The sequence below is a fragment of the Rhodoblastus acidophilus genome (assembly GCF_009720655.1).
In the GTDB taxonomy this organism is placed as follows: Bacteria; Pseudomonadota; Alphaproteobacteria; order Rhizobiales; family Beijerinckiaceae; genus Rhodoblastus; species Rhodoblastus acidophilus_A.
On sequence record NZ_WNKS01000007.1, the window covers coordinates 56076 to 168794 of the forward strand.

117 protein-coding genes (2 of these 117 running past the window's edge) are annotated in these 112719 nt (G+C 63.7%); 64 read left to right on the forward strand and 53 right to left on the reverse strand.

The window, feature by feature from the left end:
- From GJ654_RS09945 to GJ654_RS20785, 14 genes are all read right to left on the reverse strand, one after another.
- A protein-coding gene (locus GJ654_RS09945; protein ID WP_155446004.1) for an NlpC/P60 family protein crosses the window boundary here: on the reverse strand, positions 1–331 show its 5' portion. The gene continues 125 nt to the left of window position 1, outside the view; the window shows 331 of its 456 coding nt (coding positions 1–331); it begins with the start codon at positions 329–331; its stop codon lies off the left edge, out of view.
- 9 nt (positions 332–340) lie between these two features.
- A complete protein-coding gene (locus tag GJ654_RS09950; RefSeq protein ID WP_155446005.1) occupies positions 341–1249 on the reverse strand; it encodes a DUF2163 domain-containing protein in 909 nt (302 codons plus the stop codon).
- Positions 1250–1852: a DUF2460 domain-containing protein gene (locus tag GJ654_RS09955; RefSeq protein WP_264586220.1), complete on the reverse strand. Its 603-nt coding sequence runs from the start codon at positions 1850–1852 to the stop codon at positions 1250–1252.
- Positions 1849–4329: a baseplate megatron protein TIM-barrel domain-containing protein gene (locus tag GJ654_RS09960; RefSeq protein WP_155446006.1), complete on the reverse strand. Its 2481-nt coding sequence runs from the start codon at positions 4327–4329 to the stop codon at positions 1849–1851. Before GJ654_RS09960 ends, GJ654_RS09955 begins: the two co-directional genes overlap by 4 nt.
- Before the next feature lie 3 nt (positions 4330–4332).
- A complete protein-coding gene (locus GJ654_RS09965; RefSeq protein ID WP_155446007.1) occupies positions 4333–5493 on the reverse strand; it encodes a hypothetical protein in 1161 nt (386 codons plus the stop codon).
- Between the two features lie 15 nt (positions 5494–5508).
- Entirely contained in the window at positions 5509–5715 is a 207-nt protein-coding gene (locus GJ654_RS09970) for a hypothetical protein (RefSeq protein WP_155446008.1), read from the reverse strand.
- Positions 5716–5762: 47 nt separating this feature from the next.
- Positions 5763–6143, reverse strand: coding sequence for a hypothetical protein (locus GJ654_RS09975; RefSeq protein ID WP_155446009.1), 381 nt, complete (start codon positions 6141–6143; stop codon positions 5763–5765).
- A gap of 1 nt (position 6144) precedes the next feature.
- Positions 6145–6903 carry a hypothetical protein gene (locus GJ654_RS09980; protein WP_155446010.1) on the reverse strand — a complete coding sequence of 253 codons (759 nt, stop codon included), beginning with the start codon at positions 6901–6903 and terminating at the stop codon, positions 6145–6147.
- A 25-nt stretch (positions 6904–6928) separates the two neighbouring features.
- Positions 6929–7387 (reverse strand): hypothetical protein, encoded by a 459-nt coding sequence (locus tag GJ654_RS09985; RefSeq protein WP_155446011.1) that lies wholly within the window; start codon positions 7385–7387, stop codon positions 6929–6931.
- Complete coding sequence (locus tag GJ654_RS09990) at positions 7384–7884, reverse strand: hypothetical protein (RefSeq protein WP_155446012.1); 501 nt, start codon at positions 7882–7884, stop codon at positions 7384–7386. Before GJ654_RS09990 ends, GJ654_RS09985 begins: the two co-directional genes overlap by 4 nt.
- Position 7885: 1 nt before the next feature.
- Complete coding sequence (locus GJ654_RS09995; RefSeq protein ID WP_155446013.1) at positions 7886–8695, reverse strand: head-tail connector protein; 810 nt, start codon at positions 8693–8695, stop codon at positions 7886–7888.
- A gap of 2 nt (positions 8696–8697) precedes the next feature.
- Entirely contained in the window at positions 8698–8886 is a 189-nt protein-coding gene (locus tag GJ654_RS10000) for a hypothetical protein (RefSeq protein ID WP_155446014.1), read from the reverse strand.
- Positions 8887–8986: 100 nt separating this feature from the next.
- Entirely contained in the window at positions 8987–10495 is a 1509-nt protein-coding gene (locus GJ654_RS10005) for a hypothetical protein (protein WP_155446015.1), read from the reverse strand.
- A 34-nt stretch (positions 10496–10529) separates the two neighbouring features.
- Entirely contained in the window at positions 10530–11519 is a 990-nt protein-coding gene (locus GJ654_RS20785; protein WP_196305499.1) for a hypothetical protein, read from the reverse strand.
- Positions 11520–11619: 100 nt separating this feature from the next.
- Here GJ654_RS20785 and hisC point away from each other — a divergent pair, with 100 nt between their 5' ends.
- Entirely contained in the window at positions 11620–12678 is a 1059-nt protein-coding gene (gene hisC / locus GJ654_RS10015; RefSeq protein ID WP_155446016.1) for a histidinol-phosphate transaminase, read from the forward strand.
- 43 nt (positions 12679–12721) lie between these two features.
- Here hisC and GJ654_RS10020 read toward each other — a convergent pair whose 3' ends face one another.
- The 6 genes from GJ654_RS10020 to GJ654_RS10045 all read right to left on the reverse strand — a co-directional run bounded on the left by GJ654_RS10020 (position 12722) and on the right by GJ654_RS10045 (position 18121).
- Complete coding sequence (locus tag GJ654_RS10020; protein ID WP_196305500.1) at positions 12722–13030, reverse strand: YrhB domain-containing protein; 309 nt, start codon at positions 13028–13030, stop codon at positions 12722–12724.
- Between the two features lie 81 nt (positions 13031–13111).
- Entirely contained in the window at positions 13112–13483 is a 372-nt protein-coding gene (locus GJ654_RS10025; protein WP_155446018.1) for a toxin glutamine deamidase domain-containing protein, read from the reverse strand.
- A gap of 8 nt (positions 13484–13491) precedes the next feature.
- Entirely contained in the window at positions 13492–15105 is a 1614-nt protein-coding gene (locus tag GJ654_RS10030) for a phage portal protein (protein WP_155446019.1), read from the reverse strand.
- Between the two features lie 125 nt (positions 15106–15230).
- Positions 15231–16616 (reverse strand): DNA-packaging protein, encoded by a 1386-nt coding sequence (locus GJ654_RS10035; protein ID WP_155446020.1) that lies wholly within the window; start codon positions 16614–16616, stop codon positions 15231–15233.
- Between the two features lie 9 nt (positions 16617–16625).
- A complete protein-coding gene (locus tag GJ654_RS10040) occupies positions 16626–17111 on the reverse strand; it encodes a hypothetical protein (RefSeq protein WP_155446021.1) in 486 nt (161 codons plus the stop codon).
- Positions 17112–17383: 272 nt separating this feature from the next.
- A complete protein-coding gene (locus GJ654_RS10045; protein ID WP_155446022.1) occupies positions 17384–18121 on the reverse strand; it encodes a LexA family transcriptional regulator in 738 nt (245 codons plus the stop codon).
- Positions 18122–18245: 124 nt separating this feature from the next.
- Here GJ654_RS10045 and GJ654_RS10050 point away from each other — a divergent pair, with 124 nt between their 5' ends.
- A complete protein-coding gene (locus GJ654_RS10050; RefSeq protein WP_155446023.1) occupies positions 18246–18755 on the forward strand; it encodes a hypothetical protein in 510 nt (169 codons plus the stop codon).
- Between the two features lie 11 nt (positions 18756–18766).
- Positions 18767–19450 (forward strand): hypothetical protein, encoded by a 684-nt coding sequence (locus tag GJ654_RS10055; RefSeq protein ID WP_155446024.1) that lies wholly within the window; start codon positions 18767–18769, stop codon positions 19448–19450.
- Between the two features lie 35 nt (positions 19451–19485).
- Here GJ654_RS10055 and GJ654_RS10060 read toward each other — a convergent pair whose 3' ends face one another.
- A complete protein-coding gene (locus tag GJ654_RS10060; protein WP_155446025.1) occupies positions 19486–20586 on the reverse strand; it encodes a helix-turn-helix transcriptional regulator in 1101 nt (366 codons plus the stop codon).
- 158 nt (positions 20587–20744) lie between these two features.
- On the reverse strand, positions 20745–20975 hold the full coding sequence (locus GJ654_RS10065) for a hypothetical protein (protein WP_155446026.1): 231 nt from the start codon (positions 20973–20975) through the stop codon (positions 20745–20747).
- 179 nt (positions 20976–21154) lie between these two features.
- Here GJ654_RS10065 and GJ654_RS21685 point away from each other — a divergent pair, with 179 nt between their 5' ends.
- A complete protein-coding gene (locus GJ654_RS21685) occupies positions 21155–21316 on the forward strand; it encodes a helix-turn-helix domain-containing protein (RefSeq protein ID WP_196305501.1) in 162 nt (53 codons plus the stop codon).
- Positions 21317–21324: 8 nt separating this feature from the next.
- Here the strand turns inward: GJ654_RS21685 and GJ654_RS10075 are convergent, their stop codons facing one another.
- From GJ654_RS10075 to GJ654_RS10095, 5 genes are read right to left on the reverse strand one after another with little or no spacing between them, the layout of a single operon-like run.
- The gene (locus tag GJ654_RS10075) at positions 21325–21789 is read right to left on the reverse strand and encodes a copper chaperone PCu(A)C (protein WP_155446028.1); all 465 of its coding nucleotides are present in this window, start codon (positions 21787–21789) and stop codon (positions 21325–21327) included.
- A gap of 9 nt (positions 21790–21798) precedes the next feature.
- Complete coding sequence (locus GJ654_RS10080) at positions 21799–22482, reverse strand: TerC family protein (RefSeq protein ID WP_155446029.1); 684 nt, start codon at positions 22480–22482, stop codon at positions 21799–21801.
- A 16-nt stretch (positions 22483–22498) separates the two neighbouring features.
- Complete coding sequence (locus GJ654_RS10085; protein WP_155446030.1) at positions 22499–23086, reverse strand: pyroglutamyl-peptidase I; 588 nt, start codon at positions 23084–23086, stop codon at positions 22499–22501.
- Positions 23083–24075 (reverse strand): methylmalonyl Co-A mutase-associated GTPase MeaB, encoded by a 993-nt coding sequence (gene meaB / locus GJ654_RS10090; RefSeq protein WP_155446031.1) that lies wholly within the window; start codon positions 24073–24075, stop codon positions 23083–23085. The genes GJ654_RS10085 and meaB overlap by 4 nt, the downstream gene beginning before the upstream one ends.
- A gap of 42 nt (positions 24076–24117) precedes the next feature.
- Complete coding sequence (locus GJ654_RS10095) at positions 24118–24729, reverse strand: outer membrane protein (protein ID WP_155446032.1); 612 nt, start codon at positions 24727–24729, stop codon at positions 24118–24120.
- Between the two features lie 795 nt (positions 24730–25524).
- On the opposite strand from GJ654_RS10095, the gene GJ654_RS10100 reads away from it, so the two are divergent.
- A complete protein-coding gene (locus GJ654_RS10100) occupies positions 25525–25896 on the forward strand; it encodes an H-NS family nucleoid-associated regulatory protein (protein ID WP_155446033.1) in 372 nt (123 codons plus the stop codon).
- 263 nt (positions 25897–26159) lie between these two features.
- Here the strand turns inward: GJ654_RS10100 and GJ654_RS10105 are convergent, their stop codons facing one another.
- The 7 genes from GJ654_RS10105 to GJ654_RS10135 form a co-directional block, all read right to left on the reverse strand.
- Positions 26160–29666, reverse strand: a complete 3507-nt coding sequence (locus GJ654_RS10105; protein ID WP_264586221.1) for an indolepyruvate ferredoxin oxidoreductase family protein — start codon at positions 29664–29666, stop codon at positions 26160–26162.
- Positions 29667–29741: 75 nt separating this feature from the next.
- A complete protein-coding gene (locus tag GJ654_RS10110; protein ID WP_155446034.1) occupies positions 29742–30635 on the reverse strand; it encodes a hydroxymethylglutaryl-CoA lyase in 894 nt (297 codons plus the stop codon).
- An 8-nt stretch (positions 30636–30643) separates the two neighbouring features.
- Positions 30644–32332 carry an AMP-binding protein gene (locus GJ654_RS10115; RefSeq protein ID WP_264586222.1) on the reverse strand — a complete coding sequence of 563 codons (1689 nt, stop codon included), beginning with the start codon at positions 32330–32332 and terminating at the stop codon, positions 30644–30646.
- A gap of 42 nt (positions 32333–32374) precedes the next feature.
- The gene (locus tag GJ654_RS10120; protein ID WP_155446035.1) at positions 32375–34339 is read right to left on the reverse strand and encodes an acetyl/propionyl/methylcrotonyl-CoA carboxylase subunit alpha; all 1965 of its coding nucleotides are present in this window, start codon (positions 34337–34339) and stop codon (positions 32375–32377) included.
- A gap of 1 nt (position 34340) precedes the next feature.
- A complete protein-coding gene (locus GJ654_RS10125) occupies positions 34341–35123 on the reverse strand; it encodes an enoyl-CoA hydratase/isomerase family protein (RefSeq protein ID WP_155446036.1) in 783 nt (260 codons plus the stop codon).
- A gap of 3 nt (positions 35124–35126) precedes the next feature.
- Positions 35127–36725, reverse strand: coding sequence for a carboxyl transferase domain-containing protein (locus GJ654_RS10130; RefSeq protein WP_155446037.1), 1599 nt, complete (start codon positions 36723–36725; stop codon positions 35127–35129).
- Positions 36725–37897, reverse strand: a complete 1173-nt coding sequence (locus tag GJ654_RS10135) for an isovaleryl-CoA dehydrogenase (RefSeq protein ID WP_155446038.1) — start codon at positions 37895–37897, stop codon at positions 36725–36727. Before GJ654_RS10135 ends, GJ654_RS10130 begins: the two co-directional genes overlap by 1 nt.
- Before the next feature lie 228 nt (positions 37898–38125).
- Between GJ654_RS10135 and GJ654_RS10140 the strand changes: the two genes are divergently transcribed.
- Both GJ654_RS10140 and GJ654_RS10145 read left to right on the forward strand, forming a co-directional pair.
- Positions 38126–39145, forward strand: a complete 1020-nt coding sequence (locus tag GJ654_RS10140) for an AraC family transcriptional regulator (protein WP_155446039.1) — start codon at positions 38126–38128, stop codon at positions 39143–39145.
- Between the two features lie 49 nt (positions 39146–39194).
- A complete protein-coding gene (locus tag GJ654_RS10145; RefSeq protein WP_155446040.1) occupies positions 39195–40367 on the forward strand; it encodes an acyl-CoA dehydrogenase in 1173 nt (390 codons plus the stop codon).
- A gap of 8 nt (positions 40368–40375) precedes the next feature.
- Here the strand turns inward: GJ654_RS10145 and GJ654_RS10150 are convergent, their stop codons facing one another.
- Positions 40376–42301: a PAS domain-containing hybrid sensor histidine kinase/response regulator gene (locus GJ654_RS10150; RefSeq protein WP_155446041.1), complete on the reverse strand. Its 1926-nt coding sequence runs from the start codon at positions 42299–42301 to the stop codon at positions 40376–40378.
- Between the two features lie 413 nt (positions 42302–42714).
- Here GJ654_RS10150 and GJ654_RS10155 point away from each other — a divergent pair, with 413 nt between their 5' ends.
- From GJ654_RS10155 to GJ654_RS10175, 5 genes are all read left to right on the forward strand, one after another.
- Positions 42715–43068, forward strand: coding sequence for a 4a-hydroxytetrahydrobiopterin dehydratase (locus tag GJ654_RS10155; RefSeq protein ID WP_155446042.1), 354 nt, complete (start codon positions 42715–42717; stop codon positions 43066–43068).
- 178 nt (positions 43069–43246) lie between these two features.
- A complete protein-coding gene (locus GJ654_RS10160) occupies positions 43247–44359 on the forward strand; it encodes an MlaE family ABC transporter permease (RefSeq protein WP_155446043.1) in 1113 nt (370 codons plus the stop codon).
- A 2-nt stretch (positions 44360–44361) separates the two neighbouring features.
- Positions 44362–45144 carry an ABC transporter ATP-binding protein gene (locus GJ654_RS10165; RefSeq protein ID WP_155446044.1) on the forward strand — a complete coding sequence of 261 codons (783 nt, stop codon included), beginning with the start codon at positions 44362–44364 and terminating at the stop codon, positions 45142–45144.
- A 3-nt stretch (positions 45145–45147) separates the two neighbouring features.
- The gene (locus GJ654_RS10170) at positions 45148–46251 is read left to right on the forward strand and encodes an ABC-type transport auxiliary lipoprotein family protein (protein ID WP_155446045.1); all 1104 of its coding nucleotides are present in this window, start codon (positions 45148–45150) and stop codon (positions 46249–46251) included.
- Positions 46252–46518: 267 nt separating this feature from the next.
- Entirely contained in the window at positions 46519–47361 is an 843-nt protein-coding gene (locus GJ654_RS10175; protein ID WP_155446046.1) for an LssY C-terminal domain-containing protein, read from the forward strand.
- 256 nt (positions 47362–47617) lie between these two features.
- Here GJ654_RS10175 and GJ654_RS10180 read toward each other — a convergent pair whose 3' ends face one another.
- Together GJ654_RS10180 and GJ654_RS10185 are read right to left on the reverse strand one after the other, a co-directional pair.
- Entirely contained in the window at positions 47618–47875 is a 258-nt protein-coding gene (locus tag GJ654_RS10180) for a pyocin activator PrtN family protein (protein ID WP_155446047.1), read from the reverse strand.
- 434 nt (positions 47876–48309) lie between these two features.
- A complete protein-coding gene (locus tag GJ654_RS10185; protein WP_196305502.1) occupies positions 48310–48849 on the reverse strand; it encodes a helix-turn-helix domain-containing protein in 540 nt (179 codons plus the stop codon).
- A gap of 138 nt (positions 48850–48987) precedes the next feature.
- Between GJ654_RS10185 and GJ654_RS10190 the strand changes: the two genes are divergently transcribed.
- The 12 genes from GJ654_RS10190 to GJ654_RS10245 all read left to right on the forward strand — a co-directional run bounded on the left by GJ654_RS10190 (position 48988) and on the right by GJ654_RS10245 (position 59311).
- Positions 48988–49233: a hypothetical protein gene (locus tag GJ654_RS10190; protein WP_155446049.1), complete on the forward strand. Its 246-nt coding sequence runs from the start codon at positions 48988–48990 to the stop codon at positions 49231–49233.
- Positions 49224–49595: a hypothetical protein gene (locus GJ654_RS10195; protein ID WP_155446050.1), complete on the forward strand. Its 372-nt coding sequence runs from the start codon at positions 49224–49226 to the stop codon at positions 49593–49595. Before GJ654_RS10190 ends, GJ654_RS10195 begins: the two co-directional genes overlap by 10 nt.
- 98 nt (positions 49596–49693) lie before the next feature.
- Entirely contained in the window at positions 49694–50227 is a 534-nt protein-coding gene (locus GJ654_RS10200; RefSeq protein WP_155446051.1) for a hypothetical protein, read from the forward strand.
- Between the two features lie 11 nt (positions 50228–50238).
- On the forward strand, positions 50239–51042 hold the full coding sequence (locus tag GJ654_RS10205; protein ID WP_155446052.1) for an ATP-binding protein: 804 nt from the start codon (positions 50239–50241) through the stop codon (positions 51040–51042).
- Positions 51043–51069: 27 nt separating this feature from the next.
- Positions 51070–51720, forward strand: coding sequence for a DUF669 domain-containing protein (locus GJ654_RS10210; RefSeq protein WP_155446053.1), 651 nt, complete (start codon positions 51070–51072; stop codon positions 51718–51720).
- A 75-nt stretch (positions 51721–51795) separates the two neighbouring features.
- A complete protein-coding gene (locus GJ654_RS10215; protein ID WP_155446054.1) occupies positions 51796–52560 on the forward strand; it encodes a hypothetical protein in 765 nt (254 codons plus the stop codon).
- Between the two features lie 167 nt (positions 52561–52727).
- Positions 52728–53294, forward strand: coding sequence for a hypothetical protein (locus GJ654_RS10220; RefSeq protein WP_264586224.1), 567 nt, complete (start codon positions 52728–52730; stop codon positions 53292–53294).
- Position 53295: 1 nt separating this feature from the next.
- The gene (locus tag GJ654_RS10225) at positions 53296–54240 is read left to right on the forward strand and encodes an oxidoreductase (protein ID WP_210350820.1); all 945 of its coding nucleotides are present in this window, start codon (positions 53296–53298) and stop codon (positions 54238–54240) included.
- Positions 54237–56195, forward strand: coding sequence for a DEAD/DEAH box helicase (locus GJ654_RS10230; RefSeq protein WP_196305503.1), 1959 nt, complete (start codon positions 54237–54239; stop codon positions 56193–56195). Before GJ654_RS10225 ends, GJ654_RS10230 begins: the two co-directional genes overlap by 4 nt.
- 9 nt (positions 56196–56204) lie before the next feature.
- Positions 56205–56576 carry a hypothetical protein gene (locus GJ654_RS10235; protein WP_155446057.1) on the forward strand — a complete coding sequence of 124 codons (372 nt, stop codon included), beginning with the start codon at positions 56205–56207 and terminating at the stop codon, positions 56574–56576.
- 3 nt (positions 56577–56579) lie between these two features.
- The gene (locus tag GJ654_RS10240) at positions 56580–59084 is read left to right on the forward strand and encodes a DUF3987 domain-containing protein (RefSeq protein ID WP_155446058.1); all 2505 of its coding nucleotides are present in this window, start codon (positions 56580–56582) and stop codon (positions 59082–59084) included.
- A 20-nt stretch (positions 59085–59104) separates the two neighbouring features.
- Positions 59105–59311, forward strand: a complete 207-nt coding sequence (locus GJ654_RS10245; RefSeq protein WP_155446059.1) for a hypothetical protein — start codon at positions 59105–59107, stop codon at positions 59309–59311.
- A 12-nt stretch (positions 59312–59323) separates the two neighbouring features.
- Here GJ654_RS10245 and GJ654_RS10250 read toward each other — a convergent pair whose 3' ends face one another.
- The 14 genes from GJ654_RS10250 to GJ654_RS10315 all read right to left on the reverse strand — a co-directional run bounded on the left by GJ654_RS10250 (position 59324) and on the right by GJ654_RS10315 (position 65450).
- Complete coding sequence (locus GJ654_RS10250) at positions 59324–59533, reverse strand: hypothetical protein (protein WP_155446060.1); 210 nt, start codon at positions 59531–59533, stop codon at positions 59324–59326.
- Entirely contained in the window at positions 59533–59997 is a 465-nt protein-coding gene (locus tag GJ654_RS10255; protein WP_155446061.1) for a hypothetical protein, read from the reverse strand. The genes GJ654_RS10250 and GJ654_RS10255 overlap by 1 nt, the downstream gene beginning before the upstream one ends.
- A gap of 2 nt (positions 59998–59999) precedes the next feature.
- Complete coding sequence (locus GJ654_RS10260) at positions 60000–60320, reverse strand: MazG nucleotide pyrophosphohydrolase domain-containing protein (RefSeq protein WP_155446062.1); 321 nt, start codon at positions 60318–60320, stop codon at positions 60000–60002.
- The gene (locus tag GJ654_RS10265) at positions 60313–60639 is read right to left on the reverse strand and encodes a hypothetical protein (RefSeq protein ID WP_155446063.1); all 327 of its coding nucleotides are present in this window, start codon (positions 60637–60639) and stop codon (positions 60313–60315) included. Before GJ654_RS10265 ends, GJ654_RS10260 begins: the two co-directional genes overlap by 8 nt.
- A gap of 81 nt (positions 60640–60720) precedes the next feature.
- Positions 60721–61161: a hypothetical protein gene (locus tag GJ654_RS10270; protein ID WP_155446064.1), complete on the reverse strand. Its 441-nt coding sequence runs from the start codon at positions 61159–61161 to the stop codon at positions 60721–60723.
- Positions 61158–61877 carry a DUF7168 domain-containing protein gene (locus tag GJ654_RS10275; protein WP_155446065.1) on the reverse strand — a complete coding sequence of 240 codons (720 nt, stop codon included), beginning with the start codon at positions 61875–61877 and terminating at the stop codon, positions 61158–61160. Before GJ654_RS10275 ends, GJ654_RS10270 begins: the two co-directional genes overlap by 4 nt.
- Positions 61878–61981: 104 nt before the next feature.
- On the reverse strand, positions 61982–62326 hold the full coding sequence (locus GJ654_RS10280; RefSeq protein WP_155446066.1) for a hypothetical protein: 345 nt from the start codon (positions 62324–62326) through the stop codon (positions 61982–61984).
- A 7-nt stretch (positions 62327–62333) separates the two neighbouring features.
- The gene (locus tag GJ654_RS10285; protein ID WP_155446067.1) at positions 62334–62735 is read right to left on the reverse strand and encodes a hypothetical protein; all 402 of its coding nucleotides are present in this window, start codon (positions 62733–62735) and stop codon (positions 62334–62336) included.
- A 2-nt stretch (positions 62736–62737) separates the two neighbouring features.
- The gene (locus GJ654_RS10290) at positions 62738–63109 is read right to left on the reverse strand and encodes a hypothetical protein (protein ID WP_155446068.1); all 372 of its coding nucleotides are present in this window, start codon (positions 63107–63109) and stop codon (positions 62738–62740) included.
- 3 nt (positions 63110–63112) lie between these two features.
- Complete coding sequence (locus tag GJ654_RS10295; RefSeq protein ID WP_155446069.1) at positions 63113–63889, reverse strand: ParB/RepB/Spo0J family partition protein; 777 nt, start codon at positions 63887–63889, stop codon at positions 63113–63115.
- 12 nt (positions 63890–63901) lie between these two features.
- On the reverse strand, positions 63902–64438 hold the full coding sequence (locus GJ654_RS10300; RefSeq protein WP_155446070.1) for a hypothetical protein: 537 nt from the start codon (positions 64436–64438) through the stop codon (positions 63902–63904).
- A gap of 53 nt (positions 64439–64491) precedes the next feature.
- Entirely contained in the window at positions 64492–64743 is a 252-nt protein-coding gene (locus GJ654_RS10305; RefSeq protein WP_155446071.1) for a hypothetical protein, read from the reverse strand.
- A 53-nt stretch (positions 64744–64796) separates the two neighbouring features.
- Entirely contained in the window at positions 64797–64964 is a 168-nt protein-coding gene (locus GJ654_RS10310; protein ID WP_155446072.1) for a hypothetical protein, read from the reverse strand.
- Positions 64965–65054: 90 nt separating this feature from the next.
- The gene (locus tag GJ654_RS10315) at positions 65055–65450 is read right to left on the reverse strand and encodes a hypothetical protein (protein WP_155446073.1); all 396 of its coding nucleotides are present in this window, start codon (positions 65448–65450) and stop codon (positions 65055–65057) included.
- A gap of 463 nt (positions 65451–65913) precedes the next feature.
- Between GJ654_RS10315 and GJ654_RS10320 the strand changes: the two genes are divergently transcribed.
- From GJ654_RS10320 to GJ654_RS10500, 38 genes are all read left to right on the forward strand, one after another.
- Positions 65914–66552 carry a terminase small subunit gene (locus GJ654_RS10320; RefSeq protein ID WP_155446074.1) on the forward strand — a complete coding sequence of 213 codons (639 nt, stop codon included), beginning with the start codon at positions 65914–65916 and terminating at the stop codon, positions 66550–66552.
- An 85-nt stretch (positions 66553–66637) separates the two neighbouring features.
- Entirely contained in the window at positions 66638–67090 is a 453-nt protein-coding gene (locus GJ654_RS10325) for a hypothetical protein (RefSeq protein ID WP_155446075.1), read from the forward strand.
- 1 nt (position 67091) lies between these two features.
- Positions 67092–67430 carry a hypothetical protein gene (locus GJ654_RS10330; RefSeq protein WP_155446076.1) on the forward strand — a complete coding sequence of 113 codons (339 nt, stop codon included), beginning with the start codon at positions 67092–67094 and terminating at the stop codon, positions 67428–67430.
- The gene (locus GJ654_RS10335) at positions 67427–67858 is read left to right on the forward strand and encodes a hypothetical protein (RefSeq protein ID WP_155446077.1); all 432 of its coding nucleotides are present in this window, start codon (positions 67427–67429) and stop codon (positions 67856–67858) included. Before GJ654_RS10330 ends, GJ654_RS10335 begins: the two co-directional genes overlap by 4 nt.
- Before the next feature lie 59 nt (positions 67859–67917).
- On the forward strand, positions 67918–68652 hold the full coding sequence (locus GJ654_RS10340; protein WP_246664685.1) for a Gp49 family protein: 735 nt from the start codon (positions 67918–67920) through the stop codon (positions 68650–68652).
- Positions 68649–69062 carry a transglycosylase SLT domain-containing protein gene (locus GJ654_RS10345; RefSeq protein WP_155446078.1) on the forward strand — a complete coding sequence of 138 codons (414 nt, stop codon included), beginning with the start codon at positions 68649–68651 and terminating at the stop codon, positions 69060–69062. The genes GJ654_RS10340 and GJ654_RS10345 overlap by 4 nt, the downstream gene beginning before the upstream one ends.
- A complete protein-coding gene (locus GJ654_RS10350) occupies positions 69059–69502 on the forward strand; it encodes a deoxycytidylate deaminase (protein WP_155446079.1) in 444 nt (147 codons plus the stop codon). Before GJ654_RS10345 ends, GJ654_RS10350 begins: the two co-directional genes overlap by 4 nt.
- Positions 69499–69783: a hypothetical protein gene (locus tag GJ654_RS10355; protein WP_155446080.1), complete on the forward strand. Its 285-nt coding sequence runs from the start codon at positions 69499–69501 to the stop codon at positions 69781–69783. Before GJ654_RS10350 ends, GJ654_RS10355 begins: the two co-directional genes overlap by 4 nt.
- Complete coding sequence (locus GJ654_RS10360; protein ID WP_155446081.1) at positions 69783–71342, forward strand: terminase; 1560 nt, start codon at positions 69783–69785, stop codon at positions 71340–71342. The genes GJ654_RS10355 and GJ654_RS10360 overlap by 1 nt, the downstream gene beginning before the upstream one ends.
- Positions 71339–71785 (forward strand): hypothetical protein, encoded by a 447-nt coding sequence (locus GJ654_RS10365; RefSeq protein ID WP_155446082.1) that lies wholly within the window; start codon positions 71339–71341, stop codon positions 71783–71785. Before GJ654_RS10360 ends, GJ654_RS10365 begins: the two co-directional genes overlap by 4 nt.
- Positions 71772–74099, forward strand: coding sequence for a hypothetical protein (locus GJ654_RS10370; RefSeq protein ID WP_155446083.1), 2328 nt, complete (start codon positions 71772–71774; stop codon positions 74097–74099). Before GJ654_RS10365 ends, GJ654_RS10370 begins: the two co-directional genes overlap by 14 nt.
- Positions 74100–74111: 12 nt before the next feature.
- Positions 74112–74333: a KTSC domain-containing protein gene (locus GJ654_RS10375; RefSeq protein ID WP_155446084.1), complete on the forward strand. Its 222-nt coding sequence runs from the start codon at positions 74112–74114 to the stop codon at positions 74331–74333.
- Complete coding sequence (locus GJ654_RS10380; RefSeq protein WP_155446085.1) at positions 74330–74494, forward strand: hypothetical protein; 165 nt, start codon at positions 74330–74332, stop codon at positions 74492–74494. The genes GJ654_RS10375 and GJ654_RS10380 overlap by 4 nt, the downstream gene beginning before the upstream one ends.
- Positions 74491–74802: a hypothetical protein gene (locus GJ654_RS10385; RefSeq protein ID WP_155446086.1), complete on the forward strand. Its 312-nt coding sequence runs from the start codon at positions 74491–74493 to the stop codon at positions 74800–74802. The genes GJ654_RS10380 and GJ654_RS10385 overlap by 4 nt, the downstream gene beginning before the upstream one ends.
- Positions 74799–75281, forward strand: coding sequence for a hypothetical protein (locus GJ654_RS10390; protein ID WP_155446087.1), 483 nt, complete (start codon positions 74799–74801; stop codon positions 75279–75281). Before GJ654_RS10385 ends, GJ654_RS10390 begins: the two co-directional genes overlap by 4 nt.
- A 48-nt stretch (positions 75282–75329) precedes the next feature.
- Positions 75330–76193, forward strand: a complete 864-nt coding sequence (locus tag GJ654_RS10395; RefSeq protein ID WP_155446088.1) for a hypothetical protein — start codon at positions 75330–75332, stop codon at positions 76191–76193.
- Between the two features lie 11 nt (positions 76194–76204).
- The gene (locus tag GJ654_RS10400; RefSeq protein WP_155446089.1) at positions 76205–76408 is read left to right on the forward strand and encodes a hypothetical protein; all 204 of its coding nucleotides are present in this window, start codon (positions 76205–76207) and stop codon (positions 76406–76408) included.
- Positions 76409–76478: 70 nt separating this feature from the next.
- Positions 76479–77576, forward strand: coding sequence for a N4-gp56 family major capsid protein (locus tag GJ654_RS10405; protein ID WP_155446090.1), 1098 nt, complete (start codon positions 76479–76481; stop codon positions 77574–77576).
- 69 nt (positions 77577–77645) lie between these two features.
- Entirely contained in the window at positions 77646–78092 is a 447-nt protein-coding gene (locus tag GJ654_RS10410) for a hypothetical protein (RefSeq protein ID WP_155446091.1), read from the forward strand.
- A gap of 61 nt (positions 78093–78153) precedes the next feature.
- The gene (locus GJ654_RS10415; RefSeq protein WP_155446092.1) at positions 78154–78678 is read left to right on the forward strand and encodes a hypothetical protein; all 525 of its coding nucleotides are present in this window, start codon (positions 78154–78156) and stop codon (positions 78676–78678) included.
- Positions 78678–79346 (forward strand): DUF6682 family protein, encoded by a 669-nt coding sequence (locus GJ654_RS10420; protein WP_155446093.1) that lies wholly within the window; start codon positions 78678–78680, stop codon positions 79344–79346. The genes GJ654_RS10415 and GJ654_RS10420 overlap by 1 nt, the downstream gene beginning before the upstream one ends.
- The gene (locus GJ654_RS20795; protein WP_196305504.1) at positions 79343–79969 is read left to right on the forward strand and encodes a hypothetical protein; all 627 of its coding nucleotides are present in this window, start codon (positions 79343–79345) and stop codon (positions 79967–79969) included. Before GJ654_RS10420 ends, GJ654_RS20795 begins: the two co-directional genes overlap by 4 nt.
- On the forward strand, positions 79935–80873 hold the full coding sequence (locus GJ654_RS21585) for a choice-of-anchor D domain-containing protein (RefSeq protein ID WP_196305505.1): 939 nt from the start codon (positions 79935–79937) through the stop codon (positions 80871–80873). The genes GJ654_RS20795 and GJ654_RS21585 overlap by 35 nt, the downstream gene beginning before the upstream one ends.
- A gap of 1 nt (position 80874) precedes the next feature.
- On the forward strand, positions 80875–82278 hold the full coding sequence (locus GJ654_RS10430; protein WP_155446095.1) for a cellulase family glycosylhydrolase: 1404 nt from the start codon (positions 80875–80877) through the stop codon (positions 82276–82278).
- 53 nt (positions 82279–82331) lie between these two features.
- Positions 82332–84179 (forward strand): hypothetical protein, encoded by a 1848-nt coding sequence (locus tag GJ654_RS10435; protein ID WP_155446096.1) that lies wholly within the window; start codon positions 82332–82334, stop codon positions 84177–84179.
- A 12-nt stretch (positions 84180–84191) separates the two neighbouring features.
- Positions 84192–84530 carry a Calx-beta domain-containing protein gene (locus GJ654_RS10440; RefSeq protein ID WP_155446097.1) on the forward strand — a complete coding sequence of 113 codons (339 nt, stop codon included), beginning with the start codon at positions 84192–84194 and terminating at the stop codon, positions 84528–84530.
- Positions 84527–86974: a glycoside hydrolase family 48 protein gene (locus GJ654_RS10445; protein WP_155446098.1), complete on the forward strand. Its 2448-nt coding sequence runs from the start codon at positions 84527–84529 to the stop codon at positions 86972–86974. Before GJ654_RS10440 ends, GJ654_RS10445 begins: the two co-directional genes overlap by 4 nt.
- A 9-nt stretch (positions 86975–86983) precedes the next feature.
- On the forward strand, positions 86984–88687 hold the full coding sequence (locus GJ654_RS10450) for a hypothetical protein (RefSeq protein WP_155446099.1): 1704 nt from the start codon (positions 86984–86986) through the stop codon (positions 88685–88687).
- On the forward strand, positions 88684–89145 hold the full coding sequence (locus tag GJ654_RS10455; protein WP_155446100.1) for a hypothetical protein: 462 nt from the start codon (positions 88684–88686) through the stop codon (positions 89143–89145). Before GJ654_RS10450 ends, GJ654_RS10455 begins: the two co-directional genes overlap by 4 nt.
- Before the next feature lie 29 nt (positions 89146–89174).
- Positions 89175–89615, forward strand: a complete 441-nt coding sequence (locus GJ654_RS10460; RefSeq protein ID WP_155446101.1) for a GNAT family N-acetyltransferase — start codon at positions 89175–89177, stop codon at positions 89613–89615.
- On the forward strand, positions 89608–90741 hold the full coding sequence (locus tag GJ654_RS10465) for a tail fiber domain-containing protein (protein WP_196305507.1): 1134 nt from the start codon (positions 89608–89610) through the stop codon (positions 90739–90741). Before GJ654_RS10460 ends, GJ654_RS10465 begins: the two co-directional genes overlap by 8 nt.
- Complete coding sequence (locus GJ654_RS10470; RefSeq protein WP_155446103.1) at positions 90738–91505, forward strand: hypothetical protein; 768 nt, start codon at positions 90738–90740, stop codon at positions 91503–91505. The genes GJ654_RS10465 and GJ654_RS10470 overlap by 4 nt, the downstream gene beginning before the upstream one ends.
- An 11-nt stretch (positions 91506–91516) precedes the next feature.
- Positions 91517–92887, forward strand: a complete 1371-nt coding sequence (locus GJ654_RS10475; protein WP_155446104.1) for a hypothetical protein — start codon at positions 91517–91519, stop codon at positions 92885–92887.
- Between the two features lie 65 nt (positions 92888–92952).
- Positions 92953–105564: a PLxRFG domain-containing protein gene (locus GJ654_RS10480; RefSeq protein ID WP_155446105.1), complete on the forward strand. Its 12612-nt coding sequence runs from the start codon at positions 92953–92955 to the stop codon at positions 105562–105564.
- A gap of 86 nt (positions 105565–105650) precedes the next feature.
- Entirely contained in the window at positions 105651–106439 is a 789-nt protein-coding gene (locus tag GJ654_RS10485; protein ID WP_155446106.1) for an N-acetylmuramidase family protein, read from the forward strand.
- The gene (locus tag GJ654_RS10490; RefSeq protein WP_155446107.1) at positions 106439–107011 is read left to right on the forward strand and encodes a hypothetical protein; all 573 of its coding nucleotides are present in this window, start codon (positions 106439–106441) and stop codon (positions 107009–107011) included. Before GJ654_RS10485 ends, GJ654_RS10490 begins: the two co-directional genes overlap by 1 nt.
- Before the next feature lie 4 nt (positions 107012–107015).
- The gene (locus GJ654_RS10495) at positions 107016–107318 is read left to right on the forward strand and encodes a hypothetical protein (RefSeq protein ID WP_155446108.1); all 303 of its coding nucleotides are present in this window, start codon (positions 107016–107018) and stop codon (positions 107316–107318) included.
- Positions 107319–107328: 10 nt separating this feature from the next.
- Positions 107329–109854, forward strand: a complete 2526-nt coding sequence (locus GJ654_RS10500) for a hypothetical protein (protein ID WP_155446109.1) — start codon at positions 107329–107331, stop codon at positions 109852–109854.
- Here GJ654_RS10500 and GJ654_RS10505 read toward each other — a convergent pair.
- The gene (locus GJ654_RS10505; protein ID WP_155446110.1) at positions 109851–110939 is read right to left on the reverse strand and encodes a site-specific integrase; all 1089 of its coding nucleotides are present in this window, start codon (positions 110937–110939) and stop codon (positions 109851–109853) included. The two genes, GJ654_RS10500 and GJ654_RS10505, sit on opposite strands and share 4 nt — an antisense overlap.
- 139 nt (positions 110940–111078) lie before the next feature.
- Between GJ654_RS10505 and dusA the strand changes: the two genes are divergently transcribed.
- On the forward strand, positions 111079–112113 hold the full coding sequence (gene dusA, locus GJ654_RS10510; protein ID WP_155446111.1) for a tRNA dihydrouridine(20/20a) synthase DusA: 1035 nt from the start codon (positions 111079–111081) through the stop codon (positions 112111–112113).
- 135 nt (positions 112114–112248) lie between these two features.
- Positions 112249–112416: a Flp family type IVb pilin gene (locus tag GJ654_RS10515; RefSeq protein ID WP_246664687.1), complete on the forward strand. Its 168-nt coding sequence runs from the start codon at positions 112249–112251 to the stop codon at positions 112414–112416.
- A 9-nt stretch (positions 112417–112425) separates the two neighbouring features.
- Here GJ654_RS10515 and cobS read toward each other — a convergent pair whose 3' ends face one another.
- A protein-coding gene (cobS, locus tag GJ654_RS10520; RefSeq protein ID WP_155446112.1) for an adenosylcobinamide-GDP ribazoletransferase crosses the window boundary here: on the reverse strand, positions 112426–112719 show its end. Its footprint extends 474 nt past the window's final position; only the last 294 of its 768 coding nucleotides appear in the window; its start codon lies beyond the right edge, outside the window — the gene reads right to left on this strand; it ends in the stop codon at positions 112426–112428.

Consider the following 112719-nt stretch of genomic DNA (forward strand, 5'->3'; position numbering starts at 1 on the left):
AGAGTGGATCGGCCTCGGTCACGATTCCGCCATGCGAATAGCTGCGGCCGTAGCGGAACAGGACGATGTCGCCTGGCTGCGGGTCTTGAACGCGCCTACAGCGGCGGTTGAAGAAATCGAGATATTTTTCTTCGTTGCGGTGGATCATCCAGTCAGGCGCGTAGGGACGCGGATCAAAGGGCGGCGTGAGGCCGAGATCGACGAAAACGCGCACGATGAACATGCCGCAATCTACCCCGACGCCGCGAATGTCGGCGGCGTGGCGATAGGGGGTGAGCAGCCATTTGCGCGCCTCGGCGACGACACTCTGGCGTTCCTGCACATCGGACATGTCCGCCTCCTATTTGCCGCCCTTGGCGCTGCCGGTGGTGACCGACGAGAGCGGTCCCGTGACGATCTGCGGCGGCGGCACATAGGGAAAGCCCCTGAACTTGCAGAGATTGTTGAAACGGTCCTTGCAGGTCCCCATGGTGCGGTCGCAGCCGTAAGTGGCGACGAAGGCGTCGCCGGCCGCAGGCGGATAAGGCAGCGGATAAGACAGGACCAGGCGGCCTTCGCCAGCGGACTTGATCGTCAGATTGGCGCCCGTGTTGACGCCGGAAGTGAAGGCGACGGTTCCCTGCTGGTATTCCGGCGCGGAGGCGCTCCACATGATGGCGGTCTGCGTCGATCCAGCGCCCACCGCGCCCGCCGTCGAATAGGTTCCCGCCGCCAGGCCGCATTGCGCATCGTAGAGGACATGCTGGCAGTCGGCCTGGTAGACGTTGCGGGGCATATCGATGTCCAGCAACACCATGTCGGAGGCGACGGTGACCTGCGCGCTGACGCGGCCAATCGAGTCGATCTGGGCGACGCGGCCCTTGAACAGGATGACGGAGCCGATCGGCGTGCTCCAGTCGCTGAAAAAGACCTTTTCGCGCTGGATCGCCGCGCCGTCGAGCAAGCCCTGCTGGACCGCCTGAAGGAACGGAATTCCGCCGATGGTGTCGGTGGGTCGGGCAAAAATCATCACCTGCTGGCTGTCGACGTTGACGCCGCAACTCGCCATGTATTTCAGGCCGGAGATCAGGACCGAGTTGGCGAGATAGGTAAAACCGTTCAGCGAAACAGGCGTGTCGAGATCGGTGTAAGTCAGGATCGTTCCTGTCGACAGCCAGATCGTAAAACATTCGGCGGTGAGCAGCGGGGCGTCCGATGTCGGACGCAAGCCGTTGAGGTAGGCGATGAGGGCGGCGGGAGCGGATTTCATTCAGCGCACCTGACGAAATTTCAAACCGCCGATCGTCCACAGACCGGAGGCGAAGTTTTCGAATTCGGCCTGGTCGTCCAGGAACCGGCACTGGAAGGCATAAGCGAAGCTTGCAGCGATGATTGCGCCGCTCGCGGGAGCCGTCGTGAAGTCGATGAGGTTCGGCGCCGTGGACGTGTAGGAGGAGGTGGCCGCGCCCGCGACCTTGATGGTGGCGATGGACGTGACATAGCTCGCCGGCTCGTAATAGCCGCCGATCGACCGACCGAGCACGAAACGTGTGGTGGCGCCGTCGCCGGTGGCGATGGCCTGGGCAGTGACCGCGTTGTCAGTCGGATCGACATAGAGAAACGTACCCTGCTGACCGCCGCAGGACATCCAAAAGCCCATAAGAGTTTGCAGGGATTTGGCTTGCAGGCTGACGTTAGCGCCGCTGGAGTCCAGCGCATCGAAGCAGAGCTCGAACTGGTAGAGCGCGTGGGCGTAAAAGGACGCGCGCACTTCGCGTCCCGAAGTATGCGAGGCGACGCGAGTCGAAAATGTCGGCGTCTTCTTAACGCTCCACCCCTGACCGGGGAGGGTTGGGAAGATGGGAGGGCTCACGCGCGCACCGTTTCAAGTTTGAGGTTTTTTGTTTCCCAGAGATCCGCCATGAACTGTTCGAGCTCCACGGCGTCATCGACGAAGCGCGCGAGATGTGCGGCGGTGAAATCCGCTGTCACCACGGCGCCGGCCGAGGGGGCGACAACGAAGGTGAGCGTCGCCGGCAGAATCGACACGGCATAGGCGCTTACGGGCTGCGCCACGCCGTCGATGTATACGGTCGGCGAACCGATCAGCGCTTGGACGGTTTCGGTGAAGCCGCCGAAGACCCGCATCAGGACGAAGGATTTGGTCTCTCCGTCGCCGGCGCCGACCGGGGCGCTCGTGACCTGCCCGAGGTCTTGGGGCGGGGCGAACAGGAATGCCTGCGCTTGGCCGACGTGGGCGGCGACAAAGGCGATGACCGCTTGCAACTCGGCGTTTAAAGCATCGCCGCGCAGGAGATCGAAATTCAGCTCGATGTCATACAGCGGGGCGATACGCCGGGCGGCGCGAAGTTCCCGGCCCGTCACATGGGTGTGAATGCGGGTGACGAAATACGGTTTGTATTTCGCGCTCCAGCCCTTCTCGTTGAGAATTGGAAAGGCGACATGGTTTTTCGCCACGGGCGGAGCGTCAGGCGTTGGCGGCGCGGCGGACGGTCCCTTGCCTGCAATCCAGTTGCCTGTCGCCCAATTGCCGCCGTCGCCCCAGACGTCCGTATCGAGCGGAAAGATCGGGAAGGGACGCGCGTCCCAGTTCCAGGCGCAGCAGAACGACGTGAGGAGCATCGGGACGCCGGTGGAAGAGGTTGCGTTGTGGGCGGTCCAGTAATCGTGCACGGTTTGCAAGGCGAGATCCGCGAGCGCGTCGTCGCGCAGGGGCTTCCAGCCCATGCCGATCGATCCCGTCCACAGCGACCAAGACGGCGTCGCGCTTTCGCTCGATTTTGCGTCATAGAAAACGTTCGGCTGGTTGGTGCAGCGATCCACGCTGGCAAAACCATATTCGGCGAAGACGATTGGCTTTGACTGGGGGACCCAGGCCGTATCAGGGCCGTGCGGGCTCCAGCCGGTTCCATCGCCATTGTCGTAGATGGCGCGATGCGTGTTGTTCCACCACCAGCGCAGGCCTTTTCGCATGAGCAATTGCTGATTGGCCGCGAAGGGACGACGTGTTTGCGTGAGGCGATCGCCGAGCGGACGCGTGCAGCGCTGGTCGGTGCCGAGCGGGTCTAGGCCGAGGCCGTCCGTGTCGCTGCTGTAGTAAAACCAGTTGTAGCCCTCACCGCCCTCGATATTGGCGGCGAGATAATTGGCGTTGCGCAGGGTTGGCTGGCCGGGCAGGCCGAGGCCGTTCATTTCCGTGGGCGCTGGCGGCCAGGTCTTGGGCGCGGGGGCGCTCCAGTTGTGGCAGTCGAGGCCGCCGTCGCCCAGCGTCCAGTCGGAGAGCGGCATGTAATTGTCGAGAGCGACGAGGTCGATGTTTTGGGACGCGAACAATTGGTCGAGATGCGGCCATTGACCGTCGGCGCCGGGGTGCTGCCAGCCGTTCCAGGTTGACCAGTCCGGGGAATAGGCGATCAGGTTCTTGTAGTTGCTGACGTCGCGCGCGAAGCCCGCGCTGTCGAATATGCCGCGCACGTCGGCCGCGAGCTGGCTCAGGCCGGCGACGAACGGATAATCCCATTGCGCGCGACCGTTGGCGTCGGTGCTTCCGGCGCGCGTCCAGTTTGGCCCGCGCAAGATTTCGAGGCCGCGCAATTCCGAGCCGAGCAAGAAGAGATCGACGCCGCCCGCGACTGCGCAAAGGTTGGCGTAGTGCAGGATGAAGCGGCGATAGGTGAAGTCGGTCGGCGAGCCGGTGTAGGCGACGGTGAGGTTTGTGGCGTCGCGCGCGAATTGCGCGGGCGTTGCCGCGCCGAGGAATTTTTGCACGGCCTGCGTTGTCGCCGCGGTGAGATCGGTGGCGAATCCAATGCGGCCGCGCCAGGGTTTTCCCGGCGCATCCATCAGGATGAAGGGGTAGAACACGACGCGATAGCCCCTCGCGCGCAAATCGCGGATGCAGCGAACCACGCTTTGATCGGAGGGCGTGCCGCCATAGACGGCGGCGCCATTTTCGGCCGAGATCGGAATGAGACCAGACGAGGTTTGCGTCAGGCTGGAAACCTGCCAGTTCGAGGCGGTCCAGGCATTGTTGACAAACGACTGGAAGGCGCCGCCGACGTAGTTGGTCGCAGGATAAATTTTGCAGGCCGCGGCGTCCGTGGAATCGCCGAACCAGGCGCAGACCAGGGCCACCGTCTGGCATTCCGGATGCGCCGCCGCGAGTTGGTCCAGCGCGTAGGAATAGTCCGATTTCGTCCCGCCGGGGACGCAGTAAGTGTTGACAGGCGAATAGGCGCTCGCCTCGGATTTCTTGCCCTGCGCCGGCAGCGTGTCGTAGGTGAACTCGCCCGAGGCCGGGAGCAGGCAGACACCGAAAATCTGCGCCATGGCTCAGCGGGCCAAACGACGGAGGCCGAGGTGGTCGCCCTTGCGCACGGCCTGATCCATGGCTTTCATGATCTGCCGAGAATTGGCGCCGAGCCAGTTCTTGACCGAGCTGGCGTCGAGGGCGCTGACATTGAGATGGACGCTACTCGCCCCGCCTTGCGGCGCGCCGCCGCCGCCGGCCTGGCTGGACAGCATCGAGCGGAAAGCGCTCGCCTCGGCGGCGGGCATGACAAGTTCGTTCTGGTGGACCATGGCCAGTTGGTCATGCGGGATCGACCAGGCGCCGATATCGAAGGCGGCGACCGACATGACCGCGCCCTGGGCGGCGGCCGCCGGCCCGGCGGCGGCGGGACCCATGATCGGCGACAGGAAGCCGAACACGCCCGCAAAAGTCTCCGAGGCGGACGCGATGATGCTGCGCAGCACCGACGAAAAAATCGTCGCCTGTCCCGCCGCCGCCTCGCCGGCGGAAATGCCGGAGCGCGCGGCGGCGCCCGCGCTGGCCGCGGCCGTCTTCTGGCCTTCGGCGGCGATAGATAGCACCGCCATGGCGAGCTGCTTCTTCGCCCAGTCCGCGACGATGTCCACGCCCATCTTGACGAACTGGTTGACCAATGCCGTCGTGACCGCGCGCATCGCCTGCTGCAAATTCTTCGCGCCCGTGATCATGCCGGCGAGCGAGGACGACATCGACGAGGACATCGCGTCGATCATATGATTCCACGGGCCGACGATTTGCTGGACCGATTGCAGCATCAGGCGCTGGCTGTTCGCCGCATATTGCTGGTCGAGCAGCATCATGCGGCTGAGCACCGCCTGGCGCTGCGGCAGACGCAGATTGTCGATCTGCAACTCCTTCTGCAGCAGGGCGCGCTCGGCGGCATATTCGGAGTCGAGCGCCGCCTGGGTCGCGGCGACGCGCTCGCCGCCGCTCATGATCTTCAGTTTGGTCAGCTCTCTGTAGAGCGCCTCCTTTTGGCTGAGCCCGGCCCGCTCCGCCGCGATCTCGCCGTTGATCGCCACAAGGCTGGCGCGGGCGATTTCCTGGTGGGACGTGTTGGCGACCGAGGGCAACTGCTGGAGGGCGGCCGAAACGCGCGCGACGCCGCCGAGGAAGCCCGAGACGTCGGCGCCGAAGGAGATCGAAACATTTGAATCGGCCATGGGTCACCCGAAGTTTTAGAAACGGCCGGAGGGAAACAGGGCGCGCAAGGCGCCTAAATCCTTCTCCGGCTGCTTTTGTGGGCGCCAGACGCCCATGCCGACGGCGATCATCACCAGCAGCGCCGGCGTTGGCGGATTTTCGCGCCAATAGGCGTGACGAGCGAAAACGCGCGCGAAAGTGAGTTCGTCTTCCAGCGCGTCGGTCCAGGCTTCGCCGGACATCTGGCAGTAATGGGCGACGATCCGGTCGAAATCCGGCGCGCCCTCGCCTACTCCCCCGGCGTTGCGGTTTCGCCTGGCGTGAACAGGCCGGTCTGCTTCGCGATGATCGCGAGGGCGCCGGCGAGGTCCGAAAAACCCGCTTCGAGATCGAGCAGGTCTTCACGGGTGAAATCGGGATGGGCGCGCGACAGGCCGGCGTGAACGACGTCGATCATCAGGTCGAAATCGTCCTGTTCCATTTGCGCCGCCGCGAGAGGATCGCCGGCGCCGATGCGCGCCTGGATGGCGTTCAGCCGCGGCAACAGTTTCAGCAGGCCGGGCACGACCACGCGCGCCTGGCGCAAGGACAGCGCGGGAATGAAGAATTCCCGGCCGCCCAGGGCCGCAACCGGGGCCTTGGCGCAATCTATCTTGGGATCAATTCGCATGTCAGATCGCCGTGTTGATTTCGCCGAGATTGTTCGCCGCATTGGCGAAGGCTTCGAAGTCCAACTCGGGGATGCCGAAATCCTGGATCTTGGTGGCGACCGTCAACTTGGTCGAGACGCAATTATAGAGGCGCAACGACCATTGCCCCGCCGTGGTGTTGGCGTTGGTCTGATAGAAATCGATCTGGAACGTCGGCGCGGCCCCCATCAACTTGTTGGACAGCACCGCGCGCGTGCCGGAGCCGGAAGCCGTCTGCGTATAGGAATAGGAGACCAGAATGGCCTTGCCGGAATCGCCCGAGTTGAACGTGTAGACGCCGGCGGAAAGGGTGTACTGGCCGACGGCCGGCGCGGTGGCGACGCGGGTGAGGGCGAGGCCGCTCGACGCATAGACAACGCCGAGATCGGCGTCGAAGGCGGCGGCGTTGGCCGTTGCATAGGTGTAAGGCGAGGAGGAGGCGACCGCGCCGGCCTCGTTATAGGCCCACAATTTTTGGCCCGTCGCCAGCGTCTGTCCGAAGAAACAGGAATTGTAGAGCGGGCCGTCTATATTCGCGAATTTCGCCTTGCCAGTGATCTTGCCCTCGCCGCGCGCGAAGGCGATGGGGAACTGGTATTGGCCGAAAAGTTGTTTCGACGAAAAGCTGAAATCGAGCGTAACGTCCTGGAGCGCGCCGAACTGCACCGGCGTCGCGTTGGCGCCCGACGGCGTGGCGATGAGAACGCCCGAGCCGAAAGCGACGGAAGTTGTGCTTGGCATGAAACATTGCTCCTTGTGATGGCGCTTACGGCGCGAGGATTTTGAGCGGGACCATCGCGAGGCCCTGTCCGTCGAGGTCGCCGGGGTCCTTCACGATGCGACCCTCGATGCGGCAGTGATAGACGAGGCCGCCAAGGGTCTGGCGGTCCAAGCCGGGGGGCGGCGCGAGCGCCTCTTCCAGCGCGTCGAGCGCGATGTTGAGATCGCGCGCGGGAATGGCTTGCGGGTCCTGGCCTGCCGAAATGTAGACAAACAGATCGACGTTGAGCGTGGTCTTGCCCGGCAGGCTTTCAGAAAAGAAGGCGACGTTTTCCGCGTGCTCGGTGACGAACAGCGCGGGCTGGTCGGCGGCGGACACATCGCTCCACAACTTCAGGCGACGCGACAGCGTCGCCCATGTGTCGTTGGCGTTGATCGGCGCCGAAAACCGGGCTTGCGCCAGTTGCGCGAACAGAGCTTCCATGATGGTTTCGCGCGCGTTCATGAACCGTCCTTTGCTCGGCTCGCGGCCTCGGCGATAGCGTCGGCGATGGCCTGCTGGATATCGGCGCTCTTGTCCGCGAGCGCGGAGCGCAGGTAGGAGCGTTCGGGGATTTGCGATCCCGGATGGTTGACGCGGCGTGCAAAAGCCTGCTTGCCGTTGAACATGAAGGCGAGGGCTTTCGCCTTGTCCGGGATGATCTCGTGGGCGGCGGTCTTGCCGCCATATTCGTGGATCGCGTCATAGGGCGCGCTGCCGTCGCTGGCGATTTCGACGGAGAGCGCATTGTCCTGGTCGGCGCGGCGCAACTGGATGGAATTGCGCAGGACGCCGCTGCGCGTGTTGAGCGCTCCGCCGCTCAAGTTTACGCCGACGACCTGCGCGTAAATGTCCTGCGCCAGCGCGTCCATCTTTTCCGCGAGCGCGACGCGCAGGTCGTCGGGAAGCGCGGCCAGACTGGCGGACAGTTCGGCGGCGCCTTCGAGGCTGAAGTCCAGCATGTCAGTTCGAGATGATGCGGCCGAAGCTGCGCAGGCTTTGCTGCACGTAATCCGGCATGGCGGTGATGCGATAGGCGGCGGTTTCCTGGCCGCCGAGGCTTTTTGAGACCATGCCGATCCGGTCGCGGTGACGGTAGCGGTCGGCCGCCCATTCAAGGGCGCAGGAGGCGAGGTCGTTGGGTACGTAGCCGTAGTTCAGGAGGACGTGCGCGCCGGCGTCCGCAGGTGCAAAAATATAATCGCCGAAGGCGTCGACGGCATATTGGCCCTGGGCCGGATTGGCTGCGACCGGCGTGAGGGCTGAGCCCGACGCGTAGGCGACGCCGCAATCGACCGCGAAGGGACCGTAGGGCTGCGCGGCGGAGATCCGCGGGGGGGCGACCGGAACTGTTCGCGGCTCATTGCTGATCTGGTAGCCGGCGCGGTAGGCGACGGTCACATTTTGCCAGCCGCGCGGAAACACGCCGCTGCGCAGCATGATCATCTGCATGGCGCCGGGCGGCTCGTCGTCGCCGGGTTCGAGCAGCCAGCCGAAGCCGCGGCCATCGGTCGACTGGGGGATCGCCTGTCCGTCGATGCTCACCGAGGCGACGGAGACCACGGGCCAGTTGCGCAACTGGATGCGGTTGCGGCCGTTGCCATCGAAAATGTCGGTGACGTCGCGCGGCCAGAGGAAGGCGCGATTGAGCCAGGTGCAAATCGCCCGGCTGATCTGGCTGATCATGCTGGACAACAAAATGTCGTCGGCGCTGGACTGGACGCCGAGATGAGCTTTGAGCGCGCTCAGGGAAACAAGATCGCCTCGCGCCATGGTCAATCCGCTTTCCGTTTGGTCTTGGTTTGCGGCGACGGCGGTTCGGCGGCGGGCGCCGGGACACAGCCGTGGGCGAGGAGATCGCCCGCGAGAACTTCGTCCGCGTCGAAATAGCCTTGGGCGTCGGGAATGATTTCCTCGCCCGCGCAGGAGAGCGCGGCGACCCCGGGGGGAGCCTGAAACTTCATTGGGGATTTGTCCTATGAAAGGCGGCGGGGCGAGGGCCCTCGCCCTTCGAGAAGGCCCTTCGGGCCTCCTCAGGGTGAGGGCCAGAGGTGATGCGAAGGGTCAGCCGTTGCCGATATTGGTGATCACCGACATGGACGGCGGGAAATAGTGCTGGAGCACTTCGTCGGCATAAACCCCGTATTCGTAGCGGCGGGCGCGCAGCGGCCACTCAATCTGATAATAATCCTGGCGGGTGCGCATCTGGATGACATTGCCGACATTGGCCAGCGGATAAGGCAGCTGGCGCGTAAGGAACAGCATGGTGCCCGCGGGCATGTTGGGGTGGATCTTGATGTCGAGCGACTTGGCGCCGGCCATCGAATATTTGTTCTTGTAGGTCGTCGCCATCACGCCGCCGGCGAAGGCGTCGTTGCGCGCGTCGAACAGGAAGCGCTGCGCGGCGTTGGAGCCGGCCGACAGCACCTTTTTCGAGATGTTCATCGCTTCCTGAGAGGAGACCCAGACCTCGTCCGGCGACAGGCGGTAATTGTCCCAGTTGGCCTTGAGCACGTTCTCGATTTCGACAATGCCGCCGGCGCCGTCCGCTGTCAGCGGCGTGCCGGCTCCGGCGACGCCATCGGGTTGAGTGACGATCAGCGAACCGGAGCCCGAGTTGAAGGCTTGGGTGAGCAGGCCGTCGAAGGCCAGCGCGTTGACTGACCAGTCGGCGGCCGGCAGCGAGGCCGCCGTCTGCGCTCCCGTCGCGGTCGCGGTGATCACCACGGAATTGATGGTGGTGATGGCGGCGAGCACTTCGGAACCCGCCGCGCCCCAGAACCAGGCGTAGCCGGCCGCGCCGGATTTGACCGTGACGGAGGCGGTGACGGCGCCAGTGGGGCCAGTCACGCTGACGGTGGCGTTGGTCGATTTCCGCGCCGCGCCGCCGCCGAAGGAGTCGGAACTGCCGTCCGCGTTGGTGCGGGTGATCGAGGCCTGAATCCCGGAGCTGACGGACGCGTTGATGAGGCCTTCGTGGGACAGGGCCACGGCGATCACCGAGAGGGTCGAGGTTGCGAGCGAGCCTCCGGTGGTCGAGGCGGCGAGCGTCGGGGTTGCAGTCGTTCCCAGCGCCATGGAGCCGTTGCCGCCTAGGATCATCGCCTCTTCGCCAATCATCAGGGCTTCGAGGCCGGTCTGGGCGGAAAGCGCGCGGAGGTCGTCAAAACCCTGGCCGGCGTATTGGGCCTCGAAGTCCACGCTGGTTTCGATGCCGAGGCCCTTGTAGTTGGCGACATATTCCTTGGTGGTCATGGCGGCGACGCCTCCGCGGTTGCCGCCGGACACACCGATGCGCAGGCCGGAGGAATTGACCGAGGTGATGGCGCGCCAGGCGGCCTGCACGCCGCCCTTGCCGGACACGCGCGGGATGGAGTTGCGCAGCGGCGTCAGCACCGGGAACAGCAGTTTGGCGCCGGCTTCAAGGTCGTAATAGGTGAGGCCGGTGGTCGCCGAGGCGCTCTCGGCGAAGGTGGATTTTTCCAGGCTGGCGAAGCGCGGGTCGTTGAGCGGATTCATCTGCGACTTCCGGATCGCTTCCTTCAATTCGAGCGCATTCTGAACTGCGGTCATGGACTTGCTTTCTCTGTTGCGAATTTTTCGACGATCAACCGAAGCGCTTCGGTTGGGACTGGGCGGCCTTGATGAGAACCAGCGAGGCTTTGGCAGGCGAAAGCCGGGCGAGTTCCGCCGCGAGCGCGTCGAGCCCTGTTTCGTTCGACTTGGAGACGGCGGCGTAACCCGGGATGAGCGGCGGCGGCGCGGGCGTTTGCTCCAGCGCTTCGACGCGGGCGGCGAGTTCCGCCAGTTTCGGGCGCAGGTCCGCCGTGAGTTTTCGAAGCGCGTCCGTCTCGGCGCTCAGTTTTTCCACGCGCGGGTCGGCGGAGAATTTTTGCGCCGGGCGCGGCTGCATTGCGACGACCACTTCGGTCTTCAGACGCGCGAGCAGTTCGGTCAGTCCGTCGTCGTGGATCGGATCGGCGTTGAGGTCGTGGACGATGGCGTCGAAGAAATCACCGATAATCTCGGCGGCCGGGGCGCCGTTCTCGATGTTGCCGCGCAGCCAGTCGCTCAGCGCGCTCGGGGTTTTGTGGGCGAAGGCGCGGGTTTCCCTGGCGCCGTCGGCCTTGACCAGCTCAAAACTGGCTTCCGGCAGGCAGGGGAGATCAACCAGCGAGATTTCGCTGGGTCTGGCCGTGTAGCGGACGAGATCGGGATTTTCCGGGTCGGGCCAGCGTTTCAGATAGGCGCCGCCCTGGGAGAAGCCGGTATAAACCCCCTCCTCCACCTTGCGCCATTCGTCGTCGTCGATGATTTTCGCGGCGATTTCGATGCGCTTTTCCGCGTCGTTGAAGCGGATCGAGGCGATTTTTCCGGCGGCCACCGCGCCGTGCATGGCGCGGACATTGCCAAGGCTCTTGCCGTCGGTGGCCTTGGCGAAATTTTTGGACCAGGCCTGGTATTGAGGCTTGGTGCTGGCGTAATCGCAGATTTCGCCGGCGCGGTCGGGGGATTCCGCCGTCGCGTAGCCGTAAACCAGCCGCTGGGCGGCATCGGCCTTTCGCAGGGGGATGAACATTTGCAGTCGATCCGACACTTTGGCTCCTTTGGCTGTCGCCGCGCCTTTGACGAGGCCGGGCAATTTTTCTAAACGGGGGGCGTCGCCGCTTTTTTTCGCGGCGCGACGGGATGGGACGATGGATTTCTGGAGCGACAAGGCGCGCGGTTTGAGCCCCTACACGCCCGGCGAGCAGCCGCGCATCGAGGGGCTTGTAAAACTCAACACCAATGAATCGCCTCTTCCGCCCTCGCCGCGCGCGGTGGAAGCCATGCAGGCGGCAGCGGGCGACGCCTTGCGGCTTTATCCCGATCCGGAGTCAGTCGCCTTGCGGGAGACGCTGGCCCGGTATCATGGGGTGGCGCCGTCAAATGTTTTTGTCGGCAACAGTTCCGACGAAGTTTTGGCGCATGTGTTCGTCGCGCTGCTGAAGCACGACCGTCCCTTGCTTGCGCCCGACGTGACCTATTCGTTCTATCCGGTCTGGGCGAAGCTTTATGACGTTGCCTATGAGACGGCGGCGGTCGATGAGGGCATGCGGATTCGGGTGGACGATTTTTGTCGGAACTCGGCTGGGGCTATCGTGTTCGCCAATCCCAATGCGCCCACCGGAATTGCCCTGTCGCGCGACGCGGTGGCGCGGATGGTTGCGGCCAATCCTTCGATCCCCGTGGTGGTGGACGAGGCCTATGTCGATTTCGGCGGCGAGACGGCCATTCCGCTGATTTCGGAGTTTCCCAATCTGCTGGTGGTGCGGACGTTCTCGAAGTCGCGGGCGCTGGCGGGATTGCGGGTTGGTTATGCGATTGGCGACGCCGGGCTTATCGAGGCGCTTTCTCGTGTGAAAAATTGTTTCAATTCCTATCCGGTCGGGCGCATCGCCCAGGCCGGGGCCATCGCTTCGGTCGAAGATGACGATTATTTTCAGGCGGGGTTGGCGACAATTGTCGCTGAGCGCGCGCGTATGACTTCGGCGCTGGTGGAGCTTGGGTTTGAGGTTTTGCCGTCGAGCGCCAATTTTGTGTTTGCGCGGCACGGGGCTTTTGGCGGCGCCGCCTTGGCGCAGGCGTTGCGCGAGCGGGCCGTGCTGGTCCGGCATTTCAATGCGCCGCGCATTGCGGATTATTTGCGCATCACCGTGGGGACGGCGGAACAGACGGACAGGCTGATCGGGGCGTTGCGTAAGGCGCTTGGCTGATTTCACCTTTCACGGCGCTCCAGTCCGGCGGACGGCCGGACAATCAGGGAGTATTTCGACGCTCCTGGCGCGCCCGCCATGACTGCAAATAGGCTGCGACCACTGAATCGGGCGATCCGGATGTTGTCAGAGGGTGGACGCTGCCATCGAACTCCACCACGAGAGGGCCAAGACCCGGAACCTCATATTTCAGGTCACCGGTTTCCAAGAATTTTTTCGGGGCGCCAAAGAAGACCCACCCGAATGGATATTGACGTTCCTTTCCCGGAACCAAAACGATTTCCGAGCTATGATCCTCATTTAAATTTTCCGAAGCGATTGCTCGCGCTTGTTCAATGGTGATTTTATCCATCGCCAAACTCCAGCTTTGGCAAACAAGGTAGATCAGGCATGCCACCAACGGAGTAGTGAGTGTTCCGCGCGCCATCTCTTCTCACTTGTCCCTTGGGATCACGCCAACGCCGATTTCGCTCTTTCCGTCTGAATTGTAGCGGAGATTTGCAGCTTTCGCGTCATAAATGACACCGGCGTTTTGTCCTGGCTTCCAGTTCTGGCCTTCCACGATACCGACTTTTCCGTGATCGTTCGCGATGATTACAACATGAGATCCAGCGTTATTCGAGTATTTGATTCCCACAATTGCCATTGCGCCGTCGCCGGCTGACTTCGCGGCCCCGTAGGCGTCATCAATGCTCTTCCCCCAACCTATCTTCGTGTTGAAGCGATCTTCGATTTCAGCCCAACTACCGTCAAGGCCGGTCTTGGCGACAGCCTTGGCATTTGTGCCTCTCAACCGGGCCGCCACGGCATCAATTATAAACCCGCAGTTTTTCTGATCGTTTTTGGGTTCACATGAGTGGCAGCATTCTCCAGCTTCGCTCCAGGTCTTCGTGGCGATGGGGATTGTGAGTGTGGCTGCTTGCCTGATGTGTTCTTATCGTTCTGTTCTCCCGGCAAAGTCGAGTTTCCGTTGGCGTCCATCCACGTTCCGTGGTTGTCGCGCGGTTGAGAATCGCTGAACTTATCGAGCATGCAGGCTCCGACGATGTCGTCAGAGTTCTTTTTTTTTTCGCCGTCGCTCGCAACCGCATCTTTGCTGAGCCGCGCCACACCCTGCCCGGTCGTGACTGTTAGCACATCGGCCATGGGGTCGTTGGGAAGGGTTTCGCCCAAGATTTCGGCGGCGCGGCGGCGGGTCATCATCCCGGCGTTGACCAGAGCCACCAAATTTTCTCGCTGGACCGTGGGGTCGATCACGGCGTCCGTGCGCCAGGCGAATTCGAGGTTTTGGGCGCCGAGTTGCGTGATGATGGCGTCGCAGAGGCGCTTGATCCAGGCGAGGATGGGTTGCAGGCCCTCCTCGTTGGACATTTGCGTCTGCGTCTCGCTGGTCGAGCGATTCATCTGGTTGATGAAGGGTTGTGGCGACACCGAAAAGGCGAAGCAGACGACTCGGGCGATCCACTCGTCAAACGCGTTTTTCAGCTCGGGTTCGCGGGTCTGTATAAACGTCTTGGCGACGCCGCCGGGGACGAATTTCGCGCGCCGGCGCCTCGCGAGATCGCCGTCGAAATAGAGGTCCCAATAATCCTGAAAGTTCTTGATCTGGTCGGGGGTCCAGCTGTCGGGCACGCCGATCAGGCTCTCGGGGATGTTGCCCTCGGTGTAGTAGTTGAGTTGGTGCAGCTGGCGCTTGATGCCGATGTTGACCGTGGCGATGATTTGTTCGACGGGGGAAAAACCGTAGGCGCGGTGGCTACGCAGGTTGCGCGGGCGATAGATGATGTCGCGCGCGGTGTAGTCGACCGCCGGCAAGCCCTTTAAAATTTGCTGGTAGGCAACGGGGTGGACTTGTTTGCCACCCTGCTTGAAGGGGCGCGGGGTGCGGCCCCAGAAATCGAGGACGGGTTTGATGGTGGCGCCGTCGAGCGGGTGCAGGCCCAACAAATTGCCGGCGCGGTCGCGCTCGCACCAGAGCGCGGGGGCGTCGATGACGAACAAATCTTCGAGGATCATGCGCAGCCAGGCGTTCCAGTCGTGTGCGCCGTCGGGGCTCTGCAAAAAAGTTTCGACGCGGGCGATTTCGGCGGGGTCGGCGTGGCGGCCGGGTTTGGCGCGAATGGTCCAGTTCATGCGCTCGACCTGATCTTTGCGCGTCTCGATGACAAGGCGCAGCAGGTCGTAGGCGTCGGCGAGCGCGCGAAGGTCGGCGAAGGAGATGGGCTCATACCCTCTCGCGCGCGCGGAAAGGTTGTACCCGGCCGGGAAATCCCACTGGCGGCCGGCGACGTCGCTCGGGGCGCCGGGATTGATGGGAGTGGAGGGGCCGAACCAGTCGTCGGGCGCCTGGGCGCTCGCGCTGGCGCGGGCGGAAAATTCCGCAGGCGAAAGGGACCAGCGTGGCAAGCCCGCGCCGCGTTCGGTCATGGGAGTCTCCAGGTATTGAGTCGCTCGACGCGCTCGACATGCGCGGATGCGTGGGCCGCCCTCATCCTTCGAGACGCCCGCTCACGCGGGCTCCTCAGGATGAGGGCTTCTTCAGAGCGGCGAGATCATCCCAAGCCGCTCTGCTTTCCCGCCATGGTGCGGTAAAATTCAAAAACAGCGTCGCCGCTTTCCTGGCTGAGCGCCAGGGCGGTGACCGCCCAGACCAGGGCGTCGACGCGGTCGGGGGAATAGCCGTTTCGCGCCCGATCAAAATCGGGGGTCATGGCGCACATCTGGTCTTCGAGGCGGGCAAAAACCCCGCAATGTTTGACGCGGCCCTGTTCATAGAGGGCGGCGACCGGCTCGGCGCGGGCGAATTTGCCTCTGCTGGCGCGCACGGCGCGATACGGGATGTTGGCGTCGATCTGGCGCAGCAGCGTTTCGATCATCTCGCCGCCGTTGTTGACCTCGGCGACGATGCAATCGGCTTCGAAAGTCTTGTAGGCCTCGACGGCGCGAGTGGCCCAGGCGAGAGGGGTTTCGCCCTGGCGGGAGAGATCGGCGAGGATGCGCACGTGGCGGGTCTCATCGAGACCCGCCACGATCATCCCGCATTCGTCGGCGTTCTCCCCGGAGGTGGCGGGCGGATCGACTGCGACAACAATGCGGGTGAGTTTCGTCCTTCGAGACGCCGCTTGCAGCGGCTCCTCAGGATGAGGGTTTTGGCAGCCGATTTGCGCCTGTTCGAGCAGGGCGCGGGTCCAGAGCGCGCCGGGGACATCCATGAGCATTTCGGCGTGCAGCTCCTGGCGGCCCAAGCGCGTGCCCTCGTATTTGCGCACCACGCGGTTGAGAAAATTTTCGGCGAGGTTGCCGACGTTTTCGAAGGTAGAGTGGCGGGTGTAATAGGTGAGCGGATCGGCCAGAAGATCGCGCATGAGTTTTGTCGGGCGCGGCGTGGTGGTGAGGATGGCTTGCGGTCTTGTCCCCAGGCGCAGCCCGAAGACCGCCTGATCCCAGGCCTCGGGATAGCGCCAGGCCGCGATTTCATCGCACCACAGTTTTTGATGCTGCTTGCCGCGCAGGCGCTCCGGCTCCTCGGCGGAGAACAACAGACTCTTGCCGCCGTTTGGCCATTCCAGCCTGCGTCTGTGCGCGACGTAGCGAGGGCGCTCGTCGCGCGGGCAGGACGCCAGCACGCCGGATTCGCCTTCTACCATTACGTCGCGCACATCATCGGCGGTCGCGCCGATCAGGTTGACCATGGCGAAGTCGCGCGCCCATTGGCGCACGGTTTCGGCCCCGGTCCTCGTTTTGCCCCAGCCGCGACCGGCGAGCGGAAGCCAATAGACCCAATCGCCTTCGGGGATGAGCTGCTCCGGACGCGCCCAAAACGGCCACAGGGTTTTGAGCGATTCCAGTTCATCCGCGTTGAGGTGGGAAAAGAAGCTGGCGCGCTCACGAGAGGTGAGGCGCGCCAGCTCGCGCGCATGCGTTGGGAGGGGACGCATGGCGCAAACTCAACGGTTCGCGTCTTTGGCCTTTTGGCTTTGGCCGCGCGCGAGATGCTCCAGTTTCTGGATCAAGGTTTTCCGCGCGTCTTCGAGTGAGGTTTCGGCTTCAAGGCTGGCGTCGAGGCCGAGCAGCTTTGCACGACGATCGATGATGGCCAGCACGCGCTGGGCGGCGGTGGCGTCGCCTTTGAGAGCCTGCTTGTAGTGAGCGGCCTGCAACTGGTCGAGGCGCATCAGTTCGAGGTCGCGCAGGTCGCGGGCCGGGGCGTGCGGGTTTGAACGCAGCGCCTTGGCGACGATGGCGTAAACGCGGCTCACCGACACGCGCTTGAAGCCCGCTTCCGGAAGCTTTCTGGAAATCTCGAAAAAGGTGAGGCCGTGGAGGCGCATATTGAGAATGGCGAGGTCGCGGTTGACGCGGTCGAGGGGGTGATCCTGGGCTTGCGCCTCCTGCCTATTCCTGATCGTTTTGCCGCGCGGAGCCGACGCCATGGTCCATCCATTTCCCGCCCCGCCTCGGCCCGAAGGCTCCGGGCAAAGCAAAGCCCGGCTCGCTTCGTTTGGGGACGAGGCGGCGCCGGGCGCAAATCTTCAACATGGATATTTGTAGCGGAAGTCAGTCGACCCGTCAATGGGCAAAATGGGATTTTTTGGGATTTAGCCCATTTTTTTGAGAGAGGATGGGCATATAGTTCGTTTTATCGAGCTAAAGCAATGCCTTGGCGTGGAGGGCCGAGACAAACCCGGCCATGACGGCCCGGTGCTCAGTTGACCGTGAAGCGGCCGGAGAAGCGGCCGACAATGCGGATTTCGTCGGCGCCCGCTTCATAAGGCGCATAGGAGGAATTGACGGAAATGATGCGGACGCGCATCGGGTCCGAGCCCATCACGATCTGCAGACGCTTGATTACCAGGCCGTAGCCGTCCCAGAGGGCGAAAATGCCCTCCGGGCTGGGAATGGTGTAGCGCAGGTCGATGAAGACGCGGTCGCCCTCGTACAGGCGCGGCTCCATGGAATCGCCGATCACCTCGAAGACGCGGATGTGGCGCGGGGCGGAGTGCAGCACGCCCTGAACAATGGTTTCCGGCAGGGTCCACTCGGCGGCCACTGCCGCCGCGGCGTAGGAATTGCCGTGCGCGTCATGGACGTAGGCCTCGATGGGGACGCCGCCGCCGCCGGCGCCGGCGCGGACGTCCACCTCGAAAATGGTCGAGGCTTGCGTCTCCTTGTTGTCGACGACGCGGCGCTCGACGCTGGTGTCGAAGCGGCGGGTGGTCGGCGGCTCATGCGCGGTCTCGCCCTTGCCGGCGATGAGCCAGTCGAGCGAGCGCCCCAGGGCGCCGGCGAGCTTGTTGAGCGCGGGCAGCGAACCGCCGCGCCCACGCCTGAGCGCATCGCGGACATAGGTTTCGCCCAGCCCGGCGCGCACGGAGAGGGCCTTCATGTCGAGGCCCTGGCGCGCCATCTCGGCTTCGAGCCGGCTTTTCCACTGGTCGTCCATGATGGGATTATTCCCATATTTACGTTAAGGCAGCAAGTGGGCAAATTCCCATTGACGCCACAACTTCGTTCTTATTATGTTCTACCAGCCGTTGCAAGGCGCGTTCCCCACCACGAGTTCCTCCATGACAAATATCGTCCCGTTCAGCAGTTTCGCCCTTTCCGCCACAAATGTGTTCACGCCGCGCCCCGGCGCCCGGCCCGTGACAGTCGAAAAGGCCAAGCCGCGACCGGCCGCGCCCAAGACCGGGCGTTTCGGGCTCGCCGCCGAGCCGCGCCCGGTTGCGCGCAAAATCGAGGTCAAGGCGCCGCCGCCGCCCTCCGCCGCGCAGCTCTATGTGCACAGCGGCTCGACCTATGTGCGCTCCGAAGCCTTCGAACAATGGCTGGACGAGGCGGCGCGGCGGGTGATTTCGCAAAAGCCGGGACGGATGTCCGGGGCCTACGCGCTCGAAATCCTGGCGCCCCGCACCGCGCGCACCCGCCACTTCGGTGTGCTGGAGCGGCCGCTGATTGAACTGCTGACGCGGTGCCGGGTGATCACCCACGGGCTGTCGCCGGATCGGTTTTCGGTCAGCTATGGCGGGCTCGGCGGCGAGCTGGCCCTGACCCTCACCGAATTCGCAGCGCCCTGAGGGATCCCGCCATGGCCAGACCACGCAAGTCCAAGGTGTCGCTGCCGAAACTCTCCTGTCTCGACGAGACGGGAGAGGCGGCGCGCAAAATGCTAAAGGCGTTTCATCGCTCCGGCTACCGCGCCCCGGAAGGGCCCAGCGTCGAACGGCTCTTGCACGCCGGCGAAACGGCGCATGTGGAGCGCTTTTCAGAAGTGGTGGAGGTGGCGCGCGGGGACACGTTCGAGGCGGTGGCGGTGGATTTCGTCCGCCTGCGCATCGACGACGGGCCGCTGGCGCGGTTGCGCGACCGGGGGCAACTCGACCGCGACGACAAGGCGCGCAACTGGGCGCTGGGACTGGCGGGCGAAAAATACCGGCACATGTACTTTCGCTCCGGGCTGGACCCGCTGCATTCGCTGGACCCGACGCGGGAGGTGGCCACGGATTACGCGCCAGGCGCCCTGTGGCGCAGCGAGTCGCAACTCGACGCGCTGCAACGATTTTGGGCCGCGCGCGACGCGATCCCCGAGGATTTCCGCTCAGCCGTCGCCGCCATTGTGCTGGAGGACCGCGAAATCGTCGATGTCGGACGGGAGATCGGCGCGTATCGCGACGCCAAGATGGCCGGCGCCGTCGCGCTGTTCATCCTGCGCCGGGGGCTTTCCGCGTTGGCGCGACACTATCGGATGATCGCGGCCGTGGATGCGTCGTGAAATCGGGCCGCGCCGTCGCGAACGGCGCAGCTCCCCTATGGCAAGAGGCCGTCGAGTTTGGCCACGAGGGCCGCAAGCTCGACCTGGCTGTGAACCCCTGCTTTTTGCATGGCCGCCTTGAGGTGGCCGCGCGCCGTTCCGATCCCGATGTCGAGACATGTCGCCGCCTGGTGGAGACTGTGCCCGGCGGCGACAAGACCGACCACATCGCTTTCGCGGCCGGTCAGAGACAGGGACGAGGCCAGGAGGCCGAGGGTCCGCGGGCCCGCGACGACTTTTCGGGTGACATCGACCACGACGGCGAAGGCCGCGGTCCGCGCGAACACGTCGCGCGCGGGACCATCGACGGGAACAGCCACGAGCAGGGGATTCGGAAACAGGATCGAGCCGCTGATCCGAACGATCGCCGGGGACCCGCGTCCACAGGCGGATTGAATCGCCGCATTGATCCGCTTCTGTTCGTTGGCGAGGCGCGAGGTCAATCGTGCGCGGACAATGTCGAGCAGATCGGGGATGACGCCCTGCGCGGGTTCATTGGCGTCCACGACGCTTCCGTCGCGCGCGAGCGCGAACGCCGGAAGGTCGCGCTCCAGGAACAGGCTCGCATGAACCCCGGTCTGCTTTTCGAAATGCGTCTGGCAAATGGAAGCCGCCGCATCCAGAAAAGGCGCAATGGCGTCAAAATGCCGAAGCTCGTCGGAGCCGAAAGCGGCGTCACGCGCGCCGCGGAAGAAATTGAAGCGATAATAGCCGGATGAAGACGCCAGCAACCTGATCCTGACGCCGCGGACCATTTCATTCGGCCGGCAAAACTCCTGATAGAACGCATTCTTCACGCAGGACGCGCTTGACGGATCGAGATCCCGTTCGAATGCGGGCGCAGGAAGCTCATTGAGGATCAGACCGACGTAGTCCGTCGGGACAATCCCTGACCGGAATTGATCGTAAACCTCGGCGAGGGCCACGCTCGGAGTCGCAAGAAAATCGCTGCTCGTGGTGTGAATGAAGCCGCCGCCAAAGGATCGGCCCGCCGAAGCCAGGTTTTGCAGGGGGGCGCCGAGTTCGTGGCCGAGGATCACCGCCTGGAGAACATCGTTCGCCGCCGCACGCAATTCGGCATGGTTGAGCTCGCCCATTGCGTTCCCTTCGCGGCCTGTTCAAACGAGCCGCAATTTTTCCGTCAGCAAATTGACATGCAAACCCCTTAACCTGCGACAATTCAGCGCAGCCGGAGCTGAGTCGGCGGAGGCCCGTCCTCTGCCAAATGGGAGAGGCGCGCCGAACCCTCCCGTGATCATTTCCGGCGGAAGACAAAAAGGGATCTGGAAGCATGCGCGATTGCAGTTTCGCAGAACACGCGTCGTCCGCCAAAGAAAAACGTGCCGAAAAATTCGTTGTCTGCGCCGGCGGTTATCCTCTTTCGCGCCTGCCCACGTTCGCGGCGGCGGCGGAACAGGCGAGCGCCTTCGTCCGCTTCATGCCGAGCGACGAAATCTCGATTTACGAGGTTGAAACTGGCATTCATTTCGACGTCCCCGAAAAGGGTCTCATCAATGGAGACCGTGTCGAAACGTTCCCGCCTCAGCCGGAATGACGCGCCTTCACCTTCCCTCCCATGCGCTCACGCGAGACCGCGACCGGACCGGAAACGCGATCGATCAAATGGTCGGCCGCGCGATACGTCGTCGGCGTCTTCAGCGCGACATGACGCGCGACCAACTGGCTGAGGTCGCGCAGGTCGCGCAGGCCCTCATCGACGACTATGAAGCGGGGCGAAAACGCGCGCGCGCCGAACATCTCCAGCGGATCGCCCGTGCGCTCGGCGTCGCCCCGGCCCATTTCTTCGATCGGCCCAGGCCGCAGTAGCTCGCGACCTATTTCTCCGCAGGTTTGGTCCCCTCGGGGCCGTTGGCGCCGAAGCCGACCACCTTCAGATCGGCCCCCACATCGCCCGCCTTTTCGAACTGCAGCGTCACGTGCACGGTTTCGCCAGGCAGGAACGCCGATTTCAGGCCGATGATCATCAGATGATAGCCGCCGGGTTTCAGCACCAGCTGTTTGCCCGGCTTGATTTCGACTCCCTTGGGAACGGCGCGCATGGTCATGATCCCGCCCTCCTCGCGGGACTGGTGGATCTCGACGCGCTCCGCACGGTCGGTGACGCCGCCTTTCAAGGTGTCCGCGGCGCCGCCCTGGTTGTCGATCGTCATATAGCCGGCGGCGACGCTCGCGCCGCGCACCGTCGCGCGGCTCCAGGGCTGCGAAACCTCCACCCCACCCGCCAGCGCGGGGGAAACAGCGAGCAACAGCGCAGTGATGAAAGCAATTTGGCGCGACATGGGAGCCTCCTAGTCTTCTTCAGGCAAACGTTGGAATGTCTCACGACGCAGATAAATGTAAACCACCAGAGCCGACAGCGTCGCTCCCATGGGGGGCGCAAGATCGCGCATCAACTCCGGCGGCATGGCCGTGAACGCGAGCGCCGAATCGGCGGCGGCGGATCGCCCGGCGAGCCAGCCGAGCAGGAGGACGCCGACCCAGATCAACGGCGGCCTGCGCAGCAGCTGGACAGCGGGCGAGGCGCCCAGCGCCAGCATGGGGAGCGACAGCGCGAGGCCGAGCCACGCCAGGGGATGACTCCCCTGCGCCGCCGCCTGCGCCGCCAGCATGTTGGTCAAGGCGGCCGAGGCGTCCTGCGCCGCAACCGCCAGCAGCAGCGGGCCAAGCCCGCCGATGGAAGGTCGCAGAACCTTTTGCCCGGCTTCGCCACGTCGCGCCGTGAGCCAGGCGCCGAAAATCAGCGCGACGGCGCAAAGAAAGCCGAAACCCGGAAGAGAAGCGCAGGCGAGCGCGGCCACGAGAATGGCCGCGCGCATCGCCATGAGCAGCAGGCCGCCAAGATTGACGCCCAGGCGGCGGCGTCCCTCAGGCAGGGCGCGCGTCGCCAGCGCCAGCGACATGCCGCCGTCGCCGGCCAGCATGAGAGTCAGCCAGACAATCTCGATCGCGGCGATCGTCAGATCCAGCTCCATCGGCGCCCCCTCCCCTTCAGTCTTGCATGAACGTCAGCGCCTTGGCCACGCTTTCGAGCGCCGGCAGGGCGCGCACGAGTTCCGCGCGCCGCCAGTCGGGCAAATGGACGAAGACGGCGCGGCGGTCCATCAGCAGCGACAGATAATAGGCTTCATTGCAGAGATAGGCGCCGGCGTCCCGGGAGGTTTTGGCTGGAACGCCGCAAGCGCGCGCCGCCGCCGCCAGTCGTTCGGCGGGCGCGGGGCTTGCGAAACAGTGCGGGGCGCCATGAACGATCTCGCAACTCCACGGCAACTGCCTGGCGGCGTCCGCGCGCAAAAGGGTGACGCGATTTTTCGCGCGCGTCTCGATGGAAAGGGTTTTACGGCGCGCCGCCACGCCCAGCAGCAGGACGGCTTCGGGCGAGGTTTCCGCGAACAGTCTTGTCAGGCGCGGGGGCAATTCCGCATGCTCGACCGGCAGAACCGCGGTGTGCAGGTCGATGCCGGACAGCGCGAAGGCCGCGCGCCTGCGGGCGAGGGCCTCGGTCGCGACTTGCGCCGGATTGATCCGGTGGCCCGGAAAGGCGCCAAAACCCGCAACCAGGAGCGATTTGCGGCTCATAAGCCAAGCAACGCGGAAATATCCTCGACCGCGAGCGTTGGCGACAGCGCGCCCTCGGCCACCCGCGCTTCGAGTGCTTGCAGGCGGGCCTTGACCTGGGGGTCCCTGCGCAACCGGCTGTGCAGGCGCTCCTCCAGCATGGTCCACATCCACTTGACCTGTTGCGCCCGGCGCTTTTGCGCGAATTCGCCGGACGCCTCGAAACAGCTGCGGTGCTCGACGACTTTGGCCCACATGTCGTCCAGCCCGATATTGTCGAGGCCGGAAATCAGCACGACGGGAGGCGACCAGTTGGCCGAGGCCGGCTGCATGATGTGCAGCGCCGCGCGATACTCCCCGGCCGCCGCCACCGCCCGATTGCGCCCCTCGCCTTCCGACTTGTTGACGGCGATCATGTCGGCGATTTCCAGCACGCCCTTTTTGATGCCCTGCAATTCGTCGCCTGCGCCCGGAAGCATCAGCACCAGGAAGAAATCGGTCATGTCGGCCACCGTCGTTTCCGACTGGCCGATGCCCACGGTTTCGACGATCACGACGTCAAAACCCGCCGCCTCGCACAACAGCATGGTTTCGCGCGTTTTCGCGGCGACGCCGCCGAGCGTGCCAGAAGACGGCGACGGCCGGATGAAGGCGTTGCGCTCCGCTGACAGCCTGACCATGCGGGTTTTGTCGCCAAGGATCGAACCGCCGGTGCGGGTCGAGGACGGATCGACGGCGAGAACCGCGACTTTCCGGCCGGCCTGGACGAGATTATAGCCGAGCGTGTCGATGGTGGTGGATTTGCCGACGCCGGGAACGCCGGTGATGCCGACGCGCATCGCCTTCCCGGTGTCGGGCAGGAGCATCTGCACGAGCTCGCGGGATTGCGCCTGGTGTTCGGGCTTCACGCTTTCGACCAGTGTGATGGCGCGCGCCAGGGCGGCGCGGTCGCCGCCACGCAGTCTTTCGGCGAGGACGGAAATGTCGAGGGTGCGAGCTTGGACGGTCATGGCGCGCTTATAGGCGGGCGCGCGACGACGCGGAAGTCAGACTTAAGGCAGCGGGCCCGGTATGGGGATCATCGCCGGGCCGAATCCGGCGCCGCGAACCTGGACGGCGTTGAATTCCGCGCCGATGCGCAGGTGCTCGTTGACCTCGTAAGTGAAACCCGCGCCGACCGTGGCGAGCGTCGCATTGTTCGATCCGAACAAGCCGTTGACGCTGTCGAGGCCCTGCCAGCCCGCGCCGTAAGGGTTGGCGTTCGCCGTGCCCAGGCCGACGGTGACATAGGGCATGAACCGGCCCATGTCATAGCCGACCGTCACGTTGGCGAGCCCGAAATTGTACCCTCGCGGCCAGTAGGTGCTGAAGGACGGCGCATAGCCCGCCGTCGCGCCGACGCCGACCACGACATTGTTGCTGAATTCCTTGGAATAACCGACGTTGAAGGCGCCGCCGAAGCCGCCGCGTCCGCCCTTGCCGAGCCCGGAACCGGCAAAAACTTCCGTTCCCATGGTCAGGCCTTCCCAGCGGCGCGATTCGTCGTCGCGGGTGTTCCACGGCGCCTTGACGGACAGGGTCGCGTCATTGGCGAAAAACGGTAGAAATTCTTGCGCCTGGGCTGGCGCGCATAGCAATGCAACGAGCGGCGCGAGGTATTTCATGCGGGGTCTCGACAATCTTGGCCACAGTGTAGTTGCCGAACAATCCGGCGGCAACAAGGCGAGCGCATCTCGATTTTTTCCGCGAGGACCCGTGCGAGGTCCTCATGCAAACGCCAAAGCTCCTCGAAGCCCATCTCTTCGATGTCGGAAATGCGCATAGGGGTCTCGCAAATTGAAGGGGAACGACCGCATCGACCGCGCTTGAGCCCGAGGCCCTGACCAAGAGTTCGGCTTCCATGGATTATAAATTCTTCTTATTTTAATTTATATTATATTATATTATATTATATAATTAAATATACGGAATTATTTCAAATTAAACGATGTTCCTGAGTTTGTCGTGATCCGCGCCGCCGCGATTGCCCCATTCCGGTCACGGTCATACGAGTCCTGGAGAAATCGGTGTGCGGCGTCTCATACGGTTTCCGCAAGATCGCTTCGCGATCCGCGAAAACGAAATCGCGCGGAAATCCTTCAGGCGAAGGGCGGATTTCCGCGCGAGCGGAATACGATTTCCGAACTGATCCTTCGGAAACCGTATCACGGCGCGCCTTCCGCCGCCCAGCCCCTGCCACTGGGCCGGTCAGATCAACTCTTTTTTTAAACAAGGGGTTGCATTTACTTCTTCGGACATAAGGCGCGCGCATCCCAAAATTCACAGAAAAATGCGCGTCCGCATTAATGATTTGAGAAAATGAGTGGCGACCCGGACCGCGGCTTGCTAGGATTAAGTTCGACGCGCGCATTTAAAACGTAGCTCGACCGACGGAATAATCGGCAAGCCACGAGGGAAATATGGTGGCGGAAAAATTCGACTTCACCTCCATGTCCGTGAACGAGCTCTGGTCGCTCCACGAAGAAATCAGCGCGATGCTGTCCTCCCGCATCCTGGAAGAGAAACGGGAGCTGGAGAAACGTCTGGCCATTCTCAACCGCGGCGCGGAAACAATCCGCGACACGGCGGCGGCGCTCCCCGGCAGGTCGCGCCGCGCATATCCGGTGGTGATCCCGCGCTATCGGAACCCCGAGACATCCGAAACCTGGTCCGGTCGCGGCAAGCTGCCGCGCTGGCTGGCGGCGGCGATGAAGGCCGGGCGCGCGATGGATGAGTTTCTCATCAGCGCCCCGGCCCAGCCGACGGCGAAAGCCAAGGTCGCGCGCCGCTAGAGTATCCGTTTCAAGCGAAGTGGACGCCGGTTCGCGTGAAGACAATGCGTCAAAACAAGACTCTAGAGCTTTTTCATGTTTGCATGAAACGTGAAAAAGCTCTAGCCGGCATATTCCGCGTGCTCCTGAGCAAGGGCGGGCGCCGGCAGCGCGGCGAGGAATGGCAGAAAGAAGCAGCGGTTCCCGGAGATTCCTCTCGCAGCGGATCAGGTTGCCAATCTCGTCGAAACCTGTCGCCTGTCCTTGCCCACGAACAAATTGCGCTAAGTTGCCTCGGCGCGCGTGGGCGCCATCCTCTTTGACTCCGCCGCGCCGGCGGTCTCGTCGAAACGCTTCAGCAGCGACGCCATACGCTTGCGCGTCTGTGCGGCGTAACGCGCTTTCACGTCGCCAAAACCGCGAATGCGCTCCGGCAGCGCGGCCAGCTCGACCGCAATGTCGAGAGTGGCCGCGGTGAGACGCGTCGCTACCGTGCGCATAAGAGTCTCGTAGTCGCGCAGCCATGCGCGTTCGAGTTTGCGGTCGGTCCCGTGGCGGAACGGGTCGAACCAGGTCCCGCGCAGGAAGCGGAGATTCGCCAGCGCCCGCAACGCCGGCAGCGCCCAGGAGCCGAGCCGGACTTTCCGCTTGGCGCCGGCAATCGGGGGCGCAAGATGGAATTTTACGCTGAAGTCGCCGTCGAACGTTTCGCGCAGTTGTTCCATGAAGGTCGGCTGCGTGAAAAGCCGGGCCACCTCGTATTCGTCCTTGACCGCCATCAGCTTGTGGAGCCCGAGCGCATAGGCGCGGGCCAGCCGTTCGCTTTTCGCATCAATGCGCTGCTCCGCCGCCGCTATCTCCGCCACCTGGGCAAGGAAACGACTGGCATAGGCTGCGTCTTGATAGGCGCGCAGTTCGGCGGCGAGCGCCGCGAGCATTTCCTGCAGGGATCGCTCGGCGAGGGGCGCGCGGCGCACCGCGAGGTCCGCCGCCTGAAGCGTGGCGCCAGGATCATGCGCGGCGCGGCGTCCCCATTGGAAGGCGAGCCGGTTCTGCGCGACAGCGACGCCGTGATCTTCGATGGCGCGCAGGATCGACGCGACCGACAGCGGCAGCAATCCCATTTGCGTGGCGAAACCGAGCAGGAACGGGTTGGTCGCCATCGCATCGCCCAAAAACTTCGTCGCGAGCCGGGCGGCCGGCAGAAATTGGGTGCGGCCGGGACCACAGGCCTGCGCCAGAACCGCTTCCATCTCCGCTTGCGGATAAACCGAGTCGGGATAAGCGTCGAGGTCGCCGGTGCGCGCCTGCGCGGCGAAGGTGCGCACGAATTCGCTGGTGATGGAAAAGTCGTTGTTGACCACGGCGCGGGTGAGGTCGGGTCGCAGCTTGAAAATGATGTCGGGCGAGGCGGCGGTGACGAGGTCGCAGGCGATGAGGACCGCCGCCTCGCCGGAGGCGATGCGGGTGGCGTGCAAATCGACGCCGGCCGGCGCGATGCGGATGTGCGTGGTCACCGGCCCGCCCTTTTGCGCGAGGCCCGCCATGTCGAGGGCGGTGACATTCTTGCCCTCCAGCGCCGCCGCCGCGCCGATCAAGGCGCCGAGCGTCACCACGCCCGTGCCGCCGACCCCGGCGATCAGGATGCTGCAGGGGCCGTCGAGCGGCGCCGGCGCGGGATCGGGCAAGTTTTCGATCCAATCGAGATCGCCGGATCGCGCCTTGCGCAATTCGCCGCCGTGGACAGTCACAAAGCTCGGACAAAAGCCTTCGACGCAGGAAAAATCCTTGTTGCAGGCGGACTGGTCGATGCGCCGCTTGCGCCCGAATTCGGTTTCGACGGGGACCACCGACATGCAGTTCGACTGCGTCGAGCAGTCGCCGCAATTTTCGCAGACGCGGGTGTTGATGAAGGCGCGAATCGCGGGATCGGGCAAGGACCCGCGCTTCCGGCGGCGACGTTTTTCTGCAGCGCAGGTCTGGTCGTAAATGAGCGCGGTGACCGCCGGAATGTCGCGCAAGACGCGCTCGACCGGCAGCAGGTCGCGGCGGTCGCGTACATCGACCTCGCGCGGCAGATCAACGCCGGCATATTTTCGTGGTTCGTCGGTGACCACGACCACGCGCGCGACCCTCTCGGCCAGCAGTTGACGCGCCATCATCGGGACCGTGAGCGCGCCCTCCACCCTCTGGCCGCCGGTCATGGCGACCGCGTCATTGTAAAGGATCTTGTAGGTGATCGCCCGGCCCGCCGCCACGGCGGCGCGGATCGCCAGCAGGCCCGAGTGCTGATAGGTGCCGTCGCCAAGATTGGCGAACACATGCTTTGTCTTGGTGAAAGGCGCCTGCCCGATCCAGGCGGCGCCCTCGCCGCCCATTTGCGAAAAGGTTTGGGTGTGCTCCGCGTCGATCCAGGTCGCCATGTAATGGCAGCCGATGCCGGCCATCGCCCTGCTCCCTTCCGGCAATTGCGTCGTGGAACGGCTGTGCGGGCAGCCGGAGCAATAATGCGGCTGTCGCACCGGCAGGGTTTTGAGCGCGCGCGCCTCGTTGGCGAGCAGCAGCGCCAGGCGGTTTTCAAGGGTCTCGTCGGTGCAGAAACGCGCGATGCGGTCAACAATGACTTTTGCGATCAGCGTCGGCGTCAGTTCCCCCGCCGCCGGCAATTGCCAGTCGCGCAACGGCGCTTCCCATTCGTCGGCATCGGCATATTTGCCGATCACGCGCGGGCGCACGTCGTCGCGCCAATTGTAAAGATGCTCCTTGAGCTGGTATTCGATGAGCTGGCGCTTCTCCTCGACAACGAGAATTTCGTCGAGGCCCTCGGCGAACGCGCGCATGCCCTCGGCATCGAGCGGCCAGTTCATCCCGACCTTGTAGAGCCGCAGCCCGATCGTTTCTGCGCGGGCGGCGTCGATGCCGAGGTCGTCCAGCGCCTGCCGCACGTCGAGATAACTTTTGCCGGTGGCGACGATTCCGAGCCGGGCGCGCGGGCTGCCGAAGATGAGCCGGTCCAGGCCGTTGGCTCGCGCGTAAGCCATGGCCGCATAGACTTTGGCGTGTTGCAGCCGCAACTCCTGCGCCAGCGGCGGGTCCGGCCAGCGGATGTTCAGTCCGTCCGGCGGCAGCGCGAAATTTTTGGGAATGACGCTTCGAATGCGAAACGGATCGACGCTGACGCTCGCATAGCTTTCGACCGTGTCGGCTGTGGCCTTGAGCGCCACCCAACAGCCAGAATAGCGCGACATCGCCCAGCCGTGCAGGCCGAAATCGAGGATTTCCTGCACGCTCGACGGGTTCAGCACGGGGATCATCGCGGCGGCGAACATGTGTTCGCTCTGGTGCGGCAGAGTGGAAGAACGCGCGGCGTGATCGTCGCCGGCGACCGCGAGCACCCCGCCAAACCGTGAGCTTCCCGCCGCATTGGCGTGCTTGAAAACGTCCATGGAGCGGTCGACGCCCGGGCCTTTGCCATACCACAGACCAAAAACCCCGTCGTAAAGCGCGCCCCCGAATAGGTTGACCTGCTGCGAGCCCCAGACGGCGGTGGCGGCGAGGTCTTCGTTGAGGCCTGGCTCGAAATGCACGTTTTCGGCGCCAAGCTCCGCCTTGCGCCGCCAGAGAATTTGATCGAGCGCGCCGAGCGGCGAGCCGCGATAGCCCGAAATGAAGCCGGCGGTGTTCAAGCCGGCCGCGCGGTCGCGCTGGCGCTGCAGGATCGGAAGCAGGGCGAGGGCCTCCGTGCCGTAGAGAAAACGGGCGTCGGCCCGAGCCGAAAAAGCGATGTTCACCGCGACCTCCGACCGGCGGCTTATCCGCCTGCGGGATAAACCGCCGAGAAGGCTTCGGGTTTCCGCGCCTTCGCCTCAGCCCGCCCCTCGCGCGGACATCGCTTGCGCGACGCGCGAGGGCGCCCGTCCGAGCTGGCCGCTGATCCACATGGCGCATTCGACCAGAATTTGCAGATTGATTCCGGTTTCCACGCCCGACCGCGCGAACATCCAGACCAAATCCTCCGTCGCGACATTGCCGGATGCGCCCTTCGCATAGGGACATCCGCCCAATCCCGCCACGGAGCCGTCGAACACGCGCACCCCCGCCTCATAGGCGGCCCAGGCGTTCGCCGCGCCCATGCCATAGGTGTCGTGGAAATGCCCCGCGAGTTTTTGCACGGGAATTGTTTCCGCAACGCAGGCGATCAGCGTCTTCACTCGGTTCGGGACGCCGAGGCCGACCGTGTCGCCGAGGCTGATCTCGTAACAGCCCATGTCAGCCAGGGCGCGCGCGACCGCCGCCACGGCTTGCGGCGAAATGTCTCCTTCATAGGGGCAGCCGAGCGCGCAGGAGACGTAGCCGCGCACCTTCATATTTGATCGCTGGGCGGCCTCCATCACTGGCGCGAAACGCGCGAGCGATTCCTCCATGGAGCAGTTGATGTTTTTTTGGCTGAACGTTTCGGATGCGGCGGCGAACACGGCGACTTCGCGCGCGCCGGCCGCCAGCGCCGCCTCAAAACCCTTGAGATTGGGAATCAAGACCGGATAGGAGACGCCATCGTGCTTCAGGGCACGCAGCACGGCGTCATGGTCGGCCATTTGCGGAACCCATTTGGGCGAAACGAAAGCCGTGGCCTCGATGGTTTGGCACCCCGCCGCGACGAGGCGCGCGATCAACTCCAGTTTTGTCGCCGTCGGGACCGCCTGCACCTCGTTCTGCAAGCCGTCGCGCGGCCCGACCTCGACGATTTTCACGCGCTCCATGACGCCCCTCACGCGGTCTTTTCGTCCGTCAGGCCCAATTCCTCTTTCATATGCTGGCGGATCAAGAATTTCTGGATCTTTCCGGTCACCGTCATTGGGAAAGCGTCGACGAATCTTATGTAGCGCGGGATCTTGTAATGGGCGATCTGGTCGCGGCAGAAGGCGCGCACATCGTCCTCGGTGATTTCAGAGCCTTCGCGCGGAATGATCCAGGCGCACAACTCCTCCCCGTATTTGTGATCGGGCACGCCGACCACCTGCACGTCGGCGATTTCGGGATGGCTGTACAAAAACTCCTCGATCTCGCGCGGATAGACGTTTTCGCCGCCGCGGATGACCATGTCCTTGATGCGGCCGACGATGTTGCAAAACCCCTCGTCGTCCAGGGTGGCGAGGTCGCCGGTGTGCATCCAGCCCTCCTTGTCGATGGCCTCGACGGTGCGGGCGGGATCGTCCCAATAGCCGTGCATCACTGAATAGCCGCGCGTGCACAATTCGCCCGCGACGCCGCGCGGAACGATATTGCCCTCGCCGTCGACAATCTTCACCTCGCAATGCGGCTGCACCCGGCCAACTGTGGAGACGCGCCGCTCGATCGGATCGTCGTGGCCGCTTTGAAACGAAACCGGCGAGGTCTCGGTCATGCCATAGGCGATGGTGACTTCGCGCATATGCAACTGGTCGATGACGCGTTTCATCACCTCAATCGGACAGGGGCTGCCGGCCATTATGCCGGTGCGCAAGCTCGAAACATCAAATTTTTGGAAATCGGGATGTTCGAGGACGGCGATGAACATGGTGGGCACGCCGAAAAGGCCGGCGCAGCGCTCCTCCTGTACGGCTTTCAAGACCGCGAGCGGCTCAAAAACTTCGGCGGGATAGACCATGGCCGCGCCGTGGGTCAGACAGCCGAGATTGCCCATGACCATGCCGAAGCAATGGTAGAGCGGCACGGGGATACACAGCTTTTCGCCGGCTTTCAGGCGAATGGCGTCGCCGACAAAACGGCCGTTGTTGAGGATGTTGCGATGCGTGAGGGTTGAGCCCTTGGGATGGCCTGTCGTTCCCGATGTGAACTGGATATTGATCGGGTCCGTAGGCTTCAGTCCCGCGCCAAGCGCCTGAAGGGCCGAAAGCTCCTCCGCCGCGGGCGGGACCAGAAAATCGTCGAAATTGAGCATGCCCGGCGTTTTGTCCGCGCCGAGCCGGATCAGCAGTCTTAGGCTCGGCAATCCCGCCAGTTCGAGCCTTTGGGGATCGCTCGTCGCGGCCTCCGGCGCCAGTTCCGCGATCATGGCGAGATAGTCGCTGGACTTGAAAGCGGGCGACAGAATCAGAGCCTTGCAGCCAACTTTTTTCAGCGCATAATCCAGCTCCGCGCGCCGGTAAGCGGGGTTGATATTGACCAGGATCAGACCCGTCTTGGCCGTGGCGAATTGGGTGAGCGTCCATTCCATAGTGTTGGGAGACCAGATCGCCAAGCGGTCGCCTTTTTGCAGCCCCAGGCGCAGCAAGCCGCAGGCGAGGGCGTCGACCTTTTCGCGCAATTGCGCATAGGTCAGGCGCACATTCTGATGCTGGGAGATGAGAGCAAGTTCGTCGGCGTGTCTTTCGCAGGCTTCGTCGAAAAAAGCGCCGATCGTGCTCTCGACCAGCGGAACGTCGATCCGCCCCTTCACAAGGCTCAGTTCGATCACTTCTTTCTCCCCCGGCGGCGCTGTTCGCGCTCTGACTGAAATCTAGATGGTCTCCGGCTCGAAATCGATCAATTCCGCTCCTTCGGCGACCTGATCGTCAATCACGCAATAAAACGCCCTGACGGCGCCGGTCGCGGGCGCGGTGAGCTTGTGCTCCATCTTCATCGCTTCGAGAATCAGCAGCGGCGCGCCTTTCTCGACTTTTTCGCCCGGCTCGACCAGCAGAGTGATGATACGGCCAGGCATGGGCGCGAGCAGGCCGCCATGGCCGGAGCCGCCCTCCGCCGCGACGTCGAGCGGATCGAGTTTTTCAAGCTTGTGCGCTGCGCCGTCCAAGAAAATGTTGAGTGCGCCGCAGGCGGCCACGACGACGGCTTGAACATGCTGGCCGTCGAATTCGGCAGCGATCATTTTGCCCGTCAGGCGTCCCCGCGCGCTCACCGAACGCTTGCCCAACGCAAACCGGTAGATTTCGACGAGATAGGTCGCTTCGACGGTGTTTTCGAACTCGCCGCAGCGGAAGGCCATCGCGCGCGAAAAAGCCCCGTTCAGGCGCCAGCCGTCATGTCGGCCGCAGCCCTTGACTCCTTGCTCGCCCAAAATCTGCGTCAGCGCCGCAAGGAAAAAGACTTCGTCCGGCGGCGGAGCCTCGGGCGGGAACAAGACGGCGCTCTCGCGCTCGATGAGTGCGGTGTCGAGATTAGCTTGCGCGAAGGCGCCGCAGGCGACGAGCCGCGAGAGAAAGCCGATGTTGCTGGCGACGCCGGCGATTTGAAAATCCGCCAACGCGGCGCGCATGCGGGAGAGCGCCTTTTCGCGCGTTTCATCCCAGACGATCAGTTTTGCAATCATCGGATCATAGTGGGGGCTGATCACGTCGCCCTCGTCCACGCCCGCGTCGACGCGCACATGGGCGCCATCGGCCGGCATGCTCAGGAACAGCAACTTCCCGATGGATGGCAAGAAGCCTTTTGAAGGGTCTTCGGCATAGATTCGGGCTTCGAGCGCATGGCCACGGAAGGCGAGTTGGTCCTGCTTGAGCGGCAGGGGCTCGCCAGCGGCGACTCGCAATTGCCACTCGACGAGATCGAGGCCGGTGATCATTTCTGTGACCGGGTGCTCGACCTGGAGGCGGGTGTTCATCTCCATGAAATAGAAGGCGCCGTCCGGCGCCAGGATGAACTCCACCGTGCCCGCGCCGACATATTTTATCGCGCGGGCGGCTTCGAGCGCGGCGCGCCCCATCTCCCCGCGACGCTTGCCGGTCAGCCCGGGCGCCGGCGCCTCCTCCAGCACCTTTTGATGGCGGCGCTGCACCGAACAATCGCGCTCGAACAGGTGGACGCAGGTGCCGTGCGTGTCGCCGAACACCTGAACTTCGACATGGCGCGGTCGGACGACATATCGCTCGATCAGCACATGGGCGTCGCCGAAGGCGGACAGAGCTTCGCGCTGGCAGGAGGCGAGTTCGGCCAGAAAATCCTCGCGCGTGTCCACGCGGCGCATACCCTTGCCGCCGCCGCCCGCCGCCGCCTTGATCAGGACGGGGTAGCCGATCGCGTCGGCCTCCTTGAGCAGACGCTCGGGAGACTGGTCGTCGCCGTGATAGCCCGGCGTGAGCGGCACGCCGGCGGCCTCCATCAGTTTTTTGGCTTCCGATTTGGAGCCCATGGCGCGGATCGCCTCGACGGGCGGGCCGATGAAGACAATGCCGGCCTCCGCGCAAGCGCGGCAAAAGGCCTCGTTCTCGGACAGAAACCCGTAGCCGGGATGGATGGCCTGCGCGTCCGTGCGTTTCGCCGCCGCGATGATGTTTTCTATGGCGAGATAAGAGTCGCGCGCCGGCGCCGGGCCGATGTGGACGGCTTCGTCGGCGAGACGCACATGGCGGGCGTTTGCGTCGGCATCGGAAAAAACCGCGACGGTTTTGATTCCCATGCGGCGCGCCGTGCGGATGATCCGGCAGGCGATTTCGCCGCGATTGGCGATCAATATCTTTTCGAACATGTCACGCGCTCCACTTCGGTGGGCGCTTTTCGAGGAAAGCGGACAGGCCCTCGCGCGCCTCGTCGCCGCCGCGCAGCCGCGCGATGCGTTGGGCCGTCTCCTCGGCGATGAACTCGTCGGCGGCTTTTCCGGCGATGTCGCGGATCAGCCGCTTGGCTTCCGCCTGCGCGAAGCGGCCGCCCTGAAGCAGCATGTCGAGCTGCGCTTTCAAGCAAATGTCGATCGACTCCGCATCCGCGACTTCGTGGACGAGGCCGATTTCCGCCGCCTTCCAGGCGGGAATGCTCTCGGCGGTCAGGAAATAGCGCGAGGCGTGGCGCGGCCCGATGGCGCGCAGCACATGGGGACCAATGGCGGAAGGGATGAGACCGAAACGCGCCTCCGAGGTCGCGAAATGGGCGGTGGACGCGGCGACGCAGATATCGCAAGCCGCCGCCAACCCCATGCCGCCGCCAAGCGCCGCCCCGTGGACGCGCGCGAGCGTCGGCTTGGGCATCTCGGCCAGCGTCCGCAGCATGGTCGAAAGCTTGCGAGCGTCGGCGAGATTGTCGTCAAACCCCGCTTCGCCCAAAACCTTCATCCAGGCGAGGTCCGCGCCAGCGGAAAAACTTTTGCCGCGCCCGGCGAGAACCATCGCGCGCACGGTGTCGTCCGCTCCAAGGTTTTCAAAGGCCTGCGTGAGTTCCGCAATCAGTTGCGCGTTGAAGGCGTTGTGGCGCTCCGGCCGGTTCATCCAGACAATTGCGACCTTGCCTTCGCGGACGATCTCCAAAAACTCGAACATGGCTCACATCCTGAACACGCCGAACCGCGTCTCGCGCGGCGGCGCGTTGAGCGCGGCGGAGAGCGACAAGCCGAGCACGCGGCGGCTTTGGGCGGGGTCGATGACGCCGTCGTCCCAGAGGCGCGCGGTCGCGTAATAGGGATGGCCCTGGGTCTCGTATTGTTCGCGGATCGGCGCCTTGAAACGTTCTTCATCTTCGGCGCTAAAACTCTCTCCCCTGGCCTCCAGCGCATCGCGGCGCACGCGCGCCAGAACGCTGGCCGCCTGTTCGCCGCCCATCACGGAAATGCGGCTGTTCGGCCAACTCCACAAGAAGCGCGGCGCATAGGCGCGGCCGCACATGCCGTAATTGCCGGCGCCAAACGAGCCGCCGATCAGCATGGTGATTTTCGGAACCTGGGTGGTCGAGACCGCCGTCACCATTTTGGCGCCGTCGCGGGCGATGCCGCCGTTTTCATATTTGCGGCCGACCATGAAGCCCGTGATGTTTTGCAGGAACACTAGAGGAATCTGTCGCTGCGAGCACAGTTCGACGAAATGCGCGCTTTTTTGCGCGGATTCGCCGAACAGGATGCCGTTGTTGGTGACGATCCCGACAGGGGTTCCGTAAAGCTGGGCGAAGCCTGTGACCAGCGTGGTTCCGTAACGCGCCTTGAATTCGTCGAAGCGGGAGCCGTCGACGAGGCGCGCGATGACCTCGCGCACATCGTAGGAATGCCGGGTGTCCAGCGGGATGATCCCGTAAATCTCTTCCGGATCGTAAAGCGGCTCCTCGCCGCCGACGAGCGCGGCGCTCGTCCTGTTGAGATTGCCGACGATGCGCCGCAGAATCGCGAGCGCATGGGCGTCGTTTTCCGCGAGATGATCGGCGACGCCGGACAGCCGTGTGTGCACGTCGGCGCCGCCCAAGTCCTCGGCGGTCACCACTTCGCCGGTGGCGGCGCGCACCAGTGGCGGGCCTCCGAGAAAAATCGTGCCCTGGTTGCGCACGATCACGGTTTCATCGGACATGGCGGGCACATAGGCGCCGCCGGCCGTGCAGGAGCCCATCACCGCCGCGATCTGCGGAATGCCCTTCGCCGACATATTGGCCTGATTGAAAAAAATACGTCCAAAATGGTCGCGGTCGGGAAACACCTCGTCCTGCATGGGCAAGAAGGCGCCGCCTGAATCGACGAGATACACGCAGGGCAGATGGTTCTGCTCGGCGATCTCCTGCGCGCGCAAATGTTTCTTGACCGTCAGCGGATAGTACGTTCCGCCCTTCACCGTCGCGTCGTTGGCGACGATCATGCAGTCGACCCCCGAGATTTTCCCGACGCCGGCGACCACGCCCGCGCTCGGCGCCGCGCCATTGTAAAGGCCGTGGGCGGCGAGTTGTCCGACTTCAAGAAAAGGCGCGCCGGGATCAAGCAGCAGGTCGATACGCTCGCGCGCCAAAAGCTTTCCGCGTGACTTGTGGCGCTCGGCCGCCGCCACGCCGCCGCCGTGGCGGACGGCTTCGGCCTTTTCGCGGAGGTCATCGACCAGCGCTTTCATCGCCGTGCGATTGGCTTCGAAATCTTCGGAGCGCGTGTTGATGCTGGTTTTCAGGACCGACATTATCGCGTTTCCGCCATCAACTCGCGTCCGATCAGCATGCGGCGGATTTCGGACGTGCCCGCGCCGATCTCGTAAAGCTTGGCGTCGCGCCACAGGCGCCCGGCGGCGAAGTCGTTGGTGTAGCCGACGCCGCCCAAAGCCTGGATGGTTTCGCCCGCCATCCACGTCGCCTTCTCGGCGCAATAAAGGATGGCGCCGGCGGCGTCCTTGCGCAGGGCGCGCGAATGGCTTTGGCGGTCGCAGGCCTGGCCCACGGCATAAACATAGGCGCGGCTCGCCGACCACACCGAATACATGTCGGCGAGCTTGCCCTGCATGAGCTGGAACGCGCCGATTTCCTGGCCGAATTGCTTGCGTTCATGCAGATAGGGAACCGCCACGTCCATGCACGCGGCCATGATGCCGAGCGGCCCGCCGCACAGCACGGCGCGCTCGTAATCGAGGCCGGACATCAGGACCTTTGTTCCCTCCCCCACGCCGCCCAGGACATTTTCCGCCGGGACTTCGCAATTGTCGAAGAACAGCGGAAACGTGTTGGAGCCGCGCATGCCCAGCTTGTCGAGATGCGCCCCGGCGCTGAAGCCCTTAAAAGCCTTTTCGATAAGGAAGGCAGTGATGCCCTTTGCTCCGGCGGCGGGATCGGTTTTTGCGTAGACGACCAACACATCGGCGTCGCCGCCGTTGGTGATCCACATTTTGGAGCCGTTGAGCACAAAACGGTCACCCTTTTTTTCGGCGCGCAGTTTCATAGAAACCACGTCCGAGCCGGCGTTGGGCTCGGACATGGCGAGCGCGCCGACATGGTCGCCGGACAGAAGTTTGGGCAGGTATTTCGCCTTCTGCGCGGCCGTGCCGTTGCGGCGAATCTGGTTGACGCAGAGGTTTGAATGCGCGCCGTAGGACAGACCGACCGACGCCGAGGCGCGCGAAATTGCCTCCAGCGCCACGATATGGGCGAGATAGCCCATGGCGGAGCCGCCGTCCTCCTCGCTGACCGTCATGCCGAGCAGGCCGAGGTCGCCGAATTTCTTCCAGAGGTCGGCCGGAAACAGATTGTCGCGGTCGATCTGCGCGGCGCGGGGCGCGATCTCGGCTTGGGCGAAGCTGCGCACCGTTTCGCGCAGCATCGCGATTTCTTCAGGGAATCCAAAATCAAGGCTTGGAACCGACATCTGCGCTTCCTCCCTGGGGCCTATCGGGCGACCTCCCGCTGTTGCGCTCGCCCGATAGGCTCTTGTTTTTGTCATCGACGCGCTTCGCGAATTCTCTCCCCTTCGCTTGAAACGCTTGTGTCGGCGCTCTTGAGCGGCGCCAGTTCCGAGACATTAGGGAAGCCTCAGGAATGTTGTTTGCCGATGAGGTTGCATTTTCAGACACACTTTGGCATTTTGACATGAATCATGACGCCACGCCCCGCCTCCGTAGGAACGCCAATCGCCTTTGTGAAAGGGATTTGCCTCGGCTATGCCAAATATGGCGTGGACCCCGCACCCGCTCTGCAAAAGGCGCAAATTCCGCCAAGCCTTTTGCAACAGCCCGACGCGCGGGTGACGCCGGCGCAGTTCGAAGCCCTCTCCTTCGTCGCCATGCAGGAACTCGACGACGAGGCCCTTGGATGGTTCTCGCGCAGATTGCCGTGGGGCGCCTACGGGCTGCTGTGTCGCGCTTCAATCACCTCCGCGACGCTCGGGCTGGCGTTGCGGCGCTGGACGCGACACCACCGCATTCTCGTCGACGACATTCTTTTGACGCTGGACGTCGATGACGGAGTGGCGAAAATCTCCGTTCGCGAGGCGCGCGACCTCGGCGCCTTTCGCGAGTTCTGCCTGGTCACGCTGCTGCGCTATGTGCTCGGCTACGCCTGCTGGGCGGTGGATTTCCGCATCCCGCTCCTGCGCGCGGAGTTTCCGTTTTCGGCGCCGCCGCATGTCGACGTTTATTCAAAACTGTTCGCGGAAAACTTGCGCTTTGACGCTCCGTGCGCGAGCGTCTGCTTCGACGCCGCCTTTCTGGAGCGCGCGTTGCAGCGCGACGAGGCCGCCCTGCAAAAAATGCTGAAGCGCGCGCTGCCGCTGACGGTCCTGCCCTACCGCCGCGACCAGCGCCTGAGCACGCGCGTCAAAATGGTGATGAGCATGCCGAAGGCTGAGCTTCCGGCGGCGCAGGATCTCGCCGAAGGGTTCAATATTTCGACGCGCACCTTGCACCGCCAGTTGAGCAAGGAAGGCGCGAGCCTGCGCGATCTCCAGAAGAAGGCGCGCATGGACCGCGCCAAGGAGGGCCTCGCACGCTCAAACCAGCCGATCAAGCGCGTGGCCCACGCCGCCGGTTTTCAGAACGAAAAGGCTTTCTCGCGCGCCTTCAGGCAGGCGATGGGCGAGACGCCCAGCGCCTACAGGAAGCGCATGCGGCATTCCTGAACGATGAAAATCGGATAGTCTCACGCCAGTCCGAACAAGAGTGCACGGCATGCCATTCAACGTCCAAGACCCGTTCGCGCTCGACGCGCAACTCTCGGCCGAAGAGCGCCTCGTCCGCGATGTCGCGCAGCGCTATGCGCGCGAAAAATTGGCGCCGCGCATCAAGCTCGCGTTTCGCAACGAGCAGACCGACCCCGCGATCTTCCGCGAGATGGGCGGCCTTGGTCTGTTGGGCGCGACCATTCCCCAAGCTTATGGCGGGGCGGGACTGGGGTATGTCTCCTATGGGTTGATCGCGCGCGAGATCGAGCGCGTCGACTCCGGCTATCGCTCGATGATGTCGGTGCAATCCTCGCTGGTGATGCTGCCCATTTTGGCATTCGGCTCGGAGGAGCAGCGCCAGCGCTATCTACCGAAAATGGCGAGCGGGGAATGGATCGGCTGTTTCGGGCTGACCGAACCGAACTCCGGGTCCGACCCGGCCTCCATGGCGACGCGAGCAAAAAAGGTCGCCGGCGGGTTCTCGCTGTCGGGCTGCAAAATGTGGATCACCAATGCGCCCATCGCGGACGTCTTTATTGTCTGGGCCAAGGACGACGCCGGCGACATCAGGGGCTTTGTTCTTGAAAAAGGCGCGAAGGGCCTGTCGGCGCCGGTGATCCATGGCAAGATCGGCTTGCGCGCCTCGATCACGGGCGAGATCGTCATGGACGAGGTGTTTGTTCCCGAAACCGCTCTGCTGCCGGGCGTGAAGGGGCTGAAGGGTCCGTTCACCTGCCTCGACGCCGCGCGATTTGGCATCGCCTGGGGAGCGCTGGGCGCGGCCGAAGCCTGCTTTTCGACCGCGCTGGCCTATACAGGCGAGCGAAGACAGTTCGGCCGGCCGCTCGCCGCGAACCAGCTCATCCAGAAAAAGCTCTCGGATATGCTGACCGAGATTTCTCTGGGTTTGCAGGGCTGCCTGCGCCTCGGCCGGCTGAAGGAGCAAGGCGGCGCGCCCGTCGAACTGACGTCCATCCTCAAACGCAATTCCTGCGGCAAGGCGCTGGACATCGCCCGCGCCGCTCGCGACATGCTCGGCGGCAACGGGATCTCCGACGAATTCTGCGTCGCCCGGCATCTGGTCAATCTGGAGGTCGTGAACACCTATGAAGGGACGCACGACATCCATGCGCTGATCATCGGCCGCGCGATCACCGGCCTCGCCGCATTTGCGAACTGAACGAAAAATCAGCCCTGGGAAACGGATGAAGCGCCGGCGCTTTCGGCGGACCGCTCGGCCAAGAGCGCCTGCACCTGTTCGAAATTGACCGGCTTGACCAGATGTTCGTCGAAACCCGCCTCGCGCGTGCGGCGGCGATCCTGCTCCTGGCCCCAGCCTGTCAAAGCGATGAGAAACATCCTCTTGCCCTCCGGGAGTTGGCGGATGCGGCGGGCGGTTTCGTAACCATCCATCTCCGGCATGCCAATGTCCAGGAACACGATTTCGGGCTTGAAGGCGGCGACGAGCTCCAGCGCCGACTGTCCGTCGTAGGCGACGCGCACATCCTCATCCAGAGTCTCCAGCAGCATCACCAGCACATCGGCAATGTCCCGGCTGTCGTCGACCACCAGGATGCGGCGTCTGGCGACGTGGGCCGGGGCGCTGGCGGTTGGCTCGACACGGGGCGCGTTCGTCTGCGCCAACGGCAGGCGCACGATGAATTCGCTGCCTCGGCCGAGCCCCTCGCTAAAAACCTCGACCCGTCCGCCGTGCATCTCGACCAGCTTGCGCACCATGGCCAGGCCGATGCCGAGACCGCCGCCATGCGAAGCGTCGCCGCTGTCCAACTGCGTGAAAAGTTCGAAGATGCAGCCGAGTTTTTCGGACGGGATGCCGGCGCCATTGTCGCGGACGCTCACCACGGCGTCGCCCGCCTCGCGGCGCGTGGCAATCTCGATGCGCCCACCGGACGGGGTGAACTTCGCGGCGTTGTTGAGCAGGTTGGTCAGCACCTGGGCGAGACGGGTCGGGTCGGCGTCGAGCGGCAAAGGCTCGGGCGCCAGGGACCGGGTGAGCGCGTTTTGTCGTTCAGCCATCAGCGGCTGGCTCGCGGCGACGGCGTCGTCGACGACTTGCGCCAGATCGATGCTTTCCCTCCGCAATTCGATGAGTCCGCGGCTGAAGCGGGCGACCTCAAGGAGATCGTCCACCAGTCGGACGAGGTGATCGACCTGGCGCGCCATGGTGTCGTGCAGCCGCGCCGCCTTGGCGCGATCCACGCCCGACCGCAGCAACGCCAGTCCGGTCTTCAACGGCGCGAGCGGGTTGCGGAGTTCATGGGCGAGCATGGCGATGAATTCGTCCTTGCGGCGGTCGGCCTCGCGCAAGGCGTCCTCGGCCTGCTTCAGCCGGGTGACGTCGAGAAAGGCGCCGACCGCGCCGCAAATCTGGCCTTTGTCGTCTCGCAAGGACGTCGCCTTGGCGAAGGCTGTGAGCGCGAGGCCATCGGCCCGAACGACATCGAGCACCTGCCCCTCGACCGTTTCGCCGCGCAACGCCCGCTGCATGGGCAGTTCGGGCGTGGGCAGTTCCCGACCGTCCCGGAAAAGACGATACGCGGCTGGTTTCGCGCCCCTCTTCGAGAATTCGCCCTTGAACGCGACCCCGAACATCTCTTCCAGCGCGCGGTTGCCCTCGATGCGCTCGCCGCTCGGATCGAGCGCGATCGACACGCCGAGCGGCGCCGTGTCCAGGATCGCCTGCAATTCCGAGGCGCGCCGTTTCTCCCGTTGTTCGGCGTTTTTGCGCTCGGTGATGTCGCGGCTCAGCGTGGCCAGTCCGACGGCCTTGCCGCTCTCATCCTTGAGAACGAAGACATCGTAAATCATCCAGATGGCTTCGCCGGTCTTGAAATGCCGGAAGCGGATCTCGGTTTCGGCCCGCCCTTCCTTGAAAACCTGAGGAAAAAATTCGTTGAGGATGAAATCCTGGTCTTCGGGAAAGAAAAAAGCCGTCACCGGCGTTTCGCTGAAATGTTGGAGATTGTCGATGCCGACCAGACGCCGTCCGGCGTCATTCCCATAGAACGGCCTGAGATTCATGTCGCACATGCCGATGAACAGCGGGCTATTGTCCGCCAACAGTCGGAAAAACGACGTATCCTTGCCCTGCATAATCGTCGCGATTCCCGAAGATTCTCAGCTATTGCCGAGCTTGAGCCAGAGGACTTGACGCGAGTCGCGCTGTCCGGCCGCGCTGAAGCTTCGCAACATCTAACGGAGCGACATTCGCGAACGGGCCGAAAATTTATACGCCCATTCAGATGGCAAAAACATCCTCAAGACGTTGATGCGCTTCTTGCGGGCTTTACGGAGCGCTGTTCGTTCGTTGAAGCGCGACGTCTAGAGCTTTTTCACGTTTCATGGAAACATGAAAAAAGCTCTAGATGCTTGTTTTGACGCATTTTCTTCACGCGAACCGGCATCCACTTCGCTTGAAAATGCTCTAGCGGCCAGGCGCAAGCGATCGCAAGAGCGCTGGGGAACGCGAGCGAGGGCTGCGCGTTAGACCGCGGAGGACCAAGAACATGTCGAATGTAGCCTTGAGCGCGAAGACCTGCACGCCCTGCCGCGGCGGCGTTCCGCCGCTTTCTCGTGATGAAGCCGAAGCGTTTCGTTCGAAAAACACGCCGGACTGGCGGCTGGAGGACGACGCCCGACGCATAGAGCGGAATTTCGCCTTCAAAGATTTCCGGCAGGCGCTGGATTTTGTCGACAAGGTCGGCGCCCTTGCCGAAAGCGAAGGCCATCATCCCGACATCCATTTCGGCTGGGGCTACGCGACCATTTCGCTGCAGACCAAGAAGATCGTGGGCCTGCACGAAAATGATTTCATCATGGCCGCCAAGATCGACAGCATCGGCGAAGCGGCAAAGAGCTGAACAGCCGCGCGCATCCGAGCCCCCTCTCAATCCCGACCTCATTCGCCGCGCCGGAAGCGCGACCGCGTCAATTTTTCGCTTTCAACGGGCGCCACGATGGGAAAGGATGGCGGCCGAGTTCAAGTCGCCGCAGACAGGCGCGCACCTGATTCGGCGAGCTGGAGCGGGAGTGTGAGCGATGGCCGGAGATTGCCTCATCGAGATCGAGCAAGGCCCCGACCGCATTGCGTTGACTGGTTCCGGCGCATGGGTGGCGGACAACGCCCGGCGGCTCGAAGTGCTGATCGACCGGATTTTCTCCCTGGATGCCCGCCGCATCGAAATCGACGCGGGCGATATCAGCCAGTTCGACACCTTTGGCGCCGTGGCTCTGGACAGACTGGCGCGCGGCGACGGGCGCCGTGAAGTCGTCCTCACCGGACTCTCCGGGCGCTATGCGGGGCTCTACGAGAAAGTGCGCGAGGCCGGTAAGGAGACGCCGCCGCTCGATAAACGGTCCTCCGCGCTCGCCGACCTTGGCGCCGCCCTGAAAAATTTCGGCGCGGATGCGCTGCGCTATCTTCACATGATCGGGGCCTTCGCCATGTGCCTGGCGAGCGTCGTCGCGCGGCCCCGGCGCCTGCGGCTACCCTCGCTGGCGAACCAGATCGACCGCGTCGGCTGGAAATCCATTCCGATCGTCACATTGATCACGTTGCTGATCGGCGGCATCATCGCGCAACAGGGCATCTTTCATTTCCGCAGGTTCGGCGCGGAGGATTATGTCGTCGACCTCGTCGGCATCCTGATCTTGCGCGAAATTGGCGTTCTGCTCGTCGCGATCATGGTCGCGGGGCGTTCGGGCAGCTCCTACACCGCCGAACTCGGCTCGATGAAAATGCGCGAGGAGATCGATGCGCTGCGGACCATGGGCCGCGACCCCATGGAGGTGCTGATCCTTCCGCGCGTCCTGGCGCTGGTCGTGGGGTTGCCGGCCCTCGCCTTTTTGGGATCGATGGCGGCGTTGGTCGGCGGCGGCCTGGTCGCCTGGATTTATGGCGGCATGGACCCGGGCATTTACGTCGCGCGCCTGCGCGAAGCCGTGTCGATGACCGATTTCGAGGTCGGCATGATCAAGTCCCCCTTCATGGCGCTGGTGATCGGGATCGTCGCCTGCACGGAGGGCCTGAAGGTTCAGGGAAGCTCGGAGTCCTTGGGCTTGCAAACCACCACCTCGGTCGTGAAATCCATCTTCATGGTGATCGTGCTCGATGGCTTTTTCGCCATTTTCTTCTCGTCGATCGGCATGTGACCATGGGGACGTCGGAAGCGATCGCGATCGGGATCGAAGACCTTGTGGTGGCCTTCGGCCCACACGTGGTGATCGACCATCTGTCGCTCGAAGTGCGGCGCGGCGAAATTCTCGGGCTTGTCGGCGCTTCGGGCGGCGGAAAATCCGTGCTGCTGCGCACCATGCTGGGCCTGATCCCCAAGGCGGCCGGACGGATCGCCATACTCGGGACCGATCGCGACGCCGCAAGTCCCCGCGAATTGCAGGCGCTGGAGCGGCGCTGGGGCGTGCTCTACCAGCAGGGGGCGCTGTTCTCGTCGCTGACCGTCTTTCAAAATATTGAATTTCCGATGCGCGAATATCTGGATCTGTCGCCGCGCATGATCCGGGAGGTGGCGGCGGCGAAGCTCGACATGGTCGGCCTCGATTTGCGCGACGGCGAGAAACTGCCCTCGGAACTCTCCGGCGGCATGACCAAGCGCGTCGCCCTCGCGCGCGCGCTGGCGCTCGACCCCGATATCGTTTTCCTCGACGAGCCGACCTCGGGGCTCGACCCCATCGCGGCCGGCGAATTCGACAGCCTGATCAAGACTCTTCAGGGCACATTCGGCCTGACCGTCTTCATGATCACGCATGATCTCGATTGCCTCAGACTGGTGTGCGACCGGATCGCCGCGCTGGCGGACGGCCGCATCGTCGAGACCGGCTCCATGGACGCGATGCGCGCCTCCGCGCATCCCTGGGTGCAAACCTATTTTCGCGCGGCCCGGAGCCATTCCGGGCAAGGCGCGCAAGAGGGAGTGTGAGGCATGGAAACGACGGCCCGCTATGTCATCGTCGGCTTCTTCACCGTGGCCTGCGCGCTCGCCGGCTTCGTCTTCGTCTACTGGCTGAAAAATTCAGGCGGGTCCGGACAGGCGCTTTACTGGGTTCGCTTCGAGCAGCCGGTGATCGGGGTGCGGCCCGGCGTTTCCGTGCTTTTCAACGGACTGCGCGTCGGCGAGGTCCGCCAGGTTAACCTGTCGGCCGCCGACCCCAGGGAGGTGCGCACGCTGGTCGCCGTCGATCCCGCCACCCCCGTCCGCGCGGACACGACCATCACCGTGGACACGCAGGGGCTGATGGGCTCCGCTGTCGTGTCGATGATCGGCGGCTCCTCGGGCGCCGAGATCAGGCGCGAGGCCGACGCCCCGCCGGTGCTGACCGCCTCGAAGGACGCCGGCCAGACCCTCTCACAGGCGGCCAAGGCGACCCTCAAGAAAATCGACGATCTCGTCGGCGACAATTCGGAGTCGCTGCACAGCGCCATCGAAAACATCAACACGTTTTCGGCGGCGCTGGCGCGCAATTCCACCCGGGTCGACGACATTCTCGCCGGCCTCGCCAAACTTTCGGGCAGCGGCGAGACCAAGCCGCAGCGCACCTTCGACCTCGCCGCTCCGGCGCTCACGCCCGGCGCGCCCATCGAGGCCCAGGTGGCGATCCCGGACCTGTCCACCCTGCTCAATTTCGAGACGCAGCGCCTGCTGGTTTCGCCCCATGCCGGCGAAAGAAAGCAAATCGAAGGCGGGCAATGGGGCGACACGCTGCCCAAGCTGGTGCAGGCCAAGATCATGCAGAGCCTCGAGGCGGCCGGTTTCGCCCATGTCGCGAAGGGCATGGACGGTTTCGACGCCCAGTATCAGCTCATTCTCGACATTCGCGCCTTCGAGGTCAGCCTCGATCCGCAGCCCGAGGCGAAGGTGCAGTTGAACGCCAAGCTCGAAAAAGGCGGCAAGATCGTCGCAACCCAGGATTTCGCAGGTTCGGCCCCGGCGAAAAGCGCCGACGCGCCGGACGCCGCGGCCGCGCTGAACGCCGCCTTCGCCAAGGCCGCCACGGACTTGGCGGGCTGGATGCGCAAAAAAGTTTGAATTCATTCACCGGGGGAACGGCCGAGCATGAAAGCCTCCCGGATGCCCCCGACGCGCCGGCAAGGCGGATTGTTCTCGCGGTCGTGAGCGTTGCGGCGCTCCCACCTGCGCCACGGGGTCGAAGGTCCGCGTTGCCCAGACGCCGCCAGGCGTCCCGGCCGCATCTTGTCCCCTCCTTGGCCATGGTCCAATTTTGGCGCAGCGGCCAACCTCGAACCCGTTCGCCGGGTGAGCCACAGAACGCGAAAGCATCCAGGGAGGATCGGAATGCGTCAGCTAAAACTTCTCCTTCGACGCCTGCTGGTTTTCGCGCTTGGCGCTGTGACGGTCTGGCTGATCGCCTTCGTGATCTTCGACTTCGCCGACCAACGCCTGCCCGTCGCGCTTGCTGTCGCCCTCACTTACGCCCTTGCGGCCTATGTGGTCCTGCCGCGCGCCATTCGCATTGGACTGAAGATCCTTCAGCGGGGGCGCGTGCCCAGCTACACGCTCACGGGAGATGGTTTGCCGGGCGACCCCGTCAATCTCGTCCTGATCGGCACGATGCGCCAACTCCGAAGCGCCTTCGCCGCCGCCGGATGGTCGGAAGCGGATGTGCTCAACCTTGCCAGTTCCTGGCGGATGGTCCGCGCCTTCGTTCTCAACGAACCCTACGGGAAGGCGCCCTTCAGCACGCTCTACCTCTTCGGTCGAGGCCAGGATGCCGGCTTCCAGCAACCCATTGGCGACAGTCCTCGCAAACGGCATCACGTTCGCTTTTGGGCATTATCTCCTGATCGCGCCGAGCAAACCCTGGACACGCCGTCCTTTTGGCTCGACACGGTTCGACCGTCCGATGACGAGCCCGTGCTCTGGGTCGGGGCGGGCACGCAGGACACTGGGTTTTCCCTGACCCGTTTGAGCTTCCAGATCACGCATGCGACAGACGCCGATACAAACGAAGAGCGCGACTTCATCGTCGGAGCGCTTCAAGATTGCGGCGTTGTATCCAACGTCCGATCGCATCACCCGAGCGAACGTTTCTCTATCGGACGCGTCAACCGCTACTTGACCGATGGATTTATTGCCGTGGCGGAGCTGGTCTCGCCAAATGGCGCGCCAAGAGATTGACTCTCGCCGGTCCCCCCCAATTTAGCGTAATCTCCGCGAGAAACGCGCAGCAACATGCATGCGCTCGCCGCCGCGAACCGTCAGGGCCAAAAGTGAACGAACATACTGACAAACAAAAACAATTTGACGAATCCAGCCCCTGGCGCTTCTGCGTCGCGCCGATGATGGATGGGACGAACTGACAAAGAAAAACCCCGCTGGCTCTAGTCTTTGCCGGCGGGGTTTTTTCGTCTGATGTACCGATGATGTACTTCGGTTATCCGATGGCCTTAAGCTCCTTGGCGGCGGCGTCGCGCCGAGCGTCGATCCAATCCGCAAGGTCCGTCAGGTGGACGCCTTTGGCGGCCTTCTGGCTCCGCTCGATGCGGACCATGGGCAGCTTGATTTCTCCGCGCTCGATCTTGGCCGCCAGCTTGGGCGGCGTCAGGTGGCAGAAATAGTCGCGGCACACCGCATCGAGCGGGATGACGGACAAGCCCTGATATTGGGCCATGAGCAGGAAGGCCGTGTTCATGACGCTGGCGCGTCGAACGTGAGGGCGGAATAGGCGACCACCAGCGGGCGCGTCCAGTGGTCAGAGAGCACCAGCACCCAATCCGAGGACGCGAACAGCACAGACACCGGACAGGCTCCCCAACGCGCCCTGGAAGGCACGTCAGGCTTACAGGTTATCACCATGTCGTCCATGGGGAAGCGGGACATGGTTCCGTCCGGCAATCGGACTTCAACCTGGGCGTCATCAATAAGGATTTCCTCCATGCTTACGCGGAGGAGAGCGGTAGCTGTCATTCCGTGGCAATCCCTTCGGTTCGTAATCGTGCGCCACCTCGCTGACGCACATATCGCAAGCCGGAGGTTTATTCCTCATATTTGGTCCCGTCACGGATTATTTCCATATATTCAGCGCGAAATCCGATGGAAATGCGGATGGAAAGCGGAAATAATCAACTAAACCAATTCGTTAGCATCAACTATCACCACGACTTTCTTGCCGTCATTTGTGTGGACGAGCTTTGCGCGGGCGGAGATAGCGCGCTTCGTTAGGAATGAATTAAGGAAGATATTATCAGCAACGAAGAACGCCGGATCAGCAACAAATCCACGATGGGCGGAGTTTGCGCCGAGAAGACGGAACGTAACCTCACCCGTTGAATTGGTGAGGCCGTCAATGATTAGGGTCAATTCTCGAACCGCATCTACGGATTTCGCCCCGCGAATAGCCTCTGGGTACTGTTGGACGTTCTGGTTCTCACCAGAGAACACGTCCTCAACCTCGGCGTCAGGCGCTCCAATCCCTCGCAATAACCATATGTCGGAAGTTTTCAAAACCGACGCTAATTTTTGCATCGCGTCGCCTCTCATCGTCTGTTTTTTGCCAGAAAGAAGCTCGTGAATGTAGCTCGGACGAAATCCGCAGCGGCGCTCAACCTCCGCCACACTCAGGCCCAATTCCTCGATCCGGGCTTTGATACGCTTACGAAAATCCATTTTTTCCTGTCTCCCTGCGTCTCTGCACGTATCCAACCGTCTCATTTATAGCGGATTTCATCGGATTTGAGAACGGGTGTTGGGTTTTTCCAATTTTGCTTATTGACCAAATCCGACGGTTCGGATTAAATCCGAGACATGGAACAGGAGCTTCGCAATCACTTATTGGCGCTCGTCTCGGCCTATATGGGCGCTACCGGGCGCTCTGTAAGCCGGACCGGACACCTTGCGGCGCGCGACGCTGCGTTTTTTTCGCGGCTTGAGCACGGCACCGCCAACTTCACGGTTCGGAAATACGACGAAATTGTGAACTGGTTCACGCTCGCGTGGCCGGACGGCGCGGCGTGGCCGGACCTCGAAAGGAGGCGCGGCCAATGCGCGTAAAGCGCAACGCCGAGGAAGACGCCATTCAAGCCCAGGTCATCGAGCTTCTAGTCGTCGCAGCAGTCCCCGGCCTCATCTACTTCGCCGTCCCCAATGGCGGCTACCGCGATCCGCAGACGGCTCGCACGCTCAAGCTCACGGGCGTTCGTCCAGGCGTCGGCGATATTGAAATCATCAAGGACAGGCTCCCCCACTTCCTTGAAATGAAGACGAAGAAAGGACGGCAATCAGAGGACCAAGAGAAGTTTGAAGCAGACTGCATCGCGCAAGGCATCCCCTATCGCATCGCGCGCAGCAGAGACGAGGCACAAGACATTCTGACCGAATGGGGAATGCTTCGCATACGAAAGGCAAATCAATGAGAGACAGCTTCCCTATTGTAAATCGTCCAACGGGCGACGACGAGCGTATGCGTCCTTACCACGCAATCGTGTGCAGCATATGCGGCAACGAGGCGACCTTGAGCGCGCATTCAACCTGCATCCCCGCGTCCAGCGTCGCCGCCAAGTTCCGCAAGCTCGGCTGGCTGGTCCGCGCCGTGGGCAAGCACGTCTGCCCCAACTGCCAAGTCAGCGACCGCAACCACAACCCCAACCCCCAAGAAGGCGTCATGGCTCCCCCTCTCTCCCTCAAAGACCGCCTCGAACAGCCCAAGGCCCAGCCGGCTAAGGAGCCCGCCAAGGCCGAGCGTTCCATCGCCGCCAAGTCGGCTATCCCGCTTCTCTACATGGCGCTGGACGAGGGCTACGACCGCGCCGGGCAGGATTACAAGCCCGGCTATTCCGACGAGCGCATCGCCAAGGAAACCGGCCTCGCCGTGGAGTTCGTCCGCGCCCGCCGCGAAAGCGACTTCGGCCCGATCCGCGACCCCAAGGCCGTCGCGCTCATCGGCGGCCTCAACGACCTCGGCGGCCTCGCCATTGAGTTCCGCGCCCTGTCTGCCCGCGTGGAAAGCAAGCTCAACGAACTCCGCGCCCTCGCGCTGAAAAACTGAAAGGCAACCCAATGGCTATTTCCCTCTCATCCCTCCGCACGGTGAAGGCTGACGCCCCGCCGCGCATCCTGTTCTACGGGCGGCCCGGCGCTGGCAAGACGACGCTCGCCAGCGAGTTCCCCAACGCCGTGTTCATCCAGACGGAAGACGGCGTTCCGGCTGGCGTCGAACTGGCCTCGTTCGGCCTGTTGACCACCTTCGATCAAGTCATGGAGGCCGTGGGCACGCTCTATTCCGAGGACGTACCGTTCCAAACCGTCGTGCTCGACAGCGTGACGGCCATGCAACGCCTGATCTTCGCCGAGGCGTGCTTGCGCGGCGACGAGAAGGGCCACGCCAAATCCAACATTGAGGAATTTGGCTACGGCAAGGGCTACGTCTATGCGGCCCGCATCTGGCAAGAGCTTCTGGACGGCTTGTACGCGCTCCGCCGCGACAAGGGCATGAGCATAATCATGCTGGCCCACGCCCGGATCGAGCGATTCGATGATCCCGAGACGCAGAGCTACGACCGCTACGAAATCGACCTTCACGACAAGAGCCGTGGCCTGATCGAACAGGACATGGACGCGATCATGCTCTTGAAGGCCCCGGTCAACATCGAGAAGGAGGACGCGGGCTTCAAGAAGGAGCGCATCCGCGCGACCGGCGGCAATCAGGTCTTCCTCCATACCGCCGGGCGGCCCGCCTTCACGGCGAAGAACCGCTACGGCATCCCCGACAAGTTCTTGTACGTGCGCGGCAAAGGATATGCCGAACTCGCCAAGTATCTGCCCGCCCCCAAGGAGCCGGCAGTCGCCGACGCCGCAGAATAACCCCCAAAAGCCCAACAGGAGAACCCCATGGCCTTTGTTTTCAACCCCAACGAAATCGACACCAGCGACGACTTCGTACTCATGCCCGAAGGCGTTTACATGCTTCAGGCCACCAAAGTTGAGCGCGTGTTTAAGGACACCGGCGACTTCATGGTGAAGATGATCTTCGCGACCATGAACGAGGACTTCCCCGGCGTGTTCTCGCAGCGGTTCAACATGATCCACTCGAACCCGCAGGCGCAGGAAATCGCGCGCCGTGACTTCGCGAAGTTCTGCAAGGCGTCCGGCATCGCGGACGAGTTCCCCGAGGGCTTCGAGATGGACGAGGCGTCGGACGAGGAAATGACGGACCTGTTCTGCCACAAGCCCTTCGACGCCAAGGTGGGCATCGAGAAGTCCAAGAACCCGAAATATTCCGACAGCAATCAGGTCGCGAAATATTACCCCGTCGGCGAGGGCGGCAACTACGGCCCGCTCAGGAACCCCCAGGCTGGACATGCTCCGGCGGCCCCTGCTGGCAAGCCCACCGCCGCGAACGACGCTCCTGCGACTGGCACGGCCACCGCCACCACGGCAGGCAGGGCGGCGACCAACGGCGCGGCGCGCACGGCTGGCGCCAGCGGCGCGGGCAAGGCGAACGGCGCGGGCTCTCGCCCGTGGAACCGCCCCGCAGCCTGAAAATGAAAGCGGGCGGCGTTCCCCCGAACAGCCGCCCGCAAAATCCAACAAGCATCTGAAAGGCATAAAGACGCCATGGACGCGGCAACCTTAATCCCCAACGCCCCCAAGTTCAACAGCATCAACATCGCGCAGGACGAATTTGAGGCGCTTGCGAAGTTCCTGCAAGACAACCCGAAGATCGAGAGCGCCGGCATTGCCGAGAAGGCGAAGCTGCGCGTCGATGCGGCGCGCGTGGTTCTTAAGGACATGGAGACGGAGCGCACGACGCGCGTGCGTCCGCTCAACGAGCAAGTCGCCACGATCAACACCGAATATAAGGACATTCGCGAGCCGCTGACGAAGCTTCTCGACCAGCTTCTTTCGCGCGTGAACGTGTTCCTCGACGCCGAGCGCGAGCGCCGCGAGGCCGAGGCCGCAGAGGCGCGGCGCAAGGCCGAGGAAGCCGCAGAGGCGGCGCGGCAGGCCGAGGCGCTGGAACAAGAGGCTGTCGCCGCAGCGACCGACGGCGAGCGCGCGGACGTAGGCACCGCGACAGCCGAGGCCGACTTCGCATTCAAACAGGCCAAGCGTGCGGAGCGCGATGCGTCGAAGGCCGAGCGGCAGGCGTCGCGCGTGAACGTCGGCGGCGGCTTCTCTGGCCGCTCCCTGTCACAACGCACGAACGAAACGCTCACCATCACCGATTGGAAGGCGGCTCTGACCGACATTTGCGCGGCGCGCGATGGAGCCCTGCCCGAGAAGATCGAGGCGGCGCTTCTGACGGCGGTGCGCGACTTCCGCAAGGCGTCGGGCAAGCTCCCGTCTGGCGTGTCCTCAAGCAAAGAAAAGTCACTCTGATGCTCAACAAGGATTTCCGCCTCATCGTCTCCGGCCCGCTGTTCTTGCGGGCGTGGGCGTGCGTCTCAACCGAGGAAACGCGCTATTACCTCAACGGCGTGCATTGCGAGCCCTGCAAGACCGGCGGCGTCACCATGGTTGCGACCGACGGGCACCGGCTTGTGTGCGTGCGCGATCCCGCCGGCTTCATTGAAGGCAGCGGGATCGTCAGCCTGGACGCGCAGATGCGCAAGGCGCTCGCCACCAAGAGCGCGCGCGTCACAGCCTTTCCGAAACGCTTTCTCGTCATTCGCGAAGGGCGCGCTGGCGCACTCGGCACCGGAACGGAGGAAGTCAAAGACAACGCCAGCGTCGCGGACGAGTGGTTCGGCTATTTCGAGCGCCTGGACCTCAATATCTTCGCCTTCCAGTGGCGCGATGTGCTGATCGACGGCAAGTTCCCCGATTGGCGGCGCGTCATCCCGAAGTTCAACGACAACATGAAGGCGTCGAACGCTTTCAACGCGGTCCTCTTGAAGCAAGTCGCGCGCGCACTCCGCGATGATGAAGTGCCTGCGTCCGTCCGGCTCGTGCAGGACGTGAAGGCCAAGGACGGCCCGACCGTCCTTCTCAGCGACGACATGAACGCTTTCGGCGTCATTATGCCGATGCGCGCCGTGACGCGGGCAATCCAATATCCCGAATGGCTCGACCTTCCGAAGCCGGCTCCGGCCCATGCGGAGGCGGCGGAATAACATGCGCCGCGCCGAGCTTGGTTTCCAAATGCCGACGGTCGAAGCGATCCTCAAGACCTATAAACGGGACGAGGAAGAACGGACGTATCTCGGCGCTTCCATCATCGGGAAGGAATGCGAACGCCAGCTTTGGTACGGCTTCCGTTGGGCGTGCCAGCCTGAGGATTTCGACGGGCGGATGCTCCGCCTGTTCGCCACCGGGCACCGCGAGGAAGCCCGCATGATCGAGGACTTGCGCGCGAGCGGCGTGCAAGTGTGGGACCGTGGCGAGGACGGGAAGCAGATCGGCTTTTCCGACCTCGGCGGCCACTTCAAAGGCCACATGGACAGCGTGTTGCTCGGCGTGAAGGAAGCGCCCAAGACCCCGCACGTTGGCGAGTTCAAGACGCACAATCTGGACAGCTTCAAGAAGCTAAAACGCGATGCAGTCGAAGTCGCGAAGTTCGAGCACTTCGCGCAGATGCAAACCTACATGCACGAGGAAGGGCTGACCCGCGCGCTCTATCTCGCGCATTGCAAGGACACGGACGAGCTTTACGCCGAGCGGATCGAGTACGACGGCCTGTGCGCCCTGACGCTGTTGGCGAAGGCCGAGCGCATCATCACCAGCGACCGCGCGCCCGAGCGCGCCCACGAGCACGTCACGAGCCGGGCGGCCTATGCCTGCGATTGGTGTCCCGCCCTGCGCGTCTGCCACCATGGCGGATGGGCGCGGCGCAACTGCCGGACCTGTCTTCATGCCACGCCTGAAATGGATGGCGATGGCCGCTGGTCCTGCGCCTATCACAAGTGCGACCTGACCGCGAAAGACCAGCGCGCCGGTTGCGCCCAACACATTTTCTTGCCGGACCTCGTACCCGGCGAACAGATCGACGCGGACATGGACGCCAACACCGTGACCTATCTCGTTGGCGGCAAGCGGTTCGTGGACGGAGGATGCAAGTGAAGCTTCGGCCCTACCAGCAAGAGAGCATCGACGCGCTTTTCAACTATTGGGGCGCGGACGGCGGCAATGGTCTGTTGGTTCTACCGACCGGCGCTGGCAAGTCGCTCGTGCTCGCGAAAATCTGTCAGGAGCTTTTGCAGAACTGGCCGTCGATGCGGATTGGCATCGTCACCCACGTCAAAGAACTGGTGGAGCAAAACGCGCAGGAGATTTTGCGCCTCTGGCCGTCGGCTCCAATCGGCATCTATTCGGCAGGCGTGGGCCGGCGCGACCTCCGCAGCAAGATCATGTTCATGGGCATCCAGTCGGTTCACCGGAAGGTGCAGCAGCTTGGAAAGTTCGACGTGCTCTTGGTGGACGAGGCGCACCTGATCCCCAAGAACTCCGACACCATGTACGGGCGCTTCATCGCCGATTGCCTTGAGGCTGTGCCAGACATGCGCCTTGTCGGGCTGACCGCGACGCCGTACCGCCTCGATAGCGGACGCCTCGACGGCAAGGGCGGCATGTTCGACGCCATCGTTTACGAGGCCAACGTCCGCGACCTCATCGAGCAGGGCTATCTCTCGAAGCTGATTTCCAAGGCGACGCTGGCGCAGATCGACACGAAGGGCCTGCACAAGCGCGGCGGCGAGTTCATCCAGTCCGAAATGGACGCGCGAGCCCGCATCCCCACGATTATCGAAAGCGCCGTCGGCGAGATTTGCGAGCACGGCGAGCACCGCGAGGGCTGGTTGATCTTCTGCACCGGCGTTGAGCACGCCGCCGACGTTATGGCCGAAGTCCGCAAGCAGGGCATCACTTGCGAGACGGTCACGGGCGAGACGCCGAAGGGCGTTCGCGACCGGATCATCCGCGACTACAAGGCGAAGAAAATTCGCTGTCTGACGAGCGTGGGCGTGCTCACCACTGGCTTCAACGCCCCGCATGTGGACTTGGTTGCTCTCCTGCGTCCGACGCTCTCCACGGGCCTCTATGTGCAAATGGTAGGGCGCGCGTTCCGTCTCGCGTCCGGCAAGCTCGACGCGCTCATTCTCGACTTCGCCGGCAACGTCACACGCCACGGTCCCGTCGATGCAGTCGCGCCGCAGCGCCAGGGCGGAGCCAAGGGCAAGAAGGAAAAGACCGACGAGGAAAAGGAGGACACGGTTCGCGCGAAGGTGTGTCCTGCGTGCCGCGAGTACAATGCGATCGGTGCGAAATCGTGCGTCGTTTGCGGGTACGAGTGGCCGCCGGAAGTCGCGCCGCACAAGCCGGAGGCGGAAGAAACCGCGATCCTCTCGACCGAGGCCGTGAAGCCGCAGATGATAAAGGTTCAGTCGGTCAGGGTGCGCCGGCACAAGAAGCCGGGCTCGCTCGACACGTTCCGGCTCACCTTCGAGACTTGGAACAAGAGCTATTCAAAGTGGCTCTGCTTCGAGCACGGCGGGCGCATGGGCCACGAGGCGCGCATGTGGTGGAAGGGCATGGGCGGCAACACGCCGGCCCCCTCGACCATTGCCGAGGCGCTTGAGCGGTTCGACGCGGAGATTGGCGAGTGCGTCGGTATCAGCGTGCGCAAGAACGGCAAGTATCATGACATTCTGTCCATGGAGTTCGAGCCCGGCCCGTGGATCGGTCATCCGCGCGTCGTGCAGGAGAAGCCCGACCCGTTCGCGGGCGCGGGCGGATGGGAACACAACGCCGACGGGCCGTTCGGCGGCGCGTACAAAAAGCGCCCCGACGACTATTTCTCCTGGGGCAAGAAACCAGCCGATCCCACGGCGGGCATGACCGAGGACCAGAAGAAGGTTATCCCGAAAATCGAGGCGCTTTTCGCGAAGACCATCGAGAACGGCTGCACTCCGCAGGAGCAACACCTTGCGCATGTGAAGGCGAACCAGTTGCTCGGGCAATACAGCCTCGAACGGCTCGGCACCGGACAAATCGTCATCTATGACGAAATCCCCTTTTGAGGCGCGCACATGGCCAGACTTCGCTTTACAGACATGAAACGACCGAGCGACGGCGGCGTGTGCTTCTGTTGCCTCCGCCGTGACGAGGGCGCGGGTTTCCCGGTCCCGAACCGCCACAACCGCATCATTTGGTCATGCAACGACCATATCCCGCTTGGACGAAAGGCCGCCGCAATGCCCCAAGCTGAGTTCGACATTTACGAGAAGCAGGCTCTCGAAGCCGCCGGCAACAAGGCGGGGCAAAGGCTCGATGATAAGTTCGGCAAGACCGACCTCGCCGAGCTTGAAACGTGGGAATACCTGGATTTCTGCCAAACCCTCGTCAAAGCGTTTGGTGACGAACTCGCCTCCCGTCTGCAATCCTACGACCCGCCGTTCTGATCCATGGACAAGCTCTCAACCTTTCGCGACGCGAGCATCGGCTTGCCGGCGCTCCAAGAACTCGCCACTCACGACCAGTGGGTAATGTGGCGCTACAAGCGCATCGAAGTGCCCGGCAAGCCCGTGCATCTGACCAAAATCCCGGTCAACGCCAACAATGGCGCGAACGCCATGACGAACGAGGCGCGCACCTGGGCGTCGTTCAAGAAGTGCTATGACGGCGCGGTGAAGCGTGGCCTCGCAGGCGTCGGCTATGTGCTGAACGAGACGGACGGCTTTTCCGGGCTCGACCTCGACAAGTGCATTTCCGACGATGGCGTGATTGAGGATTGGGCGGCGGAAATCGTCGCCCTCGGCGAAACCTACTGCGAAATCTCGCCGTCCAAGAAGGGCTTGCGGTTCTTCATCCGTGGCAAGGTGGAACACGCGACCAAATGCGACCCGGCGCGCGTGGAGCTTTACGGGAACAAGCGGTTCCTGACCGTGACCGGCTATCACGTCGAAGGCGCTCCCGAGGAAATCAACCCGGCACCGCGCACCATTCAGGCCGTGCTCGCGCGCGTGGAGCAGTTCCGCGGTGAAGCGGAGAAGGTTGTAGGCGAGGCCCGCGAGGCGCGCAAGCTGGAACAGGAGGACGAACCGCCGTACATCGTCTTCACGCGCAGGCAGCGCATGGAGGACGAGGCGAAGCGCAGGCGCGGCGAATACGTCGGCTGGCTCAAGAACGCGCCCAAGCCCGCAGCCGTGGCCGGCGGCAACTATTTCCGCAACGTGAACGACAAGGCGTGCGCCGAACTCGGGCGCTGGGTGCAAGCCCTGTTCCCCCAGGCGAAGCGTTCCGGCACCGGCTGGCGTGTTTCGAGCAAGTCGCTCGGGCGCTCCCTGGAAGAAGACATTTCGATCACGGCAGAAGGCATTGTGGACTTCGGCGTGGCCGACATGGGCGACGCCAACCAAGGCAAGCGCACGCCGATCAACCTCGCGATGGAATGGGGCGGGCATCCCGATCCGACGAGCGCCGCGCGCTGGCTATGCGAGCAACTGTCCGTCACGCCCGAAAGCCTCGGATGGGAAGACAAGTCAGGCAGGCCCGAGCCGCGCCGCGTCCATCAAGCCGAGGACGGGACATGGATCGACACCGAGACTGGCGAAGTCCTGTCCGAAAAGACCGGCGCGAACGGCGCGGACGGCGACAGCACCATGCCCGAGCACTTGGCGCGCGTGCCCGGAGTGCTCAACGATCTTGTCGAATGGGTCATGGCCGGCGCGCAGCATCCCTCGCGCGTGGGCGGGCTCATGTCCGCACTGGCGACCGTGGCGACCTTCTCCGGGCGAGTGTGGGCCGGGCCGACGCGCGCCGCCCTGCACCTCTACACCGCCGGCATTGGCCCCTCTGGATGCGGCAAGGATCGCGTCTTGTCGTCAACCCTAAAGCTCATGATCGCTTTCGACATGGGCCAGTTCGTTTTTGACGAGCCCATGTCGCAAACCGCGCTCATGAACTCGATTTCGGAGACGCCGCTTTGCCTGAGCCAGATAGATGAAATCGGAATGTTCTTCGGGCGCATTCTCAACAAGCGCGCAAGCAGCTTCGAGAAAGGCGTTGAAGCGTCAATGACAAAGGCGTGGAGCAAGTCGTTCGAGCCGCTTATCACGCCACGCTATGCTTCTCGCCCGTCCGTGACCGTGTTCAATCCCGCCTTCAACTGCATGGGCGTTTCCACGCCGGACAAGTTTTGGGGCGCGCTCGGAACCGACGCGATCACGTCCGGCTTCCTCAATCGCTGGATCATGTTCGAGCTTCCCGTCGTCAAGCGCCGCACGCCGACGCTCACCGAGGACGAAATCAATTGCGCGCCGGATCATGTGATGATGTGGCTGGCGAAAATCTACGGCGGCGGCAGGAGCCGGATGAACGGGTGGGACGCCAACGTGCGCGACCCCGGCTTCAACGATCCGCCGTTAGTCGTTCCTTGGGACAGCCGCGAGACGGAAAAGCTTTGGGACGATTACGCCGCCACGATCCAAAGCCGCTTCGCCGGCAGCGAGTTCGAGGCGCTGTCACCGTTGCTGGCGCGCGCCGCCGAGAACGCCCTTCGCGTCGCCACCATCTACGCGCTCGCCGAGAACATCGACGCTCCGCGCGTCACCTATGAGGCCGTGCAATGGGCGACCGGACTCCTGAGCTGGTGTGCTGACCGCACGGCGTCGCAGGCTGTCCGGTTCATGGCCGAGAACGAGAACCAAGAGAACGCGAACCGGATCAAGCGCGCCATGTCCGGCTTCCCCGACATGATCGCGACCCGGAGCCAGTTGCTCTCGAAGCTGAACAACATCATGCGCAAGAACGACTTCGACAACCTCATAACGATGATGATCGACGCCGGACAGGTTGAGGAACTGAGCGACGAAAAGAAAAAGTCCATGTCGTCGCTCAAGAAGACGCGCGGCCCGAAGCCGGCAATCTACCGGCTCGTTCCCGAAAAGCTCAACTTCCAAGCCGCATAATTTACGCTTGGGAAACCAGAATGCGCGATCATGCCGGCGGGGAGGCTGGAATGATTGTTGCTGCATTAAAGAAGCTGGGCTGGTGGGCGCTGTGCGCGCTCATCATCGCATCCGGCATAGGGCTGTTCATGCAGATCGGCATTCCGATTGCGATCATCCTCGCCGCGTGGTTCATCTTCGACAAGGCTGTGCGCTGGTACGTGCGCAATGAAAAAGCCCCGGAGTGACCGGGGCCTTCTTCATTCCAGCGCCAGGGCGAGAGCGGCGAGCCGCCTTCGCGCCTGCGTCCTGACCTTGTTCAGATCGGCGGGGCCGGGCTCGCGCTGGCCGCTCAACCAGTAGCGGACCTTCCGGGCATCAAGGCCAATGTCGCGCGCAAGGTCCGTCTGCCAATGCGAGCCGTACATGAGCTTGCCGAGTTCTGCGATTTGCGCGGCGACAGTGGTCATTACTCGCGGTCCTTCGCTTTGGCTATCTCATCGTTTAGGCTTTTGATCGCGTCTTCGATGAAGATGTGTACCGGAACGCGCGGGCCATGCATGTAGGCCATCCCGCGATTATCGACAATCGCGATGCGGCAATCTTTATTGTTGCCGAGTTCATACCATCCGCTTGGTGTAAGCGCCCGCACGGGCTCATCATCCATAATCTCGATAGCCACGACAGTCTGATGGCTCTCGCTCACTCCGCTATAGTCTCCCTTCATTTCTACTATTAGAAGCGTCGTGTTTGTCCCTATGACATTAAACACGCCGTCGCGGATGCTGCGCTCTGCAATGTAATTAAAATCACTCACATTATGGATGACTTCGTTGGTCATCGTTACGATGAAGTCGCCGTCGTTCCCGCGCTTTTTGGCCGACACGATGAAATCGGCATTTATGTACTCTCCATCGTCGGTATAAATGAACATGCTCAAACCCTCTCTGTGACCGGCTCGTTCTGGAGGAATATCAAAAGCTGGCGGCGCTTGCTCTCGACCCCGTGCGCCACGTCGGCGCGGCGGAGCACGTTTATGTCTTGGAGCCGTTCGAGCGTGGCGAGAACGTCGCCGACCTCGTGACCGATCCGCGCCGCGTTGGTGAACGGCTGGCCCGGCTGGCTCTCGTCAAGGCCGAACCGCAGCGCCTTCGTGACGCGCTGCACGACCTCGGCGCATTCTTCCGCCAGGATCTCCAAAAGCTCGCGCGGCAGGCCGTCGGGCTTCGGGAAGTGTGAAATGTAGCGGTCAGACATTGGCCGCGCCCTGCCGCTTAATGGTCATCGTGTCGTCGTGGATTTTGACACGGAGCCGGTTCGTGCTGGCGACGCTCTCGGGCGTGACCTCGCGACCGAAGATCGGGCCGAGCCAGCGGTTGAAGAAATCGACCGAGCGGAACAGCTTCATGGTCGCGTTGAAGTCGCTCTCCGTCAGCATGTCCGCGCCGCACTTCGGGCAGGGCGTGCCGATCAGGGCTTCCGTGAAGGGTTGGGGCTCGGGCAGGTCGTAGCCGCAGGCATCGCAATGCAATTGGCCTGCCTCGTCTGGGTTATAGTGGAAAAGCACCTTAGCCATCGTAGGGCTCCATGAAGGTTTCCGCGTGAGCGCCCGCGCCCCATAGGACGCAGGCAATGAAGGCGATGAACAGGGCGAGGCTCATGCGAGCGACCCGGCTTTGGCGATAGCCGCGTCGATTTCCTTGAGCGTGTCCGGCGGCAGGCAATAGCCGAAGTCGGAGCGAACCATCCGCAACGCTTCGAGTAGGCCATCGCTGGCCGCTGCGCGCCGCGCCAACGGCGCGACCGGCTCGCCCTGCGCCCATCCAGTGTTGAGGCAGTCCGAGCAACCATAGGGCTCGGGCGCTTGCACTACGCACGTCATGCAGACGCCCGCACGCTCGCAGGCGGCCTTGTAAGCGTTGCGCTCGCGCTGCAAATCGGACGCAGCGTTGGCGAGCGCCTTCAACCGGTCCGCCTCGGCGAGCAGGCCGGCGCGGACAGCGTTCGAGCTTTCCGGCTCCGGCCCCGGATCATCCGCCAGGGCGTCGATTGCGGCACTGATCTTGTTCAGCCGATCAAGGATCGGTTCGCCCATCATGCGCCCCTCCCGATCATCATGGAGCCACTGGCATGGCCGACCGGGCGGGCGAAGCTGGCGCGATCCCCGGCTTCCGTTCCTGCGTCTATGGCCCAATTGAACGCGCCGACATTGGAAGCGCGGCCCTGCTTCAACTTCGAGCCCCGGTCCTTAAGCCAGTCGGCGAAGCCGGCGTTCACCAGCGCCGTGTTCGTCGCCACCAGGGCGTTGCGGGCGGGCGTCGGCGCAGGCGTCAGTTCGCGCAAACGCGCTTCGATCCGATAGACCGCGCCGAGCACAAAGCCGTTGCGCTCGCGCGTCCGCACGCCCCTGATTTTGAGATAAGCCGGATTGTTCTGCTTGAGGCTCGCAAAGTGCGCCTTCAACTCGCGCTTGACGTGGGCGACGAGCGTATCGAGCAGCCATTCAGCCATGACAACATCGCAATCGCGACCGAACAGCGTCACGTCGCCTTTCTCGTTCGTCGTCACCTTGCAGCCGTAAAACTTGCCGACCACGACCGCGAGGTTCTTCACCACTTGGTCGCGCTTCGCCTTCGCGCGCTGGAACATGCTGAACTGCGTCGGCTCGCGCAAATCGCCTTGCGCAATGTCGTGCTCGTCCATCAAAGCTTGCGCCTTGGCAGCGGCGGATAGCGCCTCGGCTTCCGAACAGCCGTTGTCCGTCGTCTTGGCGAGCAGCGCGCGAACGCGCTCGATCATCTTCTTGCGATCCATGGGATTTGCCTTTCTGCGGCTTCATGGGGGGAAAGAAAAACCGCGCCCTATTCTTAGGACGCGGTTTCGGTTTTGACAATCGGAAATCGGAACAAATCCGATGCTCAGGCCGCGCGTTCGCTTCTCTCGACCAAGCCGGCGAAGCCCACATGCGCCTTGTCGAACACGTCGCCGATGCGCTGCAACAGCGCCGGGCGGAGCGAGCCCTCCATGCGGTATTTGGCGTCCATCGACGCCGCCGCGCTGGCCGCGTGGTCAGCCAGTTCCATGAGCGCGCCGATGATCGCGCCGTCGTCGCGGCACGTCTGGATTGGGAGCAAGAGCCGATCCAGCCGCTTGGCGAAGTCGCGGACGACGCCGTTCTCGCGAATGTCCTGCATGAGTTCCGTGACCTCCTGCGTCCCGAGCAGGGCGCGGAGTTCTTCCATGGTGTTGTGAAAGTCGGACATGCCAGCCTCAGTTGCGTGCGAGAGAGATATGCGAAAGCGACGGATCGCCATTGAGCTTGCCGACCGGGAGCAGGCCCCAATCGTCAGCCTGTTGGCTGGCCGTGCCGCGCGACCAGAAATGGCTTTCCGGCTTCAACTCGTAGAGCCGGTCAGCAACCGCCTTCACGGCGTCAAGCGCCTCGCGGTGGGACGGGAACGGGCCGAACGCCAGGGCAGTCTTGCAGCCGTCGCGGAAGCTCACATAGAAGCCCTTGACCTGATGCGCCCCTGCCGGGCGCTCATCGACCACGCGCGCGATACCGCCGGAATAGTCGATCCCGTCGGCGTGGCGCTGCGCCATGTCCCGCGTCACAAATGGCCTGTGGACCTTCTCCCACTTGCCGGAATTGAAAGCTTCGACCACGAACATGACTAGTTCTCCGATTTCATGATTTCAACTGCCCTGAAAAACTCTTTTGGAAAAAACTTCTTGATCGTTTCAAGCAGTTTTCTGTCTATTGATTCCTGAGCATTTTTTCGCTCGCTCTTTGCCATCCTTCCGCGAATGACAGATACTTGTTGCCGAGCTAGTCTTTTAATTTTTAGGGCCGATATTGTTCGCCTTTCCCAATCAGTATCTACCTGATTGCCGAAGCGGGCGTTGTATTTAGCCTGCTTAAGCTGTTCTTCTATGGATGAACAAATAAGCAAAAGCTCATCCATAGCATTATCACATTCAGCGACATTCGTTAGGTCGGAAACAAACTTCCCTGTGCTGTATTCTATGTCAAATTCTTCAAACATGCCTCACTCCATCGTTTCGAGTAGGGCATCCACGCGCTCGGCAATCGAGGCGTGAGAGTGGCGCAGCGCGTTGGCGCAGACATTCAGGACGGAAATCAGTTCGTCGCGGTTGATCGGCTTGCGGCGGGGCTCCACGTCCTTCTTCGTGACCTTGGCCTTGCCCTCGTCCGACGCCTTCGCGACCGCCTCCTTGAGCGCGTCCGCGCCGTGCTCGGGGTTCTCGCGCATCGTCTCGGCGGCCAGCGTCGCCGAGACCTTGCCTTCCTTGACCATCTGATGAACCTCGGCGGGCGCGGCCTGGAACTCGACCAGCTTCGAGACATAGGACGGGCTCTTGCCGATCCTGCGCGCGATTTCGGCGAGCGTCAGGCCGAAGCCGAGCGCCCGCTTGATGTTGTAGCCTTCTTCGAGGGGCGTGAGGCGCTTGCCGCTGTTGCTGATGTTCTGGCGGAGGATGCGGTCAACGTCGTTGACGCCTTTGCCCTCGGGCACGCACGGCACCGTGGCGATTTCCACGCCCTCGGCGATCAACTCCATAACCGCCGTGTGGCGGCAATGGCCGTCCGACACATAGACGATTTCGCCCTCGGAAAAGATTTCCAAAGGGCTGTTCTGATAGAAGCCGTTCTCGCGGATCGACGCCTTGAGGAAGTCGATATGGTCGCGCGCCTCGACCGTCGTCAGGTCGCGGGCGTTCAGGCCGTCCTTATGCGCGATCTTGCGCGGATCGAAGTTGAGAAGGGCCGAGCGACTTTCGGCCAGTTCTTTCAGGTTTGCCATGGTGGGTTGCTCCTAATGCGAGGCGGCGAGAAACGCTTTGGCCTGTTCGAGCGCCGCCGTGGCTTCGATCAGGATTTCATGCGGGCTGTTCGGATCGCGCGGGCTCGTGAAGTCGCGCGCCCAATCCGTCAGCTTCTTGAGCGCGTCGTAGAGAGCCGGGCCGGCTTTCTGTTTTGCGCTCAGCCGGCGCAAGTCAGTCTCGGCGCGGGCGACCCGTTCGCGGGCGGCGATTTCCGCCTCGTGCGCCTTGTTGAACAGGTTGTTGATGCAGGCCGCGCCGAACATGGCCTCCCACATGGACTTGCCGAACGCCGTATGGACGCCGAGCCGGCGAGTGGGGAACCAGTTCTCATCCTCGCGCCCGACGGCGTGCAGCGGGTTCTTGTAGAGGAACGGCACCGGCTCGACGCCTGCCGCGACCGGGTTGCATTTGTCATCGAGCCAGACGTGATAGCGCGCTCCGTCGTGCTCGCAGGACAGCGAGTATTCGCAACCGCTGGCGCCATAGATCGAGACGGCGACGTTATCGACATAGGGAAGCTTGGACATGGGGGAACCTTTCGATGAGGGGAAGGGCGAGCCGTGAGGCCCGCCCAGGCGCGTCACTTGTTGGGCTCGGGCTCCAAGCCCTCAACGTCGCCGATCAGGTCTTGCAGGGTGCTCTGAACCGCCTCATAGCCCTCGCGCCATTCCACATAGGCCGCGCCCGCGTCGCTGTTGGACCACTTCTCGGAACGCTCGCCTTCGTAGTCGTTCATGGCGTCGGCGAGGCCGGAAATGAACTCGTCAGCCGCGCGAAGCGCCTCAAGGTGCTTCGCCAATTCTTCCTGTTGGGCTTTGGTCAGCTTTTTCATGGGAGTTGCCTTTCGTTCGGGGGAAGGAGCGGCCCGGAGGCCGCCCCGGAGGATCAGGCCGCGCGCGAGACGCGGACCAGCTTGTTGGCCTCGGCGAGCAGCGCCGCATCCTCGGGGGAAAGGATGCAGGCGGCGAAGGGGTGCTTGGCGTCATAGTTCGCGAGGCGGCGCGCATCGTCGTAGGACCGAGACACGCGGTACTTGTTGAGAAGCTTGGTCATTTCGGATTGCCTTTCCATGGCCGGGGGAAGCCACGCCCTATCTTTAGGACACAATCCGATTGTGGTCAAGGAAATCCGATGGAAAACCGATCACTCAACCCGAGTGCTGGTTTCCACCCAGGCGAACCGCTCACCCTCCCGACGGAACAGGCCAGCACGCTCAAGGCGACCAAGGCATTGCTCGACCATCTCGCCGTCGAACTGCGGAGGGACCAGCACCGCCGGCAGGAAGACGGCAACCCAAGCGGCGTCCGTGTGAATGATCGCGGCAGCGCGGAGAGCTTGGAGAACCGTGATTTCCTGAGCCCCCAGGCGCAAGAGAGCCCGCTTCCGATCCGTGTTGCGTGCGTCGCCGTCCGTGGTTTCGAGCCCGATCACAATCAGCTTGCGAAGCGCATCCGCCTCGATAGGCACGCTCGCACGCTCCATCCAGCCCTGCACCCGCTCGACCAGCGCCGGGGGGAGCGTGAGGGAGCGGGCAGTCATCTTCTCGCCGAACTTTAGAGGCCGTCCCGACCGGGCGGCTTTCGGTTTTAGCATCGCGTGTTCGCCTTTCGTCCTATGGATAATTGCCGATCATAATTCGGATTGCCCATTAAGAGTTTCACGGAAATGGGCCGATTTCAAGCTCGGATTTGTAAACCTTTAATGGCGACTTCGGTAATTAGTATTGGCATAAAACGTATCAAATTCAGTCACTTAAGGCGTTCCCTTATAGATAAAAACAATAATTAAATTCTGCCCGCGAGACGCTATTACATATACTGATAACCCCACTTTCGGGAAAACATATGCCTACGGAGTATCGAATATTAATTATTGTTTCTCGACCTTCGGAGCCCTGCCCTATTCTTAGGGCGTTTATCGGAAAACGCTCGGAAACCTTGACCGGATTAAATCCGAAGGCTAATCATTCGAGAGGATTTGAACTTTTCCCTGAAATCGAGCCATGGCCGAGCCGAAACCCGAACGCCAGTTGAACAGCCGCCAAGCTGCATTCGTCCGCGAGTATCTCGTTGATCGCAATGCAACTCAGGCGGCTTTGCGCGCAGGCTACAGCGCCGCAACAGCCGGGCAGCTGGCTTCCGCCCTGTTGAAAAACCTTAAGGTTCAGGACGCGATAGAGCGCGAGGAAAGCGCACTCGCAGCGGCGACGAAGATCAACCGCGAGAAAATGGTTCGCGACCTCGTTGCGCTCCGCAATGTCGATCTACGTCGCATCGCGCGCTTCAAGACGTTTCCGTGCGGCGATTGCCACGACGGGCTCGACAACAAGCCCGAGCATCCCGATTGCGAGTGCAAGTCGTGCCGAGGGCTCGGCTACACGCAGATCGTCGTCGCCGACTTCGACACGCTCACCCAGGACGAGGCCGACATGGTGAAGTCGGTCAAGATGGGCAAGAACGGCCCGGAAGTCACATTCCACGACAAGCGCGCGATTGATGATCGCATCGCCAAGCTCTGCGGCTTCGAGCCCAAGCAGGCCGGCGACGCCGCCAACCCGATCCACATTCTGTTGCAGGCGATCCAAGGCACCGCCCTTCCGCTTGCGCCCGCACGCCTGCCGCCTCCGGGCGAGAATGAGTGAGCGCATGGCGAACCCCCAACCGACCCACGACGCGCGAGCTTGGCATGTGCCCTGCGCCGCGCGTCGCCGCATTTGAGAGGCCGACATGCACTCCCTCGTCACCTTCCTGATTTTCCTCGCAGCTATCGCCGTCCCGTTGATCGTCGTCGGGATCGGATCGCACATCGCGGCCATTCACGCGCCCAAAATGCCGGGCTGGCCTCGCGTCAAAGCGATTGGCTTCGGGACTGCCTGGTTTGCGATTTTCTGCGTCCCGCACGCCGTCGTCGTCGCCTATGCCAGCGTCGCCCACATGGCCGCCGTCGCCCTCGCGCCAATCATGGGCCTCGTCCATGGCGCGCGCATCCTCACGACCGAACTCGTGGTCGAAGCCTGGACGCACATTTGCGTCGTCAAAGCCCTCATCATGAATGACATCGACCGGCTCGTGACGCTGCGCGACAGCGCCGAGGCGAAACTGAAATCCGTCAAGGCTCGCGCCCAGGCCGAACTGGACGAGCTTGAAGACGCCATCGAGCGCAAAGTCACGAGGCGCTGAAATGGTCGCGTGCGACTACGACCGCCTCACCGCGAAAGTCGGCGACGCCCAGGTCGCCGACGCCAGATGCAGCCGCAAGGTGCTGTGCCTCGGCGGGCCGGACAACGGCCAGCGCATCCCGATCCGCGACGCGGCCAACCGGCGCTATCGCTGGCGCTACGTGTTCGGTCGCGAATGGATGATCCACGACAGCATCGACCGCTCTTGGATCGGCGAGGCCATCGCGATCAGCGAATGGCTCGACAAGAACGAGCGCCATTGGCGCGCAGGCGTCGCCCGCTCTGACCTCGGCGACCTTCTCGACCTCAACCGCCTTCAACACCAAGGAGCATCCGCATGATTAAGCCCACCGTTGGCCGCGTCGTTTGGTACACGCCGCCCCACGCGCCGGCAGGCGAGCCGGCCAACGATCCGCAGACGCACGCTGCGCTCATCGCCTACGTCTGGCACGACCGCATGGTGAACCTCGCCGTGTTCAGCCCGAACGGCGAGAACTACGGCGTGACCAGCGTGACGCTCGTTCAGGAAGGCGACATGGCCCCCGAGGCTGGCCGCTACGCCGAGTGGATGACCTACCAAGTCGGGCAGGCCAAGAAGCACTCCGCCGAAGACGCTGTGAATGAAGCCACGCGCGACGCTCTCACCGGCGGCGTCGGCTTCCTCTTGGTGGATCGCGAAGGCAAGGCGCACCGCGTCCCGCGCAGCGACGTGCTCGACCTCGTGAAGGGCCACACCCTCTACGACGTGATCGAAGGCGCGACCGCCTGACAATTCCCAACGGCGGGCCAGCAGCGCCCGCCACATTCCCCCGAGTGAAAGGCACGACGATGCAAGAGCAATTCCTGACCAGAACGCAGGCCGGCAAATATCTCCATGACAAATGGGGTTTCGGCGGCGCGTCCGTTCTCGCGGAAGCCCACCAAGCCGGCACCGGGCCGGTCTTCGTGAAGCCGGGCGCGAAGGTCTTCTACACGAAGGCATCAATCGACGCTTGGGCGCAAGCCATCATGCTCGACCCCTTCAAGAAGGCCGGGATCAACATCGAGCCCGAGCCCAAGGCCAAGGAGCCAGCACAGATGGAACAGCCGACCAAATACGACGAGGCCGCCTGCGAGGCGGAAATCATCGCCAAGGGCAAGACCTCCCCGCGCGTCACGCCCGATCAGATCGACGCGATCATCGTCACCGCCGATTACTTTCAACTGCGCACGCTGACCATCTGCGTGATCACGCTCTGGAACGGCTTCACAGTGACCGGCGAAAGCGCGTGCGCCTCGCCCGATAACTATGACGCGGAAATCGGCAAGAAGCTGGCGTTCGCCCAGGCGCGCGAAAAGATTTGGGCGCTCGAAGGCTATCGCCTGAAAAGCCTTCTCGCCCACGAGGATGAAAGCACCGCCGACCCGAACAAGGCCGTCAAGTCAGACGGCGCTTGGGTTTCAATCGGCATCGCCCGCTTGCTCGAACGGGCAAAGAAGGCCGGAGTGGCCGAGCCGAAGCGCCAAGACCTTTTCCATGCGGCGCAAGCCCTCTGCGTGGCTATCGCGAAGGTGGGCGAATGAAGCGCCTGTTCGCTCTCGCTCTCATCATGGCGACGCCGGCTCATGCCGGCGGCTCGCTCTCGTCCGTTGTCGATCAGGCCGCCGCTCGGCATGGCGTCCCGCGCCATCTGGCCCGCGCTGTCATTATGACCGAGAGCGGCTTCAACCCGCACGCCCGGAACTCGCACGCCATCGGCTTGGGCCAGATCAAGTGCCAGACGGCGCGCGGGCTCGGCTATCGCGGCGCGTGCAACGGCTTGCTGCATCCCGTCGTCAACGCCGACTTGTCCATGCGCTATCTGCGTCAGGCAATCTCGCGCGGCGGAGCCGGTTGCGCCGGGCTCGCCCTCTACAATCGCGGCGTCTTCGCCAAGCCTCGTTGCACCGCCTACGGGCGCAAGGTGCTCCGCATCGCGAGGGCCGGCGAATGACCGTCACCGAGAAATGGGACCGTCGCTTTCTCGACATGGCCGAGCTTGTCGCCTCGTGGTCGAAAGACCCGAGCACGAAGGTTGGCGCTGTCATCGTCCGACCGGACAAGACCGTGTGCAGCGTCGGCTTCAACGGCTTCCCGCGTGGCGTTCCAGACGCCGAGGAATGGCTGTTGGATCGGGCGACGAAGTACGCCTACACCGTCCATGCGGAAATGAACGCCATCCTCACGGCCAACGAGCCCGTGCGCGGCGCGACGATCTACACGACCTTCCATCCCTGCGCCTGCTGCGCCGCCTCCATCGTGCAGGCCGGCATTGTCCGCGTCGTCGTGCTGGCTGACGCGACGCCCGAGCGTTGGGCCGACAGCTTCGCCGCCGCCGGCTCCGTGCTGGCTCTGGCTGGCGTGTCCGTCGATTTGATCGAGAGGCGCGCATGACCAAGCGCGTCGTCTCCTGCATGGGTGGGCCGCTCGACGGAAGGTGCGTCGCATTCCAAGGCAAGCTCTATCGCCACTTCGAGTACCCGAAGAAATCGACCTTCGACGCGATGAAGGAACTGGCGAGCGGTCAAGTCGCAATGACGATGGAGCCGAGCAGCTTCCACGACTATCGCGTCCTCACCCTTCGCCTGCCCGGCGGGCGTCCGTTTGATCGGTACGTCCATGTCAGCCTGGACGACGACGAGGCGCTTGAGCGCGCCGAGGCGGAGGAAGCCTAATGGCTGTCTCGCTGGATTTCGTGCCGAAGGACGACGCGGAGCTTATGCAAGCTCTGCGCGATCCGCTTTGGCGCGTGTGCAGCGGGCAGCTTTATTGGATCATGACGAAGGCGACGAACGGCGAGGCCGCAGCCGTCCCCTTCAAGCCGAACCGCCACCAGCGCAAGATGATGCGCTGCATGTGGCACCGGAACATCATTCTCAAAGCCCGGCAGCTTGGCTTCACGACGCTAATTGCAATCCTCTGGCTCGACCACGCCCTGTTCAACGCCGACCAGCGTTGCGGCATCGTCGCCCAGGATCGCGAGAGCGCCGAAGTCATCTTCCGCGACAAGGTGCGCTTCGCCTACTCGCGCCTGCCGGAAGTGCTGCGCGTCGCCATGCCGCTGGCGCGCGAGAGCGCGAGCGAGCTTCTGTTCGCCCACAACAACAGTTCAATCCGCGTCGCGACCTCGCTCCGTTCCGGCACCATTCACCGGCTGCATGTGAGTGAGTTCGGCAAGATTTGCGCGAAGTTCCCCGACAAGGCCGCCGAAGTCGTGACCGGCTCGTTGCAGGCCGTTCCCATCGACGGCGTGGCCGTGATCGAGAGCACCGCCGAAGGCCAGGAGGGCGAGTTCTTCGCCATGGTCCAGAAGGCCAGGGCGATTGGCGAGCAAGACCGCGACCTGAACCCGCGCGACTATCGGTTCCACTTCTTCGCGTGGCACGACGCCCCCGAGTACGCCATCGACTTCGAGGGCGTCGTCATCACCAAGAAGGACCACGAGTATTTTCGCCAGATCGAGGCGGAGCTTGGGAAGAAGATCAGCCTGTTCCAGCGCGCTTGGTACGTCGCCACGCGCGACGCCGACTTTGCCGGCGACGAACAGAAGATGTGGCAGGAATACCCGAGCACGCCGGACGAGGCGTTCAAGATCAGCACGCAGGGCACCTATTACGCCGTCCAGTTGGCGACCGCCCGCAAGCAAGGCCGCATCGGCAAAGTGCCGTACACGCCGGGCGTTCCGGTCAACACGTTTTGGGACATCGGAGCCAGCGACGGCACGGCCATTTGGCTGCATCAGCGCGTCGGGCTCGAAGACCGCTTCATTGGCTTCATCGAAGGATGGGGCGAGCCCTACGGCTATTTCGTCAGCGAGCTTCAAAAACTCGGCTACGTGTGGGGCACGCACTATCTGCCGCACGACGCCGAGCACAAGCGCCAGCAAGGTCTTGTCGTCGCCGCCCCCATCGACATGCTGCGCGGACTGACGCCCGGCTGGCAGTACGAGATTGTTCCGCGCGTCGATGAAATCCTGCACGGCATTCAGCTAACCCGCGACGCCTTCGCCTCGTGCTGGTTCGATGAAACCGCGTGCGCCGCCGGCATCGCTCACCTGTCCCTCTACCGCAAGGAATGGAACACGCGGCTCGCCGCCTGGAAGCCGACGCCGCGCCACGACGAACATTCCGAAGGCGCGGACGCCTTCCGCCAATTCGCCCAGGGCTATCGACCGCCGGCCATGTCGGCAGGCACGCGCCCGAAGCGCCGGACCAAAGGAGCTATGGCAGCATGACCGAAGAAGCCGACCTCGCGAGCCACGCGCTCGACCTCACGCAATATCACGCCCGCTATCGCGTCGGCGACGTGACCGTGTTCCTGACGTGGTTCGGGAAGCAGAGCCGCCCGGCCATGGTGCTGACGCCGACCATGAAGCTCGGCGACGCCCGCATGGTCCCGTGCGTCGTCCCGCTCACTTCGATTTGGGCTTGGGACGAGCGGACGGGCGACGGCGCGCATTGCGCACGGACCTCCAAGCAGTTCGCCGCCTTGCTCGGGCTCTCGCCGTCCGTGCAGTCCATCGTGAAGGTGACGAGCATCATCCGCGACTTCATCGGCGACTTGATCCGTATGCCGCCCAAGCCGGCGGAAAAGATCGTCGTCGCAGACGCCTTCGTGACGAACCGCAACACCGGCAAGACCACCGAACGGGAGATTGTCGCCAATGCCGCTTCCTGACGACAACATCGACGCCTCGCCGTTCGATATGCGCAACGCGACTGTCATCAAGGACAGCGCGATTGACCGCCTCCCGACGGCCCAGGAAGCCGTGCGGCAGAAGCCGAACAAGCTGGACGATCAGGACAGCATCAACCTGTTCCAGCTTCTCATGGCCTTCTATATCCGCGAAATCCGCCGCCAGGAGGACAACCGCGCGGAGCAGGAGAAGGACGAGGAGTTCTACGACAACGAGCAATGGGACGAGCTTGACGCGCGCACGCTCAAGGAGCGCGGTCAGCAGCCCATCGTTTACAACGTCATCGCGCCTACGCTGAACTGGATCATCGGCACCGAGAAGCGCAGCCGCACGGACTTCAAAATTCTGCCCAGGCGGAAGGATGCAGGCAAGGCGGCGGAGCGCAAGACGCAGCTTTTGAAATACCTCTCGGACGTGAACCGCACGCCGTTCAACAAGTCGCTCGCGTTCGAGGACGCCGTGAAGGTTGGCGTCGGCTGGCTCGAAGTCGGGTTGCAGGACGAGAGCGACGGCGAGCCGGTCTATGAGCGGTATGAAAGCTGGCGCAACATGCTTTGGGACAGCGCCGCCACCGAGCGCGACCTGTCCGACGCCCGCTACATCATGCGTTCCAAGTGGGTGGACCTCGACATTTCCAAGGCGATGTTCCCCAAGCGCAAGGGCTTGCTCGACCGCGCCGCCGTGGAAGGCGACCGCTTCATCATCGACGCGGCCCACGGCGACAGCGCCATGGACAGCATGGAAGTGGAGAACGGCGTCTATCGCAGCGACCGCCAGGACTTCGCCTATAAGCGCCAGCGCGTGCGCCTGATTGAGTGCTGGTATCGCGCGCCGGCCAACGTCCAGAAGCTCCGGGGCGGAGACTTCGGCGGCCAGATTTACGACCGCGACCACGCCGCCCATTCCGAGGCCGTGGCGAACGGGCACAGCGTCGTCGTCAACACCGTCATGATGCGGATGCACGTCGCCATCTTCACCGTGAACGGCCTCCTGTTCGCCTCGCAGAGCCCGTACCGCCACAACGATTTCCCGTTCACCCCGATTTGGGCGAACAAGCGCGGCAAGAACGGCCTGCCCTATGGCGTCATCCGGGGCTTGCGCAACGTGCAGGAGGACGTGAACAAGCGCGCGTCGAAGGCCCTGCATATCCTGAACACGTCCAAGACCATCATGGACGAGGGCGCGGTTCCCGACGTGGACGAGTTCGCCGAGGAAGTGAGCCGGCCCGACGCCATCATCGTCAAGCGCAAGGGACATGAACTGACCATTGAGGCCGACCGCGAGCTTGCGCCGGCCCATCTGGAACTCATGTCCAAGTCCATTGAGATGATCCAGTCGGCGAGCGGCGTGACCGACGAGAACATGGGTCGCAAGACCAACGCCACGTCAGGCATTGCGATCCAAGCGCGCCAAAATCAGGGCTCCCTCGCCACGGCTGGCCTGTTCGACAACCTCCGGCTCGCCAACCAAATCCACGGCGAAAAGATGCTCTCCATGATCGAGCAGTTCTTCACCGATCAGAAGTCGTTCCGCATCACGAACATGCGCGGCACGCCCGACTATGTGACCGTGAACGACGGCCTGCCCGAGAACGACATCATCCGCACCAAGGCCGACTTCGTGATTTCCGAGGACGATTGGCGCATGTCGATCCGGCAGGCGCAGACGGCGGAATTGCTCGACCTCTTGAAGCAGCTTGCGCCGGTCGCGCCGCAAATCGCGCTCGTCACGCTCGACCTTCTCGTGGAAGCCATGGACATTCCGAACCGCGAGGAAATCGTCAACCGCATCCGACAGCAGACGGGTATGCGCGACCCCGATCAGACCGAGCCGACGAAAGAGGACGTGGCGAAGGCGAAGATGCAGGCCGAGCAGCAGGCCATGCAGAAGGCCATGGTTCAGGCGGAGCTTGCCGAGAAGCAGGCCGGCGCGGCTCTCAAGGCCGCCCAGGCGCAGAAGGCCGGCGCGGACATTCAGAAAATCCTCGCCGCCATCGCGGGGCAGAATGTCCAGTCGCAAATTCAGGCTCTCGAAGCGGCGATTGTCGCCATTTCGCAGCCGCACACGGTTCCGATTGCCGACGGCATCTTGCACGAGGCGGGCTTCAAAGGCCGCACCGAGCAGGAGGAAGAAGCGATGATGGAACAGGCCAAGGCGGCGCAGCAGGCGCAACAGGCGCAAGCCGCCCAGGCAGAACAGCAGGCCGCGCAGCAGCAGCAAGCGCAGGCCGACCCCAACAACCCGGCCCCGGCATCGCCGGATCAGGCCGCCGTTCAACCCCCGCAAGGTCAATAGGAGCACACGACCATGCACATGAAGCCCGTCAAATCGAGCATGATTTCTCAAGTCGGCTACGACGCCGCCAAGAAGGTCTTGCACGTCCATTTCCCGAGCGGCGCGCAGTACGAGTATCACGAGGTTGAGCCGGAGACGCACCTTGCGCTGATTTCAGCGAAGTCCATCGGCCAGCACTTCATCAAGCATGTGCGCGGCGTGTTCAAACATCGCCAGATCGAGGCCACCAAATGAGCGAGGACGCCATCAAGATCATGCGCGGAAAGCACGGCGGGTTTGTCGTGCTGACCTCGCCCGGCAACATTGGCGTGCAAGGCGAAATCATGTTCGCGGGCGACCTCGAAGCCGTGCTCGCCTTCATCGGCAAACACTTCAAGGCGGAGGACGCCAAGTGACGCGCGAGGCATTGGCGCAACGCCGCGAGGCCGAAACCTTCGACCTCCAATTTGACACGCTGACCGCGCCGTTCGCGGTGACGGTTGGCCGCTACGAGGACGGGCGCGTGGGCGAAATCTTCGTCAACTCGCACAAGCGCGACCAAATGTTTGACCATCTGGCGCGCGATACCGCGATCCTCATGTCGTTCGCCTTGCAGCACGGCGCGACCATGGAAAGCCTGCGCGCTGCGCTCACGCGCGACGCCAACGGCAACCCGCTCGGACTGGCCGGCGCGGTTCTCGACGCAATCGGAGAAGCAGCATGAGCGGGGACAAGGACGACGTTTCGCACGCGATCAGGGCCGGCGAGGCTGGCTTCGCGAAGAAGCTCGATGAACAGTTCGGTCACGCCACCGGACGCGGCAAGCCCGGCGAGCACGGCAAGCCGTGGACGTTCGACACGGACGGCGCGGTGCTTCCGGCTGTCGAGGGCTACGAGCCGTTGCGCCGCGCGCTCCAAGCCGCCTTCGAGCAATCCGCCTATGGCAAGGGCAACGAGCGTCACGCCAACGGCAAGCCGTTCGATGAACAGCCGATCATGGAGATTGTCCGACTGTTCGGCCAAGCCGGCATCGTCGGGCACGCCTACCAGATCATCAAGAAGGCGCAGGAGGCCGGCAACATGGCCTTGCGCGGCAAGACGGACGCGGCCCGCGCCGAGTTCTTGGGCGTGATCGTCTATGCCGCAGCGGCTTGGAACTATCTCGGCTCGGACGCCTTTTGCGTGCCCGAAGCCTCGGAATAAATCCGATTTCACCCGATTTCACCTGAAACAATCCGAAGGACGCACACCATGTTGAACCCCCCGAAAGAAATCCTCGACGGCCTGACCGAAGCGGAAATCGAAGCCCTGAAAGAAGACCTCGGCGAAGGCGACGCGCCGATCATCCTCGGCGACGACGACAGCGACGAAGGCGGCGACGGCGGAGAGGGCGGCGCTCCGGCAGCGCCCCCCGAAACCCCGAAGCCGGGCGAGACGCCCGCCGAGCCCGAACTGAGCCCCGAGGACCGCGCGCAGCCCATCGCGCCCGTGTTGGTGGCGGCCAAGCCGGACGACACCGCCTTGAAGGCCCTGGACGACGCGGAAGCCACGCTCGAAGCGCAGTTTGACGACGGCGACATCACGGCGAGCGAATACCGCAAGGGCTTGCGCGAAGTCGCCGACAAGCGCGCCACGCTGCAATGGGAAGGTCAGAAGGCCGAACTCGCCGCGAGCATGAGGGAACAGGCCGAGACGAACGCTTGGGACGCCGACGTGCGCGAGTTCATGGCAGGGCCGGCGGCTCACGTCATGGCCTCCAACGCCCTGGTCCAGACCTTCGACGCCTATGTGCGCCAAGTGACCGGCGACGCCGCAAACACTGGCCTGTCCAACAAGGCGCAGTTGGCGAAGGCGCTCCGCCTGTTCGACACGGACATGGGCAAGGCGTTCGGCAAGCCGGCCCCGAAGGGCGACGCGCCGGCCCCGACGCCGACCCCGAAGGGCAAGCGCGAAATCCCGCCGACGCTCGCGCGCGTCCCCCAGGCCGACATTGAGGACATGAGCGGCGGCAAGTTCTCCGCGCTCGACCGCCTCGCGGAGACGGACCCCGACGCCTACGAGGCCGCCGTCGCGAAGATGAGCCCGTCGGAATTTGAAGCCTACTCGAACAGCTAAAGAGCAAGCTCATGAACGTGTGGAACGTGGAACTCCTGCCGGGCGACAAAATCCAGATCGGCCCGTGCATCATCACTCTCTCTGGCAAGACGGGGAAACGTGCGCGGCTGGATGTTTCCACGGACCACGGCTTGCCCATCGAAATTGTTCCCGCCCCGAGAGAAAAGCCGGAAGGCGAAGCTCACGGGGCGGTTGAAGTAAAACGTAAAGCGTAATAGTCTCCCGCGAAGCGAATGGCGCAAGAGTGCCTGATGCGGGTCAAACCAACCCTCATGAGGCACTACCATGACCACCACCGTCGTCGCCTTTGGCGACCCGAAAGCTCAGAAAAAGTGGAGCGCGGCGCTCGCCGTTGAAACCGGGAAGAAGTCCTACTTCACCCGGAAGTTCATCGGCACCGAGGCCAACAACATCATCCAGCGCAAGACGGAACTGGAAAGCGACGCGGGCGACCGCGTGTCGTTCGACCTGTCCGTCATGCTGCGCAACAAGCCCACGACCGGCGACAACCGCGTGAAGGGCAAGGAGGAAAACCTCCGCTTCTTCACCGATGAAGTCGCAATCGACCAGCTCCGCCACGCAGTCAGCGCCGGCGGCAAAATGTCGCGCAAGCGCACCGCCCACGACCTCCGCAAAGTCGCGCGCGACCGCCTGTCCGACTACTGGTCGCAGTACATTGACGAACTGCACTTCATGTATCTGTCCGGCGCTCGCGGCATCAATGAGGACTTCATTGAACCCGCCGACTACACCGGCCACGCTGGCGTCGCGCTGACCGCGCCCGACACGCAGCACATGATGTTCGGCGGCAACGCCTTGTCGGCGGCCACCGTTGACAGCAGCGACAAGATGAGCCGCACGCTCGTTGAGCGCGCCGTGACCAAGGCCCGCATGATGCGCGCCCTGGACCCGAACGCGGCCAACATGCTCCCCGTCACCATCGGCGGCGAGGCGCATTACGTCTGCATCATGACGCCCTTCCAAGAGTTCGACATGCGGACTGGCGACACCGCCGGCTGGCTCGAAATCCAGAAGGCCGCCGTGACCGCCGAAGGCCGCAACAACCCGATCTTCAAGGGCGGGCTCGGCATGATCAACAACGTCGTGCTGCACTCGCACGAGAGCGTGATCCGCTTCGCCAACTACGGCGCGGACAGCCTCCAGCCGGCGGCGCGCGCGCTGTTCCTTGGCCGTCAGGCCGCCGTCGTCGCCTACGGCTCGGCGGGCGGGCTCTCCTACAACTGGAAGGAAGAAACCGAGGACTACGGCAACGAGCCGACCGTCGTCGCGGGCACCATCATCGGCGTGAAGAAAACCCGGTTCAACAACCGCGACTTCGGCGTGATCTCGATGGACACCTATTCGGCGAACCCCGAGGGCTAACCGGCTCGCGTGTGAGGCTGGCTAGTCCCGCCTCACGCCAACCCTTCCTTCAATTCAAGGAGACATTCCGTGTCTATTTTTCGGAGCCTTTGGGCCAAATTCAAACGCAGCGCCAACATGCCGTACATGGCTGGCCTCGTCACGCAGACCGACTTCTACTACGAACTGACCGACAACCTCGGCATCGGCGATGTGGTGGACCTCGGCGTTCTGCCGTCGAACGCTCGCATCGTGGACGCGCACCTGTTCGCCGAGGGCGACCTGACCGGCAAGACCGTCACCGTCGGCTTCCTGACCGGCACGCCGGGCGACACCGTGGGCGTTCGCAACCTGACCGGCGACCTGTTCAGCGCCCAGGCGCTCGATGCGGGCGTCGCCATCACGCGGCTGAACAAAGCGCCCGTGCTCAACGCCACCCCCTCCGCCACCGATCAGTCGATTGGCCTTCAGTTCAGCGCGGCTGTTGCTCCGGCGGCTGGCAAGAAGGTCCATCTGCGCTTGTTCTACGCTCAGTAAGAACTCGCGCGTCGCGGCGGGCTACGGCCCGTCGCGCTTGAATTTCAGCCGGAGCAATCACATGAAAATCGAGAGCATCATCCGTCGCGCAGGCGGATCGCACATTCCGCTTTGGGGCGAAACCTACCACTTCGTTCCGACCCCCGCGCCGAGCGGCCCGCATATCGCCGACGTGACCAACCCCGAGCACATCGGGCGCTTCCTCTCCATCACGGAAGGCTTCCGCGTCGCCAAGGATCAGGGCGAAGCAGCGCCGGCCCCGGCTCCCAAGTCCATTGCACCCGTGCTGGCGCCAGCGGCTCCCGCGCAGGCTCCGCAGGCTCCGCCCGCCGCCGAAGCGCCCGGCCACACGGACCTCATGCTTTCGCCGGAAGCTCTCGCCGCCGCTCTCGCCGCCGAAGACGCCAAGATCGACAAGCCCCAGGCGCAGGACGACACGGGCGCTCCCGACCCGCAGGGCGACAAGTGGGACCAGATGGAGCGCGGCCAACTCGTTCAGGCGTATGTCTCCAAGTTCGGCGGCCCGCCGCCCTCCGGCACCCGCACCGCGACGCTCGCCAAGGCGCTCCGTGAGGCCGAAGGCTGATGACCATCAACGCCAGCGCCACTATGGACCGAGCCTCGAAGCTCATTCAGGACGAGTTGCATACGCGCTGGCCCCTCGTGGAATTGCGTCAGTGGATCAATGACGCGCTCCGCGAACTCGCGCTCCGCAACTTCTCGGCAGTTTCCAGCCCTACCACCATGGCACTCGTGAAGGGCACCCGGCAGGAAATCGCCGAGCCGTTCTTCCGCGTGCTCCGCGTCCCGCGCAACATGCGATCCTTGACCGGGCCGCGCTCGCCGGGCCGCGTCATTCTGCCAGTTGACGGCAAGTCGCTCGACATGACCGTTCCCGACTGGCACGACCACACGCGCACGCGCCCGCACACCATCGCGCAGAATGTTGCGTTCGATGACGCCGAGCCGCGCGTCTTCTATGTCTATCCACCGAACGACGGCAACGGCATCGTTGAGGCCGTCGGCGCGAAGGTTCCCGACGGCATTCCGCAGCCGACCGGCGACGTGACCTTGCTCGCGTCCTACAGCGCGGTTCTCGACATAAGCGACATTTATACGAACGCGATCCTCGATTACGTGCTCTACCGCGCCTATTCCAAGGACACGCAGTTCGCAGGCTCCGCCGAGCGCGCCGCGCTCTATTTCGGCCAGTTCGAGAAAGCCGTCGCCGTGGGCGCGGGGAGCGGCCAATGAAATACCTCACCGATTTTTACAGCGCCGTCTTGCTCCATGTCGGCGGCGCTCCGTTCCCGCTCGTGAACGAAAAGCTCATCGACGCGGCCCGCGAGTTCTGCGAGCGCACGCGATGCTGGCGCGACGTGCAGACCTTCCGCACCAACGGCGACGAGGACGAGCTTTCGTGCGCGCCGCCCGACGCGGCGATCTACGAGCTTGAGGAAGTCTGGTTCGACAATCACAAGCTGGCGCGCGTCCCGTTCAAGGAAGTGGACCCCGCGTCGTGGCCGCAGGATTGGCAGCGCCCGACCGCCGGCATTCTGCCCGTGTGCGTCGCCCAGGCCGACTACAATTCCATCGTCATCGCGCCAAAGGCCGCCGGCACCGTCCGCGCGTCCATGTATCTGACGCCGACGCCGGACGCGCAGACGCTTCCCGACGTTCTTTATGACCGTTTCCGCGAGGCCATCGCGAACGGCGCGATTGCGCGTCTCTGCACGCTACCCGACCAGCCCTACAGCGACTTCAACAAGGCCGCCGCCTTCACTGGCCTGTTTGAAGCCGCTTGCGACAAGAATTTCCGCTTCAACAAACGAGGACAGCAACGTGCCCCAACCCGCGTGCGCCCCTCTTGGTTTTAACGTCGTCGCCGTGATTGGCGTCGCCGTTGATGTTTCTGCGCTCCCGGCTCTCTCCGACCGGCGCGTGCAGGACCGTGGCCCCCTCATGCAATCCGTCCTGCGCAAGCGTTCGGAAGACTTGCTCGACTATTTCGTTGACATCTCGCAATGGCTACAGCCGGGCGAGATTGTCAGCAGCGCGCGGGCGTGGTCGATCCCCGACTACTGCATCCCCGAGGACGAGGGCCGCCCGGCGATCCTGCCGCCGCAGGCCGGCGACCTCATCATCACCAATGTTCACTTCGCTGATACCGGCGCGCTCGTGTGGTGCGCCAACGGCATCCATCTCGGCATGTACCGCGTCTTCTGCCGCCTCACGACAAGCCAGGGGCGCACGAAGCTGTTCCGGTTCAAGCTCGGCACGCGCGGCGTTCCCGGCAACATCGTTGCTTCGGCGGGCTCGACCGTCGTTTCCGTCGGCGTCATCCCGGCGACGCCGACCGGCATTCTCGCCGTTGCGCCCTCGGGCGTGAATATGGGCGCTTCGACCGTCGCTGTCGCGGCGGCCACGCAGCATGTCACCGTTGGCAACACCGGCAACGCGACGCTCACAATTTCCGGGCTCTCGATTTCGAGCGCCAGCGGCGACTTCACGCAGACCTCGACGCCTCCGGCCACTCTCGCGCCCGGCGCATCGTTCACGGTCGCGCTCGACTTCACGCCGTCGAAGGCAGGCGCGCAATCGGCGATCCTGACGGTTACGACCAGCGTTGGCACCGCCACGATTGGCGTGTCTGGCTCCGGCGCGGCGGTTGCCGCAAACCCTTCGCTCACGATCAGTACGGCGTCCTTGGTCGCGAACTCGACCGGAACTCCGTCGCTCGACGTGGGCGCTTTGACCTTCCCCGACACGACAGTTGGATGAAATGGCGACCTCCGCAGCAAAAGACGTGACCCTAACGAACATCGGCTCTGTTGCGCTCGGCATTACGAGCATCACGGCGTCGGGCGATTTCGCACAGACGAACGATTGCCCGGCGTCGCTCGTCGCCGGGGCGCATTGCACGATCCATGTTTCTTTCACGCCGACGGTCGCGGGCGCGCGAACCGGCTTGCTCTCGATCATGACGGACGCCAACCTTTTGCCCGTTACCGTGTCGCTCTCGGGCAGCGGCGTCGGCGCTCCGGCTGGCGGCTTGCCTCGCCTCTCGATCAGCGGCAACCAGTTCGTTGACCCCCAGGGCAACAAGGTCCGGCTCCATTCGGTCAACTGGTTCGGCGCGGAAGGCACGAATTACACGCCACACGGCACTTGGGCGCGCAAGTGGACGGACATTCTAGCGCAGATCAAAGGCATGGGCTTCAACTGCATCCGCCTCCCGTTCTCGGGAGACATTTGCAACACGACCACCACGCCGCCGGGAACGGCCATTGACGCCGCGCAGAACCCCGACTTGGTGGGCAAGACCGCCATTCAGATCATCGACATGATTGTTGACTGGTGTCAGACCAACGGCGTTTACATCGTGCTCGACCACCATCGTTGCGTCGCCACTGGCGGCAACGGCACGGACGGTTGGCCGGACACTGGCGGCGCGACTGGCTCTTACAGCGCCGCGACGTGGCACTCCCATTGGGTGTTCCTCGCAAACCGCTACAAGGACAATACTGCCGTCGTCGGCGCGGACATTCACAACGAGCCCTACAAGCCGACGTGGAGCCAGTGGGCGACGCTCGCCGAGGCGTGCGGCAATGCGATCCTCGCCGCCGCGCCCGAATGGCTCATCTTCGTTGAGGGCGTCGGGCAGAACAGCGACAGCACGTCCTATTGGTGGGGCGGCGCGCTCAAGGACGTGGCGACCCGGCCCATTGCGTTGTTGGTCGCGAACAAGGTTGTCTATTCTCCGCACGATTACGGCGTCTCCGTCAGTTCGCAGAATTGGCTTGCGACGGACGGCAGCGCGCCGGACAACTGGCCGACGAACCTCTATTCGGTTTTCAGCACCAATTGGGGCTTCATCTTCGAGCAGAACATCGCGCCTATCTGGATCGGCGAGGCCGGCGGCAAGTTCGGCGTGGACGGCTCGGGCAACGCGACCGTGGCGAACGGCACGCCGGAAAGCGCCTGGTTCTCGAACCTCGTGAAATACCTCAACGGCGACTTCAACGGCGACGCGACCAATGACCTGACCGGCGGCAAGAAGGGCATGTCCATGGCCTATTGGTGCTTCAACCCGAACTCGGGAGACACGGGCGGCCTTGTGCGCGACGACTGGACGACGCCGCAATCTGTCAAGCTCGCCCTCCTCGCCCCATTTTTGTCTGCATAATCGGATTTAATCCGATATTGTCGCCTAAATCCGATTGAAACGCGGTGGACACCATGACGAACCTTGTTGGCGCTTCCTACGCCTCTTTCACTCTTGCGCTCGGCGCTCCTGCGCCGGCAACGCTCTCGATCCCTTGGGCGACGAAGGACGGGACCGCGAAGGCCGGGACGGATTATGCCGGCGCGACCGGGACGCTCATCATTCCCGCCGGCCTGTCTTCGGGCGAAATCGACGTGCTCGTGTTCGGGCGCGCGGCGGGCGATTTGGCGGCGCGCACCTTCTTTGTCGAACTGAGCCCGCCGCCGAACCTCGAACTGACGGAAACGGAACTCGCCTGCACGATCCAGCCGACCGAAGGCGCGGTGAGCAATCTGCCCGTCGCCTCGTGGGTTGAGGGCGTGGGCGCTCCGACCGACACGATGGGCGTTGACGGTCAACTCTATCTCGACACCGCGACCGGCGACACTTACGGCCCGAAATCGAACGGCTCGTGGCCGGGCGTGGCGGCGACGAACATTCGCGGCCCTGCCGGCGCTACCGGCGCTACCGGCGCTACCGGACCCGCAGGCCCCGCAGGCGCGAAGGGAGACGCCGGACCCGCCGGCCCTGCCGGCGCAAAGGGCGACACGGGCGACGCTGGACCCGCAGGCCCCGCAGGCGCTACCGGCGCGGCGGGCGCGAAGGGCGACACGGGCGCACAGGGCGCTACCGGCGCGAAAGGCGACACGGGCGAGCAAGGCCCCGCCGGCACGAACGGCGCGCATTGGTGGAGCGGCGCGGGCGCTCCGGCGGGCGGCGTCGGAGGCGACGGCGATTTCTTCCTGAACAGCGCCACGGGCGACATTTACGGGCCGAAGACCGCTGGCGCGTGGGGCTCTGCTGTCATGACGATTACGGGCGGAGGCGGAGGCGGAAGCGGCGCAGCGTGGCGTGTTGGCTCCGGCGTTCCGTCGGCTGGCCTCGGCTCCGACGGCGACATTTATCTCGATAGCGCCACGAGCGACGTTTACGGCCCGAAGGCGGCGGGCGATTGGGGCGCGATCAGCGCGAACATCAAGGGCTCCGCAGGCGCGAACGGGACCAACGGGACCGACGGCACGAACGGCACGAACGGCAACACCGTCCTGAACGGCGGCGGAGCCCCATCGGCTGGCTTGGGCGTCAATGGCGACTTCTACATCGACACGACCGCCAAGGCGATCTACGGCCCGAAAGCGGCGGGCGTTTGGCCCGGCTCGGGCGTCGCCCTGGTTGGCACGAACGGGACGAACGGCACCAACGGCACGAATGGCGCGACGTGGCTTTCCGGCTCCGCCGCCCCGTCGGCTGGCACGGGCGCGAACGGCGATTTCTATCTGCGCACCGCGACGGGCGACGTTTACACCAAGGCCGCCGGCTCGTGGGGCTCGCCCATCTGCAACCTGACCGGCCCGGCGGGCTCGGGCGGCGGAGGCGGCGCGACGATCTATGCGTCTGTGATGCACGCCGACGTTGGGCTGAACGCCGCCAGCTTCACGAACCTCTCTATGACCACAGCGACGCCGCCAGTGACCGGGATGCTCTACAGGGTCACTGGCACGCTGTTGACGCAATCCGACACGACCGCGACGCTGGCAATCCAATCGTACAACGAGGGAGCCACCACCTTCCGTATGTCTGCCCTTTCGGCGGATAGCGGCGGAGCCCTCAAGCTGACCACCACCACGCAAGACGCCGTGAGCCTGATTGCTGGCGTCGGCACCGTGCAGGACGGCACGATTGCGATTGATGGCGTCGCGCTGTTTTCCTACGTGGCCCCCACCGGACCCGACCTCAAGGTGAAGCTCGCCACCGGCAGTTGGTGCAACATCCTGAAAGGCTCGCACCTGATCTTTACGCCGCTCGGCGTCGCCTCGTTCTAACAGGAGAATGCTTTGTCCCGCTCCGCCGTCTTTGTCGTGACGCTCTCCAAGGCGAGCACGCAGACTGTCACCGTCGCCTACACGACCGCGCCCGGCACCGCCGTTGCGCCAAGCGACTTCACCGCCGAAAGCGGAACGCTCACCTTCCTGCCAGGGCAGACGACGAAGCAAATCATGGTTCCGGTTCGCGACACGCTTCCGGGCACCGTGGACGAGGAATTTACCGTCGTCTTGTCCGCGCCCACGAACGCCACGCTCGCAACCTCCAGCGCGCCTTGCACCATCCCAGGCGAAGACGCGCTCTCCGGCCCCGTCGTCTCCATCAACAACGTATCGGTCCCCAATCCATGACCCTTAGCACCACGCGCAAAGCGACCTTCACCGTTACGCTCAACGAGGCCAGCGACCAGACCGTGAGCGTCGATTACGCCGCGACCGCGCTCGCCGCCGATACCGGCGTGGCAGGGACGGACTTCGAGGCTGTGACCGGAACGCTGACCTTCGCGCCGGGCGACCTGTCCAAGACCATCGACGTGTTCCTCGGCGAAACCACCACCGAGGGCAAAACCTTCCATGTAAAGCTCTCGAACCCGGTCAATTGCTCGATCCAGACCGGCGGCGGCGTCGGCACCATCGGCACGCCGACCGTTGCGGTTGCGAGCTATCTCGACCGCTTCGACTTCATGTACGCGGCGCTCAAGAACGCCGACAACGGCTATTTCGGGCCGCCCTCCGGCGCGAGGGCGCGTACCGTCCCGTATCATTGCCCGGAAAAGCTCATCTGCGAAGCTCCCGACCACGGCCACGAGAGCGTGTCGGAAACGATCAGCTTTTGGGTTGGCCTCGAAGCGTGGCAAGGCGCGCTCCATTCCGATTGGGTGGGCTATCAAGCGTGCTGGAACTCTATCACCACGACCTTCATTCCCAACGCGAGCAACCAGCCCGACGGCACTTACACGCCAGCTGCGCCCGCGACCTATGCGCCCGAGCAGAACAATCCGAGCCAATACCCCGTGCTCGGCGTCGTCGGCGCTCCGGTTGGCCCCGACCCGCTCTACACCGAGTTGAAGACCACCTATTCCGTGGGCAGCATGTTTCTCATGCACTGGCTTGTGGACGTGGACGGGGTTTACGGCTTCCACAACGGCGACGGCACGACTACGTGCGTGCTCATCCATAACTTCCAGCGCGGCCTTCAAGAGAGCACTTGGGAAACGCTCGACTTTCCCTGTTGGGAAGATTTCAGCTATGGCGGCGGCTCGTCCGGCTATGGCTTCCTTCCCGTCTTCCAGCAGAACAAGCCGCTCTATCCCGCCGCGCCCTACGATTACGGCAAGCAATGGCGCTATACCTGCGCGCCGGACGCCGAGGGCCGCGTGCTGCAATGGGCGTTCCGCGCCGCCTCGACGGCCTTCTCTGGCGCGAGCAAGCCGGCCCCGGTCACGACCGGCTCGAATTACGCCAAGAAGATGGGCGACTATCTGCGCTACTGCCTGTTCGACAAGTATTTTCGCAAGATCGGCGACAACCAGAACGCGGCGACCGCCGGAGCGCCCTATGGCTCCTGCCACTACCTGATTTCGTGGTATGCCTCCTGGGGCGGCGAAGTGCCCGCGTCGGGCCAAACCCCTTCGTGGGCCTTCCGCATCGGCTCGTCCGACGCGCACCAAGGCTATCAGGCCCCGAACATCGCCTATTACATGGCGACCGGCGGCGGCGGCTTCATCCCGCAGTCCCCGAGCGCGGGCGACATTTGGCTTGGCTCGCTCTATCGCCAGTTGGAAATGATCCGCTGGTTGCAGACCGAGCAAGGGCCGATTGCCGGCGGCGTCTCGAACTCCATGGAAGGCCGCTATGTGGTTCCGACCGATGGCCGGCAGACCAACACCTTCTACGGCATGGTCTATACCTACGCGCCCGTGTGGCACGATCCGCCGTCGAACAACTGGTTCGGCTTCAATGTGTGGGGCTTGGGCCGCGTCGCGGAACTGTTCCACCAAGTCACCATCGACACGAACTCGCTCGCGACGGCGATCCGCCCGAACTGCGAAGTGATCCTCGACCGCTTCGTGCAATGGGTGCTTGAGCACGTCACGCTCGACGCCGACGGCGGCTTCACGCTTCCCGACACGCTCAACTGGACTTCGCCGAGCGCGATTGCCGGTCAAACCACCACCGCGGCGAACCTCGAAGGCGTCTATGAATACCTCCCGTCGCTCAACTGGCCCGGCGCGAGCCCTGATTATTCGTCCTTCTGGAACGCTTCCGCCGTCCCGAACCCGAACCTGAAATTCACCGTCGTCGCCACCGGGCAGGATCTTGGTGTGGGCTCGTCCCTCGCCTCGCTCCTGATTTTCTACGCCCAGGCGAAGCGCAATTTGTCGAAGTTCACGACGGCCATTCCGAACAGCCCGACGGGCAAGACCCCGGAAGACGCCTATGTGCTCGCCAAGGGGCTCATCGACCGGATTTGGACGCTCTACAAGGACGACATCGGCATCGCGAAGCCGGAGGCCCGTGGCGACTATCTGCGCTACGGCGACCCGGTTTATATCCCGTCGAACTGGACGGGCACCATGCCGAACGGCGACCCGATCAACCAGTCTTCGACGTACATTTCCATCCGATCGTTCCAAAAATCGGACCCGCTCTGGACGACGATCCAGAACTATATCGCGAACCCGGCGACGGCTCCGGTCCCGACGCCGACCTATCACCGCTTTTGGGCACAGGTGGAATACGCCATGGCGTGCGCCGCGATGCACAAATATTTCAGCGACATTGCGGACCATTGAGGCGCGAACATGCTGCAACTCACCAGCTTCGCAGGCGAAATCCCGAAGCTCACTCCCCGCCTTCTGCCGGACGGCTACGCGCGGATGGCGAAGAACTGCAAGCTGGTGAATGGCGCAATCGCGCCGTTCCGCCTGCCGAAGACCTATCGCGAGACGGCATCGACCACGAAGACCTTCTATAAGCGCGGAAGCGTGTGGTTCGAGTGGGCCGCCCTGGTGGACGTGGTTGCCGCGCCCATCGCAGACAACCGGCTCTATGTGACCGGCGACGGCGCTCCGAAGATGATTGTCGATAGCTCGACGGTCTATCCGCTCGCGGTCCCGACGCCGGCCTCGGCGCTGACGGCTACCGTCACCGGCACGCCGGACAGCGACACACAGGAAAGCTACCTCTACACCTATACCTACGTGACGCTCTACGACGAGGAAAGCGAGCCCGCGCCGGCATCGTCCGAAGTCCTGCGCAGCCCCGGCATGGACGTGTCCATCACGGGCTTCATCGCGCCGCCGACGGGCCGGGCGATCAACCGCTATCGCCTCTATCGCTCGCAGACCTCGGCGACCGGCGCGACCGAGTTCTATTTCATTGACGAGCAGTTGCTTCCGGTCCCGAGCACCTATGTTGACACGGTTGAGGGCAACCCCATTCAGGAGATTGTCCCCTCGCTCTCTTACAATCCGCCGCCGGACACGCTGCAAGGCATCATCGCGCTTCCGAACGGCATCATGGCCGCCTTCGACGGCAAGAAGGTCTATTTCTCGGAGCCGTACATTCCACACGCTTGGCCTGAAAAGTATGTGCTGACGACGAATTACAACATCGTCGCGCTCGGCGTGTTCGGCCAGTCCATCGCCGTGCTCACCGAGGGCAACCCCTATGTCATCACCGGCACGACGCCGGACGCGATGATTATGGAGCGGCTGGAAGTCAACTACCCGTGCGTCGCCAAGCGTTCCGTGGTGGACCTTGGCTATTCCGTCGCCTACGCCTCGACCGACGGCCTCGTGGTCATTTCAGGCCAGGGCGCTCAGCTTGTCAGCCGCAAGCTCATCAACCGGGACGATTGGGTGAAAATGGCCCCGGCGAGCTTCATCTGTTCGCAGTACGACGGGCGCTACATGGTCAATTACGACTATGTGGACCATGACGGGAACGAGCAGAAAGGGCTTCTGTCTCTCGATCTGAGCGGAGAACAGCCGTTCATTTCGCGGCTCGACCTGTTCTCAGACTTCATGTTCTTCGAGATCGGCGCGGGCCTGCTTTATCTCAAGAGCGGGCAAACGGTCACGATCTTTGACGCGCCGTTGCAGCCCTTCATGCAAATGACGTGGCGCTCCAAGACCTTCGCCCACACGGGCGGAATAAATTACGGCGCGATCCTCGTTGACGCCGAGGACATTTCGGACGTTGCGCAGACTGGCCTTCCCGAGCTTTCGATTGCGGCGGGGACGCTCGTCAACGCCACGTTCCCGACCTCGGACAGCGGGCTTGCCGGCGACCTCGCGCCGCCGACCGGGCTGACGATCAATGTCTATTCGGACGGCATCAAGACCACCAGCCTGACGACGGTCAACAGCGTGCAACGGCTCACGTCGGGCTTCCTCGCTCGCTTTTGGGAAATCGAGTTCGTCGGCACGCTGCAAATCAACGCGGCGTTGCTCGCCGGGGCTCCGCACGAGCTTGCAATCGGCCTTCACGGAGCACAGCAATGAGGACTTCGCAAGAACGCCTGAGCGACGCGCTCCGCGAGAAGACCGAGACGCTGAATGGCGAGCGCGGCGACCCGAACATGGCCGCCCTTCGCGTGAAAGACCTTGCCGGCTTCACCAACGCGCTCGCCGGCACCATGAAGACGGCGAGCGGGACCAAGAAGAAGGCCGCGACCATCGCCGACACGCTGGCGCAGATCGGGCAGCTTGTGAACACGCTGAACGACGGCGTGACCGCGCTGCAAGGCGACATGACCACGGCGCAGGGCAACATATCGACCTTGCAGACGGACGAGGCGGCGACCAAGGGCCGACTGGACGCGGCGGCGGGCGCGAACGTGCCCGGCATGTCATCGACCGCCGTAAGCGCCGCGCCGACGCAATCAGACTTCAACGCGCTCCGCCAGGACGTTGCGAATTTGCACGCCGCGCTTCTGGCGCTCATTTCCGATTTTAGCTAAGGTGCTTCGGATTTAATCCGAGCGAGGCCATGGACAATCCGAACCGAATGTGCGTCGTCGTCGGCGGCCAGAAAGAACTTGATTGGGCAGCGGCGGGCGTCGGCATCGACGGTTGGCCGAGCGACACCAAGGCGCTTGCCGGCTATTACGGCGACGAGCTTCGCGTCGTCGTGCTCTACAACACGTTCTTCGACGGGGCGACGTGCTCAATGCACGTTTGCGCCAAGCCGGGCGCGTTATGGGCGACGCCCGCGACCCTTCGCGAGTTCTTCGCCTATCCCTTCATCCAGCTTGGCTTGCGCCGCGTCACCGCGCCGATAGCCGGGCGGAATATCAAATCGCAGGTTCTGGCCCTCAAGCTCGGCTTCAAGCAAGAGGGGCGACTTCGCCACGCTCGCAAAGACGACGATGAAGTCTTGCTTGGGCTTGTCCGCGAAGATTGCAAATGGACGAGGAACAGACATGGGTAAGCAGTCCACGCCTTCCACCGACCCCAACGTCGGCATTGCCGCAACGAAGAATGCCGAAGTCGGGCAAGGTTGGCTCGACTTCTCCAAATCCGCCTATTCGCAGTCGATGCAGCGGCAGGCCAAGATTGACGACTTGAACAGTTCGGTCATCAATCAAGAGCTTTCCAATCAGGCGACGGCGCAGCAATGGGCGACGGAAGCCCACAACCGCCAGAAGTCCGTTTTCGAGCCCTTGCAAGACGAGTTCATTGCGAAGGCGAAGAATTGGGACAGCGCCGGCAAGCAGTCCGAGGCCGCGAGCGCGGCGGCGGCTGACGTGACGAACGCGGTCGCGATGCAGCGGGCGGAGAGCAACCGCCAGCAGGCCGCCATGGGCGTAAACCCGACCAGTGGGCGCTATGCCGGCGTGGACCGGGCCGCCGGGACGGAAGCCGCGCTGGCGACCGCCGGGGCGCAGAACAACGCGCGCACGACGCTCAAAAATCAGGCCATGGCCTTGCAGGGCTCGGCGATCAACATGGGCAACGGCCTCGCGGCCAATGCGTCCCAAGACCTCGGCTTGTCCAATTCCTCGGGCGGCGCGGCGAGCGCAACCGCCATGACCGGCGGCCAGCTTGCCAACAGCGCGACCAGCATCATGGGGCAAGGCTATTCCGGCGCGATGCAGGGCTACAGCAATCAGGCCAATATCCTGAACCAGCAGTTCAACCAGCAGATGCAGAGCTACAACGCCTCGAACGCGCAAACGTCGGGCATCATGTCCGGCCTCGGCTCCATGGCTGGCCTGTTCATGCTCTCGGACGAGGAAGCGAAAGAGGACAAGAAGGAAGTCAAGGGCGTGCTCGATGCGCTCAAGGAAATGCCGGTTGAGGCGTGGAAATACAAGGACGGCACCGGGCAAGACCCGAACCAAGAACACGTCGGCACCTATGCGCAGGACTTCCAGAAGGCAACCGGGCTCGGCGACGGCAAGACCATCAACGTCGTGGACGCGCTCGGCGTGACCATGGGCGCGGTCAAGGAGCTTGCCGAGAAGGTCGAACAGATGAAGGGCAAGGGCGACGCCGACAACAAGACGACGGCGCGCAGGCCCAAGGCACGAGGCATCGTTAAGAGGGCCGCATGAGCAACGAGAACGCAGCGGGCGCGCTTATGGAAGGGCTCTTGAGCGGAGCTAGCAAGCGCGCCGACATCGACAACCAGAAGGCCCAAACCGAGCTTGCGGCGGCACAGGCGGCGCGGGCATCCGTGGCGAGCTACGCCCCGCAGGCGCAAGGCGCACCTTCCGCCGCCCCTGCGGGCGACGCCGGGGCGGGAAAGGCGGTTGCGACCGCTGATCCCGTCAACGCCGACCTCGCGCCGCACCAACGCGCCTTTCTCAACGCCGTTTCGGCGGGCGAGAGCGGCGGCAAGTACAATATCCGCTACGACGGCGGCGCAGGCTCGACGTTCGGCGATTTCGCGCAGCATCCGGGCATCTTCGCGAAGACGCCGGACGGCAAGCTTTCCAGCGCCGCCGGGCGCTATATGTTCACGAAATCGACTTGGGACAGCATGGGCGGCGGCGACTTCTCGCCCGCCAATCAGGACACGAAGGCGTGGCAGCTTGCCACTCAGCGTTATGCCGCAACGACCGGGCGCAACCTCGATACCGATTTGCAGAACGGCGGGCTCAATCAAAGCATCTTGACGGCGCTTTCGCCGACCTGGGCGGCGTTCAAGTCCAAACATGGCGACAAGATCGCGACCTATAACGACAGCCTGTCCCGCTATTCCAGCGGCAAGGCTCGCTCGATCCAGCCGTCTGCGCCCGCCGCAAATCCGGCATCCGGCGCGATAAACATCATGCAGTCCATTTTGCAGCAGCCGACGGCGCGCGGCGTCAACTGAGGAATTGAAGTATGGGCATCGGTACTGGCCTTGGCTCGTTCATGGACGGGCTCATGAAGGGCGCGCAAGTCAGCAACCAGCTTGAAAGCAGCCAGCGCGAGCAGGATCGCGCAGACAAGCGCCTCGACCTCGAAACCACCCGCGACAAGCGGCAGGCCGACGCCGACGCGCTCAAGCTGAAAAAGGACGGCGCTGACTTCGACTACCAGCAGCAGGAGCGCGCCGCGAACGCGCCCGTTTTGGCGGGCCAGCGCAAGAGCGTGTTGCAGAGCTTGCAGGACCAGCAGGACATGCGCGAAACGCTGTCCGGCGGCATGAAGCAGGCCCAACAGGACTATGACGCGGAAAAGGCCAAGTCGATCACGGCCACGCCCGGCGCGGACGGCAAGACCGTGCTCGCCGTGGACGGCCAGCAAGTCGCCAGCGCCGACGAGGCCGAAAAGCTGTTTCAGCAGCGCCATGGCTCGTTCATGGATCACTTCCGCCAGACCTATCTTCCGAAGGTGCAGCAAATGTACCTCTCGCGCGGCGACGCGGCGAACGCCGACGCTTGGCAGAAGTGGGGGCAGAACCAGAAAATTCAGGGCGGCATGGAGGCTTATGGCCGCCTGGAAGGCCGCGCGCAGATGGGCGATTGGAGCGGCGTTGCCAACGAGTTCAACAGCCTCACGCAGAACAAGGATTACAACCCGTTCCACGGCCACCAAGCCAAGGCGACCGTGCTCAAGGACGACAAGGGCAACGCCGTCGGCATCCATGTGGAATACCAAGACCCGAGCGGCGGCGCGAAGTTCGCGCGCGACTTCAAGGATATGGCCGAGTTCCACCAGCTTGCGGCGCAATACAACCCGCAACAGATTTTCGAGCAGACGAAAACTCAGGTCGAAGCCACGCAGGCCGCCAAGGTCAAAATGGCGGAGAAGAACAATGAAGTCGCTGGCCAGATCGCGGTTGAGCGGGCAAAGTCCGACGGCCAGATTGACCAAGAGCGCGTCAAGACCGCGCTCAAGACTGCCGGAGGCGATCCCGACACGGCGAAGGGCGTGCTCGAAACTTACGACAAGATCAAAGACCCGATTTCCAACAAGGTCACGGCCAAAGACCCGGCCACCGGCAAGGACGTTGAGCTTTCCGTTGAGGAAGGCATGAGGAAAGCGTCCGAGATTTATCACACCGTTCGGACGCGCGGCGTCACTGGCGCTGCGGCGGCACCGGCGGCACCGGCGGCGGCTGGCGCGGCTCCCATCAAGACAGCGCCGGCTCCCCGCTTGCTCATGTCGCGGCCCGGCGCGGCGGCCATCGGCGCGAGGACACCGGCCCCGGCTCCGGCGGCTGCGCCAGCGAAGGCCAAGACGCCGGCTCCGGCTGACGAGGAAGAATAGGCTTCCTGTATCGGATTTCCTGGGGTAGAAATCGGAAACAATCCGAAACTATGCCCGAGGAAATCATGGCCGACATTGCCGCCGCCTCCCCCATCGACCAGCTTCTCGCGGACAGCACGACGAAGCTGAACACGGCGACCGGGGGAGGCGGCGGCGGCATGTCTGGCCCCTCGGCTCTCGATCAGGGCATGGTGCGCTCGTTCGAGCAGGCCGCCGATCAGTTCAATGTTCCCGTCGATGCGCTTCTCGCCATGGCGGAGCGCGACAGCGGCTTTGACGCCTACCGCCGTTCGAGCGGACCCGGCCCGAAAACGCGCGGCATCATCGCGATGAACGACGCGGACATGCAGCGCACGGGCGTCAACCCCTACGTGCCGCAACAGGTTGTCACGGCGGCGGCGCAGAAGTTGCGCGGCTATCTCAACTCCGGCATGTCCCTGGACGACGCGATCAGGGCTCACGCCTCCGGCAGCAACAACCCGGCGGATTGGGGACCGCAGGCGACCGAATATCTGTCCGACGTGCAGAAGCGCGCCGCGCGTTTCGCCGACGCCCTTTATCCCGCCACCCCCGAACCGACCGAGCCAGCGCCGGACCCGAGCGCGGCGGCAGACGGCCCGACCTTCGGCGGCGACATTGCGCGTTCCGCCGGGCGCGGCTTCGCGACCTTGCTGAACGTGCCGTTTGAAATCGCTTCCGCCCTCGGAAGCCAGTGGGCGGAAGGCGTTGCGGCCCCGGTTCGCGCCGCCAACGAGGAAAGCAAGAAGCAGGACACGAAGGCCACGCAGGAGGCGCGGGCGGCGTTCGACAAGCTCGGCAACCGCATCACGAAAATTCAGGAAGACACGAAGGCGACCGGCTTAAAGGGCTGGCTTTCGACCGTCGCGGCCAATCCCATGGACGCGATGAAAGACCTTGGAGAAAGCGCGTTCGCCGCCGCAAGCGATCCCAGGCTTCTTGCAACCATGGTTGGCGAAAGCGCGCCCTCCATGATCGGCGTCGGTATGGCTGGCCGCGCCGGCAACACCTTGGCGAAAGGGCTCGGCGCTGGCGCGCGCATGACGCAGGCCGCGACCACGGGCGGCGTCGTTGCCGGATCGTCGGCTATGTCGGCTGGCTCCATCGCCGAGGCCGTCAACGAGGACGTGGCGAAGCTTTCGCCTGAGAAATTGAAGGAACTGGCCCCGCACGCCAAGGACGAGGACGAGGCGCGGGCGACTGTCCGCCAGAACGCCTACATGACCGTCAACACGCTCATTGCGTCCATCGCGGCTGGCTCTCTCGACGGCTTCGGCCAGGGCGCGGAAAAGCTCATTGCGAACGGCTTCCGCACGTCCGCTGGCGCGATCCGGCAGGCCGCGACCACCATGAAGCACGAGGCCGCGCAGGAGTTCGTGCAGACCGGGGCGGAAGACATCGGTCAGGGCTTGGCGAAGGATCAGATCAACCCCGACAAGAACAACTACGATGGCATGTTGCGAGACATGGGCTCCGCAGCCACCGTCGGCGCTGCAATGGGCGCGGGAACCGGCGCGATTGCTGGCGCTCGCGGCATCCGCCAATCCGAACCGCCGGCTCCGCAGGATGAACCGCTCGCCCTTCCGCCGCCGTCGGATTTCAACGTCGGGCCGGACGGTCAGGCGCGCGAAGGATCGGCGCGCGTGCGTCAGCTTCCGCCCCCGCCCGATTTCCGCGTCGATGGCGAAGGCAATGCGAGCGCGCCGGGCGACAACAACCCCGTTCCGCCTCCGCAGCCCAACCAGCCGCCCGGCTGGAAGGCTGGCACCGAGCAATGGGCCGAGCCCGCCGGCAATGACGTTGGCGCTCCGACTGCGCCCGCCAACCACGGCCCGCTTTCGCGCGCCCTGCACGCTGGCGCTCCGCATATCGCCGAGGCGTCCAAGCCCGCCGGCAACCCGGTCATTGTGACCGACGAACTCGGCACCCGCGCCGGGCACATCGTCAGCCAGGACGCGAACGGCGTTACCTTCGTTGACGCCGACGGAAGCATCGAGCTTTTCTCGCCCGCCGATCTGGCCGGCGGCAAGATCAAGATCACGACCGGCGATCATGGCGCCACCGCGCCCAAGAGCTTCGAGGCGGCGCAGGCGGAGAAAGCCGCCGCCGCCATGCCGAGCTTCGACCATCAAGCCCCGGCGGAGACGGATCACGGCGTACTGCCGCAGCCCGGATCGGCGGAGGATCAGACGCACATCGCCGCCGCCGTCAAGGCGGAGGAAAAGCCCGTAGAGGCCGCCAAGCCGGAAGCGACGCCCGCCGCGAAGGTTGAGCCGACCAAGCCGACCGAGCCCGCCGAGCCCGCCCCGCAGGCGCAGGAAGGCGGCATTGCCGAGCAGGCCGCCGCTTCTGTGGCGCAGCACGTCAAGCCGCACGACAAGTCGCTTGCGGAAATGTCCGAAGCCGAGTTGCGCGACCGCCTGAAATATGTCGCCGAGCAAGCCAAGGGCAGCGGTTGGAACAAGCCGCTCGTGAAGGCGCGCAAGGAAGTTGAGGCCGAAATCGACCAGCGCGTGAGCGCGGCGAAGAAGGCGAATGCGGAGGCAGCGCCGGTTGAGGCAGCGCCGGTTGAGAAGCCGGCGGAGAAGCCCGCCGAAGCTCCCAAGGCGGAACCGAAGCCCAAGGCCGAGCCCGGCGCTCCCGCGACCGACGCGCACGCAGGCAAGTGGTTCGGCTCGCCCGAGAAGGCCCAAGCCTACGTCGAAAAGAAAGGCATTGCGGCGACGCACGAGCCGAAGAAGACCGGCGCGAAGCGTTGGGAAATCAAACCCAAGTCCGAAGGCCGGATTGAGGAAGCGCCGCCCGCGCCTGCCACGCCCGCGCCGTCGGCTGTGAAGCCGGAGGCCGCGCCCGCGCCGAAGATGGCGGAGAAGCCCAAGGCCGCCGAACCGCCCAAGCAGGAGCCCGCGCCGGCCCCGCAGCCCGCGCCCGCGCCCAAGGCCGAACAGCCGAAGGCGGAGACGCCCAAAGCCCCGGAGCCTGCACCGTCGCCCGCGCCTGCCGCCGCATCCGAACAGGCCAAGCCTGCCGAGACTGCGCCGGAGGCCAAGCCCGGCTACGGCGACAAGAACAAGCTGGTGGGCAATGATCGCGCCGCCGAGTTGCGCGAAAAGCTGCGCCAAAAGCTCAAGGCCGCCGGCCACACGCTCAATTCAGGCATCGACCCGGAAATGCTCGCCATTGGGGCGGAGCTTGCCGTCTATCACATTGAGGCCGGCGCTCGCGCCTTTGGCGACTTCGCCAAGGTCATGGCGCGCGACCTCGGCGCGAAGCTCGGCGACCTCAAGCCCTATCTGCGCTCGTGGTACAACGGCGCTCGCGACATGATGGAGGATCACGGGCACGACGTTGCGGACCTCGACGCGCCTGATAAGGTGAAAAGCGAACTGGCCCGCGTGCTGAGTGAGGAAGCCACCAATGGAAGCGATGAGCAGGGACGAAATCCTTCGGATCGAAAAGGAGTTTCGGACGCTGAAAGCGGACCCGAAGACGCTGCACAACACGGAACTGGACGCCCGGATCAAGAAGGCGTGGCAGGAGGAAAGCCCGGCGATGTGGGCGAGGCTCCAAAAGGCGCGGATGACGGACAAGCTGGCGTTCGTGATGCAGCAGAGAATGTGGGCGGAAATGGACAGGCTTCTGGAAGCGGGGGTTCCGGTAACGGACGCACGCGAGCAGGCCGAAAGAGAAAATCTGATGATGGAACCGGAGAGCCCAAATCCGGCCCCGTAACGCCCGAGGAAGCCAAGGACGTTCCGCCGGCCTTGCCCAAGGCCGAAAACTTCCACATCGACAACCCGCTTGAAATCGTCGGCGGCGGCCCGGTTGCCCGGTTCGACCGCAACATGGCGGCAATCAAGCTGTTCAACGTGCTCCGCGAAGAAGGCCGCCCGGCCACGGCGGAGGAAATGCGGACGCTCGCCGGTTACACCGGATGGGGCTCGTTCGGGCAGGAGCTTTTCCAAGGCACTTGGGAACGCCCGATGCACAAGCCGGCCTGGGAAGAACGCGGCGCGTGGCTGCGCGACCACCTGGGGCAAGAGGAATGGGAGAGCGCGCAACGCTCGATCACGAACGCCCATTACACCGATCCGCCGACCGTCTTGGCCATGTGGGACATGATGCGCCGCATGGGCTTCAAGAGCGGGCGCGTGCTTGAGCCCTCCATGGGCATCGGCAACTTCTTCGGCCTCATGCCCAAGGACATGAAGGACCGCAGCAAGCTTTCCGGCATCGAAATGGACCAGTTGACCGGCGGTATGGCGAAATTGCTGTACCCCGACGCCAATGTGCAGATCATGCCCTATCAGGAGAGCCGCACGCCGGACAATTTCCACGATGCAGTCGTGGGCAACTGGCCGTTTGAAAACACCGTCATCGCCGACCGCCGCTACAACAAGCTTGAGCCGTTCCTTCACGATTATTTCTTCTTGAAGACGCTCGATCAGGTTCGGCCCGGCGGTATCGTTATGGGCATCACGTCCAGCGGCACCATGGACAAGCAGGCCGTCCGCATCCGCGCCAACCTCGCCAAGAAGGCCGAGCTTGTGGCCGCGATCCGCTTGCCGTCCGGCGCGTTCGAGGAATACGCCGGCACGAAGGTTGTCACCGATATTGTCATCCTCAAGAAGCGCCCGCAGGAGCTTTCGCTCGTGCCCGAGGACGCCAATTGGCTGAAAACGGTTCAGGTTGACACGCCTTCCGGCCAGAAGGTCAGCATCAACGAGTATTACGTCAAAAACCCGCAGAACGTCATCGGCACGACGGACTTCGGCCACGGCACCACGCGCGGACGCCCTGGCATGATCGTCCATCGCCCCGAGAACATGGCCGAACGGCTCAAGGAGGCCGTCAAGCTCATTCCCGAGAACGTCTATCAAAAGGACGACACGGCGAAGAAGATTTCCTACATCACGAACCACACCGCCGACCGCGAAGGCTCGCTGACGACGCAGGGCGGTAAGCTCTATGTCGTGCGCGGCGAGCAGTTGGCCCCGGCGGGCGAGCTTGTGAAATACGAAGTCAAGGACACGGCGGAGACGGCGCGGCGCGAGGGCGAGCTTAACAGCCTCATCGACATGCGCCGGAAGTACGGCCAGCTTATCGACGCCGAGCGCAACGGCACGGACGCCGAGCCCGCCCGCGCCGCCCTGCGCGCCGCCTATGAGGCGTTCGCCAAGGCCAACGGGAAGTTGGGCGAAAGCTTCGGGCTGAACTATCTGAAAAAGATCAGCGACCCGTTCTATCCGGCTATCGCCTCGCTCGAAATCGGCGGCAAGCCGGCGGCGATCCTCTCGCGCTCGACCATGCGCGCCGCGCCGAAGATGGAAAACCCGTCCATCCAAGACGCCTACGTGCTCGCGCGCAACGGCGGTTCGATTTCCCCGCGCCTGGACGAAATCGCGGCGCTCGCCAAAAAGCCCGTCGATAAAGTGAAGGCCGAACTGGTGAAGTCGGGCGCTGTCTTCGAGACGCCGACCGGCGACGTTGTGCCGTCCGACATTTACCTGTCTGGCAACGTGCGCGAAAAGCTCCGGCAAGCCGAGGCCGCCGCCAAAGACAACGCCGCCATGCAGCACAATGTTGAGGCGTTGAAGGCGGTTCAGCCCAAGGACACGCCATACTTCAATATCGAGACGCAGCTTGGCGCGACGTGGGTTCCGCCGTCTGTCTATCGCGACTACATCGGCCACATGCTGAACCTTGACGATGCGTCCAAGCACGTCGGCGTGTCGTTCCGCAATGGCCGCTGGAAGGCCGAACTGCGCCCCGGCACCAACAGCCGCACCGAGGCCGCCACCGGCTACGGCACGCCGCACCTTCCGTTCTCGCGCTTGGTCAACCTCGCAATGACCAACCAGCTTGCCAAAATCTACGGCAAGGACGCGGACGGCAAAGACGTGTTCGACCAGAAGGCGACCGACGAGGCGAATGAGCGCATTGGTAAAATCCGCGAGGACTTCGGCGACTGGCTTTGGTCCGATCCCGAGCGCACCGTCGCCATGGAGCGGGAATACAACGAAGCCACCAACTCCATCGCCACGCCGAACTATGACGGCTCGTTCCTGACGTTCCCCGGCATGGCCTTGCAGTTCGGCAACTCGCCGTTCGATCTGCGCCAGCACCAAGCGGACGCCATCTGGCGCGCGCTCGTCAATCGGCGCTCGATCAACGCGCACGAAGTCGGCACCGGCAAGACCTTCACCATGGGCGGCATCGCCGTGGAGAGCCGGCGCTATGGCATCGCCAAAAAACCGATGATCCTCGCGCACAATGCCAACTCGAAATCGGTCGCGGCTGAAATCCAGCAGATGTACCCGTCTGCGAAGGTGCTCTACATCGACAACCTTTCGCCCGACACCATCGACGTGAAAATGCGTCAGATCGCGAACGACGATTGGGACGCGATTGTTGTCCCGCATTCGGTTCTCGACCGCCTCGCGCTGCGCGAGGAAACCTTGATGAAAATGGCAGAGGAACAAATTCAGGCGCTCGAAGACGAGGCGCTTGAGGCGGCCAAGGACGACGGGACCGACCTCGACGTTGGCATGATGGACGATCCCGAGGCCATGAAGAAGGTGCGATCGGTCACGGCCAAGGAGCTTGTGAAGGCGCGTAACCGGATCATTGAGAACATCAAGAAGCAGGCTCAGAAGTCGTCGCGCGAAGGCGCTATGGCCTTTGAGGACACCGGCATTGATATGGTCATGGTGGACGAGGCCCACGAGTTCAAGAAGCCGCCGATTGCCACGCGCATGAGGATCAAGGGCTTGAACACGGGAACGTCCGACCGTTCCATCGCGCTCAAGTTCCTGACCGACTACATTCGCGCGAACAACGGCGGCGGCAACGTCCATACCTTCACCGGCACGCCGATCACGAACACGCTCACCGAAGTCTTCCACCAGATGCGCTACGTCATGGAAGACGAAATGCGGCGCGCTGGCATCAACGATTGGGACGGCTGGTTCGGCAGCTTCGCGCGCGAGCTTTATGACGTGGAACTGAACTCGGCGGGCGAATACGAGGGCGTCTCGCGCCTCGCCGCGTTCGTCAACGTGCCCGAACTGCGCCGCCTCATCGGTCAGTACATGGACACGGTTTTCGCCGACGACATGCCGGAAATGCAGCCGCGCGAAACCTCGTCCGGCAAGACCATGGCGGCCAAGAACCTGACGGAGTTGGAGCGCGCCGAACTTCTGAACGGGCGCACCGAGGGCGCGAAGAACCGCCCCTACAAGAAAGTGGTCAACGTCACGTCCGACATGACGGAGCCGCAGCTTGCGGCCTTCCGCGAAATCCAACAGCTTGCGCAGCGTTGGCGCAACATGGCCCCGCTCGAACGCAAGCGGACCATGCAGGAGGGCGGCCCCGAAAGCCCGATCCTCACCGAAGGCATGGCGAACAAGGCCAGCTTCGACGTTCGCCAGTTGGAAGGCGAGCGGCTTGCCGGCATGGAGGGCAAGGTTCCCGACCACGAGGGAAGCAAGCTCTCGAACGTCGTCAAGAACGTCAAGGAAGTCTTCGACAGCCACCCGCTCGCGAACCAAGTCATTTTCGCGAGCCAAGGCTTCTCGAACACCGTCAGCCGTAGCGGCGGGCGCGACGCGGCGGGCGAGAAGATCAAGCGCACGGTCAAAGTGTTCGCCTCGATCAAAGACCTTGTGGCGCGGCTGGAACAGGCCGGCATCCCCAAGGAGCAGATCGCGGTTGTTGACGGCAGCACGTCGAAGGACAAGCGCAAGTTGATCGCCGACGCGATGAACTCGGGCGAAATCCGCGTCGTCATCGGCAACACGCAAACGCTCGGCGTCGGCGTGAACATGCAGCGCAACCTTCGCGCCATGCACCACCTTGACGCGCCCTACATGCCCGGCGACCTCGAACAGCGGAACGGTCGCGGCCACCGGCAGGGCAACCAGTGGAACACGGTTCTCGAATACCGTTACATGACCGACCGCCTGGACGGGCGGCGCTGGCAAATCCTCGCCCGCAAAGAGACGTTCATCAAGGCGTTCCTCAAGGCGAGCGCGGACCAGCGGACCATTGAGGGCGACGCGGCGTCCGAGGACGAGAGCGATATTCTGTCCTCATTCGCGGAGGCGGCGGGCGACCCCCGCATTCTCATCAAGGAAAAGCTCAAGAAGACCATCGAGCGGTTGCAGCGCGCGGAGCGCATCCACAGGACCGGCATTGCCGACGCTCGCGGGCGGCATCGCCAGTCTCAGGAGGCTATCGCCTCGCGCACGTCGGAGATTGAGAGCATCGAGAAGAACGGCACCGTCGCCAAAGCCAAGAAGCTCGTGGCTGACAATGCCGGCGACGGCTTCAAGGCCGAAATCGACGGCAAGACCTATGACAAGCGCAAGGACTTCGACGCGGCCTACGATCAATTCGTCGCGCGGAACATGCACGCGGGCGACGAACCGCGCGTGATTGGCAAGTTCGGCGGCCACGACATTAAGGCCGGCTGGTGGAAGTATGCCGCCAAGCCGGAAATGTTCGTGGAAATCGACGGCCACAAATTCGCCACCAACGGCGGCATCGCGGGCGTTGAGGGCTCCGCGCGCCGGTTCCCCGACCGCGTTGAAGGGCTCCGGCAGGACGCCGAAAAGCTCAAGAACACGGTTGGCCGCCTCGAAGACGTGATGAAGACGCCCTTCGGTCGCGCCAAGGACTTGGCCGACGCGGCGGAACGTCTCAGCAGCTTGGACCGCGACATTGTTGAAAACCCGGTCCCGCCGCCGGCTTGGCTCCGCGTGGGCACGCCGACCGAGACGCCGGTTTTCTGGCACGGCAAGGAGTTCGAGGTTTCGGGACACCTTTACTCGAACGAAGGTTGGTTCGTCCGCGCGACCGACGGCAAGGGCGAAGTCACGATCCCCTACAACGAGGCGACCGACAAGAACGGTATGCCGCTCTACGAGCCGCGCGAGTTCAAAAAGCCGGAAGTCATCGACGGCCAGAAATCGACCGCTCCGGCGGCGGAAGGTGGAGAGGACGCGCCCAAGCTTTCCGTCGCCCAGGACGCGGCGGCGGAGGGCATGAGCGCGGCCACGCTGCGCAGCTACCTTACGACCGGCGCGCAGGGCGACACCATCGCCCGGTTGATCGACGCCGGCCATGTGGTGCTGCATGACGACGCCACGACCGTTCCGGCCAAGCCGAAAAGCGACGGCATCTTGCAGGGCGCGACCATGGGCGACGGCAAGGTTCACCTTGTCGCCGGCAATATGTCGCCCGAGCGGGCGCGCGGCATCCTCCTGCATGAAATCTTCCATGCGGGCGGCGAAAGGCTGGTTGGCTCGACCAAGTGGGACAACCTGATGCAGCGGACTTGGGCCGCCGCAGAGGCCGCCATGGGCCGCATTTCCGAGGGCAAGGCACGCCCGCAGGACGCCTTCTGGCAAGACGCGCTCAACAGCGCCGAAATGGCCGGAGCGCCCTACGAGCACTTCGCCGAGGAAATCGCCGCCTACGCCATCGAGCACAGCGACGCCGCGCCGGCTGGCCTGCGTGAAGTCGCCGACCGGCTCATGGGCGCGGTCAAGGATTGGCTGTTCCGCCGGTTCGGCAAGCAGTTCGGCGCAGTCACCCCGGCGCAACTGCGCTCGCTCGCCAAGGCGGCTCTGCACTCGCACGAAGGCCGCGCCGAGCGGCTTGAGGCGGGCGAGGACGGCGTTCGCTTCTCCATGGGCAACCATGGCGCCAGAGTGGGCGACAAGGCCAAGGGGCTCTACAGCAAGGCCACCCGCGCCGCGTCTGACTTCCTGACGAGCGCCATGGCCGGCGCGAAAGAGGCGGCGGATAACGTCGGCTCCATGTCGGTTCTCTCGCTCGTTCCCGTGCGCCCGCTGTTCCTCGAACTGGCGAGGCACACCCCGAGCGCGCGGCATTACATCGACACCAAACAGGCCATGGATAGCCTGCGCCACGCGCTCAACGAGGGCGACGCGAAGGTGTTGGAGCGTTGGTCGAAGTGGGTCCGCGCAACCAAGCTGACGAAGAACGGGCTCAAGCCGCTCAACCGCGAGGCCAACGAGCGGCTTATGGACCTCATGCACGAGAGCACCATCGCCCAGGTGGACCCGTCGGGCAAATTCGACCAGCGCCTTTCGCGCGACGACGTGAACGTGCTCCGCGACGCCAGCAAGCGCGGCACGCCGGCCTATGAGGAGGCGCTTGAACGGAAAGCGAAGGACGACGCGCGAGCGACCGCCTATCGCGCGCTCAAGGACAGGTTTGACGCGCTCCCCGACGAGGCGAAGGAACTCTATAAGGACGTTCGCGACGCCTATAAGAACCGGGCTGACGAGACGGAAAACGAGATCGTCGGCAACATGCGGAAGGCCATCGACCAAATCAGCAAGAACGCTGACGAGAAGCACACCGCCGAAATGAAGCGGATCAAGGACGAGGGCTTGACGGGCACGGCCAAGGCCGACGCCATCAAGGCCGCCGACAACGCGCTTCTCATGGCGAAAACCCGCGTCACCCGGAACAAGGCCGCCCGGTTGAAGCAGCTTCGCGCGGAGTTCGAGACGAACCGGATCGAGCCCTATTTCCCGCTCGCCCGCTTCGGCAGCTACTTCGTCACCGCGCGCGACGCCGCCGGCAAGGTGAAATCGTTCTCGCGCTTCGAGAAGCGCGGCGAGCAGCGCCGCTTTGCCGAGGCGATGCGCGCCAATGGCTTCGACGTGCAGGAGGGGCTTGCGTCTCTCAAGGGCGACCTTGAGCGCAGCATCGACCCGCGCTTTGTCTCGGAAGTCGATGATATTCTCGCGGCGGCGAACGCCCCGGAGGCTGTCCGCGACGCGATTTGGCAGAAATACCTTGAAAGCCTGCCGGACCTCTCGATGCGCAAGCACTCGATCCACCGTAAGAACCGCGAGGGCTGGAACCCCGACGCGCTCCGCGCCTTCGCGCACAATATGTTCCACTCCGCCCACCAGCTTTCCCGCCTGCGCTATGGGCAGGATTTGCAGGGCCACATTGACGAGGCGCGCAAGGAAGTGGAGAGCGCGCCGGACCCGGTTCGCGCCCAGGCCGTCGTCAACGAAATGGTTCGCGCCCACGACTTCGCCATGAACCCCAAGGGCGCGGCGTGGAGCTATCGCGCAACCTCGCTCGCGTTCCTCTGGACGATGGGCTGGAACCTCTCGACCGGGCTCGTGGTGCTTCACGATCCGATCCAGCGCGGCATTCCCAACCTTGGCTATGACGCGGAAACCGGCAACGTCGGCATCAAGCGCGCGGCGGCGGAAATGGCGAAGACTTTCTCGGAAGTCATGCGCGGAAAGGGCTTCATCGAGAACAGCGCCACGCTGACCGGCGACGAGCGCGACGCCATGCGCCGGGCCAAGGAACTGAATGTCATCGAGAGCACCAACGCGCATGACCTTGCCGGCGTCTCTGACGCGGGCATCGACTATTCGCCCTGGATGCACAAGACCATGCAGACCGCGAGCCTGCCGCTCCACCACGCCGAGCGCGTCAACCGCGAAGTCATCTTCCTGGCGGCTTACCGGATCGCGCGCGACGCTGGCATGAACCACGGTGCGGCTGTGAAGAAGGCGGCGGATTTGACGTGGATGAGCCAGTTCGACACGCAGGCCAGCAGCAAGGCGCGCGTCATGCGTGGCCCGGTTGGTCGCGCGGCGCTCGCCCTGCGCAACTTCCACTTCAATATCCTCTACCGCTTCTTCAAGGACGCGCACGAGGCCATGACCGGCATGGAGCCGGCGGCGAAGAAGGCCGCCATGGGCCGCGTTGTGTCCTCAGTGGCGATCACGGCGGCTATGGCCGGCATCCGGGGCGCTTACTTCTACAAGCTGATCCTGCCGGTTGCGGCCATGGCGCTCTCCGCCGCTGGCATGTACGACGACAAGGACCAAGAGCCGTCGGAAGCCCTGCGCCGTACCGTGCTCAAGGCGACCGGCGACACCATGATTGGCCGCGCCGTCGGCGGCATGATGATGGACGGCATCCCCGGCTACTGGACTGGCACCAACCTGTCCGAGCGTATCGGCGTCGCGGACATTGGTTTCCGCCCGCCGGATCGCGACATGAACCCGGAACAGGGCTGGAACTACTGGCTCCAACAGGCCGGCGGCCCCGCCCTCGAAATCGCCCACGGCATCTACACCGGGGCGGCGGATATGTCGAAAGGCGAGTTCCTGCGCGGTCTTAAGGAAATGCTCCCGGCGTCTGCCCGCAATCTCGTCAAGGCGGGGCAATATGCCCACGAGGGCGTCAAGACCCGTCGCGGCGATAGCGTGGTTGAACACGTCGCGCCGCAGGACATTGTGAAACAGGCGATTGGTTTCGGGCCGGCGGAAATCTCCGACCGCTTCCAGCGCAACACCTTCCAGAACAACATTCAGAAGCGTCTGGCCGAGGAACGTAAGGAGATTTTGACGAAGGCGGCCAAGGCGCGGATGGAAGGCAATCAGGAAGCCTTCGAGGCGGCTCTTGAGGAAGTGCGGAAATACAACGCCGCGAACCCGAGGGACGCAATCAAGGGCAAGGGCATCCTGCAAAGCATCAAGTCCCGGAGGAACCTGTCCGACAAGGCGGAATACGGCGTCGTCCTCAAGCCCGGCACCGCTGACCGCGTGAAGGGCGTTACGTCTCCCTCGATCTATTCACGGGAGGAATGACGATTGATCGACATGCAGCTATGGGCTACACCAGTCCATAGCTGCGCAAGAGTGCGGTTCGGCTTTTTTTGACGAACAGCACTCTTATGTCCAAAATCCCCCAAGATTTTGTTGGCTCGGCGCTCCGCCTGTCCGACATTGATTTGCCCACCATCGGCGCGACCATCGGTTGCGGCGAGGACGAAATTCATGCCGTGCTCGATGTCGAAAGCCGAGGCTCCGGCTTCGACAAGCATGGCCGCCCGATCATCCTGTTCGAGCCGCATATCTTTTACCGGCTCCTGTCCGGCCCCGGCCCCGATCTGCGCGCGCGCGCTGTGCGCGAGGGCCTGGCCTACGAAAATTGGGGCGAGAAGCCCTATCCCGCAGACAGCTACCCGCGCCTCAAGGCCGCCATGCTCATCAACGAGACGGCGGCCCTGAAATCCGCGTCCTGGGGGCTCGGTCAGCTTCTCGGCTCGAACCATGCCGCCGCCGGCTATGCGACCGTGCAGGACATGGTTGCGGCCTTCTGCGCGAGCGAGCGCAACCAGCTTGCCGGCATGATCGCGTTCATCAAGTCCGAAGGGCTCGACCGCGCCTTGCGCAACCACAAGTGGGCGGATTTCGCGCGCGGCTACAACGGCCCGAGCTACGCCAAGAACCAGTACAGCACGCGCCTCCTGCGCCGGTTCTTGTTCTGGAGCGACATCAAGGACACGAAGGTTTTCGCGCACGCCGATGCGGCGACCGAAACCCGCCTCCGCGATCCCAAAGCCGGACACGTCGTCGGCTCGCCGCCGGCTCCCGCTCCCCTCACCAACGTCGTTCAGGGCGGCGCGCAGCCGGGCTTTTGGGCTCGCTTCGCCTCGGCTCTCTTTCGGAGGACCGTCTGATGCAGTTCGACCCCAAGGCGCTCGAAATCCTCGGGCTGGAAATTGCGAAGATCGGCGCTCCCATCATCGGCAGGGCGCTTGGCGGCCCGCTCGGCGCAACCATTGCCTCCGGCGTCGTCGGCGCGCTGGCGGAGGCCCTTGGCGTCGATGCGACGCCGGAGGCCGTGACGAACGCCGTACAGGCCAATCCCCAGGTTGCCGTGGCGGCGGCGCAGCAAGTCGAACAGGACGGCGCTGGCGACTTGAAGCCAATCCTCGACATGCTCACCGCTGTTGAGCCCGTCGAACTCGCCAGCGAAGACCGCTTCGTGCGTTGGGCTCGCCCGTCCGCGATTTGGGTCATTTCGGCTGTGACGCTCGGTTACGGCGGCTGCATCGTCGCCGCGACCGTCAAGTATCTCGACACCAACGACCCGGCGGCGCTCGCGGTCCTCCTGACCAATGCGCCCTCCCTGTCCCTCGCCCTCGCCCCCGTGGCCGCCATCGCTGGCGTCTCTGCGTGGTGGCGCTCGAAAGAGAAGATCGCCGGCTTGCCGAATGGCTTCGACGGCCTTGTGAAGAAAAGGAAGTGACACCGTGAGCGAGGAAGCCGACCGCGAGGCCCTGGCGGAACTCATCGACCGTCTGCGCTCCGAAGGTTTACTGGACGAGCATCGCGCACATTTCGCAGCCCTCCCACGCGAGACGCGCGAGTTCTTGGCGAACCTCCGGCCCGAAGACATTTCGGAGTTGCACGACGTAATCGTCTGGCAGCGCAGCGCCCGCACCGTCGGGCGCATAACCTATTGGATCATCACGACCATTGTCGGCATCATGATTGCCGCCGTGGCTCTCGGCGAAAAAATCCAGTCCGTTTTCGCCATGTGGAAGCAGCACTAAGGAACCAGCCATGGGCACGAACATCGGGACCAGCATTCAGGTCAACGGCAACAAACCGCCGAACGTGGCCGCCGTGCTTATCGACCCCAGCACCGGGGAAGCGATGAGCACGACAAGCACGTTCTCGACACTCATCCGCGACGCCTTCGACAACTATGTGCCGGAGGAAATCTGGCATCCGAGCGTCGCGGGCGGCGATATTGTCGTGCTCGACGGCAACGCCGCCGGCGCGAGCTACATCGTCATTTCCAAAGACCCGCTGGCGGAAAACACCGTCACGACGCTGACCTCCGTCGCCAACATGCAGTTGGCGATTGAAGCCAGCTTCGGCGTTCATATGTCGCAGCGCGTGCTTGGTCAGGAATTTTCGCTCGAACTGGTGAGCACGGACAACATTCCGACCACCTTTACCGACCTGACGATTTCGAGCGTCACGCAGACCACCACGACCATTGCCGTCACCACGAGCGCCCCGCATGGCCTCGCCGTCGGCAACGCCATTTCGACCTACGGCGTTTCGGACAGCCGTCTGAACTATCCGGCCCTTGTGGTCGCATCCGTCCCGAGCCCCACGCAGTTCACCGCGACCGCCGGGCCGGGCGGCACGATCCAGTCGATTGCGTCTGCCGGCCCCTATACGTCCGGCTTCGTCAGCCTGCGCGCCCGGCTCGGCGGCTCGGCGTCTGGCACGTCGATGATTTTCGAGAACGCGACCGCCACCAACGCCTCGTTCTATTCGCGCTCGAACTCTGGCGACGCCCTGGCGTCCGGCGCGGTCAACGGCAACCAGTCCGTTTCCATCGGCTCCACCGCCTCCGTGCAGCTTGTGAACACGGCATACACCTATGCCTTCACGCCGACGACGGAATACCGCGTCGCGCTCATGTCCGACCGCCTGCAATGGTATGACGCCGCTGTTGACGCGACCGCCCAGGCCACGGCGCGCTACACCCGCACGCAGGTTGTGCCCGACAACACCAAGAATTACGTCGTGCGGCTCCGCGCGACCAGCAACCGCGCCACCACGCGCCCGGTTGGCAAGATCGTCTCGGCGCAGAAGGCCGGCACGACCACGGCCACCATCACGACCGACGTTGCCCACAACCTCACGACCGGCGACCAAATCGTGATTTATGGCATCGCCAACCAGACGGACTTCGCGAACATCGCCACGGCGACGGTTGCGGCCACCGCCAGCGGCAACCAACTCACCATCGTCATGGGCGCGACCACGCCGAGCATTACCTCGGCTGGCGGCTTCGTGGCGCGCGTCCAGGGCGGCAACGTCCCGTCGTCGTTCATCCCCCAAGTGGCGATTTCCGCGACGCTCGCGACCGCCGCAGACGGCACTCAGGCGCTCACGCTCACCGGCAGCGCCGCGTGGACTGGCCTGTTGATCGGCGATTATGTCAACGTGCATGGCCTCCGCGTTGCGGCTGGCGGCGCGGACCTCCTCTGCGATGGCGCGTGGAAGGTGCGCAACGTCTCCACGACCACGCTCGAACTCGGCGCTCTCCAAGGCACCGTTCCGCCGGCCAACTTCGGCGCGACGGTTTGCGGCGGCGCGATCATCAAGCGCACCGATCTTCGCATTTCCTTCGTGCGCCTCTACGAGTTCGACCGGCTGCGCGTGGAAGCGTTGAGCAGGCCAGCCGGCGAGGTCGCGGCGTCCATGCCTGTCGTGGTGCAGGGCGGCTCCGTGAACGTGGGCAGCGCCGTGCTTGCCGCCGGCAGCGCGCAAGTCGGCTTGGTCAAACTGAGCGACGGCACCAACACGACGGCTGTCAAGGCCGCGAGCGCCGCCGCAGCCGCGACCGATCCCTCCGCCGTCGTCACCTTGTCGCCCAACAGCGTCGGCGCGGTGAACCTCGCCATCCCGACCCTTGTTGCCGATGTCGCATCGGCGGCGCTGACCGCGACCACCACGACCGCCGCCTTCACGCCGACCTTCGGCAGCGAGTACGAAGTCAACATCGTGCTCGGGGCTGTCACCGGCACCACGCCCACGCTCGACGTGGTTGTGCAGGAGAGCGACGACAGCGGCACCAACTGGTACGACGTTTACCACTTCGAGCGTATCACGGCTGGCAACCAAGTGGTTCGTTCGCCCAAGCTCGTCCTGACCGGCAACCGCGTCCGCTACGTGCAGACCGTCGGCGGCACCACCCCGAGCTTCACGCGCGCCGTAAACCGCCTGCAAGGCAACGCCCAAGTGGACACGGTTCGTCGGCTCTTTGACCGCTCGACCATCGTCTTGACGACGTTGGGCTCGGCAACGCCCGCCCTGGCGGCGCGCGGCTGCAAGAACGCGCAGCTTGTCATCAATCTCGGCGCGGCCACCACTCCGCCCGTGATGAAGCTCCAGGCGACCGAGAACGGCGCGGATTGGTACGACCTCCCCGGCACCGTGTCTGGCGTTGCGAGTTCGACGGTTCAATTGACGGTGAACAACATCAACGCCCTTGCCATTCGCGCCGCAGTCGGCACGGCGGGCGTGACCGTCACCGCCGGCTATGTCGCGGTCAAGGCGTTCTAGGCGACCTCGGGCGGGGCTCCGGCCCCGCTCATTTCCTCGGCGAGCCAAACCCACTTGTCGCCTGACGCGCGAATGTGCGTGTATCGCTTGAGGCTTTGCCATGACCTATGACCGGACACCGCCGCGACGTGCGGAATATTCAAGCCCATTTCAAATAGCCTCGACACGCCCTCGTGTCTTAAGTCATGAAAGTGCAAGTCTTCGATCATTAGGAACTTGCACGCCCGCGTGAAATTCGAGCTTAGGGCGTCAGTCGTATAGGGAAAAATCCTATCGGATTTCCGAGGCTGGCGCTCAATGATCTTGATTGCAGGCTCGGGAAGATCGCACCACACATTGTTCCCGATCTTGTCGCCGGGGTTTTTCATGTCGCGGACGAGCACGCGCTTGTTCTCGGGCTCGAAGTCGCGCCACTCGATCCGCGTGATTTCCTCCTGCCTGCGCGTGGAGAACAGGGCGAACGCCACCAAGTCGGGCATGGGCGACATATCGGGCTTGGCCGCGAGCTTCTGACGGAACAGGCCAAGGATGGCTTTGATTTCGTCGCACGAGGGCCGGCGCTCGCGGGACGCGCCCTTGCAGATGACGCCAAGCCGGCGACCCACCACGAAAGCATCCTTCATGGCCTGTTGGTCAAGCTCGACGCCCCAGGCAGGCTTTGCAACGGCAAAGATCGCGGCAAGGTGCGAAAGGTAGCTCATGACCGTCTGAGGCTTCCTATCGGCGCGGAGCCGGCGGGCCAAGTCGATCACGTCATTGCTCTTTATGTCCGAGCACTTCATTTCAGCGATGGCGTCGCCTTTGAGCGACCGGAGCACTTGCGTCTTGGTCTTGCCAAGGGCGCGCTCGCTTTCAGCCACGTATCGGTCTATGACCTCGCCCAACAGAGGATCGCCCAGGCGGGCGCGCTCGATCCCGCCGGGCTCGTTCAGTTCCCGCTCGCGCTTCTCGATCCATACCTGTGCGGCCTTGCGCCGCTCGAACGTCTGGCTCTCGCGATGTACCTTGCCGCCGCCCTTCTTGACGACTTGAGCGAAGAAAACGACCTCGCCATTCTTGCGCTTGCGCTCTGTAATCGTTCCCATTCTGGCCGCTCCGTACATCATTCCGGCCTGCCCGGTACATCGGCGAGGCTCGAAAGTACGTCATTGATGTACTGACCTGAGAAAATAGTCAAAAATCGGATTAAATCCGAGCAAATCCGAAGATTTCCGAGGGGCTTAAATGTCTGATGAAGCGAGAAAACCAAGCAAAAACAGCCCTTGGCGCTTCTGTATTGCCCCTATGATGGAATGGACCGACCGCCATTATCGCGTGCTGGCGCGGCTGCATTCGCGCCATACCCGGCTATATACCGAAATGGTCACCTCAGCCGCCATCATCCACGGCGATCGCGACCGTCTCCTTGGTTTTGACTCCGTTGAACATCCCATCGCCGTGCAACTGGGCGGCAGCGACCCCCGCGAACTCGCCAAAGCCGCCGAGATTTGCGCCGGCTACGGCTATGATGAGGTCAATCTCAACGTCGGCTGCCCCTCCGACCGCGTGCAGAACGGGGCGTTCGGCGCCTGCCTGATGCGCGAGCCCGATCTGGTCGCCGACTGCGTCGCCGCGATGAAGGCCGCAATCCCCCTGCCCGTCACTGTGAAATGCCGCATCGGCGTCGATGACCAGGAGCCGCGCGCGGCTCTGTTCGAAATCGCCGAAAAATGCGTCGCGGCGGGCGTGGACGCTCTGATCGTGCATGCGCGAAAAGCCTGGCTCAAGGGCCTTTCGCCAAGGGAAAACCGCGATATTCCGCCTCTCGACTATCCGCTCGTCCATGACTTGAAGCGCGCCCTGCCCGACATTCCCATCGCCATCAACGGCGGCCTCGACAGTTTTGAAGCCTATCGCGCGCAGCTCGAAGTTCTGGATGGCGTAATGGTGGGGCGCGCCGCCTACCATGACTTGTCGCACCTGATCGACGTCGATGAAAAACTGTTCGGAGAGGCGCCGCCCCAAAACGATTCGCGCGCGGCGGTCGAAGCGTTCATGCCGTATATCGAGCGCAAGCTCGGCGAGGGCCTGCGGCTCGCCGACATCACACGCCACATGCTCGGCCTGTTCGCGGGGCGACCGGGCGCCCGCGCCTTCCGCAGGCGGCTGTCGACCGAAGCGGTCTTGCGCGGCGCGGGTCCCGAGGTCGTGCGCAACGCGCTGATCGAACTTGATCGGGCCTGGGATGCTTCCCAATGCGTTACCGCCGATAGCCCATAACGCCGCGGCAGCATTAAGGCCGCGTTTTCCCAACGCGCGCATATAACCAAACGTCATGGACGTATTTACGATTACAGGTAGGTTTTTGGCTTATTCTGCGATGAGGGACGGAACGCCCGTCGGGAAAATGCGGGGATGGCGATGCGGCTCATGCTGCGATTCTGGCGAAATGAAAGCGGCTCGACCATTACGGAATATGCCCTGATCGGTGGCTTCATCTCCGTGACCCTGATCGCGACCTTCGTGTCCATCGGCCAAAAGGTCAACCTCATGTTCGTTCCCATCGACAATGCGTTGAACTGATCGTCGGGCTCAGGGGACCGCGCCGGACAACACAGCGAGCACGATGATTTCCGCGACCTGTTGCGCGGCGCCGGCGACGTCGCCGGTCTGGCCGCCGATCATGCGTTGCGCCCATCCGCAGAGCACGCGCACGGCGAAAACTGCGAGCAGCAGCGACGCCAGGCACGCCGTGAGCGAAAATCCCGCGAGCAGCGGCGCGAAAGCAAAGACCGCAGCGGCGATCCAGCTTTGGCGCGCCTCGCCGACGTTCATGAGCGACGCCCGACCCAGGCCGTCGGTCCGCGCGGGCCGCAGCAGGACCAG

Coding starts and splice junctions, on each gene's coding strand:
- GJ654_RS09950 (WP_155446005.1), bottom strand. CDS start 1,249: ATGAAATCCGCTCCCGCCGCCCTCATCGCCTACCTCAACGGCTTGCGT.
- GJ654_RS09960 (WP_155446006.1), bottom strand. CDS start 4,329: ATGGCGCAGATTTTCGGTGTCTGCCTGCTCCCGGCCTCGGGCGAGTTC.
- GJ654_RS09965 (WP_155446007.1), bottom strand. CDS start 5,493: ATGGCCGATTCAAATGTTTCGATCTCCTTCGGCGCCGACGTCTCGGGC.
- GJ654_RS09970 (WP_155446008.1), bottom strand. CDS start 5,715: ATGTCCGGCGAAGCCTGGACCGACGCGCTGGAAGACGAACTCACTTTC.
- GJ654_RS09975 (WP_155446009.1), bottom strand. CDS start 6,143: ATGCGAATTGATCCCAAGATAGATTGCGCCAAGGCCCCGGTTGCGGCC.
- GJ654_RS09980 (WP_155446010.1), bottom strand. CDS start 6,903: ATGCCAAGCACAACTTCCGTCGCTTTCGGCTCGGGCGTTCTCATCGCC.
- GJ654_RS09985 (WP_155446011.1), bottom strand. CDS start 7,387: ATGAACGCGCGCGAAACCATCATGGAAGCTCTGTTCGCGCAACTGGCG.
- GJ654_RS09990 (WP_155446012.1), bottom strand. CDS start 7,884: ATGCTGGACTTCAGCCTCGAAGGCGCCGCCGAACTGTCCGCCAGTCTG.
- GJ654_RS09995 (WP_155446013.1), bottom strand. CDS start 8,695: ATGGCGCGAGGCGATCTTGTTTCCCTGAGCGCGCTCAAAGCTCATCTC.
- GJ654_RS10000 (WP_155446014.1), bottom strand. CDS start 8,886: ATGAAGTTTCAGGCTCCCCCCGGGGTCGCCGCGCTCTCCTGCGCGGGC.
- GJ654_RS10005 (WP_155446015.1), bottom strand. CDS start 10,495: ATGACCGCAGTTCAGAATGCGCTCGAATTGAAGGAAGCGATCCGGAAG.
- hisC (WP_155446016.1), top strand. CDS start 11,620: ATGGATTTCTGGAGCGACAAGGCGCGCGGTTTGAGCCCCTACACGCCC.
- GJ654_RS10020 (WP_196305500.1), bottom strand. CDS start 13,030: ATGGATAAAATCACCATTGAACAAGCGCGAGCAATCGCTTCGGAAAAT.
- GJ654_RS10030 (WP_155446019.1), bottom strand. CDS start 15,105: ATGACCGAACGCGGCGCGGGCTTGCCACGCTGGTCCCTTTCGCCTGCG.
- GJ654_RS10035 (WP_155446020.1), bottom strand. CDS start 16,616: ATGCGTCCCCTCCCAACGCATGCGCGCGAGCTGGCGCGCCTCACCTCT.
- GJ654_RS10040 (WP_155446021.1), bottom strand. CDS start 17,111: ATGGCGTCGGCTCCGCGCGGCAAAACGATCAGGAATAGGCAGGAGGCG.
- GJ654_RS10045 (WP_155446022.1), bottom strand. CDS start 18,121: ATGGACGACCAGTGGAAAAGCCGGCTCGAAGCCGAGATGGCGCGCCAG.
- GJ654_RS10050 (WP_155446023.1), top strand. CDS start 18,246: ATGACAAATATCGTCCCGTTCAGCAGTTTCGCCCTTTCCGCCACAAAT.
- GJ654_RS10055 (WP_155446024.1), top strand. CDS start 18,767: ATGGCCAGACCACGCAAGTCCAAGGTGTCGCTGCCGAAACTCTCCTGT.
- GJ654_RS10060 (WP_155446025.1), bottom strand. CDS start 20,586: ATGGGCGAGCTCAACCATGCCGAATTGCGTGCGGCGGCGAACGATGTT.
- GJ654_RS10065 (WP_155446026.1), bottom strand. CDS start 20,975: ATGAATGCCAGTTTCAACCTCGTAAATCGAGATTTCGTCGCTCGGCAT.
- GJ654_RS21685 (WP_196305501.1), top strand. CDS start 21,155: ATGACGCGCGACCAACTGGCTGAGGTCGCGCAGGTCGCGCAGGCCCTC.
- GJ654_RS10075 (WP_155446028.1), bottom strand. CDS start 21,789: ATGTCGCGCCAAATTGCTTTCATCACTGCGCTGTTGCTCGCTGTTTCC.
- GJ654_RS10080 (WP_155446029.1), bottom strand. CDS start 22,482: ATGGAGCTGGATCTGACGATCGCCGCGATCGAGATTGTCTGGCTGACT.
- GJ654_RS10085 (WP_155446030.1), bottom strand. CDS start 23,086: ATGAGCCGCAAATCGCTCCTGGTTGCGGGTTTTGGCGCCTTTCCGGGC.
- meaB (WP_155446031.1), bottom strand. CDS start 24,075: ATGACCGTCCAAGCTCGCACCCTCGACATTTCCGTCCTCGCCGAAAGA.
- GJ654_RS10095 (WP_155446032.1), bottom strand. CDS start 24,729: ATGAAATACCTCGCGCCGCTCGTTGCATTGCTATGCGCGCCAGCCCAG.
- GJ654_RS10100 (WP_155446033.1), top strand. CDS start 25,525: ATGGTGGCGGAAAAATTCGACTTCACCTCCATGTCCGTGAACGAGCTC.
- GJ654_RS10110 (WP_155446034.1), bottom strand. CDS start 30,635: ATGGAGCGCGTGAAAATCGTCGAGGTCGGGCCGCGCGACGGCTTGCAG.
- GJ654_RS10120 (WP_155446035.1), bottom strand. CDS start 34,339: ATGTTCGAAAAGATATTGATCGCCAATCGCGGCGAAATCGCCTGCCGG.
- GJ654_RS10125 (WP_155446036.1), bottom strand. CDS start 35,123: ATGTTCGAGTTTTTGGAGATCGTCCGCGAAGGCAAGGTCGCAATTGTC.
- GJ654_RS10130 (WP_155446037.1), bottom strand. CDS start 36,725: ATGTCGGTCCTGAAAACCAGCATCAACACGCGCTCCGAAGATTTCGAA.
- GJ654_RS10135 (WP_155446038.1), bottom strand. CDS start 37,897: ATGTCGGTTCCAAGCCTTGATTTTGGATTCCCTGAAGAAATCGCGATG.
- GJ654_RS10140 (WP_155446039.1), top strand. CDS start 38,126: ATGACGCCACGCCCCGCCTCCGTAGGAACGCCAATCGCCTTTGTGAAA.
- GJ654_RS10145 (WP_155446040.1), top strand. CDS start 39,195: ATGCCATTCAACGTCCAAGACCCGTTCGCGCTCGACGCGCAACTCTCG.
- GJ654_RS10150 (WP_155446041.1), bottom strand. CDS start 42,301: ATGCAGGGCAAGGATACGTCGTTTTTCCGACTGTTGGCGGACAATAGC.
- GJ654_RS10155 (WP_155446042.1), top strand. CDS start 42,715: ATGTCGAATGTAGCCTTGAGCGCGAAGACCTGCACGCCCTGCCGCGGC.
- GJ654_RS10160 (WP_155446043.1), top strand. CDS start 43,247: ATGGCCGGAGATTGCCTCATCGAGATCGAGCAAGGCCCCGACCGCATT.
- GJ654_RS10165 (WP_155446044.1), top strand. CDS start 44,362: ATGGGGACGTCGGAAGCGATCGCGATCGGGATCGAAGACCTTGTGGTG.
- GJ654_RS10170 (WP_155446045.1), top strand. CDS start 45,148: ATGGAAACGACGGCCCGCTATGTCATCGTCGGCTTCTTCACCGTGGCC.
- GJ654_RS10175 (WP_155446046.1), top strand. CDS start 46,519: ATGCGTCAGCTAAAACTTCTCCTTCGACGCCTGCTGGTTTTCGCGCTT.
- GJ654_RS10180 (WP_155446047.1), bottom strand. CDS start 47,875: ATGAACACGGCCTTCCTGCTCATGGCCCAATATCAGGGCTTGTCCGTC.
- GJ654_RS10185 (WP_196305502.1), bottom strand. CDS start 48,849: ATGGATTTTCGTAAGCGTATCAAAGCCCGGATCGAGGAATTGGGCCTG.
- GJ654_RS10190 (WP_155446049.1), top strand. CDS start 48,988: ATGGAACAGGAGCTTCGCAATCACTTATTGGCGCTCGTCTCGGCCTAT.
- GJ654_RS10195 (WP_155446050.1), top strand. CDS start 49,224: ATGCGCGTAAAGCGCAACGCCGAGGAAGACGCCATTCAAGCCCAGGTC.
- GJ654_RS10205 (WP_155446052.1), top strand. CDS start 50,239: ATGGCTATTTCCCTCTCATCCCTCCGCACGGTGAAGGCTGACGCCCCG.
- GJ654_RS10210 (WP_155446053.1), top strand. CDS start 51,070: ATGGCCTTTGTTTTCAACCCCAACGAAATCGACACCAGCGACGACTTC.
- GJ654_RS10215 (WP_155446054.1), top strand. CDS start 51,796: ATGGACGCGGCAACCTTAATCCCCAACGCCCCCAAGTTCAACAGCATC.
- GJ654_RS10225 (WP_210350820.1), top strand. CDS start 53,296: ATGCGCCGCGCCGAGCTTGGTTTCCAAATGCCGACGGTCGAAGCGATC.
- GJ654_RS10235 (WP_155446057.1), top strand. CDS start 56,205: ATGGCCAGACTTCGCTTTACAGACATGAAACGACCGAGCGACGGCGGC.
- GJ654_RS10240 (WP_155446058.1), top strand. CDS start 56,580: ATGGACAAGCTCTCAACCTTTCGCGACGCGAGCATCGGCTTGCCGGCG.
- GJ654_RS10245 (WP_155446059.1), top strand. CDS start 59,105: ATGCGCGATCATGCCGGCGGGGAGGCTGGAATGATTGTTGCTGCATTA.
- GJ654_RS10250 (WP_155446060.1), bottom strand. CDS start 59,533: ATGACCACTGTCGCCGCGCAAATCGCAGAACTCGGCAAGCTCATGTAC.
- GJ654_RS10255 (WP_155446061.1), bottom strand. CDS start 59,997: ATGTTCATTTATACCGACGATGGAGAGTACATAAATGCCGATTTCATC.
- GJ654_RS10260 (WP_155446062.1), bottom strand. CDS start 60,320: ATGTCTGACCGCTACATTTCACACTTCCCGAAGCCCGACGGCCTGCCG.
- GJ654_RS10265 (WP_155446063.1), bottom strand. CDS start 60,639: ATGGCTAAGGTGCTTTTCCACTATAACCCAGACGAGGCAGGCCAATTG.
- GJ654_RS10270 (WP_155446064.1), bottom strand. CDS start 61,161: ATGATGGGCGAACCGATCCTTGATCGGCTGAACAAGATCAGTGCCGCA.
- GJ654_RS10275 (WP_155446065.1), bottom strand. CDS start 61,877: ATGGATCGCAAGAAGATGATCGAGCGCGTTCGCGCGCTGCTCGCCAAG.
- GJ654_RS10280 (WP_155446066.1), bottom strand. CDS start 62,326: ATGTCCGACTTTCACAACACCATGGAAGAACTCCGCGCCCTGCTCGGG.
- GJ654_RS10285 (WP_155446067.1), bottom strand. CDS start 62,735: ATGTTCGTGGTCGAAGCTTTCAATTCCGGCAAGTGGGAGAAGGTCCAC.
- GJ654_RS10290 (WP_155446068.1), bottom strand. CDS start 63,109: ATGTTTGAAGAATTTGACATAGAATACAGCACAGGGAAGTTTGTTTCC.
- GJ654_RS10295 (WP_155446069.1), bottom strand. CDS start 63,889: ATGGCAAACCTGAAAGAACTGGCCGAAAGTCGCTCGGCCCTTCTCAAC.
- GJ654_RS10300 (WP_155446070.1), bottom strand. CDS start 64,438: ATGTCCAAGCTTCCCTATGTCGATAACGTCGCCGTCTCGATCTATGGC.
- GJ654_RS10305 (WP_155446071.1), bottom strand. CDS start 64,743: ATGAAAAAGCTGACCAAAGCCCAACAGGAAGAATTGGCGAAGCACCTT.
- GJ654_RS10310 (WP_155446072.1), bottom strand. CDS start 64,964: ATGACCAAGCTTCTCAACAAGTACCGCGTGTCTCGGTCCTACGACGAT.
- GJ654_RS10315 (WP_155446073.1), bottom strand. CDS start 65,450: ATGACTGCCCGCTCCCTCACGCTCCCCCCGGCGCTGGTCGAGCGGGTG.
- GJ654_RS10320 (WP_155446074.1), top strand. CDS start 65,914: ATGGCCGAGCCGAAACCCGAACGCCAGTTGAACAGCCGCCAAGCTGCA.
- GJ654_RS10325 (WP_155446075.1), top strand. CDS start 66,638: ATGCACTCCCTCGTCACCTTCCTGATTTTCCTCGCAGCTATCGCCGTC.
- GJ654_RS10330 (WP_155446076.1), top strand. CDS start 67,092: ATGGTCGCGTGCGACTACGACCGCCTCACCGCGAAAGTCGGCGACGCC.
- GJ654_RS10335 (WP_155446077.1), top strand. CDS start 67,427: ATGATTAAGCCCACCGTTGGCCGCGTCGTTTGGTACACGCCGCCCCAC.
- GJ654_RS10340 (WP_246664685.1), top strand. CDS start 67,918: ATGCAAGAGCAATTCCTGACCAGAACGCAGGCCGGCAAATATCTCCAT.
- GJ654_RS10345 (WP_155446078.1), top strand. CDS start 68,649: ATGAAGCGCCTGTTCGCTCTCGCTCTCATCATGGCGACGCCGGCTCAT.
- GJ654_RS10350 (WP_155446079.1), top strand. CDS start 69,059: ATGACCGTCACCGAGAAATGGGACCGTCGCTTTCTCGACATGGCCGAG.
- GJ654_RS10355 (WP_155446080.1), top strand. CDS start 69,499: ATGACCAAGCGCGTCGTCTCCTGCATGGGTGGGCCGCTCGACGGAAGG.
- GJ654_RS10360 (WP_155446081.1), top strand. CDS start 69,783: ATGGCTGTCTCGCTGGATTTCGTGCCGAAGGACGACGCGGAGCTTATG.
- GJ654_RS10365 (WP_155446082.1), top strand. CDS start 71,339: ATGACCGAAGAAGCCGACCTCGCGAGCCACGCGCTCGACCTCACGCAA.
- GJ654_RS10370 (WP_155446083.1), top strand. CDS start 71,772: ATGCCGCTTCCTGACGACAACATCGACGCCTCGCCGTTCGATATGCGC.
- GJ654_RS10375 (WP_155446084.1), top strand. CDS start 74,112: ATGCACATGAAGCCCGTCAAATCGAGCATGATTTCTCAAGTCGGCTAC.
- GJ654_RS10380 (WP_155446085.1), top strand. CDS start 74,330: ATGAGCGAGGACGCCATCAAGATCATGCGCGGAAAGCACGGCGGGTTT.
- GJ654_RS10390 (WP_155446087.1), top strand. CDS start 74,799: ATGAGCGGGGACAAGGACGACGTTTCGCACGCGATCAGGGCCGGCGAG.
- GJ654_RS10395 (WP_155446088.1), top strand. CDS start 75,330: ATGTTGAACCCCCCGAAAGAAATCCTCGACGGCCTGACCGAAGCGGAA.
- GJ654_RS10400 (WP_155446089.1), top strand. CDS start 76,205: ATGAACGTGTGGAACGTGGAACTCCTGCCGGGCGACAAAATCCAGATC.
- GJ654_RS10405 (WP_155446090.1), top strand. CDS start 76,479: ATGACCACCACCGTCGTCGCCTTTGGCGACCCGAAAGCTCAGAAAAAG.
- GJ654_RS10415 (WP_155446092.1), top strand. CDS start 78,154: ATGAAAATCGAGAGCATCATCCGTCGCGCAGGCGGATCGCACATTCCG.
- GJ654_RS10420 (WP_155446093.1), top strand. CDS start 78,678: ATGACCATCAACGCCAGCGCCACTATGGACCGAGCCTCGAAGCTCATT.
- GJ654_RS20795 (WP_196305504.1), top strand. CDS start 79,343: ATGAAATACCTCACCGATTTTTACAGCGCCGTCTTGCTCCATGTCGGC.
- GJ654_RS10430 (WP_155446095.1), top strand. CDS start 80,875: ATGGCGACCTCCGCAGCAAAAGACGTGACCCTAACGAACATCGGCTCT.
- GJ654_RS10435 (WP_155446096.1), top strand. CDS start 82,332: ATGACGAACCTTGTTGGCGCTTCCTACGCCTCTTTCACTCTTGCGCTC.
- GJ654_RS10445 (WP_155446098.1), top strand. CDS start 84,527: ATGACCCTTAGCACCACGCGCAAAGCGACCTTCACCGTTACGCTCAAC.
- GJ654_RS10450 (WP_155446099.1), top strand. CDS start 86,984: ATGCTGCAACTCACCAGCTTCGCAGGCGAAATCCCGAAGCTCACTCCC.
- GJ654_RS10455 (WP_155446100.1), top strand. CDS start 88,684: ATGAGGACTTCGCAAGAACGCCTGAGCGACGCGCTCCGCGAGAAGACC.
- GJ654_RS10460 (WP_155446101.1), top strand. CDS start 89,175: ATGGACAATCCGAACCGAATGTGCGTCGTCGTCGGCGGCCAGAAAGAA.
- GJ654_RS10465 (WP_196305507.1), top strand. CDS start 89,608: ATGGGTAAGCAGTCCACGCCTTCCACCGACCCCAACGTCGGCATTGCC.
- GJ654_RS10470 (WP_155446103.1), top strand. CDS start 90,738: ATGAGCAACGAGAACGCAGCGGGCGCGCTTATGGAAGGGCTCTTGAGC.
- GJ654_RS10475 (WP_155446104.1), top strand. CDS start 91,517: ATGGGCATCGGTACTGGCCTTGGCTCGTTCATGGACGGGCTCATGAAG.
- GJ654_RS10480 (WP_155446105.1), top strand. CDS start 92,953: ATGGCCGACATTGCCGCCGCCTCCCCCATCGACCAGCTTCTCGCGGAC.
- GJ654_RS10485 (WP_155446106.1), top strand. CDS start 105,651: ATGTCCAAAATCCCCCAAGATTTTGTTGGCTCGGCGCTCCGCCTGTCC.
- GJ654_RS10490 (WP_155446107.1), top strand. CDS start 106,439: ATGCAGTTCGACCCCAAGGCGCTCGAAATCCTCGGGCTGGAAATTGCG.
- GJ654_RS10500 (WP_155446109.1), top strand. CDS start 107,329: ATGGGCACGAACATCGGGACCAGCATTCAGGTCAACGGCAACAAACCG.
- GJ654_RS10505 (WP_155446110.1), bottom strand. CDS start 110,939: ATGGGAACGATTACAGAGCGCAAGCGCAAGAATGGCGAGGTCGTTTTC.
- dusA (WP_155446111.1), top strand. CDS start 111,079: ATGTCTGATGAAGCGAGAAAACCAAGCAAAAACAGCCCTTGGCGCTTC.
- GJ654_RS10515 (WP_246664687.1), top strand. CDS start 112,249: ATGGCGATGCGGCTCATGCTGCGATTCTGGCGAAATGAAAGCGGCTCG.